Source organism: Neobacillus cucumis, from assembly GCF_023715505.1.
The window spans coordinates 288,357-403,699 of the sequence record NZ_JAMBOH010000002.1 but is presented as its reverse complement, the minus strand read 5'-3'; the positions used below and the strand labels follow the sequence as shown (position 1 = coordinate 403,699).

107 protein-coding genes and 2 riboswitches (2 of these 109 cut by a window edge) are annotated in these 115,343 nt (G+C 37.1%); of the genes, 89 read left to right on the top strand and 18 right to left on the bottom strand.

Annotation, left to right across the window (positions count from 1 at the left end; all coding sequences use genetic code 11):
• The 3 genes from M3226_RS04530 to M3226_RS04520 form a co-directional block, all read left to right on the top strand.
• A protein-coding gene (locus tag M3226_RS04530; protein WP_251563003.1) for a DUF6044 family protein crosses the window boundary here: on the top strand, window positions 1-1,007 show its 3' portion. It extends 670 nt beyond the left edge of the window; only the last 1,007 of its 1,677 coding nucleotides appear in the window; its start codon lies off the left edge, out of view; it ends in the stop codon at window positions 1,005-1,007.
• A gap of 18 nt (window positions 1,008-1,025) precedes the next feature.
• A complete protein-coding gene (locus M3226_RS04525; protein ID WP_251563001.1) occupies window positions 1,026-2,066 on the top strand; it encodes a glycosyltransferase in 1,041 nt (346 codons plus the stop codon).
• A gap of 131 nt (window positions 2,067-2,197) precedes the next feature.
• A complete protein-coding gene (locus M3226_RS04520; protein ID WP_251562998.1) occupies window positions 2,198-2,824 on the top strand; it encodes a LysE family transporter in 627 nt (208 codons plus the stop codon).
• Between the two features lie 134 nt (window positions 2,825-2,958).
• Here M3226_RS04520 and M3226_RS04515 read toward each other — a convergent pair whose 3' ends face one another.
• Together M3226_RS04515 and M3226_RS04510 are read right to left on the bottom strand one after the other, a co-directional pair.
• Entirely contained in the window at window positions 2,959-4,332 is a 1,374-nt protein-coding gene (locus tag M3226_RS04515) for an amino acid permease (protein ID WP_251562997.1), read from the bottom strand.
• A 94-nt stretch (window positions 4,333-4,426) separates the two neighbouring features.
• Window positions 4,427-4,588 carry a hypothetical protein gene (locus tag M3226_RS04510; RefSeq protein ID WP_251562995.1) on the bottom strand — a complete coding sequence of 54 codons (162 nt, stop codon included), beginning with the start codon at window positions 4,586-4,588 and terminating at the stop codon, window positions 4,427-4,429.
• 228 nt (window positions 4,589-4,816) lie between these two features.
• Between M3226_RS04510 and M3226_RS04505 the strand changes: the two genes are divergently transcribed.
• Entirely contained in the window at window positions 4,817-5,572 is a 756-nt protein-coding gene (locus tag M3226_RS04505; protein WP_251562993.1) for a TraR/DksA C4-type zinc finger protein, read from the top strand.
• Window positions 5,573-5,783: 211 nt separating this feature from the next.
• Here M3226_RS04505 and M3226_RS04500 read toward each other — a convergent pair whose 3' ends face one another.
• Entirely contained in the window at window positions 5,784-5,990 is a 207-nt protein-coding gene (locus M3226_RS04500) for a YozQ family protein (protein WP_098532010.1), read from the bottom strand.
• A 93-nt stretch (window positions 5,991-6,083) separates the two neighbouring features.
• Here M3226_RS04500 and M3226_RS32180 point away from each other — a divergent pair, with 93 nt between their 5' ends.
• Window positions 6,084-6,215 (top strand): hypothetical protein, encoded by a 132-nt coding sequence (locus tag M3226_RS32180; RefSeq protein ID WP_285857720.1) that lies wholly within the window; start codon window positions 6,084-6,086, stop codon window positions 6,213-6,215.
• A gap of 114 nt (window positions 6,216-6,329) precedes the next feature.
• Here M3226_RS32180 and M3226_RS04495 read toward each other — a convergent pair whose 3' ends face one another.
• Window positions 6,330-6,488, bottom strand: coding sequence for a hypothetical protein (locus tag M3226_RS04495; RefSeq protein ID WP_251562991.1), 159 nt, complete (start codon window positions 6,486-6,488; stop codon window positions 6,330-6,332).
• A gap of 446 nt (window positions 6,489-6,934) precedes the next feature.
• Between M3226_RS04495 and M3226_RS04490 the strand changes: the two genes are divergently transcribed.
• The 8 genes from M3226_RS04490 to M3226_RS04455 all read left to right on the top strand — a co-directional run bounded on the left by M3226_RS04490 (window position 6,935) and on the right by M3226_RS04455 (window position 13,873).
• On the top strand, window positions 6,935-7,831 hold the full coding sequence (locus tag M3226_RS04490) for a cation diffusion facilitator family transporter (protein WP_285857719.1): 897 nt from the start codon (window positions 6,935-6,937) through the stop codon (window positions 7,829-7,831).
• 226 nt (window positions 7,832-8,057) lie between these two features.
• On the top strand, window positions 8,058-8,996 hold the full coding sequence (locus M3226_RS04485) for a magnesium transporter CorA family protein (RefSeq protein ID WP_251562989.1): 939 nt from the start codon (window positions 8,058-8,060) through the stop codon (window positions 8,994-8,996).
• A 139-nt stretch (window positions 8,997-9,135) separates the two neighbouring features.
• Window positions 9,136-10,389, top strand: coding sequence for a S8 family peptidase (locus M3226_RS04480; RefSeq protein WP_251562987.1), 1,254 nt, complete (start codon window positions 9,136-9,138; stop codon window positions 10,387-10,389).
• A 143-nt stretch (window positions 10,390-10,532) separates the two neighbouring features.
• Window positions 10,533-11,768, top strand: a complete 1,236-nt coding sequence (locus M3226_RS04475; RefSeq protein ID WP_251562985.1) for a helix-turn-helix domain-containing protein — start codon at window positions 10,533-10,535, stop codon at window positions 11,766-11,768.
• On the top strand, window positions 11,765-11,911 hold the full coding sequence (locus M3226_RS04470) for a hypothetical protein (RefSeq protein ID WP_251562983.1): 147 nt from the start codon (window positions 11,765-11,767) through the stop codon (window positions 11,909-11,911). Before M3226_RS04475 ends, M3226_RS04470 begins: the two co-directional genes overlap by 4 nt.
• 116 nt (window positions 11,912-12,027) lie before the next feature.
• The gene (locus M3226_RS04465) at window positions 12,028-13,203 is read left to right on the top strand and encodes a trans-sulfuration enzyme family protein (protein WP_251562982.1); all 1,176 of its coding nucleotides are present in this window, start codon (window positions 12,028-12,030) and stop codon (window positions 13,201-13,203) included.
• A gap of 28 nt (window positions 13,204-13,231) precedes the next feature.
• Entirely contained in the window at window positions 13,232-13,396 is a 165-nt protein-coding gene (locus tag M3226_RS04460; RefSeq protein WP_251562980.1) for a hypothetical protein, read from the top strand.
• 78 nt (window positions 13,397-13,474) lie between these two features.
• Entirely contained in the window at window positions 13,475-13,873 is a 399-nt protein-coding gene (locus M3226_RS04455; protein WP_251562978.1) for a cytosolic protein, read from the top strand.
• A gap of 36 nt (window positions 13,874-13,909) precedes the next feature.
• On the opposite strand, the gene M3226_RS04450 is transcribed toward M3226_RS04455, so the two are convergent.
• Window positions 13,910-15,427 (bottom strand): MDR family MFS transporter, encoded by a 1,518-nt coding sequence (locus M3226_RS04450; RefSeq protein ID WP_251562976.1) that lies wholly within the window; start codon window positions 15,425-15,427, stop codon window positions 13,910-13,912.
• Window positions 15,428-15,810: 383 nt separating this feature from the next.
• Here M3226_RS04450 and M3226_RS04445 point away from each other — a divergent pair, with 383 nt between their 5' ends.
• Window positions 15,811-16,677, top strand: a complete 867-nt coding sequence (locus M3226_RS04445; protein WP_251562975.1) for an aldose epimerase family protein — start codon at window positions 15,811-15,813, stop codon at window positions 16,675-16,677.
• Between the two features lie 53 nt (window positions 16,678-16,730).
• Here the strand turns inward: M3226_RS04445 and M3226_RS04440 are convergent, their stop codons facing one another.
• Both M3226_RS04440 and M3226_RS04435 read right to left on the bottom strand, forming a co-directional pair.
• Entirely contained in the window at window positions 16,731-17,114 is a 384-nt protein-coding gene (locus M3226_RS04440) for a VOC family protein (RefSeq protein WP_251562973.1), read from the bottom strand.
• A gap of 20 nt (window positions 17,115-17,134) precedes the next feature.
• A complete protein-coding gene (locus M3226_RS04435; protein ID WP_251562971.1) occupies window positions 17,135-17,698 on the bottom strand; it encodes an FAD-dependent oxidoreductase in 564 nt (187 codons plus the stop codon).
• A gap of 638 nt (window positions 17,699-18,336) precedes the next feature.
• On the opposite strand from M3226_RS04435, the gene pxpB reads away from it, so the two are divergent.
• The 3 genes from pxpB to M3226_RS04420 are packed head-to-tail and all read left to right on the top strand — an operon-like array spanning window position 18,337 to window position 20,769.
• Window positions 18,337-19,074, top strand: coding sequence for a 5-oxoprolinase subunit PxpB (gene pxpB, locus M3226_RS04430; protein WP_251562969.1), 738 nt, complete (start codon window positions 18,337-18,339; stop codon window positions 19,072-19,074).
• The gene (locus tag M3226_RS04425) at window positions 19,061-19,828 is read left to right on the top strand and encodes a LamB/YcsF family protein (RefSeq protein ID WP_251562967.1); all 768 of its coding nucleotides are present in this window, start codon (window positions 19,061-19,063) and stop codon (window positions 19,826-19,828) included. Before pxpB ends, M3226_RS04425 begins: the two co-directional genes overlap by 14 nt.
• A complete protein-coding gene (locus tag M3226_RS04420) occupies window positions 19,825-20,769 on the top strand; it encodes a 5-oxoprolinase subunit C family protein (RefSeq protein WP_251562965.1) in 945 nt (314 codons plus the stop codon). Before M3226_RS04425 ends, M3226_RS04420 begins: the two co-directional genes overlap by 4 nt.
• On the opposite strand, the gene M3226_RS04415 is transcribed toward M3226_RS04420, so the two are convergent.
• The 3 genes from M3226_RS04415 to M3226_RS04405 all read right to left on the bottom strand — a co-directional run bounded on the left by M3226_RS04415 (window position 20,715) and on the right by M3226_RS04405 (window position 22,664).
• Window positions 20,715-20,957, bottom strand: coding sequence for a hypothetical protein (locus tag M3226_RS04415; RefSeq protein ID WP_251562963.1), 243 nt, complete (start codon window positions 20,955-20,957; stop codon window positions 20,715-20,717). The two genes, M3226_RS04420 and M3226_RS04415, sit on opposite strands and share 55 nt — an antisense overlap.
• 66 nt (window positions 20,958-21,023) lie before the next feature.
• Window positions 21,024-22,235, bottom strand: coding sequence for an MFS transporter (locus M3226_RS04410; RefSeq protein ID WP_251562961.1), 1,212 nt, complete (start codon window positions 22,233-22,235; stop codon window positions 21,024-21,026).
• Window positions 22,236-22,250: 15 nt separating this feature from the next.
• A complete protein-coding gene (locus tag M3226_RS04405) occupies window positions 22,251-22,664 on the bottom strand; it encodes a MarR family winged helix-turn-helix transcriptional regulator (protein WP_251562959.1) in 414 nt (137 codons plus the stop codon).
• Between the two features lie 82 nt (window positions 22,665-22,746).
• Between M3226_RS04405 and M3226_RS04400 the strand changes: the two genes are divergently transcribed.
• Window positions 22,747-22,938 (top strand): hypothetical protein, encoded by a 192-nt coding sequence (locus M3226_RS04400; RefSeq protein ID WP_251562957.1) that lies wholly within the window; start codon window positions 22,747-22,749, stop codon window positions 22,936-22,938.
• Between the two features lie 113 nt (window positions 22,939-23,051).
• On the opposite strand, the gene M3226_RS04395 is transcribed toward M3226_RS04400, so the two are convergent.
• From M3226_RS04395 to M3226_RS04375, 5 genes are all read right to left on the bottom strand, one after another.
• On the bottom strand, window positions 23,052-23,435 hold the full coding sequence (locus M3226_RS04395) for a hypothetical protein (protein ID WP_251562955.1): 384 nt from the start codon (window positions 23,433-23,435) through the stop codon (window positions 23,052-23,054).
• Window positions 23,436-23,618: 183 nt separating this feature from the next.
• The gene (gene metH, locus M3226_RS04390; RefSeq protein ID WP_251562953.1) at window positions 23,619-27,068 is read right to left on the bottom strand and encodes a methionine synthase; all 3,450 of its coding nucleotides are present in this window, start codon (window positions 27,066-27,068) and stop codon (window positions 23,619-23,621) included.
• Window positions 27,046-28,905 carry a bifunctional homocysteine S-methyltransferase/methylenetetrahydrofolate reductase gene (locus M3226_RS04385; RefSeq protein WP_251562951.1) on the bottom strand — a complete coding sequence of 620 codons (1,860 nt, stop codon included), beginning with the start codon at window positions 28,903-28,905 and terminating at the stop codon, window positions 27,046-27,048. The genes metH and M3226_RS04385 overlap by 23 nt, the downstream gene beginning before the upstream one ends.
• A complete protein-coding gene (gene metC, locus M3226_RS04380) occupies window positions 28,902-30,095 on the bottom strand; it encodes a cystathionine beta-lyase (RefSeq protein WP_251562948.1) in 1,194 nt (397 codons plus the stop codon). Before metC ends, M3226_RS04385 begins: the two co-directional genes overlap by 4 nt.
• Entirely contained in the window at window positions 30,095-31,207 is a 1,113-nt protein-coding gene (locus tag M3226_RS04375) for a methionine biosynthesis PLP-dependent protein (RefSeq protein ID WP_251562946.1), read from the bottom strand. Before M3226_RS04375 ends, metC begins: the two co-directional genes overlap by 1 nt.
• 135 nt (window positions 31,208-31,342) lie before the next feature.
• A riboswitch (SAM riboswitch) is annotated at window positions 31,343-31,456 on the bottom strand.
• Between the two features lie 387 nt (window positions 31,457-31,843).
• Here M3226_RS04375 and M3226_RS04370 point away from each other — a divergent pair.
• The 45 genes from M3226_RS04370 (at window position 31,844) to M3226_RS04150 (ending at window position 77,685) form a co-directional block, all read left to right on the top strand.
• Window positions 31,844-33,793, top strand: a complete 1,950-nt coding sequence (locus M3226_RS04370) for a lasso peptide isopeptide bond-forming cyclase (RefSeq protein ID WP_251562944.1) — start codon at window positions 31,844-31,846, stop codon at window positions 33,791-33,793.
• A gap of 4 nt (window positions 33,794-33,797) precedes the next feature.
• Complete coding sequence (locus M3226_RS04365) at window positions 33,798-33,953, top strand: paeninodin family lasso peptide (protein ID WP_144566357.1); 156 nt, start codon at window positions 33,798-33,800, stop codon at window positions 33,951-33,953.
• A 172-nt stretch (window positions 33,954-34,125) separates the two neighbouring features.
• Window positions 34,126-35,058, top strand: a complete 933-nt coding sequence (locus M3226_RS04360; RefSeq protein ID WP_251562942.1) for an aldolase — start codon at window positions 34,126-34,128, stop codon at window positions 35,056-35,058.
• Window positions 35,055-35,357, top strand: coding sequence for a lasso peptide biosynthesis PqqD family chaperone (locus M3226_RS04355; protein ID WP_251562940.1), 303 nt, complete (start codon window positions 35,055-35,057; stop codon window positions 35,355-35,357). Before M3226_RS04360 ends, M3226_RS04355 begins: the two co-directional genes overlap by 4 nt.
• A gap of 71 nt (window positions 35,358-35,428) precedes the next feature.
• Window positions 35,429-35,842, top strand: coding sequence for a lasso peptide biosynthesis B2 protein (locus tag M3226_RS04350; protein ID WP_251563237.1), 414 nt, complete (start codon window positions 35,429-35,431; stop codon window positions 35,840-35,842).
• Window positions 35,843-35,879: 37 nt separating this feature from the next.
• Complete coding sequence (locus tag M3226_RS04345; RefSeq protein WP_251563236.1) at window positions 35,880-37,058, top strand: nucleotidyltransferase domain-containing protein; 1,179 nt, start codon at window positions 35,880-35,882, stop codon at window positions 37,056-37,058.
• Window positions 37,055-38,854, top strand: a complete 1,800-nt coding sequence (locus M3226_RS04340; protein ID WP_251562938.1) for an ABC transporter ATP-binding protein — start codon at window positions 37,055-37,057, stop codon at window positions 38,852-38,854. Before M3226_RS04345 ends, M3226_RS04340 begins: the two co-directional genes overlap by 4 nt.
• 169 nt (window positions 38,855-39,023) lie before the next feature.
• Window positions 39,024-39,761, top strand: a complete 738-nt coding sequence (locus tag M3226_RS04335) for a YveK family protein (RefSeq protein WP_251562936.1) — start codon at window positions 39,024-39,026, stop codon at window positions 39,759-39,761.
• A complete protein-coding gene (locus tag M3226_RS04330; protein ID WP_251562934.1) occupies window positions 39,748-40,401 on the top strand; it encodes a CpsD/CapB family tyrosine-protein kinase in 654 nt (217 codons plus the stop codon). Before M3226_RS04335 ends, M3226_RS04330 begins: the two co-directional genes overlap by 14 nt.
• Window positions 40,402-40,835: 434 nt before the next feature.
• Complete coding sequence (locus M3226_RS04325; protein ID WP_251562932.1) at window positions 40,836-42,662, top strand: polysaccharide biosynthesis protein; 1,827 nt, start codon at window positions 40,836-40,838, stop codon at window positions 42,660-42,662.
• 74 nt (window positions 42,663-42,736) lie between these two features.
• The gene (locus M3226_RS04320) at window positions 42,737-43,807 is read left to right on the top strand and encodes an EpsG family protein (RefSeq protein WP_251562931.1); all 1,071 of its coding nucleotides are present in this window, start codon (window positions 42,737-42,739) and stop codon (window positions 43,805-43,807) included.
• A 94-nt stretch (window positions 43,808-43,901) separates the two neighbouring features.
• Window positions 43,902-44,045 carry a hypothetical protein gene (locus M3226_RS04315; protein ID WP_251562929.1) on the top strand — a complete coding sequence of 48 codons (144 nt, stop codon included), beginning with the start codon at window positions 43,902-43,904 and terminating at the stop codon, window positions 44,043-44,045.
• Window positions 44,046-44,060: 15 nt separating this feature from the next.
• Window positions 44,061-44,675 (top strand): sugar transferase, encoded by a 615-nt coding sequence (locus tag M3226_RS04310; RefSeq protein ID WP_251562927.1) that lies wholly within the window; start codon window positions 44,061-44,063, stop codon window positions 44,673-44,675.
• Window positions 44,672-45,316, top strand: coding sequence for an acetyltransferase (locus tag M3226_RS04305; RefSeq protein ID WP_251562925.1), 645 nt, complete (start codon window positions 44,672-44,674; stop codon window positions 45,314-45,316). Before M3226_RS04310 ends, M3226_RS04305 begins: the two co-directional genes overlap by 4 nt.
• A 4-nt stretch (window positions 45,317-45,320) precedes the next feature.
• Window positions 45,321-46,508, top strand: a complete 1,188-nt coding sequence (locus M3226_RS04300; protein WP_251562923.1) for a DegT/DnrJ/EryC1/StrS family aminotransferase — start codon at window positions 45,321-45,323, stop codon at window positions 46,506-46,508.
• Between the two features lie 30 nt (window positions 46,509-46,538).
• Window positions 46,539-46,913, top strand: coding sequence for a helix-turn-helix domain-containing protein (locus M3226_RS04295; protein WP_251562920.1), 375 nt, complete (start codon window positions 46,539-46,541; stop codon window positions 46,911-46,913).
• Window positions 46,900-47,634: a glycosyltransferase family 32 protein gene (locus M3226_RS04290; protein ID WP_251562918.1), complete on the top strand. Its 735-nt coding sequence runs from the start codon at window positions 46,900-46,902 to the stop codon at window positions 47,632-47,634. The genes M3226_RS04295 and M3226_RS04290 overlap by 14 nt, the downstream gene beginning before the upstream one ends.
• Before the next feature lie 25 nt (window positions 47,635-47,659).
• Window positions 47,660-48,295, top strand: a complete 636-nt coding sequence (locus M3226_RS04285) for an acyltransferase (protein WP_251562916.1) — start codon at window positions 47,660-47,662, stop codon at window positions 48,293-48,295.
• A gap of 22 nt (window positions 48,296-48,317) precedes the next feature.
• Window positions 48,318-49,517 carry a glycosyltransferase gene (locus M3226_RS04280; protein WP_251562914.1) on the top strand — a complete coding sequence of 400 codons (1,200 nt, stop codon included), beginning with the start codon at window positions 48,318-48,320 and terminating at the stop codon, window positions 49,515-49,517.
• A 234-nt stretch (window positions 49,518-49,751) separates the two neighbouring features.
• Window positions 49,752-51,536, top strand: a complete 1,785-nt coding sequence (locus M3226_RS04275; protein ID WP_251562912.1) for an ABC transporter ATP-binding protein — start codon at window positions 49,752-49,754, stop codon at window positions 51,534-51,536.
• Between the two features lie 32 nt (window positions 51,537-51,568).
• A complete protein-coding gene (locus M3226_RS04270) occupies window positions 51,569-52,603 on the top strand; it encodes a glycosyltransferase family 2 protein (RefSeq protein ID WP_251562910.1) in 1,035 nt (344 codons plus the stop codon).
• 41 nt (window positions 52,604-52,644) lie between these two features.
• On the top strand, window positions 52,645-53,424 hold the full coding sequence (locus M3226_RS04265) for a glycosyltransferase family 32 protein (RefSeq protein WP_251563234.1): 780 nt from the start codon (window positions 52,645-52,647) through the stop codon (window positions 53,422-53,424).
• Between the two features lie 4 nt (window positions 53,425-53,428).
• Complete coding sequence (locus M3226_RS04260; protein ID WP_251562908.1) at window positions 53,429-54,211, top strand: 6-hydroxymethylpterin diphosphokinase MptE-like protein; 783 nt, start codon at window positions 53,429-53,431, stop codon at window positions 54,209-54,211.
• 17 nt (window positions 54,212-54,228) lie between these two features.
• The gene (locus tag M3226_RS04255) at window positions 54,229-54,981 is read left to right on the top strand and encodes a 3-deoxy-manno-octulosonate cytidylyltransferase (RefSeq protein WP_251562906.1); all 753 of its coding nucleotides are present in this window, start codon (window positions 54,229-54,231) and stop codon (window positions 54,979-54,981) included.
• Window positions 54,982-55,023: 42 nt separating this feature from the next.
• Entirely contained in the window at window positions 55,024-55,863 is an 840-nt protein-coding gene (kdsA, locus tag M3226_RS04250; RefSeq protein ID WP_251562904.1) for a 3-deoxy-8-phosphooctulonate synthase, read from the top strand.
• Window positions 55,838-56,845, top strand: coding sequence for a KpsF/GutQ family sugar-phosphate isomerase (locus M3226_RS04245; RefSeq protein ID WP_251562902.1), 1,008 nt, complete (start codon window positions 55,838-55,840; stop codon window positions 56,843-56,845). Before kdsA ends, M3226_RS04245 begins: the two co-directional genes overlap by 26 nt.
• Window positions 56,842-57,363 (top strand): KdsC family phosphatase, encoded by a 522-nt coding sequence (locus M3226_RS04240; protein ID WP_251562900.1) that lies wholly within the window; start codon window positions 56,842-56,844, stop codon window positions 57,361-57,363. Before M3226_RS04245 ends, M3226_RS04240 begins: the two co-directional genes overlap by 4 nt.
• 6 nt (window positions 57,364-57,369) lie before the next feature.
• Window positions 57,370-58,173, top strand: coding sequence for a 6-hydroxymethylpterin diphosphokinase MptE-like protein (locus M3226_RS04235; protein ID WP_308211927.1), 804 nt, complete (start codon window positions 57,370-57,372; stop codon window positions 58,171-58,173).
• A 30-nt stretch (window positions 58,174-58,203) separates the two neighbouring features.
• On the top strand, window positions 58,204-59,091 hold the full coding sequence (locus tag M3226_RS04230; protein WP_251562898.1) for a 6-hydroxymethylpterin diphosphokinase MptE-like protein: 888 nt from the start codon (window positions 58,204-58,206) through the stop codon (window positions 59,089-59,091).
• Window positions 59,092-59,141: 50 nt separating this feature from the next.
• The gene (locus tag M3226_RS04225; protein WP_144566335.1) at window positions 59,142-60,749 is read left to right on the top strand and encodes an aldolase catalytic domain-containing protein; all 1,608 of its coding nucleotides are present in this window, start codon (window positions 59,142-59,144) and stop codon (window positions 60,747-60,749) included.
• Window positions 60,750-60,760: 11 nt separating this feature from the next.
• The gene (locus M3226_RS04220; protein WP_251562896.1) at window positions 60,761-61,501 is read left to right on the top strand and encodes a 3-deoxy-manno-octulosonate cytidylyltransferase; all 741 of its coding nucleotides are present in this window, start codon (window positions 60,761-60,763) and stop codon (window positions 61,499-61,501) included.
• An 80-nt stretch (window positions 61,502-61,581) separates the two neighbouring features.
• Entirely contained in the window at window positions 61,582-62,283 is a 702-nt protein-coding gene (locus tag M3226_RS04215) for an HAD family hydrolase (RefSeq protein WP_144566333.1), read from the top strand.
• Between the two features lie 745 nt (window positions 62,284-63,028).
• Window positions 63,029-64,711, top strand: coding sequence for a NosD domain-containing protein (locus tag M3226_RS04210; RefSeq protein WP_251562894.1), 1,683 nt, complete (start codon window positions 63,029-63,031; stop codon window positions 64,709-64,711).
• 18 nt (window positions 64,712-64,729) lie between these two features.
• A complete protein-coding gene (locus M3226_RS04205) occupies window positions 64,730-66,865 on the top strand; it encodes an exo-alpha-sialidase (RefSeq protein ID WP_251562892.1) in 2,136 nt (711 codons plus the stop codon).
• 347 nt (window positions 66,866-67,212) lie between these two features.
• A complete protein-coding gene (locus M3226_RS04200; protein WP_285857716.1) occupies window positions 67,213-68,307 on the top strand; it encodes a glycosyltransferase family 4 protein in 1,095 nt (364 codons plus the stop codon).
• Window positions 68,308-68,310: 3 nt separating this feature from the next.
• Window positions 68,311-69,693, top strand: a complete 1,383-nt coding sequence (locus M3226_RS04195) for a nucleotide sugar dehydrogenase (RefSeq protein ID WP_251562890.1) — start codon at window positions 68,311-68,313, stop codon at window positions 69,691-69,693.
• Window position 69,694: 1 nt separating this feature from the next.
• The gene (locus tag M3226_RS04190) at window positions 69,695-70,693 is read left to right on the top strand and encodes an SDR family oxidoreductase (protein WP_251562888.1); all 999 of its coding nucleotides are present in this window, start codon (window positions 69,695-69,697) and stop codon (window positions 70,691-70,693) included.
• A gap of 14 nt (window positions 70,694-70,707) precedes the next feature.
• Window positions 70,708-71,814: a glycosyltransferase family 1 protein gene (locus tag M3226_RS04185; RefSeq protein WP_251562886.1), complete on the top strand. Its 1,107-nt coding sequence runs from the start codon at window positions 70,708-70,710 to the stop codon at window positions 71,812-71,814.
• 6 nt (window positions 71,815-71,820) lie between these two features.
• Window positions 71,821-72,705 (top strand): glycosyltransferase family 2 protein, encoded by an 885-nt coding sequence (locus tag M3226_RS04180; RefSeq protein WP_251562883.1) that lies wholly within the window; start codon window positions 71,821-71,823, stop codon window positions 72,703-72,705.
• A 203-nt stretch (window positions 72,706-72,908) separates the two neighbouring features.
• Window positions 72,909-73,169 carry a hypothetical protein gene (locus M3226_RS04175; protein WP_251562881.1) on the top strand — a complete coding sequence of 87 codons (261 nt, stop codon included), beginning with the start codon at window positions 72,909-72,911 and terminating at the stop codon, window positions 73,167-73,169.
• 80 nt (window positions 73,170-73,249) lie between these two features.
• Entirely contained in the window at window positions 73,250-74,032 is a 783-nt protein-coding gene (locus tag M3226_RS04170) for a hypothetical protein (RefSeq protein WP_251562879.1), read from the top strand.
• Window positions 74,029-74,304 carry a PqqD family protein gene (locus M3226_RS04165; RefSeq protein WP_251562877.1) on the top strand — a complete coding sequence of 92 codons (276 nt, stop codon included), beginning with the start codon at window positions 74,029-74,031 and terminating at the stop codon, window positions 74,302-74,304. The genes M3226_RS04170 and M3226_RS04165 overlap by 4 nt, the downstream gene beginning before the upstream one ends.
• Window positions 74,294-74,752, top strand: coding sequence for a signal peptidase I (locus M3226_RS04160; protein WP_251562875.1), 459 nt, complete (start codon window positions 74,294-74,296; stop codon window positions 74,750-74,752). The genes M3226_RS04165 and M3226_RS04160 overlap by 11 nt, the downstream gene beginning before the upstream one ends.
• Window positions 74,753-74,770: 18 nt before the next feature.
• On the top strand, window positions 74,771-76,576 hold the full coding sequence (locus M3226_RS04155) for an ABC transporter ATP-binding protein (RefSeq protein ID WP_251562873.1): 1,806 nt from the start codon (window positions 74,771-74,773) through the stop codon (window positions 76,574-76,576).
• 17 nt (window positions 76,577-76,593) lie between these two features.
• Window positions 76,594-77,685, top strand: coding sequence for a nucleotidyltransferase domain-containing protein (locus tag M3226_RS04150; RefSeq protein ID WP_251562870.1), 1,092 nt, complete (start codon window positions 76,594-76,596; stop codon window positions 77,683-77,685).
• A 65-nt stretch (window positions 77,686-77,750) separates the two neighbouring features.
• Here the strand turns inward: M3226_RS04150 and M3226_RS04145 are convergent, their stop codons facing one another.
• Window positions 77,751-78,212 (bottom strand): VanZ family protein, encoded by a 462-nt coding sequence (locus M3226_RS04145; RefSeq protein WP_251562869.1) that lies wholly within the window; start codon window positions 78,210-78,212, stop codon window positions 77,751-77,753.
• A gap of 583 nt (window positions 78,213-78,795) precedes the next feature.
• Window positions 78,796-78,880, top strand: a riboswitch (cyclic di-GMP riboswitch).
• Between the two features lie 28 nt (window positions 78,881-78,908).
• On the opposite strand from M3226_RS04145, the gene M3226_RS04140 reads away from it, so the two are divergent.
• Window positions 78,909-79,028 (top strand): anti-repressor SinI family protein, encoded by a 120-nt coding sequence (locus M3226_RS04140; RefSeq protein ID WP_251562867.1) that lies wholly within the window; start codon window positions 78,909-78,911, stop codon window positions 79,026-79,028.
• Window positions 79,029-79,236: 208 nt separating this feature from the next.
• On the opposite strand, the gene M3226_RS04135 is transcribed toward M3226_RS04140, so the two are convergent.
• Window positions 79,237-80,295 carry a lactonase family protein gene (locus tag M3226_RS04135; protein WP_251562865.1) on the bottom strand — a complete coding sequence of 353 codons (1,059 nt, stop codon included), beginning with the start codon at window positions 80,293-80,295 and terminating at the stop codon, window positions 79,237-79,239.
• Window positions 80,296-80,545: 250 nt separating this feature from the next.
• Between M3226_RS04135 and M3226_RS04130 the strand changes: the two genes are divergently transcribed.
• The 7 genes from M3226_RS04130 to arfA all read left to right on the top strand — a co-directional run bounded on the left by M3226_RS04130 (window position 80,546) and on the right by arfA (window position 89,397).
• Window positions 80,546-81,877, top strand: coding sequence for an AbfB domain-containing protein (locus M3226_RS04130; protein WP_251562863.1), 1,332 nt, complete (start codon window positions 80,546-80,548; stop codon window positions 81,875-81,877).
• Between the two features lie 242 nt (window positions 81,878-82,119).
• Window positions 82,120-83,280, top strand: coding sequence for a GntR family transcriptional regulator (locus M3226_RS04125; protein ID WP_251563228.1), 1,161 nt, complete (start codon window positions 82,120-82,122; stop codon window positions 83,278-83,280).
• Between the two features lie 525 nt (window positions 83,281-83,805).
• On the top strand, window positions 83,806-84,753 hold the full coding sequence (locus M3226_RS04120; RefSeq protein WP_251562861.1) for a carbohydrate ABC transporter permease: 948 nt from the start codon (window positions 83,806-83,808) through the stop codon (window positions 84,751-84,753).
• Window positions 84,754-85,593, top strand: a complete 840-nt coding sequence (locus M3226_RS04115) for a carbohydrate ABC transporter permease (RefSeq protein ID WP_251562860.1) — start codon at window positions 84,754-84,756, stop codon at window positions 85,591-85,593.
• Between the two features lie 34 nt (window positions 85,594-85,627).
• The gene (locus M3226_RS04110) at window positions 85,628-86,272 is read left to right on the top strand and encodes a YesL family protein (protein ID WP_251562858.1); all 645 of its coding nucleotides are present in this window, start codon (window positions 85,628-85,630) and stop codon (window positions 86,270-86,272) included.
• Between the two features lie 164 nt (window positions 86,273-86,436).
• Entirely contained in the window at window positions 86,437-87,777 is a 1,341-nt protein-coding gene (locus M3226_RS04105; protein WP_251562856.1) for an ABC transporter substrate-binding protein, read from the top strand.
• A gap of 111 nt (window positions 87,778-87,888) precedes the next feature.
• On the top strand, window positions 87,889-89,397 hold the full coding sequence (gene arfA / locus M3226_RS04100) for an arabinosylfuranosidase ArfA (protein WP_251562854.1): 1,509 nt from the start codon (window positions 87,889-87,891) through the stop codon (window positions 89,395-89,397).
• Between the two features lie 595 nt (window positions 89,398-89,992).
• Here the strand turns inward: arfA and M3226_RS04095 are convergent.
• A complete protein-coding gene (locus tag M3226_RS04095) occupies window positions 89,993-91,153 on the bottom strand; it encodes an ROK family protein (protein WP_251562852.1) in 1,161 nt (386 codons plus the stop codon).
• Between the two features lie 187 nt (window positions 91,154-91,340).
• On the opposite strand from M3226_RS04095, the gene M3226_RS04090 reads away from it, so the two are divergent.
• From M3226_RS04090 to M3226_RS04005, 18 genes are all read left to right on the top strand, one after another.
• Entirely contained in the window at window positions 91,341-93,491 is a 2,151-nt protein-coding gene (locus M3226_RS04090) for a glycoside hydrolase family 52 protein (protein ID WP_251562849.1), read from the top strand.
• Window positions 93,492-93,595: 104 nt separating this feature from the next.
• A complete protein-coding gene (locus M3226_RS04085; protein WP_251562847.1) occupies window positions 93,596-94,234 on the top strand; it encodes a YesL family protein in 639 nt (212 codons plus the stop codon).
• Window positions 94,235-94,460: 226 nt separating this feature from the next.
• Window positions 94,461-95,795, top strand: a complete 1,335-nt coding sequence (gene xylA / locus M3226_RS04080) for a xylose isomerase (RefSeq protein WP_251562845.1) — start codon at window positions 94,461-94,463, stop codon at window positions 95,793-95,795.
• An 88-nt stretch (window positions 95,796-95,883) separates the two neighbouring features.
• The gene (gene xylB, locus M3226_RS04075) at window positions 95,884-97,383 is read left to right on the top strand and encodes a xylulokinase (protein ID WP_251562843.1); all 1,500 of its coding nucleotides are present in this window, start codon (window positions 95,884-95,886) and stop codon (window positions 97,381-97,383) included.
• Between the two features lie 28 nt (window positions 97,384-97,411).
• On the top strand, window positions 97,412-98,560 hold the full coding sequence (locus M3226_RS04070) for a glycosyl hydrolase family 8 (protein ID WP_251562841.1): 1,149 nt from the start codon (window positions 97,412-97,414) through the stop codon (window positions 98,558-98,560).
• A gap of 245 nt (window positions 98,561-98,805) precedes the next feature.
• Window positions 98,806-100,392, top strand: a complete 1,587-nt coding sequence (locus M3226_RS04065; protein ID WP_251562839.1) for a response regulator transcription factor — start codon at window positions 98,806-98,808, stop codon at window positions 100,390-100,392.
• 5 nt (window positions 100,393-100,397) lie between these two features.
• The gene (locus M3226_RS04060) at window positions 100,398-102,197 is read left to right on the top strand and encodes a sensor histidine kinase (protein WP_251562837.1); all 1,800 of its coding nucleotides are present in this window, start codon (window positions 100,398-100,400) and stop codon (window positions 102,195-102,197) included.
• An 82-nt stretch (window positions 102,198-102,279) separates the two neighbouring features.
• Window positions 102,280-103,947 (top strand): ABC transporter substrate-binding protein, encoded by a 1,668-nt coding sequence (locus M3226_RS04055; protein ID WP_251562835.1) that lies wholly within the window; start codon window positions 102,280-102,282, stop codon window positions 103,945-103,947.
• A gap of 251 nt (window positions 103,948-104,198) precedes the next feature.
• Complete coding sequence (locus M3226_RS04050) at window positions 104,199-105,068, top strand: ABC transporter permease (RefSeq protein ID WP_374110545.1); 870 nt, start codon at window positions 104,199-104,201, stop codon at window positions 105,066-105,068.
• 11 nt (window positions 105,069-105,079) lie between these two features.
• Window positions 105,080-106,009: a carbohydrate ABC transporter permease gene (locus tag M3226_RS04045; protein WP_251562831.1), complete on the top strand. Its 930-nt coding sequence runs from the start codon at window positions 105,080-105,082 to the stop codon at window positions 106,007-106,009.
• A gap of 152 nt (window positions 106,010-106,161) precedes the next feature.
• Window positions 106,162-107,166, top strand: a complete 1,005-nt coding sequence (locus M3226_RS04040) for an endo-1,4-beta-xylanase (RefSeq protein ID WP_251563225.1) — start codon at window positions 106,162-106,164, stop codon at window positions 107,164-107,166.
• A 22-nt stretch (window positions 107,167-107,188) separates the two neighbouring features.
• Window positions 107,189-108,034: an SDR family oxidoreductase gene (locus M3226_RS04035; protein ID WP_251562829.1), complete on the top strand. Its 846-nt coding sequence runs from the start codon at window positions 107,189-107,191 to the stop codon at window positions 108,032-108,034.
• A 47-nt stretch (window positions 108,035-108,081) separates the two neighbouring features.
• Window positions 108,082-109,236, top strand: a complete 1,155-nt coding sequence (locus M3226_RS04030) for a Gfo/Idh/MocA family protein (protein ID WP_251562827.1) — start codon at window positions 108,082-108,084, stop codon at window positions 109,234-109,236.
• 657 nt (window positions 109,237-109,893) lie between these two features.
• Window positions 109,894-111,000, top strand: a complete 1,107-nt coding sequence (locus M3226_RS04025; protein ID WP_251562825.1) for a Gfo/Idh/MocA family protein — start codon at window positions 109,894-109,896, stop codon at window positions 110,998-111,000.
• A 74-nt stretch (window positions 111,001-111,074) separates the two neighbouring features.
• Window positions 111,075-111,869, top strand: a complete 795-nt coding sequence (locus tag M3226_RS04020) for a Nif3-like dinuclear metal center hexameric protein (RefSeq protein WP_251562823.1) — start codon at window positions 111,075-111,077, stop codon at window positions 111,867-111,869.
• 391 nt (window positions 111,870-112,260) lie between these two features.
• Window positions 112,261-113,181, top strand: a complete 921-nt coding sequence (locus M3226_RS04015) for an ABC transporter permease (RefSeq protein WP_251563223.1) — start codon at window positions 112,261-112,263, stop codon at window positions 113,179-113,181.
• A gap of 14 nt (window positions 113,182-113,195) precedes the next feature.
• Window positions 113,196-114,068, top strand: coding sequence for a carbohydrate ABC transporter permease (locus M3226_RS04010; RefSeq protein WP_251562821.1), 873 nt, complete (start codon window positions 113,196-113,198; stop codon window positions 114,066-114,068).
• Window positions 114,069-114,127: 59 nt separating this feature from the next.
• A protein-coding gene (locus M3226_RS04005) for an ABC transporter substrate-binding protein (protein WP_251562819.1) crosses the window boundary here: on the top strand, window positions 114,128-115,343 show its 5' portion. It continues 443 nt past the right edge of the window; only the first 1,216 of its 1,659 coding nucleotides appear in the window; it begins with the start codon at window positions 114,128-114,130; its stop codon lies off the right edge, out of view.

Here is a 115,343-nt window from a genome sequence, read left to right as displayed (position 1 = left end):
GTATTTTTATGCTGGTGGAATATCGGCTTATTTATTCCTTTTTGTTCTCCTCCGAACCTAATAGCCGTGATGAATACTTTCATGCCCATCTACCATTTTGGAGAGCGGTTAGGCTTTTTGTAAAAAACTACTTACTAGGACACACACATGTGATGACCGTACATACCCTCATTATTCTGCCGGCAACCTTAATGGCAATCTATATCGTGGTTGCAAAAAAACTTTGGGAGCAGGAAAAGCTTTATGTCTTTTTATTTGGATTAAATATGTTCCTGTCATTATGGTATGCCTTTTGGTTTTATGAGGGCTGGCTGCCATTAACAAAAATCTTTCACTTTATGGATACCTTTAATTTTGCCCGCTACCATTTTCTAAGACCAATGGTGATTTATGCAAGCTTTGCCCTTGCCTTAAAAATTATTGCCGTTCATGGACTCGATGGGATCAAAATAGCGAAATGGCTGGTCGTTTCGCAAATTGTTTTTTTGGGTTTATTGAATGATGAAATCGTCTACCGGGAGAAGCCAACGGTTAAGGAGTTTTTTGCAGAAGACTTGTTTACCGAAATAAAGGATTATATCGGTCAAAATCCCGAAGAATATCGTGTTGCTAGTATCGGACTCCATCCGGCCATTTCTCAATTCAACGGTTTTTATACAATTGATACCTATAACAATTTTTATCCATTAAGCTATAAACATCAGTTTAGAAAAATCATTGCAAAGGAATTATCAAAAAATAAAACAATCCAAACATACTATGACAAGTGGGGAGGGCGCTGTTACCTTTTTACAGCCCAGCTTGGGAAAAGATATATGATTAAGAAGGATTCAAAACAGCACTTAAAAAATCTTCAGCTAAATACGAAAGTCTTTAAGGAGATGGGCGGCCGATATATCTTTTCAAGCCTTCCAATCGACAATGCCAGCCAGAACAAGCTTTTACTTGAAATGGTATTCTCTTCAAAAAATTCAGCTTGGAAGATTTATTTATACAAAACCATGTAATCAGCGAGGGGATTATAAATGATAGAACCAGTCCTTACCATTGTTGTACCATGCTATAACGAGGAAGAAGTTTTACCAGACACCATTGAACAGCTCGCGGGGCAGCTAAAAGAACTGATCGATGATGAGCTTGTTTCAAAACAGAGTAAAATCTTATTTGTTGATGACGGCAGTAAGGATCGAACATGGGAGCTAATTTATAAGGAGGGGCTTCGCAACGACTGTGTCCGCGGCCTGAAGTTATCACGGAATGTCGGCCATCAAAATGCCTTGCTGGCGGGGCTATTTACGGCAAAGGAACATTCTGATTGTGTGATTTCAATTGATGCGGACCTCCAGGATGATATCCGAGTGATTCGGGAGTTTATCGTCAAGTTCCATCAGGGCTTTGAAATTGTTTATGGTGTCCGCAAAGGGCGGGAGACAGATACGCTATTTAAGCGAAGCACAGCCCAAGGGTTTTACAAACTAATGAAAAAAATGGGTGTTGACCTTGTTTATAATCATGCTGATTTTCGGCTGTTAAGCAAACGTGCTGTCCAAGAACTCGAGCGTTTCAATGAGGTTAATTTATTTTTAAGGGGTATTGTACCATTATTAGGTTTTCGTTCCGATGTGGTTTATTATGACCGCTTAGAAAGGCAGGCTGGAGAAACAAAATACCCTTTAAAAAAGATGCTTGGGTTTGCCTTCGATGGGATTACATCCTTTTCTGTTTCTCCCATCCGTTTTGTATTAATAATAGGATTGGTATCCTTTTTCATGAGTTTGGTTTTTGGAGCTTATTTCTTATTCCTAAAATTTTTTGGTACAACCCTAACTGGATGGACGTCCTTAATTACTTCGATCTGGTTAATTGGCGGGCTACAGTTGATTGCCATCGGATTGATAGGAGAATATGTTGGGAAAATTTATAAGGAAACCAAGAACCGGCCTAAATATATTGTTGAAATTGATTCCTATTCTTTACCTGTACCAAGGCATCACTTGCTTAATCAGCCGCTAGATGAGGGAGGATTCAGTTTCGACTTTAGGCAGGTATCGGAATCAAATAAGTAACGTTTAAAACGGTGGGCTTTCTATTAAATGTGGAAAGCTCTTTTTTCTATTTTTTAGTTGTACAACCCTCTCCTTTTGAATACACATGGATAGACAGGCATCTATCCATTGCTTTGGGGGGAGAGGTATTAATGAATGTATTTTTGAGCTATGTACTGTTGGGGTTATCGCTAGCCGCTCCAATTGGGCCCATTAATGCGGCCCAAATTGATCGGGGGATTAGAAATGGCTTTATGCACTCATGGCTTATAGGGGTAGGAGCCGTGGTGGCTGATGGAATTTATATGCTTGTTGTTTACATAGGTGTGGTTCAATTCCTAGAGACCGCTTTTATGCAAACCTTCTTGTGGTTCTTTGGCTGCTTTGTGCTGATGTATACAGGAATCGAAACCTTTATGAATGCCGGAAAAATTAATCTACAACAGGCACGAGGAAAAGAACCGCTTTATAAATCATTTTTTTCTGGTTTTTTGATGTCGATTTCCAACCCCTTAACCATCCTTTTTTGGTTGGGGATTTATGGATCGGTTCTTGCTAAAACGGCGGCTACCTATGAGACAAGCCAATTAATTCTTTACAGCAGTGCTATTTTCATTGGGCTGCTGATCTGGGATATTACGATGGCAGGTGTAGCGAGCAGCTTCCGCAAATTCTTAACGTCCCACTTACTGGTTGTTATATCGTGTCTATCCGGCATATCCTTGATTGGTTTTGGAATTTACTTTGGTATGCAAGCGTTTCATAATCTATTTGGGTAATCAAAAAGTCAGCCTTAGGCAGCTGACTTTTTTGGGGATTTCTGATTAGATCCATCCGTCAAGAAGGCTAAAGAGCAGCCTCCTCGCCGGCTCGTCTGTAGCCTTGCGTCTCTGATCAAGGCACTTCCGCTTTTCTATGCTGTTGGCCAAGGCTTGAGTACTTTACTCTTGCTTTTTTCTTTTCTCTTTTCTTTTCTCCATTTAAAACTCAGGAAAAAGGTAATAATCCCGATGACCCCAATAAAGGCTAAACTAATAAAGAAGCCAGGTCTGCTTGTGTCATGAAATAAGGTTCCGCTCACAGCAATTAAAATAAACAAGGCTCCGATCGTATACATAATCTTTTCCTTTACCTTTAACTCTAAAATTTTTCTTGAGGATGCAAGAATAAACAGCCAATTATAAAGGAGCATTAAGCCTGCCGCTGTGGTAACCCACTCATAAATTTTATCCGGCAGTACCAAGGCCGAGACGATCGATGCTGTGATGCCGAGCATGGTAACGATCAAAGTCCATAATGGAACCTTTAGTTTCCCTTTTTTTGCAAAACATGCAGGAGCGTCCTCCTCCTCACCAAGTGTTTCTAATACGCTGGTCACTCCATATAAGGAAGCAGTCATCGTCGAAAAACCGGCGATAATAAGCGCAGCATTAAAGAAATGCGGGATAAAAGGCAAATGGTATGCCTTTAAGGCGACAACAAAGGTGCTTTCCTTTGTATTAAATCCATTCCAGGACACCATCGTAACGGCTAAACCAATCGACAATACATAAATAAACATGAGGGTAAACAGCATGACTTTTCCAGCTTTTGGTGCTTCACTGGGATCCTTTAATTTCGTCGCCATTAAACCTAAAATTTCGATTCCGCCAAACGCATAAAAGGCAAAAATAACGGCAGACCACAAGCCGATTGTCCCATGCGGTATTATTTCATTGGCACTATTCGGAAACTGTATCGGACGGTCACCCTCAATCACACCAAAGAGCGCAAGCAGTGCGATGACAATAAACATCGTGATGGCAGATATTTTTAAAATAGCCAAAATATTTTCAAGCCTATTTAACACTTTAACTCCGATTAAAATAATCGTTAAGCCTAAAACCGCGTAGATGGCGGTAAATATCCATAATGGAATGTTTGGAAACCAGAAGCGTGAAAAGATGGATAGTGCTGTTAATTGGCTTCCCATGATTAGCACTTCTGATGACCAATAAACCCAGCCGCTGCTAAAGCCGGCCCAACGCCCGTAAGCTTTCTTGGCATATGACCTGAACCCGCCCTTTAAAGGATCTTGTGAGGTCATTTTGGACAAAGCATCATAGACAAAGTAAGTACCAAGCGCAGCAATTAAAAATGCAAGCAATATAGCGGGCCCGGCCATTTTAATAGCAAGACCTGAGCCGAGGAAGAAGCCTGTTCCAATCGTACAGCCCACTCCAAATAGTGACAACTGCCACCATTTCATATTGTTTTTTTCTTTCGCACCTGATTTGGATTTACTCATGGTATTCTCCTTTGTATCGAAACATTGCTGATGTTAAAAAGGCTGGGAGGGCAGTCCGCCCAACCTTGTAGCTTCCTTATGGGGAGGGAGGCATTTACAGATTTCGTCCTGTTGCACCTGGTGATTTATCTGTAATGGATTGATTATTATATTCACGATCATTTAGGCCGGGCTGTTGATTTTTGTCGCTGCCAAGATACTTTCCTTGATGTTCCTGCTCAACCTTCCTAAATTTATCAAAGTTTTCATTAACCATTCAAAATCCCCTCTTTTCTCTTCAATTTTCGCCTTATCATTCTTAAGATACACGACAGACTAAAACTTATTCGATTGCTCCCTGAAAAAACAAAGGGAAATTTATTGGAATTAAATTTTTATTACATAATCAACCATGAAAAAAATGAAAATATAAAGGAACAGTAAATAATAAAACCTTGCTGGTGAAATAAATAGTTAAATTGCGTTTTCTGAAAGGGGTAATAACATGTTATCGACACAGCAGTTAGCTGAGTTACGGTTACAACTGTTAAAGGAAAAAAGTGAAATAGAGGAACGACTCGACCAGAACGACCATTTCGGATTTGAACGCGGACATTATCACGAGTCAATGGGGGAGTTATCAAGTTATGATAACCATCCTGCTGACGAAGGAACAGAACTTTATGAACGTGAAAAGGATAATGCTCTCCTTGAGCACGAGAAATTACAGTTATATAATATCAATCGCGCCTTAGAGGCGATGGAAGAGGGAACATACGGAAAATGTGAGGTTTGCGGTAAGGAGATACCAACAGAAAGGTTAGAAGCACTGCCTAATACAACGTATTGTATCGAGCATAGCCCGGACCAAGTGACCTCCCATGACCGGCCAATTGAAGAAGGCGTCCTAATGCCTCCATTTGGTAAGTTTGATATGGATGAATCTGATGAAAATGTGACCTTTGATGCGGAGGATTCCTGGCAGTCAGTCGCGGAGTGGGGAACATCTGATACACCTTCTGATCTTGCTTTTCCTAAAGACCACTTTAATGACACATACAATGAATCCGAAGAAAGTATTGGTTATGTAGAGGACTATGAAAACTTTGTTGGAAATGATATGTATGGTAACAATGTAACGGTTTATCCGAATGCTCAGCATGAAAAATACGAGGCTGAACTCGACGAAGAAGGAATTATGACAAGTTACGGGGATTTACCTGGTTATGAACATGACCCATATGTTGAAGATGAGAAGTGATAGCTAAAAAAAGAAAACAGCTTTCAATTGAGAGCTGTTTTCCTACTTCAAGAAAAGAAGGTATTAAAATTTTGACTTAGATAATTGTCCAGCTCCAGGCGCCATCGGCTCGAGGTCACAAGCCAATCCGTCCAAAAGGTTAAAGAACAACCTTTCGGCCGGCTCGTCTTGTGCTTGTCGCCGATAGGCAGGCGCCTTGCGCTTTTCTACTTTATTCGAAACCTTTTCTAGGAATTGGAATATCTTTGCCATTAACATCATCAATGACAGCCCCAATTTCTCCTTCTGTATAAGTATCGCTCACTTGCTCGTGAGAAGTAGCAATGCCAGAAGATAGGTCGTCACTTTCTTTGTAGTAGCTTGGATGATAAAAACTGCCCGCAAGTTCTTTTTTAGGATTTGCTTTCTTATGTTCCACCTTTGTAACCTCCCTTTTTAGATTATGGTACAACCGTATTTTTTCTTATTTCACATTAATTACTCCTAAAAATTTTTGAAAGGGGAATAAGCAATGAAACAAAAAAATGAATTTCCATCTCGTGAAGAGCTAGATCAGGCCTTCCATTATCTACATGATCAAATTAACCGGATTACTGTCGTGGAAGAAGTGGAAATGCAAAAGCAAGAAAAAGAGGAGATATAAGAGTAAGGGCATATTTTTTGCCCTCACTCAATATTTTTTAAATCATACAAGAGTTTTTCTCTGGACCCATCTAGGTTCTTTTTGATATGATTTTTGAGGCAAGTCTGCTTAAACTTAACAAGGAAGCATGTCAAAATCAGTCAAAACGGGTTCGATTGAAGTTTTTAGTAGATAAGCAGGTATAAAAGTTTTTGACTTTGAGAATTGTCTAGCTCCAGCGCCTAGCCCCTCGATGGTCTTCAGCTTATCCAGTTTCGGCTCCTTGGGACGCAAGTCTAGCCCCCCTGAAGAAGGCAAAAAGCGCCTTCATGCAGGGTACGTCTTAGTCTAGAGTCCCAGGACAGTCGCCACCACATTTAGGACAATCCGGCCAAAAGGTTAAAAAGCAACCTTTCGGCCGGCTCGTCTTATGCTTGGCTACAGAAAGCTATCGCTTTCTGTACGCATTAAGGGCGACTAGTCTTTGACCCTGCTTTCGCCGGTCAATCGACAAGTCGCCCTATATCGGGGCTGACCAAGGCGCTTACGCTTTTCTTAAAAAGATAAGAAAGTATAAATGTTTTTGACTTCGAAAATTGTCCAGCTCCAGCGCCTAGCCCCTCGAGGTCACAAGCCAATCCGTCCAAAAGGTTAAAGAGCAACCTTTCGGCCGGCTCGTCTTGTGCTTGTCGGGGCTAACCAAGGCGCTTGCGCTTTTCTAATTTAAAGGTGGTTTCATTATGGTAATGAGAGAGACGCTGGCTAAAAAAGTAGCCTGGATTAGTGTGATTAGTAATATCATCCTAACCCTAGGAAAGATTGTGATTGGCTGGTACGGACATAGTGATGCCGTCTTTGCAGATGGTATTCACTCGGCAGCGGATGTATTTGCATCTGTAATTGTCTTACTTGTAATCAAAATTGCCAATAAACCGGCCGATAAGGAACATCCATATGGACATGGAAAAGCTGAAGTCATTGTATCGGAAATAATCGGGATTCTCCTTCTATTAGTTGCCATTTATGTGGCTTACGAAGGCATCAGCGGTTTCTTTCATAAGGTGGAATCACCAAGTCTGTTAGCCATGTGGGTGGCCCTTTTTTCGTTTATTACAAAGATCATCCTCTATCGAAGTTCGTTAAAAGTCGCGAATGAAAATCATAGTAAAGCAATTGAAGCGATTGCCTTTGATCATAAAGCGGATATTGTGGCATCAATTGCAGCCGCTATAGGGGTTCTTCTTTCCATCATAGGAGAGCGGATGGATATTCACTTTTTACTATACGGTGATAAGGCAGCCAGTGTTTTTGTGGCCTACTTAATTTTTAAAATTGCCAAAGAAATGTTGACCGAAGCATTTGATATTTTATTAGAGCGTAATATTGACACGGAAACATTGCAGGATTATATAACGGTTATAAAGGATTTCCCAGATGTTCGCAGGATCGACCGGGTAAGAGCCAGAGAACATGGCCATTATGTTTTAGTGGACATTCGGATTGCCATTGATCATTTCAAGACCATAAAAGAAGGACATGACTTGGCAAAATCGATAAAACTTGCACTGATGGACCAAAATGACAATATTCATGAAGTATTAATTCATCTAAATCCATATTTTCCTGAAGACAAATAATTCCTGAAAAAAAACTCCTTTGTACTTTGTAGCATTTGGGTTTATGATAGGATAGGATATAAAAAGTAAGGGAGTTGATATTTTTGAGTTATTCCGTAGACCCGGACCCAAGTAGGCGGGAGGAAGTCAATGTAATCTTAGAATTGATGAAATTGAATATCAGAATATCAACTCTTAAAAAGGTTGTTGGCTTCCTCGATTAACAGTAAAAGAGGAGGTTTTGCTTGTGTTAGAAATTTTTAAAAGCACCGATGCCAGGGTCCTTGAACAGGTTGAGACAGTAACCAAAGGCTGCTGGGTTAATATGTATGCTCCAACAGCAGAAGAAATAAATAAAGTTTCAAATGATGCTCAGGTTGATGTAGATATTATAAAAGATGCGCTGGATGATGAAGAACGTCCGAGGATTGAACGGGATGACGGCCGAGTCTATATCATCGTCGACTTTCCCTATATTATTCACGATGAAACAGGCCTAGCTGTGTATGAAACGATTCCGATTGGCATTATTTTAACTGAAGATAATATTATTACCGTTTCATTAAAAGATTCACCGATTATTGAAGAGTTTCGAAAAAATCGTGTCAAGGAATTCTTTACCTTTAAAAAAACACGCTTTGCCTTGCAAATCCTGTTTGTGATTTCATCTTATTATCTTCGTTACCTCAAGCAAATAAATAAGAAAACAAACGAAATAGAACGTGAAATACACCAGTCTTTAAAAAATAAAGAGCTCTATGCCTTTCTGGCGTTAGAGAAAAGTTTAGTTTACTTTACCACTTCCTTAAAATCGAATAAGGTTGTCCTTGATAAAATCTTGCGTTTTAATTATCTAAAAATGTATGAAGAAGATAAAGATTTATTAGAAGACGTGATCATCGAAAAAACTCAGGCAATTGAGATGGCGGAGACATACCGTTCGATTTTGTCGGGAATGATGAATGCTTTCGCTTCGATCATTTCTAATAACTTGAACATCGTCATGAAATTTTTAACGTCGATTACGATTATCTTATCCTTCCCAACAATGGTGGCAAGCTTCTATGGGATGAATGTCGATATCCCTTTCCAGCACTCAACCCATTCATATGCCATTCCGCTAGTAATCTCGGCATTTTTAACGAGTTTAACCGCGTTTGTTTTTTGGAAAAAGAAATATTTCTAGATTACCAGTCTTTTAGAAGGCTGGTTTTTTTCATTTTTTAAAAATTTTCCCAACTTTTTTTTCTAATATTGATAGACAGGTCCGAATATAATTTAGCGCTAGTGACTTGTTCTGTACCATTTTGGAAAGGGGAGTTTGGATGAGAAAAAAGAAAACCATAGGTGCAACCATTATGAGTGTGGTAATGGGGGTCTCCTTGTTTGCAACAGGGGCATTTGGTCAGCAGATGAATTCCAATGAAACATACCGTGTCCTAATTCAAGGTCCCGCTTCTGAAAAGGCGAAGGCAAAAACAAGCTACGGTGTCCGCTGGGAATTCGCAGCTAATGGTTTTACAACCACGGTCAATGCTCAAGCATACCAAGCACTCCTTCATAACAAAAATTTAACGATTGAAAAAGTTCCGGAGGTTAAATTAGCTGTTGTAAATGAAGCGGCAGCAAAGCAGGGTGGAACTTTAGTGACGGCTCCTAGTGACCGAACTCCATGGGGAATACAGGCCATCTATAATGATTCAGCCGTTGCCAGTACTTCCGGTGGCAGCGGCATTGTCGTAGCTGTGCTTGATACAGGGGTGAATCGAAACCATCCTGATTTATCGAACAATGTGGCACAATGTCAGGACTTTTCACAAATGAAGGTGTCCTGGGTAGATGGAAGCTGTTCAGATGGAAATGGCCACGGTACTCATGTTTCGGGGACAGTCTTAGCGAATGGCGGAAACGGTACGGGGATTTATGGTGTCGCACCAGAAGCAAAATTGTGGTCGTATAAAGTATTAAATGATCGGGGCAGCGGCTATTCTGATGACATTGCAGCGGCAATTAGGAAGGTAGCCGATCAAGCAGCAGGTAAAAAGGTGATTATTTCGATGTCACTTGGTTCGAGCACGAAGGATTCGCTCATCTCTGACGCTGTGGACTATGCCTATGGAAAAGGGGTCCTGATTGTGGCAGCGGCCGGTAATGATGGTTCTGCCGATAATACCATTGGTTACCCGGGGGCATTACCGAATGTTGTGGCTGTAGCTGCACTCGAAAATGTACAGCAAAATGGGACTTATCGTGTAGCAGATTTCTCTTCTAGAGGTAATTCAGCCACAGACGGTGACTATGTCATACAAGAACGGGATGTTGAAGTTTCTGCACCAGGCAGGGCGATCGAATCGACCTGGAAGGACGGCGGTTATAACACGATTAGTGGTACATCCATGGCAACACCGCATGTCTCCGGTCTTGCGGCAAAAATTTGGGCTGCCAATTCATCCTGGACCAATGCACAGATACGGGCAGAACTGCAGAATAGAGCAAAATTGTATGATATTAAGGGCGGCATAAGCTCTGCAACTGGTGATGATAACGCATCAGGTTTTGGTTTCCCTAGAGTAAAGTGATCATGATTAAGCCATCCGGAAAAAGGCCTTCCGGGTGGCTGTTTAAATTTTGAAAATTCAACATGTTAAATAATATCAAAATTACTGTTAGGAAATTTCCTAATATAGTAAAATGGGTAATAAAAGAAAGGCAAGCTGGTGGCATGATGGAATTCGGAGCCCTGATTAAATACTATCGAACCCAACGGGGAATGACCCAAACGGAGCTTGCAAAAGGAATATGTTCCGTTCCGCATTTAAGTAAAATTGAAAACAATTCAAAAGAAGCCAACGAAGAAACGATCGCCCTTTTACTTGAACGGCTCAGCATTAACCTTGAAGAAATGGAAGAGAAAGAAGATGAAATCAAACACCTTCTTAGAGATGTAAATAATAAAATAAATTTCTACCTTAAAGAAGAAGCAGATGAAATCTATCAAAAATTAAAAAATAGGGAGCATCTCACCCCATTCTCTAAACATATTTATATTTGGGAGCTAACGAAATATCGCTATCTCCTATTTAAAAGAAAAATTGGGGAAGCTGAGTCGCAAAGGGACTTATTATTTAAGCAAAAGAAAAAATTTTCCCAACATGAAAGCTATTTATTTCGCTATTATAATGCGATATTCTTAATTTTAAAAGGACAGTTTAAAAACGCCGATGATATCCTTGATACATTGTACATAGAGAATGATCATGATACAACGAGCGGCGAATTCCTTTATCATCGAGCACTTGTCAAAAGCTCTCTTGAACAGTCGGGACATGCCATTCATTTTGGGAAGATGGCACTGCAGTTTTTTATGAACCAGCACAACTTTTTGCGTATTTTGCATACGTTAATGCTCTTAGGCATAAGTTACACTCACTCGAAAATTTACGAGGAAGCAGAGGGGTGTTTTCAGCATTTAATCCGAAATGCAGAATTGTTAAAGGAAGAAAATATGCTGCCGCAGATTTACCATAACATGGGCTTTTTACAAAATAAAATGAACAATGACAGGGAAGCACTGATCTATTATGAAAGAAGTTTGGCATTACAGACTAACGTCAACCAACACTATTTAGTTACACTTTATTCTATTGGCGAAATTCATTTCTCCCTTCAATTTACAGAAAAAGCAAAAAAATGCTTACAGGAAGTCTTTTTATTATCGAAAGAGTTGGGAAATAAGAAATATCGCCTCTTGGCAGAATTTTATTTACTTCATATGGCTTCGCCGCAAAAAGCGTTTAAATACTTAGAAACAAAGGTCATTCCTTATTTTGAGGAAATAAGTGAGCAGAACGATTACCTTACCCGTTTTTATAAAATGTTAGCCGATTATTACAATGAAAATGGACTGGTTCACAAAGCAGTCAGCTATCTCAATAAAATTACAGGAGGAATAGTATGAAAAAAATGGCTGTCCTATTACTGTCAGTTTCATTCCTTGTTCTTTTTGCATCCAATAACGCTGTAAAAAGTGAATCTGTATCCAATGCTCATAACTATGCTTACGCAGGTCCACAAGGTCCTCCTATTCTGCCTCCAGTATAATGAGCATATGAAAAAATCCCTGACCTCTCTCAGGGATTTTTTTTATTGATTGGAATGAATGACTATGGAAAGCAGAAAATAAGCAAAAAATTACTTTTATAGGAGATCATTTTTCAATGAGAAATGTAGGAGAGTTCGAGCAAGATAAACAGATTTGTATGCATTATGAAGATGACCGCGGTCGATTTCACGGGGCCGTTGTTCCGCCGACATTTCAAAATACATTATTTACTTATCCAACCCTTGGTGAGTTGGTGGAGGCTGTTCAGTCCGAAAAACATCATTATGTGTATGGACGAGGAACCAATCCTACGGTTGAAGTTGTGGAGAAGAAATTAGCAGCATTGGAACGTGGGGAAGATTGCAAGACATTTTCTTCGGGAATGGCGGCCATCAGTGCGGCCATTATCAATAGTGTTCAAAGCGGCGACCATATCCTTTGCGTCAGTAATTTATATTACTCGACGATGGAACTCCTAAAATATTTAGGAAAGTTTAATATAAGTCATTCGGTTGTATATTCTACTAATACCGAGGAGATTTCACAGGTGATCCAATCCAACACCAAAGTCATCTTTCTCGAAAGCCCAACAGATATGACCTACCGATTAATCGATCTTGCTGAGGTCAGTAAACTGGCAAAGGCAAATGGGATTCGCACCATTATCGATAATACATGGGCCACTCCTTTATTCCAAAAGCCACTAACATTCGGAATCGATATAGTGGTCCATTCAGCCTCTAAATATCTTGGCGGCCATAGTGATGTCCTAGGCGGGGCTTTAATTACGAGTAAAAAAATAATGGAAACCTTATTTAAAAAAGAATACCTGCTAATGGGTGCGGCAATGCCCCCATCAGAAGCATCATTATTACTGCGGGGGATTCGTACATTGCCATTACGGATGACTGCCCATCAGGAAAATGCTTTAAAAGTAGCGGAATTTCTGGAGTCTCATCCGAAAGTAGCTATGGTTAATTATCCAGGACTTAGAACCCATCCTGATTTTGAATTGGGCCAAAAACAGTTAACCGGGTACAGCGGCTTGATGAGCATTGAATTATCGCAGGCTGATTATCGCCAAGTCGAGAAGGTTATCAATAAAATGAAAGCTTTTAAAATAGGGGTTTCCTGGGGTTCATTTGAAAGCCTTGTTTTGTCCCCTAACCTAAATAACAATGAAGGGAAGCTGCTTAAGGAACAGATCAGTCCGGGAACGATTCGTCTTGCCGTAGGTCTTGAGGATGTGAATGTTTTAATCCGTGATTTAGAGCAGTCACTTAATGATTAAAGTCTAAATAGGAAGCAGGTGAGATTAAATGAAAGATCAAAAACTCTTTGAGGATGAAGAATGGGAAAAAGAGACGATTAAAAAGCTTTATGGTGTAGAACCGGAAATGACGCTGCAAACTGCAAGGTTTGCTACAACGGAAAATCCTCTACTAACGGAGTATTACCCAGAGCGATGTAATGATGAACAATAAACCTGAATGAAATCAGTCCAATATTGGGTATCCTAATATCATGTGTTTGTACTCTAAGTAGAGGTTAAGGAGGGTATTATGGAATCATTTGTTGTGGGATTTCACCAAGAAGATAATGTAGACAGCATGCAAATACAGAAAATAAATCAAGAGGAATTTAACAAAGCAACCGAGGGCGGGACAAGGCATTTATTTGAAGTTGATACGAATATAGGCCTTTTTGTCTTTTTTGACGCGGCTGACATTGATGGGAATCTTTCTTACATGGTCTTACAATATGAAGACGACAATGAAGACCCAGTCGGCTGCTATTCCTTCCAATTGAAGGACTTCTATGAATTTATGGCGCTTTTCTTAAATGACCTTGAATTCGACCAGGAAACTGAAGAGGAAGAAGAACAAGAATATGGCCCGATTCATCATCTAGCTCATTTACTGTTTCATATTGTCGAAGCAGGCAAGGATCTTAAAGTATAAAAACAGCACTGACCGGTTGAGGTCAGTGCTGTTCTTTTATCCTTTTGCGGGCTTCTTGCTTACTTCTACGCGGGCGTTCCCCATAAATACAATCGTAATCGCAGCGAGAGCAATGGGAATCAATGTTAGTATAAAAGTGTGAGTGATAGAATAAGACATAGCTTGAACAATTTTATCTAAGATAAAATCAGGTATTTTTGCCCGTTCACTTGCCTGGAAAATTTGCCGGGGGTCACCCATTTGAAATGGCTGTCCGCCCCCGCCTTGCATCCCTTTAAAGGCTTCCTTTAATTGATCTGTAAACAGATTACCTTGCAGCGAACCAAAAATGGTTACCCCAAGTGTCATCCCGAAGGAACGTAAAAAGGAATTAGTTGAATTAGCAGTTCCCCGGTATTGCGGCTCCAAATTGTGCATTGAGGCAGTTGGCAGCAAGGAGAAGGAAAAGCCGACCCCAAAACCAACCAAAATCATATAAATCGTTAGTAAATAACGGGCGGTGTCAACCGTCATCGTTCCAAGTAAATACATCCCGGCCACATAGGAAATTATCGATACTATCATCAAATTACGGAAAGACGTTTTTGTTAAAAAGATCCCTCCAATCGAACTTCCTGCCACCGACCCTAACATCATCGGTGTTAAAATTAATCCAGCATTCTTCGCGGTTCCCCCGTAAACGGCTTGAACAAAAATCGGAATAAACACAGTTAAAATGATAAATGTTCCGCCGTATAAGAAGGATAGGATCTGTGAGGTGGCAAACAAACGCCGTCTAAACAGCCAAAGTGGTAAAATCGGTTCTGCCGCCTTAAATTCGGCAATGAAGAAGGCCACAAAAAAGATGAAAAAGCTTGCAAATAAACTGATGATTTGGACAGAATACCAATCATATTCCTTACCGCCTAATTCAAGAGCAAACATGAGACTCACGACCGAAATCACAAGTGTAATCGCACCGAGATAGTCAATTTTTTGTTTAGAATGCTGTAAGGATTCATGATAGTAACGAACAATTAAAATAATCGAAACAATACCAATTGGTACGTTTACATAAAAGACCCAATGCCAGCTAATGTAATCTGTTATATAAGCACCAAGTAATGGTCCAAGAACACTGGAGGCACCAAAAACAGCACCGAGCAGACCTGTCATTTTTCCGCGGTTTTCCGGCGGGAAAATGTCAAATACAATGGTAAAAGCAATCGGCATAAGAGCTCCGCCGCCAATTCCTTGGATGGCCCTGTAAATACTTAACTGAACGATCGATTGGGCTATTCCACAAAGAGCAGATCCAATCAGGAAGACGATTAACCCAAAAAGAAAGAAACGTTTCCGTCCGTACATATCGGATAGCTTTCCGAATATCGGCATCCCTGCCATGACGGCAACCATGTAGGCAGAAGTCACCCAAACAAATTTGTCAAAGCCGCCGAGGTCTGACACGATGGTTCCCATCGCGGTAGCGACAATTGTATTATCCATGGCCGCCATCAAAATAGCGAGCATCAGCCCCGTAACAACGAGCTTTAAATTAGTACCTTGTTTAATCATATCAATCTCCTTTTATTTTTCCGAAATGTAAATAGCGGGATAATCGCGAGTGCTCCTCCTGCGTTTTTTAGTTTTGCTTGATGTTTAAATACCTACTAGTAGGATAAAATTAATTTTATTAATTGGGTTATAGAATTGTCAATTTAATTGTTAGGCTCTGTTAAACGAGATTGTTGTTTTTTATACTCTGTTGATTGGAGCGGAAGGCGCTCGACTCCTGCGGGAGTACGGGGCAGGGGAGACCCCACAGGCGCAAAAGCGCCGAGGAGGCTCCCCGGCACGCCCGCGGAAAGCGAGAGCCTGGAGCGGAAATCAACAGCCAAATTTAACAGGGCCAATTATAAAAAGTGAAGAGCGTTAATTAGAAGGGATGAACATAGAACATGTATCAGCTTAAGGTTAGTAAAGAAAAGGAATTATCTGTTTATGAATTATCTAATGAAACGTTAGGCAGCTGGCTAAGGGTTTCTCCAGAGAGCGGCGGAATTATTACTAGTTTTGGCGTAGAAAACGACGAGATCTTATTTTTAAATAAAGAGACTCTTTATGATCCTAATAAAAATATTAGAGGCGGCATACCGATACTTTTTCCCATATCAGGACAGCTGGAAAATGGGGAATATGAATGGAACGATAAGGTTTACAAAATGAAAAATCACGGTGTAGCCAGGAATCATCCTTGGGAAGTAATCGATACGGAATTAAATGAAACAAAGGCCACGGTTAGTTTACAATTAGTAAGTAATGAAGAAACAATGAAAGAATACCCATTTCAATTTGAAGTCATTTTTAGCTATACGATTACTAAAAATGAGCTATCGATCGGCCAGGTCTATCGGAATACTTCCGATGAGTCCATGCCAATCTACGCGGGTTTTCACCCCTATTTTAAAACATCTAGTAAAGAATTGACCTATCAAACCGATGCGAAGACCTATTTAGATTATAATACGATGGAGGTAAGCCCGTTTAACCATTCCTTGGATTTAACGAATAAAAAGGAATCCTTAGTATTCATGGATAGTAGGAAAAGGAAAATATCATTTGAGCTTCCCGAACTAAGGAAAAGCGTTACCATGAGATATGGAGATGAATTTAAGTATATTGTGTTGTGGACGGAGGCAGAACAAGAATTTATTTGCGTCGAACCATGGATGGCGATGACCGATGAACTCAATCGGAAAGAAGAATTAGTCATGATTGAACCCGGTAAATCACTGCAAACATCATTAGTTATTTCGGTCAAATAGTGAATACATGATATTAGCTAAAAAACCTCCTGAAAAAAGGAGGTTTTTTACTACTATCTCTGAAAGAATTCAACTTTTTCCCCATCAGGACCGTTTACAAAGAAATTACGATACCCGTTTGGAAGGGTATCGACTTGTTCACTAATAAATGAAACATCTAATCCCTTTAAACGCTTAAATTCCTCTTCGATGTCATCGACTAAAAATGCGATATGATTGACTTTCCCTTCCTCTGGAAGATCGGGATTGCCGCCATAAACTAATTCCAATTCCGTTTCATCAGAACCATTGAAACCAAGGAATGCTAAGGTTAGAGCTCCATTATTAATGGTAAACTGATCCTTAAGGTCCATACCAACAATCTCTTGATAAAATGTCAGTGATGCATCTAAGTCTTTAACAAATACGCCAACGTGATCCATCTTTTTAACAGCCATCTTCATTGCTCCTATGCTAATTAAGATTTTAATACATCATGGTCAACATAACGCTCACCATTGATTTCACTAATTACATTAATCGCAACTTTAGCACCGTCGCCAGCTGTTATGATGGTATGTACACTCACACCAGCAACCGTTCCAGCTGCCCAAATGCCATCAATATTGGTTTTTCCAGCTGCATCTACATCTAGGACCGTTTTAATTCTTGGTTCTGTTCCAGGCTTGGTTTTTAGACCAATAGGTTCAGCGAGAGCAGTTAAGGCTCCAGTTGCCACAATGACATGCTTGGCTTGGTATTCGTTTTGGTCGGTTACGACTTTGAAACCTTCTTCATTTTTTTGAACATCAGTTACAGTAGCTTCTACTATTTCTGCACCAAATTTCGTTGCTTGCTTTTTACCGATATCAATCAAATCTGGTCCAGTAATTTCGGAAACTCCATAATGGTTCTCGATCCAAGCACGTTTAGTCATGCTTTTGTCATTGTCGACAACCAAAGTTTTTTTACCAGCTTTAGCTGTAAATAGAGCTGCACTTGCACCTGCAGCACCTGCTCCAATAATAACTACATCAAACATCAAAATCCCTCCAATATTTAGTAATGATTCTAGCTTAGCGTAATTAAAAATGATTGTAAAATGAAGTGCTTACATTTTAGGGGGCTCATGTACATAATAAGTTATGGTTCTTTAAGGGAGAAATTTTTTAAACATTTAATACCCCCTTTAAACCGCTTTCAAAAACGTAATATATAGAAATCAAGGATAGGAGGCGGACATTATGTCGTTAATATCTAAGATACTTTACAAATGGCATATATTAAGAAAAAACTATCATCTACTGTTATTGGATAGTTGTCTAGATTATAGTTTGAAAAATGAAATAACAAAAAAGATTATTTATCATGAGGAAAAAATTAGACAGTTAAATTAATACAAGTAGTAAATCAATTGGATTGTTTTTGTTATTGGATAGCTGGATTGACCTTCAAGTAAAAAGTGGTATTACCGCTCAAAAGTATCTGCAAAAAGCAGATGCTTTTTTTGATACTCTTCTATCATTAGTAATACTCTATAATTAAGTTTATTTAATGAAATGTAGGCTCTTCTTAAAGTGAATCTATGAATTAAAATTGCAACTTTAAGAAAATTAATTTAATAATTGTAGTGTACTTATCTATAGCCTAAAAACAAACGATGAAAAATAGGGGATGACCATGATTGAGATAAAATCACTTGGAGATGTAGCCATCCAAGTATCTTTTGGGAATCAAATTAATGAGGAGATACAAAGGGAAATCCAGCATTTTATTACAGGTCTTCAAACTGCAAAAATAAAGGGGATCATCGAATGGGTGCCTGCCTATTGTACGGTTGTCATTTACTATCAACCAGAGGTCATTAGCTATCACGTTTTAGAAAAAATCCTCAAAAGTAATTTTTCTACCACTGACAAAGTTGAGCGGGAAAAGGGGATCGTCTATGAAATACCTGTTTATTATGGCGGGGAAACAGGTCCTGACTTACCATTCGTGGCCAGTTATCATCGGTTAAGCGAGGAAGAGGTGATAAGACTGCATACAAGTAAGGAATACCTAATTTATATGATGGGATTTGTCCCGGGGTTTCCTTATTTGGGCGGACTGCCGCTAAGTCTCGCGGTTCCAAGACTCGAACATCCACGTCCAAGTGTGAAGGCAGGTGCGGTTGGCATTGGTGGAAATCAAACCGGCATTTATCCCGCTGAGGTCCCGTCCGGCTGGCGCATCATAGGAATCACACCCGTTACCCTGTTTGACGTAAATCGCCCGTCACCGTTTCTTTTCTCAGCAGGAAATTATATTAAATTTTATTCGATTGATATACAAGAGTATAAAAGAATCAAGCAATTAGTTGCCAATAAAACATATAAGCTAAAAACATATAAAAGGGAGAATACGTATGACAGTGATTGATTTGAATAGTGATTTAGGGGAAAGTTTTGGCGCCTTTAAGATTGGTAATGATGAAGAGGTATTAAAGTATATCTCATCTGCAAATATTGCCTGCGGTTATCATGGCGGGGACCACAATGTCATGTTTGAGACCGTCAGACTTGCCAAAAAATATGGGGTCCAAATAGGGGCACATCCTGGCTTTCCAGACTTGGCCGGTTTTGGGAGGAGGGAAATGAAGCTGGCCCCTCGAGAGATTTATCATCTTGTTGTTTATCAAATAGGTGCATTAGATGCTGTATGTAAAGTAAACAGTACCAACCTTGTTCACGTCAAGCCGCATGGTGCTTTGTATAATATGGCGGCCAAGAATCGGGAGATAGCCGATTCCATCGCTCAGGCTATTTTCGACCTGAATCCTCAGCTTGTTTTATTTGCACTTGCCGGCAGTGAATTAGCGAAGGCTGGGGGAGAGAGGGGACTACTCGTTGCAGGGGAAGTGTTTGCCGACCGCACCTACCAGCCAGATGGGACATTAACCTCCCGTCAGGAACCAAATGCCATCATTCATGATTCGGAGATTGCGATAACAAGGGTCATACGGATGATTAAGGAAGGAAAAGTCGAGGCGGTGGATGGCTCAGACATAACGATTCAAGCGGATACCATCTGTGTACATGGAGATGACCCGCAGGCATTAGAATTTGTAACCAAACTAAAGCAGGCTTTTCAACAAGAAAACATCGAGATTAGAAAAAGCTGGCGAAGCGAATGAAGGCTATCTTAAAAGTTTTAAAACCTGGGCTGCAAACAACCGTTCAGGATTATGGCAGATATGGATATCAACAATTTGGAATCAGCCCATCCGGGGCAATGGATTCCTATTCTATGCAAGTGGCGAATATCCTCGTTGGAAATCCTAAGGGAGAAGCTGTACTCGAGGCAGCTTTAATAGGTCCCGAAGTGGAGGCCTTAAGTGATGTTGTAATCGCCATTTGCGGCGGTGATTTTACGCCTAAAGTGGACGGGGAGGAAGTGGACTTGTGGAAAAGCTTTCTCTTACGGAAGGGTCAGGTTCTGACAGTAGGTCACTGTAGACTAGGAGCTCGAACCTATATAGCCATTGGAGGAGGAATTAATGTTCCTCTTGTGTTAGGCAGTAAATCCACCTTTTTAAATGGAAAGTTTGGCGGCTTTGAGGGACGGGCATTGCAGAAGGGGGATGTACTAGCTGGCAACCCTTTAATAAGGAGGCCATATAAAATGCTACATCCGGAATTAGTTCCCCAATATGCAAAAGAAATGACAATTCGGGTGGTTATTGGACCTCATGAGGATCGATTTACGGAGGAAAGTATTCACCGGTTTTTCACGGAGGAATTTGTTGTGACCCATCAAGCCAATCGGATGGGCTATCAGCTGAAAGGCCCGAAAATCGAACACATCGGCGGTCCAGATATCATTTCCGACCCCATCCCGCTAGGCGGAATCCAAGTCCCCGCAAGCGGCCAGCCCATCATCCTCCTCGCCGACCGGCAAACCACCGGCGGCTATACAAGAATCGGGACAGTGATTTCTGCAGATATTCCGGGACTTGCTCAAGCGGTGCCTGACACCGTTATTCACTTTTCCATAGTGTCAGTAGAGGAAGCACAACAGCTTTATGTGGAAAGGCAGCGATTATTAAGGCATTTGCAGCTGGGGGCGGCAAAATAAAAAGAACCATCATTTCCGTCACGGGTTTGATGGCTCTTGTGTTTAAACTGATATAAATGATCTTTTTTTGTTTTGGTTGCTCTTGTTCTCATATCCGTGAAAACAAACGGACTTCTTTTCGCTTCGGGATTCAGATTCCCTTCGCGCGCTAGTTTTTCTCTAAGCCTTTTTGCTTTAGATTTAGCCATAAAAGTCACTCCTCAGATTTGTTTCTTTACATTATATAACAAATCGAGGAGGTTTGTTTAAAAAACTTAAATTTCCTGTGCTTTTCCTTGATGCTGCGCAGTTCCCTTTGCCGAAGCACGTTTCTTCGTATGAAGGAAGTAAAAAAGAACTAATCCGATTAAGATATAAAAGGAACAGAAGAAATATAGAGTGCCATAATCGACTTTTGCTGCAATGATTCCAACGACAAAGGAACCTAACGCAATGCCGGTATCATAGATCGATAAAAACGTTGCAGTGGCCACGCCTCTTTTGCGGGGCTCCGCATCTTGAATCGCAATCGTTTGAAACGTTGGGAAAAGGGTTCCCCAGCCTAAACCAATTAAACCTGCTGATAAAAGGAAGGTAACTGCTCCATTACTTTGGCTCAAAATAAACATGCCAATCGCAAAAAGAGCGATACATGGGAAACTAATCACATTCGGTCCATATTGATCAAGCCATTTTCCAGTGAACGGTCTTGAGGCTAATAAGAGAATCGCATAAACAACAAAGAACATGCTGGCGATGCTTTCTAAGTGAATTTCACTTGCATAAATCGATACAAAGGATAAGAGAGCTGAATAAACAATTGCCATAAAGCCGCCGACAATAGAAATGGGAACAGCAGAAGCCTCAAATAGGTTGCTGAAAGAAAAAGATGAATGAGCTTTCGGTTGAACAGCTGTTTCTGTTTTGGCTTGTTTTACACTTAGTCCTGTAATTAACGCACAAATGGAAACAATCACACTGATGATAAACAAGGTCTTAGCGCCCCATTGATGGATGGCCAATAGACCAATAAATGGACCAATAACCATTGCTAAATTGGTCGACATAACGAAATATCCCATTCCTTCTCCACGTCGAGAGACAGGGATAATATCAGCCACAATTGTACCCACCACTGTCGTCGCCATTCCAAAGCCGATTCCATGTAACAGGCGGATGACTAAAAAACCAACCATGGAGCTAGGGAAGAAATATAACAGTGACGCTGCAGCGAAAATAATTAATGCTGCTAGCAACACCTTCTTATTACCGGCGCGTTCAAGCCATTGACCGGCAAGCGGGCGGGAAATGATCGCCGAAAGTAAGAAGATTGTTGTCATCAGACCTGCCATAGAAGAACTACTATGTAATTCATCAAGTGCGTATGATGGCAGTGTTACGAGCAAGATATAAAAAGATAAAAACAGAAATAGATTGCTAAAGGAAATACTAATAAAGTTTTTTGTCCATAATTTTGGTTTGTTCATGTGATGCACCTCTATTTATAAAATTTGCTGCAGCCAGCTTTTTTGCAGTTTTAGGAATTGTTTACGTGATTCAATAGGGAAGTCTCTCATTAGTTCATGATTGACAGAGTTTACAATATGCTCCCATTTTGGATATTCCTGATTGGCCAATTCTGTTAGTTGGACATGCTTTTCTCGTTTGTCTTTCCCAGGAACTTGAGTGACATATCCTTGTTTAACTAACCGTTGGATGGTTCTCGTGATCGGCGGCGCTTCAACAAATAGGTAATCACAAAGTTCTTTTTGTGTCAGCGATCCTTTATTTTTTAGAACATAGATAACGGCCCACTGGGCACTGTATAATCCTGTTGGTTTTAGTGCTTCATTGAGTCTATTGGTGAGATGTCTTGAAAGCTGGTGTAGGGTATGGAATAATTCGTGGGTTGACATGATTCGCTCCCATTTCTTTATAATTAGTTACCTAGGTAACTATAGTTGAAAAGTGAGATTCTGTCAAGGAAAGAACGTGAATGTGGACGGAAATGTAGATCCGCTGGGATTATGGATGCTTCTGGGAGGAATAAATCCAAAAGTGCGCGGAATTAATTGGGAAAAGGGCGGAATAAATCTGGAATCCAGCGGTAAAAAACAAAGTCTTGGCGGAAAAAAATCAAATTCGGTGGAAATAACCAAAGCAAATCTCCCTGAAAATGAAGCCTTTTAATATAAAAGGAGGATAATGGGCGGAATAAACACAAAAACCGGCGGAATCTGCCACCATAGAAATCCCCATAAAAAAATCCGCAGACAAAAATCCTGCGGATAAAATCATAAATATTAGTTACAATACCATCTTTTCCAAATTTCAGCGGAGTCTAGGCAGCCATCATCATTTCCCCAACTGCCTTTATTATCTTGACACTCATCATCATGATCTCCTCCACCGCCAGAACCTTCTCCATTACACCACTTCAAAAAACTCTCCCACCAATCATCTTCATATCTATTATCATAGTTGTTTTTTTCGAGACTATAATATTGGTAATTATTCTTATAACTATCATTATTAAAGATAGTGAGGAGATAAGAAAGTGAAAATGTTTGAGAAAATCCGCTACTAGAGTTAGATTGTGTAGAATATGTAGAAGCATAGGTAGAAGTAGGAATCACTAATGTACTAAAAACAATCAAAACGAGGGTAAAACTAAGTATTGCCTTCAAAATTCATTACCACCTCCTTTATAGTAAAATAGCATCATATATTCTTAATAAAATATCAATTTGTTTCTTAATAAGAATCATAGTACATTTATATGAGCTTGTAAATGAGTTTAGATTTATTTTTAGGTCGATGGTCATAGAAAAAAGGGTATCCCTCTGTAAACTCGGGATACCCTTAAAAAATTACCTATTCACATTAAAATATCGAGCCTCAGGATGCGCAAATACAATCGCTGATACCGATGCTTCAGGCTCCATCATACAGCCCTCCGTTAACTCAATCCCAATTTCCTCAGGTTGAATCAACTTAAACAGCTTCTTCTGATCTTCTAACTCCGGACATGCCGGGTAACCAAATGAGAAACGCTGCCCTTGATATTTCGCCGTAAAACGATCCTGCATCGTAAAATCAAGCGGATCTGGGAATCCCCAACGATCACGCATCTGGCGGTGAATCAATTCAGAAAAGCCTTCAGCAGACTCAAGCGCCAATGATTGAAGTGCATGGCTTTCAAGGAATCGTCCCTCTGCCTTTAACTCATCTGCCTTTTGGCGAATCCCTCTTCCAGCTGTCACTGTAAAGAAGCCAACATAGTCCATCACACCACTGTCAACAGACTTCAAAAAATCAGCTAAACAAAGGAATGGCGCTGATTCCTGACGAGGGAAATCAAAAGTTTCAATAATGGTAGTTTGATCTTTTGGATCATAGATATATACCTTATTACCATCCGATTGAGCCGGGAAAAATTGATATAACGCTGCAGGCGTAATCCAGTTATTTGCACTAGCATCTGCTAACAACTGATCGACGACTCCCTTAACTTTTAAGGCCTTTTCATCTTTCTCAGCAAGCAGCTTCGAAAGTTTCCCTTTTACCCCAAGATGATGGCCTATTAACATTTGCATATTAATATACGGCTCAATATGAGAAAGAGAATAGGATCTTAAAACATGCCTCTTCGTATCCATCGGCGTAAAGACAGGTACTTCTGTTGACACCGCCGGTTTTACTTTTACCGCAACAGCACTAGCTGCACGGGTTGGTAATTCCCTTGGAATCTCCAATGCTGCCAGCTTTTCTGCTTTATCATCAAGCAGCTTTTGATACTCTTCTGGCGTTTGCAGCTGATTGGCAAGCGATAGACCATTCATTGCATCCTTTGCATAAAGAACAAGTCCATCATATTCCTTGGCAATCCTTGTATCGGTGAACTTACGAGAAAGGGCAGCACCACCAACAAGAATCGGCACAGAAATTCCGGCTTCCTTCATGTCTTGAGCAGTTAATACCATTTGCTGTGCTGATTTTACTAATAAGCCTGACAATCCAACTATATCGGGCTTTTCTTCACGAATCGCTTGCACCAAATCCGTTGGAGTAACCTTAATCCCTAAGTCAACCACGTTATAGCCGTTATTACTTAGTATGATATCTACGAGGTTTTTACCGATATCGTGAACATCACCTTTAACCGTTGCTAAAATAACTTTCCCCTTAGAGGCAGACACATCGCCTTTTTCCATATGAGGCTCTAAGAAGGAAACAGAGGCTTTCATAACCTCCGCACTTTGCAGAACCTCCGCCACAATTAACTGGTTGTCATTAAACAGGCGGCCGACTTCTTTCATGCCGTCCATTAATGGACCGTTAATAATATCCAATGGAGCAGGGTAGGAGGCAAGCGCTAGTTCTAAATCAGGAAGCAAACCTTCTTTTGTTCCTTCAATCACATAGTAAGCAAGTCTTTCCTCTAGTGTCATATTAGGAATGGTTGTTTTGGCTTCCTTCTTTTTCCCGCGGTAAAACTCGGTAAAGGTAGCTAATGTTTCATCCGTTGTATCAAATAACAAAGCCTCTGCTAACTGAACTTCATCCTTTGAGATCGAAGCAAAGCGCTCAAGCTTTTCCGTATTCACAATCGCATAATCCAAGCCAGCCTGTGTACAATGGTAAAGGAAGACCGAATTCAGCACCTCGCGTCCGACAGGAGGAAGACCGAAGGAAACGTTACTAATTCCCAGGATGGTCTGCACTTCCGGCATCGCTTCCTTAATCATCCTAATTCCTTCTACGGTCGCTTTAGCTGAGCCAATATATTGTTCATCCCCTGTACCAACTGGGAATACAAGCGGGTCAAAGATAAGATCCTGAGGCTTCAGTCCATACTTATGAACTAATAGGTCGTGAGAACGTTTGGCAATCTCTAATTTCCGCACTGCAGAAACGCCCATTCCCTCTTCATCAATCGTCCCCACCACGACAGCGGCACCATAACGGTGAATTAACGGAACAATCGCTTCAAAGCGCTCCTCACCATCCTCAAGGTTGATTGAATTGATAATGGCCTTACCTTGAGAATACTTAAGTGCTCTCTCAATAACCTTTTCATCAGTGGAATCAATAACAAGCGGCACTTTCACCTTTTTAACGACTTCTTTAATGAAGTTCTCCATATCAGCCATCTCGTCACGATCGGGGTCGGCAAGGCAGATATCAATAACATGGGCACCGCCCTTTACCTGAGCGCGGGCAACTTCTGACGCTTCTTCAAATTTGCCTTCTGTAATCAATCGTTTGAACTTACGAGAGCCGATAACGTTTGTACGTTCCCCAACCATAATCGGTCTTAATGTAGGATCATCGTAAATGAATGGCTCAATACCAGAAACCATATGGGTGCTGGATGATTGGAACGGACGTGGCTGATATTGCTTCATTGCTTCAGCAATCACCTTGATATGTTCAGGTGTTGTACCACAGCAGCCGCCGACAATATTCAACCAGCCATGTGCCGCAAAATCGGACAATTTTTTCGCCAGTATTTCTGGTGTTTCGTGATAGTGACCATCTTCATCAGGCAAGCCGGCATTTGGATAACAGCTGACAGCCGTTGTTGACAAACCTGCAAGTGAACGAATATGATCCTGCATGAATTCAGGACCGGTCGCACAGTTAAGACCAACAGCGACCGGATTCATGTGCTCCACTGAAATAAAGAACGATTCAATCGTTTGTCCAGCCAGGGTTGTCCCCATCGGTTCGATCGTTCCTGAAATAAAGAGCGGCAGGGTTTTGCCTGTTTTTGAAAAAGCACTTTGAATACCGACAAATCCAGCTTTCACATTAAGCATATCCTGGCTTGTTTCTAGTAAAAGTAAATCAACGCCGCCGTCGATTAAACCAATCGCCTGCTCTTCATAAGTTGCAGAGAGGGCATCGAAGGTGGTTCCACCGGTAACACTTAAGGTTTTGGTCGTCGGACCCATGGAACCTGCTACATAACGCGGCCAATCATCAGTCGAAATGCTCATCGCTTCCCTGACAGCCAGCATCGCAGCAATTTTATTAATCTCATAAGCTTTAAATCCAAGATCATATTCGTCTAATACAAGGCTTGTCGCCCCAAACGTATTCGTTTCAATGATGTCTGCACCGGCCTCTAAGTATTCACGGTGAATACGAGAAATGACGGAAGGAGCCGTTAGAACGAGATGTTCATTACAACCTTCATACTGCTCACCGCCAAAATCCTCTGCTGTAAGATCGGCCTGCTGCAGCATCGTACCCATTGCACCGTCCATGACTAAGATGCGCTTTTTAAGTTGTTCAGAAAATGGTGTTTTCGGCATAGCTGGCCCCCCTAATCTCACTCGCTCGCTGGTTTGCATATGCAGCGAGCTCTGCTGTTAATTCAAACCTTAAGAATGGTGTAATTAAATAAATTCCATTAAATAAATCTAATGCTGCATCAATGAGTGACTTGGTAATCGCAATGCCTTCTCTAGCCGCTTGAAGCGGATTGTCATTCAAGAGAGCCATCCGGTCACGAATGGAATCGGCGATTTTGATCCCAGGCACTTCATTATGAAGAAACTCTGCGTTTTTACTGCCTGTTAATGGCATTAAGCCAATGTAAATCGGTGTATCAAGATGTTTCGTATTTTCATAGACTTCGATTAATTTTTCCTCAGAAAAGACCGGCTGAGAGATAAAGTAATCAGCACCGAATTGAATCTTTTTCTCCAAACGCTTCACGGCTTTCTCAACAGAGCGGACATTCGGATTAAAAGCACCCGCAACACTAAAAGCTGTTTTTTGTCCTAAGTCTTTACCGGAGTAAGACAAGCCTTCGTTCATCTGTTTAATCATTTGAATTAGTTCAAATGACGACACATCATAAACGGATGAGGCACCAGGGAAATCTCCTACTCTAGCAGGGTCTCCCGTAATGGCTAAGATATCATTCATTCCAAGTGTGTGAAGTCCCATTAAGTGAGATTGAAGCCCAATGATATTGCGGTCACGGCAGGCAAGATGAATCAGCGGCCGCATTCCTAACTCACTTTTTAAAAGATAGCCTAAGGATTCATTAGAAATCCGAACGGTTGCCAGTGAATTATCCGCAAGCGTGATCGAATCAATGCCAGCTTTTTTTAGCGCCTTAGCCCCTTCGAAAAACTTCGTTGTATCCAGTTTTCGAGGAGGATCTAATTCGACAATAACCGATGGTCGTTCTTTGACGATTTCCTGCAGGGGAGTGTATTCCCTTTTAGGAGCAATTTCGACAACAATCGGCTTTTGTTTCAATTTTACAACTTTTTCAGTCACAGGGATACTATTCTTTAATTCAGATGCATAGGCGCGAATATGGTCTGGTGTTGTCCCGCAGCAGCCGCCAAGCAAGCGTACGCCTTCGTTTCTAAAGCGTTGCGCCGATTTTTGGAAATAATCGGCATCGCCTTCATAATGAAACTTTCCGTCCGTATAGGTAGGAAGACTGGCGTTTGGATAAGCCGAAAGATAAGCATGCTTCGGAATCTCAACCTGTTCCAATGCTAGTAACATATGGTGAGGACCTAATCGGCAATTCAGCCCGACCACATCGGCGCCAAGGCCTTCCAGCCTTTTTAAAGCTTCATTAACAGGTGTTCTGTCCTGTAAGAAACCAGGGTCCTGAAGGGAAACTTGAGCAATAATCGGCAGCTTCGTTTCCTTCCGTGCAATCGTTAGGACGGTTTCGAGCTCTTCTAAATCGTAAAAGGTTTCGAATAACAGCCCATCAACACCTTCAAGCAAATGGCAATATAATTGTTCACGGAAGCTTCGTTTTAATTCTTCTATTGTAATTGAACTTGTTTTGATCCCGCGGTTGCCGCCAATCGTTCCGAGAACATAAGCATTCGATTGAGCGGCTTTTTTGGCATTTCGGACAGCAGCACTGTTGATTTCCTTCACCGAGTCCTCTAATCCATACCGCTGCAGCTTTAAATAGTTCGCCGCATACGTATGGGTTTGAATGACGTCTGCTCCGGCATCAATATAGGCCCGATGGATGTTCTGAATCTGCTCTGCTTGAGATAAATTGAGTTCTTCTGAACATGTATCCACTCCAAATGAATATAGCAGTGTGCCCATGGCACCATCGCCTATTAAAATTTGGTTTTTTAATTTGTCTAAAAAGGTCATGATGATTCTCCTTGATGTAACACTAAATGTTGAGCACGAACCTCCTCAAGCGCCTGAGAAAAATCTTTAATCAAATCATCTGGATTTTCTAGTCCAACTGATAAACGGACAAGTCCATCCGTAATTCCACGCTGGTGGCGGTCTTCTTTCGACATAGCAGCGTGAGACATTTTTGCCGGATAAGAAAGGATCGATTCAACCGCACCTAAACTTACCGCAAAAACAGGTATTTCTACATTCGCAACAAAGGTGCGAAGGGCATCTTCAGTAGCTAATTCAAATGATAAAACCGCTCCTGGGCCATCTGCTTGTTCTTTTTGAATTTCATATTGCGGGTGGCTTTCCAGCCCAGGATAATGAACCTTTTCAACAAGCGGGTGTGCATCTAAAAATTCCGCGATTTTTATGGCTGATTTTTGTGATTGCTCGAGGCGAACACTCAGCGTCTTGATTCCTCTTAATACAAGCCATGCATCTTGAACACCTAAAATCGCACCAAAACTATTTTGCAAGAATCCTAATCTTTTAGCTAACTCTTCATCTTTGACAACGGCAAGACCCGCCACCACATCACTGTGACCTGCCAAAAATTTCGTTGCACTATGAAGGACAACATCAGCACCTAATGCAAGCGGTTTTTGGTGGTAAGGAGTAAGGAACGTATTATCAACAAATGTCAACGCACCGATTTCATTAGAAATCTCACTAATCGCTCTAATATCTGTAACTTTCATTAAAGGATTTGATGGTGTTTCCACATAGAATGCCTTTGTATTCGGCTGAATCGCTTCTTTTACTTCCTCTAAATTGGTCATATCGACAAAGGTATGTTCAATCCCAAGTCTCGAAAGAACTTGTGTAACCATTCGGAATGTACCGCCGTACACATCCTCTGTAATCACAATATGATCACCAGAAGATAGTAGAAGGAAGGCAGTTGAAATAGCGGCCATCCCTGATGCAAACGCAAATCCTTTCACTCCTCCTTCAAGTTCCGCGATCACTTCTTCAAGTGCTTCACGAGTCGGATTTAAGCTGCGGCCATAATCGTACTTGCCAAACGAATCAAAGTCAGATTGGTGGAAGGTAGAGGCATGCTGAATGGGAACACTTACCGCCCCTGTTACTGGGTCAATTTTATGTTTGTTGTGAAGCAGTCTGGTTTCAAAACTATATTCTTCGTGTGCCATTATGCAATTACCCCTTCCTGTACCTTAGCAAAAGCGTGTTGTAAGTCTTCAATGATATCTTGTGAGTCTTCAATTCCAACCGAGAAACGTAATAAACGATTGCAAACGCCGGCTTGAATGCGAATCTCTTCTGGGATATCCATATGTGTTTGCGTTGCTGGATAAGTAATGAAGCTTTCCGTTCCACCTAAGCTTTCCGCAAAACTAATTAAATTTAAATTCTGTAAGAATGGATTCACCCATGCTTCGTCCTTAATTCTAAAGGAAACCATTCCGCCGCGTCCTGGGTAGAGAACATCTGTTACCGCATCATGCTGTGAAAAGAATTCTACGATGGCCTTTGCATTTTTTTCATGTCGTTCCATTCTTAGGGACAATGTCTTCATTCCGCGCATTAATAGCCAAGAATCAAACGGACTTAAAACCGCTCCGGCACCGTTATGGTGGAAGGCCAATGCTTCACAAATTTCCTTTCCTTTTGCAACAACTAGGCCAGCAAGAACGTCATTATGACCACCAAGGTATTTCGTAGCACTATGGATGACGATATCCGCACCAAGGTTGATTGGCTGTTGTAAAAGCGGTGTATAGAACGTATTGTCCACGATTAACAATAGGCCATGTTGTTTGGCAATCTTTGAAATCGCAGCAATATCTGATTCCTGCATAAGCGGATTGGTTGGTGTTTCTAGGAAAATCGCCTTTGTTTGTGGGGTGATTTTCTTTTCAACTTCTTCCGGACAACAGGTATTTACATATTGAGTCGTTAGGCCCCATTTTTTATAGCCTTTTTCTAATAGGCGGTAAGTACCACCATATAAATCTTCACTAACGATCCATTCGTCACCAGATTCAAATAAAGCAAGGATAAGTTGAATGGCAGCCATACCAGAGCTGCAGGCAAATCCTTGATCCGCATCTTCTAAATCAGCGATCGTTTTTTCAAGGAGCTGGCGCGTTGGATTTCCTGTTCGAGTATAGTCAAATCCAGTAGATTGCCCGATTCCTTCATGACGGAAGGCTGTTGAAAAATATACAGGCGGGTTTACGGTTCCAGTTGTTGTTTCACTGCGGTTGCCGATTTGGGCAAGTTTTGTATCGATTTTGTACATAAGGCACGCTCCTTGTAATAAATAAATGTTTATAATGTTCCACATTAACGCGATTGAGTGATAAAGCTTTTTAATAAATAAAAAAAGTCTCCTTATAAGAAGAAGACTTTTGTATGCACGACGCACCTGTCATTCTTCTTATCTTGCAAATTAGTAAATTTGCAGGACTTAGCACCTTTTCAATGAGAATAGACATTGAAGGTTGCTGAGGTGTCGCAGGGCCCTTCCCTCAACCTCTCTTGATAAGAAAACAATTATTTAGATTATTTATAAAATTTACTACAAATTTCGTGTTATGTCAATTTGTTTTTTTATAATAACTATATCAATGAAGAAACTGGGCGAAAAATCTTTTTAACAAATTATATAAATAGTTAATGGAAAAGTTGTTGACAGAGGTAGGTTATGGATATATGATAGGGTTATAGGTTGTTCTCAATAAAGAACCAAAGTGGGTATTATGTAATATTAATTAGTAGTTGGAATACATAACGTTGATAAAATTATACTATATTTTCGGGAAATTAAATCATAATAAATTTCTTTTAGTTAACTATGGAATTGATGTTCTATTTAGTGAACTTAAATTTCGGTTAAAAGATTGTAAAACTGATGAAATTATGGCAGGAGGAAAAGATGAGCGCTATAGCCGGAATATATCATTTAAACGATGAACCAATCAATCTAGAGCACGGAAACCGGATGATGAAAGAATTAGAAAAATATCCGGCGGATGATATTCAAACTTGGCATAACGACAAAGTCTTTCTTGGCTGCCATGCACAGTGGATTACACCGGAGTCTGTAGGCGAGAAGCTTCCTTATTATGATCATGAGCGGAAATTAGCGATTACGGCTGATGCGATTATTGATAACCGGGAAGAACTGTTTGAAAGATTACAAGTGAAAAAAGAAAGACAGAAACAAATAACTGATAGTGAATTAATCCTACTTTCATATTATAAATGGGGAGAGGACTCTCCGAAATATTTGGTTGGCGATTTTGCTTTTATGATTTGGGATGAGAAAAAGCAACAATTTTTTGGTGCTAGAGATCCGTCAGGATATAGGACACTTTACTACACTTACATTAATTCACGCTTCACTTTCTGTACAACCATAGAACCTCTATTGTCTTTTCCTTATATAGAGAAACAATTAAACGAACACTATATAGCAGAATTTTTAGCGATTACTGGGATGATAGATACAGTAGATGCCCGTATGACTCCTTTTAAAAATATAGAACAAGTTCCGCCATTTCACTCAATATCTGTAGTTAGAAATAAACTTTCCTTAAGAAGGTATGGTGCTTTTACCCCAAGTGAAAAAATAAAACTTAATTCGGACGAAGAATACGTAGAGGCGTTTCAAGAGGTTTTCCAGAAGGCAGTAAACTGCAGGTTGAGAACCTTTCGTGGAATTGGTTCACAATTAAGTGGCGGATTGGATTCCGGTGCTGTAGTAGGATTTGCGGCAAAAGAACTGAAAAAACAAGATAAAACATTACATACATTCAGTTATATTCCACCCAAGGATTTTGTCGACTATACTCATAAGCAATTAATGCCAGACGAACGTCCGTTTATTAAGAAAACAGTTGAATATGTAGGAGGAATCTCGGATCATTATTATGATTTTGAGGGTAGGAGTTCTTATTCCGAAATAGATGACTATCTTGATGTGATGGAAATGCCGTATAAATTTGCGGAAAACTCTTTCTGGTTAAGGGGGATTTTTGAAAAAGCTCACGAAAAAGGAGTTGGTATTCTATTAAATGGTGATAAAGGTAATTCGACAATTTCTTGGGGATCTGCACTAGATTATTATGCGGTTCTATTAAAGCGGTTGAAGTGGATACAACTTGTTAAAGAATTACATCAATATAGTATGAAAACAGGCGGAGCTAGATTTCGGTTGCTTCCTCATATTGTTAGAAAAGGATTTCCAATTATAAATCAAATGACAGCTAGGGATAGTGAGGAAGAACCTCCTACACTTATCAGTCCAGAACTCGCGGAGAGAACTGATGTATTTTCAAAGTTAAAAGAGTATGGAATTGATCATTCCGGCTGGTTAACCTCACAAAATATTTATGAGCAAAGAAGAATCGTATTCGAAGATTTATGTACTTGGAATTCTGGAAGTACTTTTAATTCAAAGCTTTCATTACGTTATAAACTCTGGAAAAGAGACCCTACAAATGATCTTCGGGTGGTTCGTTACTGCTTTTCGGTTCCTGAAGAACAGTTTGTTCAGAACGGGTTAGATCGAGCACTGATTCGAAGAGCAACAGAAAATGTGCTTCCGGAACAGATTAGACTAAACCAACGTGTCTGGGGGATCCAAGGAGCTGATTGGCTCCATCGTATGGTTCCAAATTGGAACATGCTTATTGAAGAAATTAAGGAACTTATTAAGAATAAAAGCGTAGTTGGATTTTTTAATGAAGAGGTAATTAATTCTGCATTGATCAAAAGTGAAAAGGGCCCTAGGATAGAAAGTATGTCTGACCCTGACTATAGAATTTTAATGAGATCAGTGATAGTGTACCGCTTAATTAAGAAATACTTTGAAAGGGGGTGATTAAATGAAAAAAGAGTGGCAAAAACCTACATTAGAAGTGTTAGATGTTAAGATGACGATGCATAATGTTTCTGGAAGTAAATATGATGCCGACTGGTCCAATGGTCAGCCAATCCCAACAGATCCAATTACACATCAGCATATGGACTCAAAAAGCTAATTGAAGAAGAGCCAATCGATAATTTTTGTGATTAAGTTAATGTGTATGTACTATTAAATATGAAGTACATATTTAACGATTGAACATTGGTTCAACTTACATAAAAAGCCCTTATATAGAAATAGGATATAAGGGCTTTTTATATCATCAGTGATTTAATGGAGTGAAAAGTATGAAGATAGTTGCAAATGAAGTAGTTTATAATGCTTTTGGCTTTTCAATTAAAAGTAAAATCCCTTTTCCTGAATTACTGATTGACAGTAATAAACTGAGATCAATAGATATAGAAATTGAAATAAAGGATTTATCTGATATATGGTTAGCGTTATCTGAACCACAAAGTACTCTTGTCGTGAATGAAACTTTAGTGATGTTCAAGGTTCAGGATATCGCTATATTTCTAATAGAAGAGGGAAGACGAATCATTGTATCACCTATAAATGAATATAAAGAAGATGTTATTAGACTTTACCTATTGGGGAGTTGCATGGGAGCTATTCTGATGCAACGAGGTATCTTTCCTTTACATGGGAGTGCAGTCTCTATAAATGGAAAAGCCTACGCCGTTATTGGTGACTCAGGGGCAGGAAAGTCAACGCTAGCATCAGCATTTCTACATCAAGGATATCAATTGTTAACAGATGATATTATTGGTGTTTATTTTACAGAAGATGATGTACCAATGGTCATTCCGTCGTATCCCCAACAGAAACTGTGGCAGCAAAGCTTAAAGGAATTTGGAATAGATAATAGGAAATTTAAGCCTATTTATCAACGAGAAACTAAGTTTGCTATCCCAATTAACCACAAATTCACATCCACACCCCAACCCTTGGGAGGTTTATTTGAATTAGTTATTAACAATAAGGAACAAATTGAGTTTAGTGTAATTGAAGGTCTATCACGTTTGCAGACACTTTTCATTCACACTTATCGAAATTTACTTATTAAAAATCTAGGCCTTAGTGAATGGCATTTTACAAAATCAACCAAGTTAGTTAATCAGATTAACATGTACCAGTTAAGTAGACCCCAGACTGCTTTTACCGCAGATAACTTAGTATCAATAATACTAAGTTGTATAAACGAGGAGAAGAGAAAATGAAAATGTTAAGTACAAATAATTTTACGATGGAAACAACGATTGTGCAAAGCCCTGGAAACATTATTAGTGATATGGGCGGAGAAACAGTGATGATGAGTATTGATAATGGAAAATATTATAATTTGGGTTCGGTTGGTGGATATATTTGGAGTAATATAGAAAAACCTATTTCTATTAATCAATTAATATTAACACTAACAAGAGAGTTTAATGTTGAGACTAGTAAGTGCCAAAAAGAAGTAATGCCTTTTATAGAATTGTTATTAAATGAGAAATTAATAAGTATAGAAAAGGCTTAATTGCTTAGATAGTAAGGAAGGATTTGTAAAAGGTGAGAAAGATACGTTTATTTATCACTTCAGATATAGAAATGAAAAGATTACTTGTCGAAGCGTATATTCTATTAGGGTGGGCACGCATACTAAAATCCTTTCCTTTTAATAAAGTTTCTCCTCTTCTAGGCTCTCAAATGTGTGAAACAACCTATGAAATTGATCAGAATAAAATAAAAATAGCAAAACAAGTTTCACATGCCATCCATATTATGAGTAAATATACTTTTTGGGAAAGCCAATGTTTGATAAAAGCTATTGCTGCAATGAAAATGCTCGATCGACGCAAAATGGATAGTACCTTATATTTAGGAACTGCCAAAGATGAGAAAGGTGCAATGATTGCTCATGCTTGGTTAAGATGTGGCCCACTATATTTGACTGGCGCAAGGGAAATGAAAAGGTTTGTAATTGTTTGCAAATTTGCAAAAGAGAGTCGAGGAATTTATTAATTAAGGAGTAATAACAGTGAACAAATTTATTCTCGACATGAGGGATGTTTCTAAAGAATTGATTCTAATACTTGAAATGTTAAAAGATAATAATGAAGACTCATTAAAGAAATATATAGAAGCAGAGTACAAAAACATTGATTGGAAATTGTTTCTTGATTTGTTGTTACATCATAGAGTGTATCCTATACTTGCTTCCAAACTTCAACGATATGATGAAAAGTTAATTCCTCAATTTGTTATCCAATCAGTTAGTGGATTCTATAAGAGAAATGTTTTTAAAATGCTCCAACTGAGTGGTGAAATGAATGAATTAGCAAAACTGTTTAATATAAATGGTATTAAAGCTATTTTTCTAAAAGGCCCTATGCTCGGTAATGAAATTTATGGGGATATGTCTCTAAGAACGTGTGGGGATTTGGATTTACTTATACCCATTGATGATTTAGAGAAAATGCATAATCTTTTAGAACTGAAGGGTTATATAAAAGATGATTACATACAGACAGTCTTAGAGGATTGGAAATGGCGACACCATCATGTAACATATTACCATTCCTGCAATAATATGAAGATAGAAATTCATTGGAGATTACATCCTGGCCCTGGGAAGGAACCATTATTCAACGAATTATGGGAGCGTAAAAGAGAATTAAAGTTTTCAAATAATCCAATCTATATGTTAGGTAGGGAGGATTTATTTTTATTTCTAGTTTCACACGGTGCAAGACACGGGTGGTCACGTCTACGTTGGCTCAACGATATTTGTGGAATGATTGAACAAGGGATAGATTGGCAAAAAATTGACTCTCTTTTAAAAAATCACAACAATTTTCATGTTGTAGGACAATGCATTATTTTGTCTTCCCAACTATTAGATGTCGCTGAAACAAAAGAAACTCATCGATATATTAATAATCAAAAATCAAAATCACTAGCTCAGGATGCAATTTTTTATATAAAAAAAATGATTAATTTGCATAATGATATGTTACCAAAAGATGTTTATTTATATCATAGAAAACATTTATATAGGTTAATGTCTCGTCAGCAAAAGGTATTATATATACTAAGTTATTTATACCCGTACCATATCGACGTAGTTACTTTACCACTACCCAAAAAACTTCATTCTCTATATTTTTTATTAAGACCTTTTTTATGCTTGTGGAGGAAGGCTAGAAAGCAAGAACTTTCCTTGGAGGAACCGAAATGAAAGAAGCAATGCATTTTTTAAAGCTTATCCATTCTTTTTCAGGGAAAATCTTATATATTAACCTCTTCGCTATGATTATAATTAGCTTATTTGAAGGCGTAGGTATTTATTTGCTACTTCCCTTAATTAATGTAACGAAAATTATAGACCTAAAAATTCATGATAGTTACTTAAATAGAAAAATTCTTTTCATTTTTGATAGTATTCCTCAGACAATTGCCCTTACTATAATCTTAGCTATATTTGTTTTCGTCATCATAAGCCAAAGTTTCTTTCAAAGGAATCAAACTATTTTAAATACAAAAATTCAACAAGGCTTTGCGCGTAAAATAAGGGAAGAAACACATAAATTAATATTATTGGCTAATTGGGGATTTTTCTTGAAAAATCGAAAGTCTGACCTTATTAATTCAATGATTATGGAAACAGGACGCGTAAGTGGAGGAGTAAATCTATTACTAAATTTCCTATCATCCATTGTATTTACACTTATTCAAATTGGAATTGCCTGCATATTTTCGGTAAAGATGACCATCTTTGTAACTACATTTGGACTAGTATTAGTTTTTTTCTTACGAAAGTTCATTAAACAAAATAATAAATTAGGTAAGGATAATATTGAATTATCACAAACATACATGGCGGGAATATCTGAACATATTAATGGTATTAAAGATATAAAGAGTAATAATTTAGAGGAGAAGCACATTTCATGGTTTAAAAGACTAAATGAAAAAATGGAAGAAAACGTAATTAGAACTGCGGATTTAAAAACAAGAACTACCTTTATTTATAAAGTTGTATCAGCATGTTTGATTGGTATCTTTGTATTTCTATCTATAAAACTGTTTAAAGGGCAGTCTGCTTCTTTAGTGTTAATTCTTATTATATTCTCCAGAATATGGCCGAGAATTACTGGAATCCAGTCTAATTTGGAACAGATTGGTTCAGTTTTGCCTTCTTTTAAAAATCTTCTTAATTTGCAAAAGGAATGTTTAGAGTACCGAGAAATTAATGAAAAAATGATTCATGATGTAAAACCAATGGAAATTAATAAAGGGCTAGAATGTAAAAACGTGTATTTTAAATATAATATAGTAGAGAAAGAATATGCATTAAGTAATGTTAACCTACAATTTCCCGTTAATCGCATGACAGCTATTGTAGGCCCTTCTGGAGCTGGAAAAAGCACATTAATAGATCTCTTAATGGGTCTTAACCAGCCTGGAAGAGGGGAAGTATTAATTGATGGAGCACCTTTAAACAATGAAATTGTCCTATCATTTAGAAATTCACTCAGTTATGTGCCGCAAGATCCATTCTTGTTTAATACTACTATTCGAGGAAATTTATTACTCATAGATCAAAAGGCAAGTGAGGAACAAATTTGGGAAGCCTTACGGTTTGCTGCAGCTGAAGATTTCGTTAAAAAGTTACCTAGCGGACTAGATACACTAATAGGGGATAGGGGGATAAAACTTTCTGGAGGAGAAAGGCAAAGGCTTGTTCTAGCACGAGCAATATTACGTAAACCATCAATTTTGATTTTAGATGAGGCAACAAGTGCTCTGGATACGGAAAACGAATCAAAGATTCAAGAAGCACTTGAAAGGCTTAAAGGAACCATGACTATTATTGTTATAGCACATCGCCTATCAACCATTAGAAATGCAGATCAGGTAGTTGTACTTAATCAGGGAGAGGTTATCCAACAAGGGCAGTTTAATCAGTTGGCTAAAGAAAAAAGAGGGATGTTCAGCCTTTTGCTTAAGAAACAATTAGAGGTAAGTGGTTAGTTTTTCATTTTATTAGATTAGACTGTAGTTAAATGTTGACACGTTCTTTATAATGAACTAACATGAATGATATAAAATGCTATTTAAAGTTTAAACATATTTTTTTGTTTTGTTCGTTCTTTATTTAGAACTGGAAAATGTAAAAGGTCTAAACTAAAAAGGTGGTTTAATGGATAATTTACAAAAAATGAATCGAATGAATCAGAGAAGACCAAAGGAAATTAATTTAAAAGAATTGTTCCTAGTAATTAAAAGACGTTCAATGATAATTCTATTAATGACCATAATAGCTGGTTTGGCAGGTTATATTTTAAATCAATCGAATGTGGTCCCTCTATATCAGTCATCATCAAGAGTCATTATTGGTGCTGATGAAGAATCAAGAAAAACTCTTCAAGTAATCGTAAGAGATTCTTCAATTTTAGACATTGTCATTAAAAAAATGGGATTAAAAGAAACATCGGATCAATTGGCAAACAAAATCACAGTAGCAAGTTTGGAAAGTTCGCAGGTGGTAAGCATATCGGTTGTAGATTCTAATCCCATTATGGCTTCTAAAATAGCAGATACCACAGCTGAAGTTTTTAAAGAAGAAGTACCTAAAATAGTCGATAAAGATTATATACGAATTTTGTCTAAAGCAAAGGTCAATCCTGAACCAATCAATCCTAAAAATGATAATAAGATGTTTTATGGTGTGATTGGAGGCCTTGTAATTGGCATTGGGGCAGCATTCTTTCTAGAAACGTTAGATGATAGAATCAGGTCTAGCAAGGAGATAGAAGAATTCTTAGGTGTACCCGTGGTAGGAAGAATACCCAAAATTACCAGGTGGAATAAGAAAAAAGCTGCGAGTAAAACAAAATTGGATGTAAAAATGAGGGGGGAGACCGTTGATTATAAATAAAAAAACAATGATTACTAAAAGAAAGAACCCCTTTCTTACTTACTATTATCCCAATTCATTATTAGCAGACCAATTTCAAACGATTCAAACAAATCTCAATTTCCTTATGTCTGAAAAAATGACCCAAACGATCATGGTTACTTCTCCTGAAGAGGGAGATGGAAAGTCAACCCTGTTAGCCAATATTGCTGTAGCAATCGCACAACAGAAAAAAAAGGTTCTCTTAATTGATAGCAATTTAAGGGCTCCTGCATTACATGAATTCTTTTATACTTCTAATACCCACGGATTGACTGATGTACTGTCAGGCAGAATGACCCTAAGTGAAGTAGTTCATCATACCGAGATATGGAGATTAGATTTGTTATCAAGTGGAGCTATTCCTAAAAATCCAGTTGAGTTGTTAGGATCCAAAATAATGAAGGAGTTGCTTGTAAAAGTTAAAGAATCCTATGACGTTATTATATTGGATTCTTCTGCACTGATTAAATTACCTGATACAAAGTTGTTAGCAAGTCTATGTGATGGTGTACTTCTCGTAGTTAAAAATGGAAGGACAAAACTCCAAAGTGCATCAGAGGCGAAAAAAATGTTGGAATTCGCAAAGGCTAGACTCTTAGGTGTAGTTTTAAATCAGTAACAAAAGAAATCTTTACTTTTTGATATCGTTTGTTCTAATTGAGGAACTAATAATTTGATTATATAGTTTTCTATCTGGAAATGTCTCCTTTCCTTTATCAATGGAGGCACTCGGTCATGCTGTGGGTGAATGCCTTAGACGCCGGTCGTCAAGAGTGTGATGTGAGGAAGGGTTAGATGCCCTATTAATTATAAAAAATTTTTAACTATATGTTCTTTATTAAGAATATATAGTTAAAATTTTTTTAGGAAGTGATCCATTGAAGAATGATAGTCTTTATCCAAAATGTATAAAAAAGGTAGTGAGATATATTAAACAAGATGCACCTAGAGAGCAATTGGATGAAATAAAGAAATTAATCGACCACGCAATACGAATTAGATCCAAAACTATGAATTAGTGTCCATACTATTCAAAATTCTAGGGGGGGTTATATGTCTTATCAACAACGATTATCATTATTTTTACTTATAGATTCGTGCATAGTATTTACTGCTATATTTATTAGCTGCTTCTTAGTTAATGGAACAATTGAGGTTGTAACCTTTCCAATTTTATTAAGCTGTATTGTTATTTTATTATGTCATTTTACTTTATCAATTAAATTTAATTTGTACAAAAAGGCGTGGGAATATGCCAGTGTTGGGGAATTGTTAAGCATTTTAAAGATTGTAACCGTCTCAGTACTGTTTGCAGGAATTTTCCAACAGCTAATTGTTCATGATATATTTTTTCGGTTACTTGCAGTAACGTGGTTACTTAATATGTCTATTATTGGAGGATCTCGTTTTTGCTGGAGGATGCTTCGAGATTCTCGCCTAAAAAAAATTGAAAATAAAAAAAGGACATTAATTGTTGGGGCTGGTTCGGCTGGAACAATGGTCGCAAGACAATTATTACATAATAAACAAGCGGACTTATTACCTGTTGCATTTATTGATGATGATTCTAAAAAATATAGGCTTGATATTTTAGGAATCCCAGTTGTGGGAAGTATCGATGATATTGAGAAAGCTGTTATTGATTATGCTATTGAAAATATAGTCATAGCTATACCTTCATTGAGTAAAAAAGAGGTAAATGCTATTTTCCTTGAATGTGCAAAAACAAATGCAAAAACTCAAATACTACCAATGTTAGAAGATTTGATGACAGGTAAGGTGTCTGTTAGTCAATTTCGTGATGTGCAGGTTGAGGATTTACTTGGAAGAGAACCTGTTGAATTAGATATAAACAGTATATCAGATAATATCACGAATAAGGTGGTCTTAGTTACAGGTGCTGGTGGATCAATTGGATCGGAAATCTGCCGGCAAGTCACAAAATTTTATCCGAAAGCACTTATATTATTAGGACATGGTGAAAATAGTATTTATTCGATTGAAATGGAGTTAAAAGAGACGAATAAAGATTCTAAGATTGAATTTGTTCCAGTGATTGCAGATATACAGGATGAAAAGAAAATGATGTCGGTTATGAATTTCTATCAACCTGATATAGTTTACCATGCAGCAGCACATAAACATGTACCACTAATGGAAGCAAATCCGGAAGAAGCGGTTAAGAATAATATCATAGGGACAATGAATGTAGCAAAGGCAGCGAGCTGGAATGGGGTTAAGACCTTTGTAATGATCTCAACTGATAAAGCAGTGAATCCGACCAGCGTCATGGGGGCAGCCAAAAAGTTAGCCGAAATGATTATTCAACATATTGATCAACAAAGTACGACAAAATTTGTTGCCGTTCGATTTGGGAATGTGCTAGGAAGTAGAGGAAGTGTTATTCCACTATTTAAAAAGCAGATTGAAAAGGGGGGACCTGTTACAGTCACCCATCCGGAAATGATTCGTTACTTTATGACCATTCCTGAAGCATCAAGACTGGTATTACAAGCAGGAGCCCTTGCTGGTGGTGGAGAAATATTCGTACTAGACATGGGTGACCCTGTTAAAATTGTAGATTTAGCAAAAAATCTAATTAAACTCTCTGGTAATTCTATTGAGGAAATTGGTATTGAATTTTCAGGTATTAGACCAGGTGAAAAATTATTTGAAGAATTGTTAAAAGAGGATGAGGTTCACGACCAGCAAGTTTATCCAAAGATTTATATTGGGAAAACCTCTGAACTATTAATAAATGAAATTGAAGAAATTATTCAAACATATTCTAATATGGGAAAAGATGAAATTAGAGCTAAACTTATTGATCTTGCAAACTATAGAATAAGCCCAAACTCAAAAGTATCAATTCCAGTATAAAATGTAAAGTGTTGAAAAACTGATATTAGTAGCAATTAAAAAGAACCTGTTATTACGTCGAAAGGACCTTTAATATGACAGTCCTCTGGATTAATCTTGCTGTAGTATTTTCACTGGCATATCTTTCACGATATTTTTCAAGAACCCTAGTATTAAGCGGGTCATTGATATCAATAAAACCCAATAAATTATTGGCTTTAGGGGCTATCATATCATTTATTTTAGTTGCGGGGCTTCGCAATAATATTGGAGATACACCTTTTTATATCCATACGTTTAATATTACGAATTTCACATGGGATTTAGTTAAATCACAGGATGACATAGGATTTGGTGTTCTTCAGATGATATTAAAAAGTTATTCAACTGATCCACAAATATTAATATTTACAACAGCTTTCATAACTAATGCTCTTATCATAACTGGATTATATAAATATTCGAGATTATTTGATTTGAGTGTCTATGTTTATATAACTGGTGGTTTGTTTTTGGTTACAATGAATGGAATTAGACAATGTTTAGCTACCGCAATTATATTTACCGGTACAAAATATATAATAAATGGTAATTGGTTTAAATATATATTATTAGTCGTTTTTGCGTCGTTTTTTCACCAAAGTGCACTGATCTTAATTCCTATCTATTTTTTGGTACAGTATAGAGCATGGTCAAAGGCAACTATTATTCTTCTTGCGTTTTCAATATTAATTGTTATAGGCTTTAATCAATTTTCTCAAGTATTATTTTCTGCTATTCAGGATAGTCAATACGGTGTATATAGCCAAGTCAATGAAGGAGGGGCAAATATTATCAGGGTAATAGTGTTTGTCGCTCCAATGGTTATAGCTTTTTTTGGAAGGGAAAAACTGAGAGAACTATATCCGGAGAGTGATATTATTGTAAATATGGCAATCGTAGGTGCTTCATTTATGATAATCTCTACTGGCAACTGGATTTTTGCAAGGTTTAATATTTATTTTGAGATTTACCAAATTATTCTAATTTCATGGATTGTCAAGGTTTTTAGAGAAAAAGACCAAAGGATTATTTATTATGCTATATTGTTATGCTATTTGGCATATTATTACTACGAAAGTGTTATTAGCTTAAACATAGTTTATAAAAGTAATTACTTGGGTTAAAAAAGCCCTATTAACATCTTAATATAGTTAGTCCTCACAACTTGTATGTGAGGACTTTTTTATTAAAAATCAGAAACTAAGAGAGGGAATTGAAATGGCAATTTCAGAAAACTTAAACGAACAAAAATTAAAAGAGATCTTAACAGATATTTATATTAGTGGGATGGAGCAAGAAAACATGCATGTGTCAGATTTAATCGAGGAAATAAAAAAACAATTGTTGGTTTATTCCAAATAGCTCAGGAGGTTAAAAATGAAGCGGCTATTTGACTTTACAATTGCCTTAATATTATTTGTGGGCCTTTCCCCAATTTTTGTTGTAATAGCATTTTTAATCAAATTAAAGCTCGGTTCACCTGTTATTTTTAGACAGATGCGGCCTGGTTTGGATGCGGTCCCTTTTTGTTTATACAAGTTCAGAACAATGACAGATGAAAAAGATGAGCAAGGTGAATTGCTCCAAGATTGTATTAGATTAACACCGTTTGGTAGATTTCTACGTAAATTTAGTTTAGATGAGTTTCCGCAATTATGGAATGTCATTAAAGGAGATTTAAGTTTAGTTGGACCAAGACCTTTACTGCTTGATTACTTACCACTTTACACAAAAGAGCAATCTTCAAGGCATAAAGTTAAACCTGGGATAACAGGTTGGGCACAAGTAAATGGAAGGAATGCTCTTACCTGGGAGAAAAAATTCGAGTTAGATGTCTGGTATGTTAGGAATCAATCCTTCCTACTTGATATGAAGATTCTCTTTTTAACTGTATATAAAGTTATCATGTCAGAGGGAATTAATCAGCCTGGAAATGCAACGATGGAAAATTTCAGGGGGTCAAATTCTTCAATGGGAGGAGGAAATACTTGAATATTGTTGTGATTGGTCACGGAGGTCATAGTAAAGTAGTTTCTGATATCATTCGAGCAAATAAGGGACACCAAATAATAGGATATCTAGATGATAAGTATGAAAAAATTCATATGATCAACAACTTAATATTTGCACCAGTTAGTGAAGCAGTGAAAATAAATGAAACGTTCGATGATGTTAAATATGTTATAGCTATTGGAGATAATACAGCAAGAAAATCGGTCGTTGAGAAAATAGGTTTCCCTGTAAAGTGTTTTGAACCAATTATTCATCCTTCTGCATGTATCAGTCCAAGTGCAAAAATTGGGCCTGGTACAGTAGTCATGCCACAGGCAGTTATTAATGCAGATGTAATAATAGGAAATCATTCCATTATCAATTCATGTGCTGTAGTTGAACACGACAGTTTAATAAGTGATTATGTTCATCTATGTCCTAATACTACGATAGCTGGAACGGTCACAATCGGGGAGGGCACATGTTTGGGAAGCGGAGGAACCATTATTCCAAACAAAAAAATAGGTGAATGGACAATGATTGGTGCTGGAGCAACTGTAATCGAGGACCTTCCATCAAATTGTCTAGCTATGGGTATACCAGCAAAGGTAATAACGACTAAACAAGTGAATGCAGGGTGAGTTAATGAGTCAATCAATTTATAAAAAGAGAATATTTTTATCTTCTCCACATATGAGTGGAAATGAACAAAAGTATATTAATGAAGCATTCGCAACCAATTGGATTGCACCTCTTGGTCCTAATGTGGATGCATTTGAGGCAGAAATAGCTCAATATGTTGGAGCCGATGAAGCAGTGGCTGTTAGTTCAGGAACAGCTGCTATTCATCTGGCTTTATTGTTATTAGGAGTAGGAAAAGGTGACAAGGTGTTTTGCTCAAGCCTCACCTTTATTGCAAGTGCCAATCCCATAATTTATCAGGGAGCTGAACCAGTCTTTATTGATTCTGAACCAGATACATGGAATATGTCCCCACAAGCGTTAGAAAGAGCTTTTTATGACGCGATAAAGGATGGAAATCTTCCAAAGGCTGTCATTGTAGTAAATTTATATGGTCAAAGTGCCAAAATGGAAGAAATTACGGCCATTTGTAATCAATTTGGCGTGCCAATTATTGAAGATGCTGCGGAATCACTTGGGGCGAAGTATAAAGGAAAGGCAAGTGGAACGTTTGGAAAGTTCGGGATTTATTCCTTTAATGGCAATAAGATTATTACTACCTCTGGAGGAGGAATGCTTGTCTCAAATGATCGAGAAGAGTTACAAAAGGCTAGATTCCTAGCAACACAAGCAAGAGATGCAGCACCTCACTATCAACATAGTAAAATCGGATTCAATTATAGATTAAGTAATATTCTTGCTGGCATTGGAAGGGCTCAATTAGAAATATTGGAAGAAAGAATCGAAGCAAGAAGAGCAATTTTTCAACGTTATTTTAATGAACTTTCAAACTTACCTGGTTTTACGTTTATGCCTGAGTTAACTAATACTTTCTCTAATCGGTGGTTAACAGCATTAACTATTAATAAGAACGAAGCAGGAATATCAGTAACAGAGTTAATTGAAGTGTTAAGTCAACAAAATATCGAAGCAAGGCCTGTTTGGAAGCCTTTACATCTCCAACCTGTATTTAAGGATAGTAAATATTATCCTCATAAATTGCATGAAAGTGTTTCAGAAGCCCTTTTTAATAACGGGTTATGTTTACCATCCGGGTCAAATATGACAGAGGATGATTTAGACAGAGTCATTCACCATATTAGACAATCAGTTATTAAAAGGAAGGAAAGAGCAAATATGATAAATACTTAGAAAAATTTTATAACAAACGGGGTATGAGAAGTGATAGGAAATACAATATTTGACATTCGAAAACAAAAGGGACTAACCTTATCCGAATTAGCTAAACGTGCAAAAATATCAAAATCTTACCTAAGTAATATTGAGAGAAATCTAAATAGGAACCCGTCAATTGAAGTAGTGAAAAGGATAGCTGAAGTACTAGATATTGAATTCGATGCATTTTTGAGTAAGAAAAACAATGACATTCAATTAGGAATAGATCAGGATTTGATTGATTTTGTAGCAGAATTAAAGGAAAGCGGTATAGGTAAAGAACAGATAAAGGAATTTAAAACGTTAATAGAATTTATTAAATGGAAAAATCTTAAATCCAATGAGGATATAAACAGAGGTAGCAAAAATGAAGCATATTAATAATATTCCAAGAGCCATTCATTATTGTTGGTTTGGAGGAAAGGAAAAACCTAGTATCGTAAAAAGATGTATAGAGAGTTGGAAAAAACATTTACCAAATTATGAAATCATTGAATGGAATGAAAGTAATTTTAATTTAGATTCTAATTTATATGTCAAAGAAGCGTACAATGCGGGGAAATATGCATTTGTGAGTGATTATGTTCGAGTATACGCTCTGTATAATTATGGTGGAATTTATTTAGATACAGATGTTGAGGTTGTTAAACCCTTGGATGATTTATTAGAGCATACTTCTTTTTGGGGGTTTGAACAAGAGAATTTTATCGCAACAAGCACGATTGGAGCAGAAAAGGGTAATAAATTAATAAAAGAATTTCTAGACTCTTATAATGAGAAAAATTTCATAAAAGAGGATGGAACGTTCAATCAATTGACAAATGTTGCTATAATAACTGAATTACTTGCGGAAAAGGGTTTAAAATTGAATGGGAAATACCAAAAAATTAATGAAATGGGTGTTTTCTATCCTCAAACCTATTTTTCTCCGTATGATTATATAAACTGTCAAACATTCTTAAATGAAAACACATATACCATCCATCATTTTTATAAGAGTTGGCTACCATTAACGAAAAGGGTAAAAGGAAAAATAAAATTTGTTTTGTCAAAATTAATAGGTGGCCACAACATTGCAAAGCTAAGGAGAATATATCGTTGAGGTACGTCATTTAAGGAGAAGGAGCATGGTAAATATCTTTAAGAAATTAATAATGACTTTATTATCTGATATAAAAAAACGAGGACTTTTTATTACAATTCTTATGAATCTCTCACATTTAATTGGGATTACAAGGGGTTTATTTTATAAGGTTTTATATTTTAGAAATATTAACTCCACTTTTTTTTCTCTACAAGCTAATAGTAAAATTGAAGTTTTCAATAAAAAAGCAAAAATCACAATGGGGAAATTCGTTTTTATCAGAAAAAATGCCAGCATTCGGATTGATTTTGATGGAGTTCTCCAGATTGGAAATAATGTTTTTATTAATGATAACTGCAATATCAATTGTGTAAACCGAATCACAATCGGAAAAAATACTAAAATTGCCCCAAATGTTTGTATAAATGATCATGATCATAATTATAAAAAAAATACAACGGACCATCTAATAAGAGGGGAAGTCACCATTGGTGAAAACGTCTGGGTAGGATCAAATGTAGTTATTTTAAGAGATACTCATATTGGTGATAATGTGGTTGTAGCTGCTGGAAGTGTCGTTAAGGGAACAATTCCGTCAAATACAATATTTCTAAATAAAAGAGAGCCCGAATTAAAACCCTATAAAGGTAAAGAAAAAGTCGTACAATTTAGTATTTAATACATTTTGGTGAGGTTAGAGGATGAAAAAGAATATTTTAATTTCTGTATATAATATGGAAATTGGAGGAATTGAGAGAAGCTTAATCAATATGTTGGAATGTTTTGATTATGGTAAATACAATGTTGACCTTTTAATCTTCCACCATGTGGGCGAGTTTTTGAGTTTAATACCAAAGTCGGTGAATATTCTGCCACAGGTAGGGGAGTATACTGTTTTTCGTAAACCAGTCACGATTTGTCTTAAGGAAAGACAGTATTCACTAGCTCTAATAAGGGTTCTATCGAAGTATTTTGCGAAAATAAAAGCATCAACAAGGAAATTGGAAGAAGGATCTGGATATATACAAATGCAGCTAACTCAAAAATACTCATCCTTCTTACTGCCAAAACTTGAAAAAGAATACGATGTAGCTATTAGTTATGCATGGCCACATGATATAGTTGCTAAAAAAGTAAAAGCAAAGAAAAAAATTGCGTGGGTCCATACAGATTATAGTAAATTGGAAATTGATAATGAATTAGACCTTAAAGTTTGGAAGCAATTTGATCATATTGCTGCCGTATCGGATGCATGCAGTAGGGCCTTTTTAGCGACCTATCCAAGTTTGAAAGATAAAGTTTTGGTTTTAGAAAATATCATTTCTCCCACATTCATTAAGCAAATGGCAGAGGAAGAGCAGCCGCTTTATAAAGAAAGGTCGCAAACCTTTAATCTAGTCTCAGTAGGCAGATTATCGTATGTTAAAGGGTTCGACCTCGCAATAGAAGCTCTTAAACTACTGCACAACAAAGGGTTAAGCAATATAAGGTGGTATATAATTGGCTACGGGGGATACAAGAAGGAACTAGAGGATTTAATTTCTAAGCATAATTTAAATGATAGTTTTATCCTTTTAGGCAAAAAAACAAATCCTTATCCTTATATAAAAGATTGTGATTTATATGTACAACCATCCAGGTATGAAGGAAAAGCAGTAACGGTTTCTGAGGCAAAAATACTAGGGAAGCCTATACTAATTACAAATTATCCAACCGCATCAAGCCAAATCAAAAATGAAGTGGAAGGAATGATTTGTGATTTAACTATTTCAGATCTAGCACAAGGAATTGAACAGTTTTATTATAATCAGGAATTGAAAAATTTATTGGTTAATAATATTAAGACTACAGATTATAGCAATAGTTATGAATTGGATAAGCTGTATAAAATTATTAGCTAATAAGCTGAAAGGTATGGACAAGATAAAAGAAACAAAAGAAAGAAAATAAAAATTGTAGATTTTTGTCGAATGAATGTTCTTTAATAAGAACAAATTATAAGTTATAATCTTTTTAGAAAGTATTTCATATGGTATAATATAAAATATTTTTTTTTTTTTGAGGGTACTGTTCGTTATAGTAAACGTCGTTCTGATACGAGTTTAATTATTAATAATTCTAAGGTGTGAACTAAATTGAAAGAAACAATAAAAAAGATTTGGGTTCTTTTTAATAAAAGAGAAAAGAAAAAGTTAATATTACTTTTTTTTATGTTGATCATAGCGGCTATATTCGAAACCACTGGGATAGGTTTAATTGTTCCTTTTGTTGGGATTGTGACCAATCCCAAGATGATAAAAGAGCAATCGATATTATCAAATATATATAGCCTATTAGACTTCCAATCAACAAATGCTTTTGTTTTATTCGCTGTCGGCGTATTACTCTCAGTTTTTATTATCAAAAATGCCTATCTTTTGGTATTTTACTATTTACAATATAGAGTCATTTATAATCAAAAAGTAAAATTATCAAGCGCTATGTTTAGAGAGTACTTAACAAAACCCTATACATTTCACTTGCAGCGAAATTCTGCTGAATTATTAAGGAACATAAATGGGGAAGTACCGAAAGTATTTGATGGCATATTATTAGCGAGTTTTCAATTGTTAACCGAAATTTTAGTTATTATTTCTATACTTTCGCTCCTGATCGTCACAGCACCAATAGCCACGTTCACATCGGGTTTATTGTTAGGTGGAAGTGTTCTACTTTTCTTTAAGATCTTCCGTAATAAGATTACTTTTTTAGGAAAGGAAAGCCAAAGAGTAAGTCGTGAGGTGATTAAATGGGTAAATCAAGGATTAGGGGCAAGTAAAGAAATTAAAGTCTCAGGAAAAGAAAGTTACTTTGTGGATTCCTACTCAGTCCAAAGTAGAGTTATGGCTAACAATACGATTTATAAAAATATGCTAGATCAAGTGCCAAGAATGTTTATCGAAACCTTATTAGTATCGGTTGTGTTAATTACGATGATTATCCTAGTTTTTCAAGGGACAGATACATCTAAATTAGTGGCGACAATGTCATTATTTGCTATGGCGGCTTTTCGTCTTATGCCTTCAATTCAGAGAATAGTAGCAACCCTAACAACTATACGATTTAGTCAGCCAGCTTTGACAGTGGTTTATAATGATCTGGTTAAAGATAATAGTGGCAGAAGCCTAATCGATAAAGAAGTGGACTATAATTCGAGGACAGTTAAGTTTCTTGCTGGAGAAAAAATATTTAATAATTCTATTAAATTGGAAAACGTAGATTTCCGTTATCCAAATCAGGAGAAGCATTCCATAAAAAATGTATCATTGACTATTCCAATTGGAAATTCAGTTGCTTTTGTGGGAACATCGGGTGCTGGTAAAACAACAATTGTTGATATTATACTGGGCCTTTTAGAACCTGAGAAAGGTCAAGTGTTAGTTGATGGGAAAAATCTAATTGAACTTATGCCATTATGGCAAAAAAAAATCGGTTATATCCCCCAATCCATTTATTTATCCGATGAATCAATAAGAAAAAATGTAGCTTTTGGAATTAATGATAAAGAAATTGATGAAGATGCTGTTCAAAAGGCAATTGTAGATGCTCAGTTAAAGGATTTTGTTGATTCACTTCCAGAAGGATTAGATACTGTAGTCGGTGAAAGAGGAGTCAGGCTTTCTGGGGGGCAGCGCCAACGTATCGGGATTGCTAGAGCATTGTATCATAATCCGGAAATTATCTTTTTAGATGAAGCGACCTCTGCATTAGATAATGATACAGAAAAAGAAATTATGAAATCGATAGATGGTCTAAAAGGTGAAAAGACATTAATTATTATTGCTCATCGATTAAGTACAATTGAAAATTGTGACATTGTTTTTAAAGTGGATAAAGGAAGATTAATATCTGTAGATCATAAATTAAAACAGACAATGTAAAAGTCCAAATAAATGTAGAAAGGAGGAAAATAATGTTTCCTAAAGTCAGTTTGGTAATCCCAGTTTATAATGTTGAAAAATATTTACATCGTTGTGTTGATAGTATTTTAAATCAGACATTTCAAGATTTTGAAATTATCCTTATAAATGATGGATCCCAGGATAAATCTGGTGAAATTTGTGATGAATATGCTAAGAAAGATAAAAGGATAAAAGTTTTACACAAAAAAAATGCCAGAGTGTCAGCTGCCAGAAATGATGGCCTTAAAATGGCAAAAGGCAAATATATTGGTTTTATTGATTCAGATGATTGGATAGAACCTGAGATGTACCAAGAGATGTATAACAAAGCTAATGAATTAAATCTAGATATTGTTATGTGTGATTATAAAAAAAGATTAGAGGACTATGAAAATAGACGTACACAACCTATTCGTGGTGGTTTTTATTCAAAAGAAGATATTAAGAATGAACTGTTCAAATGTTTAATAATGTTTGATCATATCGAATTTCCACCTACCATTTCCAATTGTGTTTGTTTGTTAAGTTTAGAATTCTTAAGAAAAAACAATTTGTACTATGATGAGGATATACATTACTGTGAAGATTCGATTTTCGGATCGAAGGTTATGTATCATGCAACTAATTTTTACTATTTAAAGGACCGACATTATTATAACTACTTTTACAACCCGAATTCTACCACTAATACATATAATGAAAAGAAGTGGAATAATTACCTTAAAATTAATGAAAGGTTAATAAAATATTTTGGTAAAACTAGTGAATTTGATTTTTCTAGACAAATTAAAATTAACATGTTGTATTTTACATTAAATATGTTAGGCCAGATAAATTTCTCGGCCCGCAAAAACGAAGAAAAATTGTATATGATAAAAGAAATCATGTACCACCCAAACGTTACAAATATATTTAAGAACTTTAAATTACCTAACATTTCTTGGAGAGGTAAAGTTATAATCCTTCTAATAAAGTTTAAAATGGTTAGATTGTATTTTTTTTTAGTATTGGATAAGCGTTATAAGCAAGAACTGATTTCAGGATAATCGTTATTGAATAAACCTTATAAGAGAGAGGAATGTCATTGATGATACCGAGGGTAATTCATTACTGCTGGTTTGGGAAGGGAGAATTACCTCCATTAATAAAAAAGTGTATTACAAGCTGGAAAAAATATTGCCCTGATTACAAAATAATTGAATGGAATGAATCAAATTTCGATATAAATATAAATCCTTGGACTAAGGAAGCTTATGAAAATAAAAAATATGCTTTTGTTTCCGATTATGCGCGACTATTTATCCTCTATAATTACGGAGGAATTTACCTTGATACAGATATAGAATTAACCAAAAACATTGATGAATTTCTATCGCATGAAGCATTTTCTGGATTTGAAAATGAAAAATATGTTCAAAGTGGAATAATCGGAAGTCTTCCTAAAAATAGTGTAATAAAGAGATTTTTAGAATATTATAATGACCGTCACTTTGTAAAGGAGGATGGAAGTATTGAGGACATTCCCAATGTTCGGATAATTACAGAAATATTAAAGGACTATGGGCTTAAATTAAATAATGAATTTCAAGTAATAAATGGTATATATATATATCCTAGAACATATTTTTGTCCAATAGATGCTAATGGGAATAGAGATTTTTCTAAAAACACATATTGTATCCATCATTTTACTTCTACTTGGAGATCATATAAAGAACAAAAACAAGTTACCTTTATGCATAGGTGGTATTATCCATTATACAAAAAAAACCTGGTAGTTTTTATGTTACTTGGAAAATTATTGTTAGGAAAACAGAATGCAAAAAGGCTCCATACTAAATATAAAAAATTATTTTTGAGAGATTAGTCATATGATTATAAAGAAATATGCAAGAAATCAACTCTACCGAACAATTACATTTTCTAGATATATGATTTTCCCATACACTACTAACGGAAAAAAATTAAAATATTTAAGAAATAAACATAGAGGAAAACGATGTTTTATCGTTGGTAATGGTCCAAGTTTATCAATTAAAGATCTTAATAAATTAAAAGATGAGATTACTTTTGCTTTTAATCGAATTTACTATATTTTCGATAAAACGGATTGGCGACCTACATATTACTGCTCTGAAGATGATAAAACCATTTTTAAAAGTAAAGAAGAGATAAATAAATTAAATATAGAAAACAAATTTTTCCCTGTTAATTTTCCATGGGATTATAATATTCATTTTAATAATGCCAAATATTTCATATTTAAATTCGGTGATAGGAATGTTGAACCGAATTTTTCTGAAGACATTGTTAAAGGAATATATTGGGGGAATACCGTTGCATATACTGCGATTCAGATAGCCGTATACATGGGTATAAGAGAGATATATCTATTAGGTGTTGACAATAATTTCAGTAAAATGATTAATGATAAGGGTGAAATTGTCATTGATGAGTCAGCGAAAGACTATTTTACTGAAAAATATAATACTGATAAAGAGGATCTATATATTCCTAACATTGAAGTTTCTACAAGAGCCTTTTCAGCTGCAAAAAGATATGCAGATGAGAACAATATTAAAATATACAATGCAACTCGTGGCGGGAAATTAGAAGTTTTCGAAAGAGTAGATTTTGATCAAATAATATTATAGAAAGTGTGGTTAAAAGTATGAGAATTATTGGAATCATACCAGCAAGAGGAGGATCCTCAAGATTTTATAATAAGCCTTTAGCAAATATTTTTGGTAAACCGATGGTTTGGTGGGTTTACACACATTCTAAAAAAGTTGATTGCTTTGAAGCGGTATATATTGCAACGGACAGCGAAGAAATTAAAGCGGTATGTGAAGGGTTTGGAGCAAAAGTTATCATGACCTCTAAGGAGCATGATACGGCGACAGAAAGGCTGTATGAAGTATCCCAAAAAATTGATGCTGACCTTTATGTAATGGTAAATGGTGATGAGCCTGTTATAGAAGCGAAAGATATTGTAAAGTGTATACCAACTAATCTTGATAAAGATGATTTCTATGTATCCAATCTTATGACGGATTTTACTGATCCAGTTGAAGTGGTTGATACAACTAATCTAAAAATCGTGACGAATAAAGATGGCATTTGTCTGTTCATTTCACGTAGCCCTATTCCATTTCCAAAAGGTGGGATGAACTATATCTATCAAAAGTTCGTAGGAGTTGGAGCATTTACAAAAAAGGCACTTCAATACTACCACGAAACCCCACGAGGTCCTATTGAAAAAATTGAAGAAAACGATTCTTTTAGATTTATTGAAAACAGAAAAGACATTTATTATATTAACGCCCATTGTAAAACCATTTCAGTTGATACACCGAAGGATATTGAAAAAGTCGAAGAGTATTTATTCCAGAGTGGAATAAAACCTGTTTATTCACTCAATTAATGAAACTGTTTAATTATAAATTTTAGAGAGGAAGACTTATTAATGAGAACAATGAAGGTAGGAAATATTACGGTAGATACTTCAATTTTTACGTTAATTGCAGGTCCTTGTGTAATTGAATCAGAAGCACAAGTGATGGAAGTAGCAGCAAGAATGAAAGAAATTACAGGATTACTAGGTATTCCTTTTATTTTTAAATCATCGTTCGATAAAGCGAATAGAACGTCCATTTCATCGTACAGAGGTCCTGGAATAAATGAGGGTCTTCGTATTCTAAAAAAGATAAAAGATGAGTTAGGAATACCTGTAGTAACAGATATCCATGAACCATATCAAGCTGAGCTTGCAGCTAAAGTTGTAGATATGCTACAAATCCCGGCTTTTCTATGCAGACAAACAGATTTATTAATCGCAGCAGCAGAAACTGGATTACCAGTTAACATTAAAAAGGCTCAGTTTTTATCTGCCAAAGATATGAGAAATGTGATTACAAAGGTTGAAGAATCAGGTAACGAAAACATTCTTTTATGCGAAAGAGGCAACACTTTTGGTTATAACAATTTAGTGGTGGATATGACTAGCATCATTGAAATGAAAAAATTCGGCTATCCTGTTGTTTTTGATGCAACCCACAGTGTTCAAAAACCAGGAGGCAACCTCATATCTACTGGTGGTAATCGTGAGTATGTGGAACATTTAGCGAAAGCTGCCTTAGCTGTCGGTGCAGATGCTTTATTTTTGGAAGTGCATAAGGATCCTGATAACGCGAAGTCCGATGGTCCTAACATGGTTAAACTTGATGAGATTGAAGTTATGCTTAAAAAATTTATTAAAATTTTTAAGGCGGTGCGAGAAGTTGAATCAAACAGCTATTCTCTCTGAATCAAAAATTGACCATCAAATCGATATTCTTACTGAATCGAAATATGTTTTTGAGACTGAGATTAATGCTATAAACCTAGTGAAAGATGCTTTAGATGAAAGATTCGTAAGAATAGTGGAATTAATTTCCAATTGCACCGGTAAAGTTATTGTTACAGGAATGGGTAAACCTGGTCATGTTTCAAGGAAAATTGCCGCAACAATGGCGAGCTTAGGGACATCAGCGTTTTTCCTGCATCCAGCAGAAGCACTGCATGGAGACTTAGGAATGATTTCAGCAAATGATATTGTCATAGCGATTAGCTATAGTGGGGAAAGTGAAGAGATTACTAAAATTTTGCCTAATATAAAAATAATAGGAGCAACACTAATTGGTATCTCTGGTAATCAAAATTCATCACTCATCAAATATAGTGACTATTCCTTTGTATTTCCTAAATTTATAGAAGCATGCTCGATGAATTTAGCTCCTACATCCAGTACGACGGTCGAGATGGTTCTTGGAGATGCATTAGCAGTATGTTTATCAAAGATCTACGGTTTTCATGAACATAATTATGCATTGTACCACCCGGCTGGTTCCCTTGGTAAAAAACTATTAATAAAAGTAAGTGATATTATGCATAAAGATGAAAAAAACGCAGAGGTAAAGGCTGGTACTAAGTTAAAAGATGCAATTGTTGAGATGAGCGCTAAAGCGATTGGAATTATTAATATTGTAAATGAAAATCATGAATTACTCGGAGTCTTTACGGATGGAGATTTAAGAAGAACGTTTACTAGGGAAGTAAATGTATATGACTTATCAGTAGACGATGTGATGGCCAAATCACCTTTATATATTGATTCTGATATGCTTGCTGTAGATGCACTAAAAATCATGAAAGATAATAATATCTCTGCACTGCCGATTATTCGTAATCATAAGTTGGTTGGAACAGTAAGAGTTAACGATATTCTTGGGGTGGGTATATTTGTATGATAAAAGATAGAGATTTATCAAAAATAAAGATGCTCGTTATGGATGTAGACGGTACTCTCACAGATGGAAAAATTTATGTGGGAGATAGTGGTGAGGTATTTAAAGCATTCAATGTAAGAGATGGATACCGATTAATTCATATGGATGAGTATAATATAATCCCAGTTATTATTACTGGTAAGAAATCTGAGATTTTATCGAAACGTGCTACTGAATTAAGGATTGAAGAAGTTCACCAAGGGATTGACGATAAGCTAAAGGTTTTGGATGAGGTTATTGAAAGATATCAATTAACTTACGAAAATGTTGCATATATTGGTGACGATGTAAACGATCTTGACTGTATGAAAGTATGCTACCTTAAAGCCAGTCCAGCAGATGCGATTGATGAAGTACTTGGTGTAGTAGACTATGTTTGCAAAACTAATGGTGGAAATGGAGCCGTTAGAGAATTTATAGATTTAATTGTAAAGGCACAAAGCAGGGAAAAGAAAAAAATGAAAGTAAATCAGTATTAGTGAAGAATGAGGGTGTCCCAAATAAAGAAGAGTTTATTAAGAATCTATAATTCCCTTTATTTAGTTAAATTTAATATTGTTAATTTTTTCTCAAAAATGAATATCCCTCTTACTAAGAATAATTACAAAATACTAAGGTTGAAAAACAAATATAAGGGTAAACGCTGTTTTATTATTGGAAATGGCCCCAGTCTAAAACCTGAGGATCTAGAAAGATTAAAAGGTGAATTTACATTTGCTTCTAATAAGATTTATAAAATTTTCAACAAGACTACATGGAGGCCTACATTTTATATGGTTGTTGACCCCATTGTACTTGAGGAAAATGCAAAAGAAATAAATTTGGTTGAGGCACAGAAGAAATTCACTTTAAAAGTTTATAAAAAATTACTTAACGCAGATATTTATTTTAATAATAATCTTTATAAAGACAAACGTGGTACTTTTTCAACTAAAGTTATGGAATCATTATACTCTTCAGGGACTGTCTCATATCATATGCTTCAAATAGCTTTCTATATGGGATTTTCAGAAGTTTATTTGATTGGCCATGATTATAATTACAAGGATGCAGTTTCCAGAACAAGAGATTTATCTTTTCTTAAAATGGCAAGCAATTCAGAGCATTATTTTAGTCAGGATTATTTTAGAAATGATGAAAAGAAACCAGGTCAGGCACCTGATGAAATATACTATGGAATGGAAAAAGCAAAGATTGTCTTTGAAAGGTCTGGAAAAAAAATATTTAATGCTACCCGGGTTTCGTATTTAGATGTTTTTGAGACTAAGGATTATGATAGTTTGTTTTAATTGATAATTAAAATGGAAGGTGTTTATGTTGTGCTAAATATTGCAAAAACAACTGTGAACAATGTTTTATCTTTTATTATTTGGCGATGGAAAAACCACTTAAGAATTCCTCTTATAAACAGAAGATTAAGTAAACTACAAAAAAAAGTGGGAGTATTCAAGGATATTCATATAGGGGAAAGCTGTTTCATCATAGGTAATGGCCCAAGCCTAACTGGAAGAGATTTGAACCGCATAGATGGATTACCTTCATTTTCGTCTAACAGAATTAATTTAATATTAGATAGAACAAATTGGAAGCCCTATTATTACACAATTAGTGATTCATCAATGGCAAATAAATTTTTTAAAGAAGTAAACTCTATGGAAAAGAAACAATTGTTTGCAGTAGTAACAAATTATGGTTATGACACTCTTAAAAAGTATTTTAATACAGATAATATATTTTTAAGAAGCTATAGAAAAAAAGATAATAATGGATTACCGAATTTTAGTAATGATATTTCTAAAAAGACATTCACACAGGCAACCGTAACATATGTAAATATTCAACTGGCAACCTATATGGGCTTCAAAAAGATTTACCTTATTGGAGTTGATAATAATTATGCTTTAAAAAGAAAAGAAGATGGTACATATGAAATCAATAAAGAATTACTAGGTAAAGATCATTTTGATAGTAATTATTATAACTCATGGTTTGATGATAAGCTAAAGCCATCCACTAATACTGATTTAATGACAAATGCTTTCATTGCTGCAAAGAATTATTGTGACAAAAACGGGATTGAGATTTATAACGCCACCCGGGGAGGCAACCTCGAAGTTTTTCCACGTGTTAATTTTGATGATTTATTTGATGATGATGGTAAGTTTATCGGAGTTTCAACTGAGTTTAAGAGACAAGGTTTAGCTTAACCATCCAATTCTCTAACTTTAATTTGATTCTCATAAATGGAGGAGTAATTATGAATAATATAAAGTTATTAGACTGTACACTACGTGATGGTGGATATTATAATTCTTGGGATTTTGATGTTTCAATGATACAAGATTACTTAAAAGCAATGCGTGAGATTTCTGCGGACTTTGTTGAATTAGGATTAAGAGGGTTCAGTAAAGATGGATTTAAAGGAGCATGTGCGTATACTACAGATAGATTTATTAAAAATTTAATAATACCTGAGGGATTAAGATTAGGTGTAATGGTAAATGCAAGTGATTTGCTAAAGCATCCAGATGGTATGGATCAGGCATTATCGAAACTTTTCGTACCAGCACTTGAGTCACCTGTAAGTTTAGTTCGTATAGCTTGCCATGTACACGAATTCGAAAAAGCACTACCTGCAGCGAATTGGTTAAAGAATAAAGGTTATATGGTAGGATTTAACCTTATGCAAATTGCAGATCGAAGTGATGAGGAGATAAAAAACTTAGCCTTAGCAGCTAGTCATTATCCATTAGATGTTCTATATTTTGCGGATAGCCTTGGAAGCTTGAGCCCGGATGAGACTGCCCGAATCATCCGAACTATACGTGAAGCATGGAATGGACCATTAGGCATTCATACACATGACAACATGGGGTATGCGTTAGCAAACTCCATAAGAGCTGTAGAAGAAGGTGTGACATGGATAGATGGAACAGTCACTGGAATGGGAAGAGGGCCAGGGAATGCCAAAACAGAATATCTAGCAATTGAATTAGAAGAGCAACGAAATTTAAAAATCAATATAACACCATTGATGAAAATAATAGAATCATACTTCAAACCAATGCAACAAAAATGTGGCTGGGGAACAAATGCTTTTTATTATCTTTCTGGTAAATATGGAATACATCCAACATATATACAAGAAATGCTTAGTGATTCCAGATATATCGAAGAAGATATCCTAGCTGTTATTGATTATCTGAAATCAGAAGGTGGTAAAAAGTATAACATTAATACATTAGAAGCTGCACGTAACTTTTATGTTGGAAATCCATCAGGCACTTGGATACCAGCGGATGAAATTTCAGGTAAGGAAGTACTAATAATTGGCGCGGGACCAAATATAGTAAAGCATAAGAAGGCATTAGAAAATTATATACTAACCAACAGGCCCTATGTTATTGCATTAAATACTCAATCATCTATTTCATCAGATTTAATTAATGTTAGAGCTGCATGTCATCCAGTTCGAATCCTCGCAGATAGTGCCATGCATTCAGTTTTACCACAACCTTTAGTAATTCCAGCTTCAATGTTATCTGAAAACATTATAACGGCTTTTCAAGGAAAACAGTTATTAGATTTTGGTATATCCATTCAAGAAAATACATTTAGGTTTGAATCTAATCATTGTGTATTACCTAATTCGTTAGTATTTTCATATGCTTTAGCGATTGCAACAAGTGGTAAAGCTTCCAGGATTCTTCTGGCAGGGTTTGATGGCTATGGAGCTGACGACCCTAGGACTAGTGAAGTAAATAAATTGTTGTTAAACTTCACAAGTGTTCCCAATACACCAGCATTAATCTCAATTACACCAACACAATACGATATCAGAACCAGTTCAGTTTATGCTTATTAGGAGGTAAAATAATGAATTACTGTGTAATAATTCCGGCGCGTTATCAATCTTCAAGATTACCGGGCAAACCCCTTATAGAATTGTCTGGAATTCCTATGATTATAAGAACTTATCAGCAATGTATAAAAACATGTCCAGCTGAAAAAATCTATGTTGCAACAGATGATGAACGAATTAGGGATACATGTAGGTTATATGGAATACAAGTTATTATGACTTCAAGTAATTGTCTCACTGGTACCGATAGAATTGCAGAGTGTGTGGAGTACATCGATGCAGACGTATTCATTAATGTTCAAGGTGATGAACCATTATTCAACCCCCAAGACCTAGACTTATTAATTTCTAATATAAAAAAATATCCTGGAGAAGTATTAAATGGGTATTGTGAAATAACCGACGAAAGTTTATTCAGAAGTGCAACAATACCAAAGGTAGTCTTCCGTCCAGATGGACGCTTACTTTATATGTCGAGATCCACTATCCCTTCTAATAAAGATCAAGGTTTTGATAAAGCGTGGCGTCAGGTTTGTGCATATGCGTTTCCGAGAAAGGCATTAAAAGATTTTGCTTCGGTTTTAGAGAAAACGAAACTCGAGAGTATTGAAGATATTGAAATACTTCGCTTTTTGGAATTAGGATGGGATGTTCGAATGCTGGAACTTTCTAACGATTCTATTGCTGTTGATACTCCAGATGATATTCAACGTGTAGAAACAGCTATACGTGAACGTAATCTTTTAAATGTATAACGTTTTAACAGAGATCTGTGGCCTAGATACTTGTTATCATAAGCTGCTGTTAATATGAAAAAATAAAGAGGAGTTAAAAAATGAAAACACCTTTTTTAAGCCAATATGATATCATCATCTTTGATTGTGATGGAGTACTAATTGATGTAAATCTTTTAAAATGTGAAGCGTTTGGTAAAGCTGTAGGAGGTTACTCTTCTGAAATTGTTGACACCTTTGTTAACTATTGTAGAAAGACATTTGGAATCTCAAGATATGTAAAATTTAAAGAGTTTTTAAGTGACTTTGCAAACGAGCCTTTTCAAGAAGAAAAGTATAAAATCTTTTTAAACAATTTTGCAAAGATTTGCAAAGAAATTTATGAATATGCAGACATTACGCCGGGCTGTGAAAATTTACTGTCAGAGTTATCTAACCAAAATAAAAACTTATATGTAGCTTCTGGAAGTGATGAGAAAGAACTGAATGAAGTTTTTATGGAAAGAAATCTAAGCAAATATTTTAACGGAATATTTGGATCTCCGAAAACTAAACTAGAGTGTACATCCATTATATTGAAAAATCATCCTGACAAAAAGGCCGTTTTTATAGGCGATGCATTTTCAGATATGAAAACGGCAAAAGAACATGATATAGATTTTGTTTATATGTCAAGATATACAGTCCAGTCTGAAGAACAAGATCTCATATGTAGAAAAGAATCTAAAAAGGTTATTAGTACACTTAAAGACCTTATTTATAGTAGTCATAAATCTGAAAACACAAAGTATGTTCCTATTTGAAAACTTTTGTTATAGATTATCCCCACTCTTCTTATTAAAAGGTGGGGTAACTTTCTCTTCCTTTATCCTATAATCTCGTCAATTCCAATTCCCGTTTTTCCTCACTTAGCATACCTTTTCTTATATCGTTTTCACTCATATGAATACAATGGGGGAGATAGTCTCTTGTATTGCTAATGTAGTCGAAGTCCCCGTTGATACATGGTCGTATATATCAAATCATCAATTATATTTAATAAAATCAGGAAGACTTAAGGAATAATGTTTTTTACTTGATAATTTTATATTAAAATGTTCTACACTTTCCGTTATAAGGTGTGAATTTTTTACATTCAAGTAAATTAATCTAAAACATAAATATTCAGTAGATTCCTGGGAAACAAACACAGAACAATTTAATTTAATAATAAATCTTTATTGTATATTTCCATGTTTGGAAGTTGTATATAAATAATCACAAAATATCCTAATATTCATATATATATAATTAATCACAAAAAGATTTGATTAGCAGCCACCTTAAATGCTAATGCTTAGGGTTTACTTCTTTGATGGTAGAACTAAAAGTGGTATTTTTGAGCGATGCTAAGATATCATTAGCAAAAGGTGGAGATATAGTCAGACTAGTCCAAAAAGCAGGACAAGCATAGAATCAGTAACAAGTACAAGCGTTGGTGGGACAAACTTTAACTAATTATTTAGAGCAATCAATCAGTACAGTAAAAGATGATGGAGGTGAATTTTAGTGGATGGTGGATTATTTACAGAAACTCCGGATTCATTAGTGGATTGCGGAACATTTAAAATAGAACTAATAGATGGTGGAATATTTCCAGGCATGTCTATAAATAAAAGCATTGAGATCCTTGAAGTAGGAGAAAACTTCTCCGCTATGGCTACAATATACCCATATGATGTGATGGACAGCAATATAGTTGAATGGGAAACATCGAACCCTGAAGTATGCACGATAAATTATGGGGTTATAGAAGGTATTTCGCAAGGAACTTCAACTATTACAGCTTATGATCCTACAAGAATATATTCTAAGAGTTTTAAAGTTGAGGTTAAAGAGCCAATAACACAAACCATAGCACCAACAGATATATATTACGTAACAGCTTCAAGATATGATATTTATTTAGATAATACTCATTCAACTGAAACTACAAATGGTATTATTAATGCTTTAACCTTCGCCAAGTCAATGGAGTATAAAAAGATTGTATTCCCATATGGAACCTATCTAGTTACACCGATGGCAGGAACAGTTAATTTCCCTAGCAATATGATAATTGACTTTAACAATTCCAAGATAAACATTGAAATTAGTACTAAAACATCGACAGGTTATGAAATGTTTAAATTGGATAACGTCCAATATACAAAGTTTATTAACGCACATGTTTATGGAGAAAGGGACTTTACAACTATTGCAGGATCGCATGAAGATTGTGTTTCTTTACTCATTGGTGATGCCTATAAATCCGGGATTGAATTATGCACTTTTAGTAAATCACCTGGTTTTAATGTCAAAACATCAACAAAACGCATGAAAGATGGCACTGGTGATGCTTGGTTTACCTATTCCAATTTTGAACCGGGTAATATTGATAATTCAGGTGTTAATGATGATAATATCGTTACTTATCATTTCCGCACACCTAACTTTGTTGATATATCACGTTTAGGAAACTATTTTATGGTGGGCTATAATCAAGGCTATTGGGATTATCGATTCTTGCGATCACGATTATATAGCATTTACTTTTATGATATCAATCATCAATTCATAGAAGTCCAACCTTACAACTGGCAATATTACTGCTACGATAAGCCTCAAAATGCATATTATGCAAAGATTGTTGTATATCAAGATACTGCCCCTAATTCGGGTGATACAGATTATAAAGATGCAGTTGCTTTTATCCGAACATTAGGAATACCTCGTAAATGTTTTATTAAAAACTCTATCCTTTCAGACAGTTGGACTTCAGGATTAGCAATGACTGGTGGACAAGATTGGACTATATCAGGAAATTCATTCTCAGGTAATGGTGGAAGATTACCGGGGTGTGATATTGTCTGGGAAGATGGCTGGGATGCAATGGTGGGCGATATCGTAAAGAACAATACATTTGACTCCACATTAGGTATTGTTACGACAGCAGGAGCAAACCACTCCATTTTTGATAACACCTTTAATAAATCCTATATATATATATGGGAAAGAACGCAAAATTGGCGGATTTTTCGGAATTCATTTAATGGCAAGGGTGGCACAGCAGGGCAGTTTAATATGCACCTAGGAACTCAAGGAGATTCATATTTCGCGGAAAATACACTTAAAGAAATTCTTTATACCACAGGGAAGAACCACCCAGATGCAGCCTATGAAGTTCACCTTATTAATAACAATTTATTATAAAATAAGAGGGTTGAGAACATGACAGAAAAAATTCAAATCCGCAGAGGATTAAAAGCGGATCTACCAGTTTTAAGTGAGGGTGAGTTTGGTTTTTGTTTGGACACAAAAGAACTTTACATTGGTACAGCTGGAGGAAATGTTTTAGTAAATAACTTTTCATGGGCAAACATTTCAGGTAAGCCAAGTTTTTCTACAGTAGCAACTACCGGTAGTTATAATGATTTACTAAACAAACCCCTTATACCCTCTGCCTACACATTGCCTAAAGCTAGTACAACTACATTGGGCGGGGTAAAGGTAGGTAACGGTATTACTGTAGGTAGTGATGGTACTATATCTGTTTCTGGTAGTACAGGCAGAACTGCATTAGAGGTTTATAAAACTGAGCCAATAGGTGAATTATTTAATCCACCAGCAAAGTATAATGCGTGGTGTCCTAGCAATCTACAATTTGATAAAACAAGAGGGGTTTACGTTGTTCTAATTAACGGGGCTAATGCTCACGTATTTTCTATGTTAAACCAATATTTTTGTACGATTAATCCTGATACACTTTTATCCATCACACCAAAGCTTATTTCAGTGGTTGATTCTAGCGGGAATCCGGTCACGTTTGATGTAACTTCCGCTAATAACTTTATGGTATTCGAAGATGGAACCTATATGTATCTCCTTAGAAAAGATGGTATTTATCACAGAATTACGTCGGTTGATGGTGGGGAGACTTGGGTAAACCAGGGGAGAATAGTAGTAAGTCCCAGCAATAGTTTAACAACTTCTAGCAATATTTGGGGAATTACGAAATTATCTAACGGTAGATTGATTTGCGGGTTTGGAGCACAATCTGAAGTTCGTGGAAAACTCATGTATTCGGATGACAATGGGGGCAATTGGACATTTGTACCTGTAGGTACTAGTTATCCTAGCGGCACGACTAGCGCTGAGCCTTGTATTATAGAAGTATCACCTAACAAACTAATCAGTCTTGCACGAAGAACCACTGGCGGAGCACCTGCTGGTAGTGCTCCTGAACCTGCTCTAATCTCGTTTTCTGCTGATAACGGGGCAACATGGACAAATTATAAAAATTCTACTTCTATTCTTAATATGAACGCGTCAGGAGCTACTGCATATGTTCATGATGGCGTTGTAGAGGTATTCGCAGCCTCAAGATATTATTCAACGACTGCTAGTGTGAACACTGGACAATCAGGTAGTATAACTCACTATATTGCAACAATTGAGAATGCTCTCAATGATAACTTTACGTTAAAAGAAACAACTGTTTATGCAAATGCATCAAATAGCGAAGACTTTCATTCCCCATGTGTTTCGATTGATGATAAAAAGAGGTTATTGTTAATGTATATGGACGAATCTGAAAATTCCTATGCTGATGTTAATTATTGGTTTATAAGAGGGGGCCTAGGGTATGTTTCTTACAAAAACCGTGATGGTGCAAAGTCCTCTATCTTTAGCTATAGTGGAAAATATATTGAATATATAATCTCTAATTTAAGGACAGATTTGGCTAGTCTTCAATATGTAGTATCGCAAATAAGCACTGGTGGGACTGGAGCTGGTGGTGTAGTTAACCCGCCAACAGGAACACTTATGTGGACAAAACAATATAGTGCTAAAGTTGAAAAAATACTATTGATTAATGATCAAGATTTTACTGGTAAAACAAGTTGGGGGAATTCATCCCCTAGTTATAACCAATTAAGAACTGATGCGAATGGAACTACTTATAACTGGAACGGCACCGCTTGGGGGATGTCTATTACAACGTTAAAACCTAATTTTGCAATTGCTTATAAAGGAACGGTTGGTAACGAATCAGTTGGCTTACCTGTTGTTGGTGCTGTTATAAATGGAGTTGGTCATGGTATTTACAAAATAGGTCCATCATACGGATTAAATCGTAATACACTTTATGATTTTAGATTTGAATATTGGGGGGGAAAAATGAAAGCATTTGTTAATGATAACGAAGTTGCCGTTAAAACATTCCCATTTGATTCAACAAACGTAATTAACTACACATATCTAACCAATGTGATCGGTACTTTAGATACCACAAAAATTTATGCCATACATGGAAGTACTAGCGGTAATATCTACGAAGTAAAGTTCGGTGAGTGGGATAGCTAAAGAATATCAGAAATAAAGCGATGATTTAGAGGGCTGATTATAGGCCTTTTTTTATTAGAAAAAAAAATATAAGTCATAAAATTAGAGTTGACTATATTTCCTTAAGGTAATATGATATTCATATCAATGTTCTTAATAAAGAACCTGCATTTTGCGCAATTTAATAAATTTTATATAATTTATAGAAATTAGGGAGGAACTTGCGTTAAAGAATAAAGGCCTCTCGATTTTTTTAAATTTAACGTTCTATTTAATGAACGATAAAAAGAGGATGTTGTTTGCATTGACAGAAGTTGATATTTATAGTCGCCGACCTTATGTTGGCTTTTGGATAGGGAGTTCTAATAATGAAAATTCTTGTTTTAGCTAACTTCGGTATGGGGTTGTATAACTTCAGAAAAGAATTATTAGGCGAACTAATAAATCAAAAAAAAGAAGTTTATATTTCGTTACCGAATGATGAATATGTTCCAAAACTAAAAAGTTTGGGATGTAAATTCGTAGATTCTCAGTTGGAACGTCGTGGGACCAATCCAATTAAAGATGTAAAGCTTTTGTTTCATTACATAAGCATTATTAGAAAAATTAAGCCGGATGTTGTTTTAACCTATACAATTAAACCCAATGTATATGGTGGTCTGGCATGTAGAGTAACAAACACACCGTATATTACAAACATAACTGGGTTGGGTACATCCCTTGAAAATAATGGTGTCATTCAAAAAATCACCTTATACCTTTATAAGTTGGGATTAAAAAAAGCATCTTGTCTGTTTTTTCAAAATGAAACGAATTTAAAGTTCTTTCGAAGTCAAAATATTATAAGTAGTAAGACAAAGCTAATCCCTGGCTCGGGTGTAAATTTGGAACATCATCCTCTTGAGGAATTTCCTGAGGATCAAGAAAGGAACAATTTCCTTTTTATTGGACGAATAATGAAAGCAAAGGGGATAGAAGAACTACTACACGCAGCAAAGACCGTCAAAAATAAATTTCCAAACACACAATTTGACTTAGTTGGCAGCTGCGAAGAAAACTACCATGAACAATTAGTTGAGTTAAGTAAATTGGGCATTATTAATTATCACGGTCAACAAAAGGATATCCATTCATTTATTAAAAAATCTCATGCCACAATCCTTCCTTCTTATCATGAGGGCACAGCTAATGTACTGCTCGAATCCGCCTCTTCTGGCCGTCCAGTGTTGGCTTCAAGAGTACCTGGCTGTAGAGAAACATTTGATGAAGATGTAAGTGGTTTGGGTTTTGAAGTAAGGAACGTTGATAGTTTAGTTGAAGCAATTATTAAGTTTATTAATCTGCCATATAATCAGAAAAAGGCCATGGGCATCGCCGGACGTAAAAAGATGGAAAAGGAATATGACCGCAAAATTGTGATTAAAGCATATATAGATGAAATTAACAATGTGTTAGGGGGATAAATAATGAATTTATATCAAAGGATTGTTAATAGAGAAGAAAAAATATCATTAGTTGGACTTGGTTATGTTGGGATGCCGATTGCTGTTTCCTTTGCTAAAAAAGTGGATGTAATAGGATTTGATGTGAATAAAGATAAAATCAATCTATATAAGAATGGTATTGATCCCACAAAAGAAGTAGGAAACGAAGTAATTAAAAATACCACAGTTGAGTTTACTTCCGATGAAAAAAGGCTTCGGGAAGCAAAGTTTCATATTGTAGCAGTACCAACACCGGTAAAAGAAGACCGGACACCCGATTTAACACCAGTTGAATCAGCAAGCAGAACTCTCGGTAGAAACTTAACCAAAGGTTCGATTGTTGTCTTTGAATCCACTGTTTATCCAGGAGTAACAGAGGAGATTTGTGTTCCGATTTTGGAAAAAGAATCCGGGTTAAAGTGTGGAGTTGATTTTAAAGTTGGCTATTCTCCGGAAAGAATTAATCCTGGGGATCAAGAACACCGATTAGAAACAATTATAAAAGTTGTTTCTGGTATGGATAATGAGACACTTGAAATTGTGGCCAAAGTATATGAATTAGTTGTAGAGGCTGGAGTTTATAGAGCAGAGAGTATTAAAGTAGCTGAAGCAGCTAAGGTTATTGAAAATTCTCAACGGGATATTAATATTGCATTTATGAATGAACTTTCCATTATTTTTAATAAAATGGGAATTGATACAAGTTCTGTGCTAGAGGCAGCAGGAACCAAATGGAACTTTCTTAAATTTTCACCGGGTCTTGTCGGGGGTCACTGTATTGGTGTAGATCCATACTATCTTACATATAAAGCGGAACAAATGGGCTATTATTCTCAAATTATCCTATCAGGAAGAAAAATAAATGATGATATGGGTAAGTATGTTGCTGAAAGTATTGTAAAGAAAATGATTAAGGCAAATAAACAAATTAATGGTTCAAGAGTGGCGATCTTCGGAGTTACCTTTAAGGAGAACTGTCCAGATGTCCGGAATACAAAAGTAGTAGATGTAATCAAGGAATTAGAAGAGTACGGTGTTGAAGTAAAAGTAGTGGATCCTCTGGCAGATAAAGACGATCTTTGGCATGAATACAGAATTAATCCATGTGAGGCACATGAAATCAAAGAGATGGACGCCGTGATATTTGCGGTACCGCATGAAGAATTTAAATCTATTAAATTAGATGATGTAAAAAGAATGTTTAGATCGTCAGGGCAAACGTTTATTCATTCTGAAGCTATGAATGAAGTAGCTGCCACATCTGAGTTTAATACAGTAGTTGGAAGTAATGTATTAATGGATATTAAGGGAGTATTTAATCGAACAGAAGCAGAGAATGCTGGCTTTATTTATTGGAGGTTATAAAGTGGGATATCAAAATATTAAATTTCCAGAGGGATCAAGATTTTTAGTTACAGGAGCGGCTGGATTTATCGGATCCAATTTAGTCGAGGCTATATTGAATTTTGGTTATCAAGTTAGAGGGCTCGATAACTATTCCACGGGAAAAAAAGAAAATGTAGAGCAATTTTTAAATCACCCCAACTATGAATTTTTAGAAGGGGATATTTGTAACCTAGAAACATGCATAAGTTCATGTGAAGGTATAGACTATGTTCTTCACCAAGCAGCATGGGGAAGTGTCCCACGAAGTATTGAAATGCCATTAGTGTATGAAGAAATTAATATTAAAGGCACTTTAAATATGATGGAGGCTGCCAGGCAGAATGGCGTTAAGAAATTTGTATATGCTTCAAGTTCATCTGTATATGGTGATGAACCTAATCTACCTAAAAAAGAAGGCCGGGAAGGCAATTTGTTATCTCCTTATGCACTGACCAAAAAGGTAGATGAAGAATACGGAAAGTTATTTACCAAATTATACGGACTCGATACATATGGTTTACGTTATTTCAACGTATTTGGGAGAAGACAGGACCCTAATGGAGCTTATGCAGCTGTTATACCGAAATTTATTAAACAACTACTAAATGATGAAAGTCCGACTATTAATGGAGATGGGATGCAAAGCAGGGACTTTACATATATTGAAAATGTAATTGAGGCTAATTTAAAGGCATGTAATGCAACTAGTGAAGCTGCTGGACAGGCTTTTAATATCGCCTTTGGTGGAAGAGAGTTTTTAATTGATATCTATACTCACTTATTAAATGCATTAGGAAAGGATATTCAACCAACATTTGGTCCTGATAGAAAAGGAGATATTAAGCATAGTAATGCTGATATCTCAAAAGCGATTGAGATGCTGGGGTATGAACCAGAATGGAGTTTTGAGCGGGGGATTGAAGAAGCTATAGAATGGTATAAGAACAATCTGGGTGCTAGAACAGGTGCCAGTATCTAGTAGGAGTGGAGTGAATGAGTAAGCCAATTAGAATTCTCCATGTTGTAGTTAACATGAATAGAGGCGGTGCCGAAACACTAATTATGAATCTATATCGGAATATCGACCGTTCAAAAGTTCAATTCGATTTTCTAACATGCAGAGAAGGTGTATTTGATAGTGAAATCAAGGAACTAGGAGGCACAATACATCGAATTCCATATATTAACGAAGTCGGACATTTTGGTTATATTAAATCCCTTAAAGATTTCTTCACCAAACATAGTGATTATTTAATAGTGCATTCTCATCTAAATCAGATGAGTGGAATCGTAGTTAGGGCTGCAAAGAAATGTGGAGTAAAGTGTTGTATTTCACACAGTCATAATACTAATGCTGAAGGTGGGTTTCTTACCAAGGGATATAAATGGTACTCAGGATTATTTATTCCTGCTAATTCTGATTATACCTTTGCCTGTTCCCAAGCCGCTGCTAAGTGGTTATTTGGCAATAAATCTGATCAAGCTAAATTACTTAACAATGGAATAGAACCTGAAAAGTTTGCTTACTCATCTGAGGTTAGAATGTTGAAAAGGAAAGAATTAGGGATTAGCGACCAACTAGTAATTGGGCATATTGGCAGATTCAATAAGCAGAAAAATCATAAGTTCTTAGTTGAAGTATTCGCTGATTTAGTAAAGAGAAAACCTAATTCAGTCTTATTATTATGTGGTGACGGGGTATTACGAAAGGAAATCGAAAAAAGAGTTAAAGAGTTAAATATACAAGACAAGGTAAGGTTCCTAGGAGTTAGAAGTGATATTCATCAAATACTTCAGGCCTTTGACATTTTTTTATTCCCATCGTTACATGAAGGTTTACCAGTAACACTTATCGAAGCACAAGCAGCAGGAAAACCTTGTTTAATTTCAGATCAGATCACTAATGAGGTTGACTTGGGTTTAGGCTTAATCAAGTTTTTAAACCTAACAAATAAAGATTTGTGGGTTAATGAACTAGATAAAATTGAGTCGAAAAAAATAAATAATACTTCCAAACTCAAAATGCTAAGAGAAAAAGGATATGATATAAAAATTGCAGCAGAATGGCTGCAAGATTTTTACTTATCAAATGCGAGGTAATAATTCATGCCAATATTAACGATATTTACCCCAACATTTAATAGGGCATATACACTTCATAAATTATATGAAAGCCTTAAAGAACAATCAAATAAGGATTTTATTTGGTTAATTATCGATGATGGTTCTTCTGATAATACAGAAGAATTAGTTCAGGGGTGGATAGAGGACAAAGTTATTTCAATTAGATATTATCGCCAAGAAAACCAAGGGATGCATGGAGCTCATAATACTGCCTATCGTATGATTGATACAGAATTAAATGTTTGTATCGATAGTGATGATTATATGCCAGACAATGCAGTTGAAAAAATAGTGACTTTCTGGAAAGAAAATGGTGATGAGCAAATAGGTGGTATTGTTGGCCTTGATTGCAATACCAGTGGGGAAATAATAGGGACGGAACTGCCAAAGGATATTAAAACCTCGACACTATTTAATCTATATAATAAATACGGAGTCAAAGGGGATAAAAAGCTGGTTTATCAAACGAAAATAACTAAGAAATATCCTTATCCCCTTTATCCTAACGAAAAGTTAGTTCCTCTCTCATATAAATATTACATGCTAGACCAGGAATATGAACTACTATTAATGAATGAAGCGCTTTGTTGTGTGGAGTATCTACCTGATGGATCATCGAAGAATATATTAAAACAATATAAAAATAGTCCAAATGGTTTTAGATTTTATCGAATGGAAATGATGAAACTGCCAGACACTCCAATGTTATTCAAATTTAAGCAGGCAATCCATTATGTATCTTGTTGCATCTTTGCCAAAAGCAAAAGTATTTTAAGGCAATCACCTAAAAAACTACTGACAATTGCCGCATTACCATTTGGTATTATCCTAAATAAATATATTACCGTTAAAGCTATAGATAAATAAGGGATACGGTTTGATTTTAACTGTACTAAGGATGGAAAATGAAGATATTGTCGAATTGTTGTTCTTTAAAAAGAATATATTTTACGTTATATTTAATTTGTATATTAATAAGACTATGACTAGCCTATTACTTTAAAGTAAAGGTTTATTTTTTGATTGAATGTTCAATATAAAGAACAAGTATTGATAAGGAGGTGATTTTTATGATTGCTGAAAAGGCTTATAAGAAACCATTGGTTTTAAGCCACCAACCACTCCAGTTTGAAACCAGACATAGCTGGAATCCCGGAAAAGGGAAAAGTCCAGATTCCGATGGAAATGGAGGGATAAAGTTTCCTGCAGAAACAAATCCAAACCCACAGCCATGCGGAGCTGGAACCGCTGGAAATGGAAATAATAACGGTAATGGCAACGGCAATGGAAATATTGGTGTCGGTCAATGCAATCCAAATGTTAACCCTTAATTGACTAAGGTGGGAAGATAGGTGAATATTCATCTTACTTCCCTTCTATCAATAAAGGATCTTATTATTAGGAGCCCAATATGAGAGTAATTCAAACAAAAATAGGCGACCATTTGATTCGTATAGTATCTAAATCAGGCAGTATATATAAAATGTTACAAAATTTCTATGTTTTCGAGGATGATGAAAATCAAACCGTCGATCTAATTATTAAAATTAAAGATGGTTACGGTGTTCCTTTCCAAGATTATGAAGTGGAAATCACCAAAAAGAATAATAGAGTCATCTACTCCAGAGCGGATTATTTAATCGATGTTGATTCAGAATATAAATCTGCAACTATATCAGTTTATGATGACTTCGCGTTAAAACACGCCTTAACTAATTTGTATAGTTCTTTTATTGTTCATCACAACTGGGGTCTGTTAATCCATTCTTCATGTGTCCTTGAACATGGCAAAGCCCACTTATTTGCAGGGCATTCTGGTGCAGGAAAATCAACAGCAGCAAAACTTTCTTATCCAAGGCATCTTCTATCAGATGAAGCCTCACTTGTTAAAATAACTTCTAATGAAGTCTCCGTATTTAATTCGCCATTCCGAAGCGAACTAGATGCTGGACCATTTAAGGGAAATGTCGAATTAGCAAGTATTCAAATCCTTTTCCAAGCGCTTCAAAATAAACGAGTCAGATTGGAAAAATCCGATGGCCTGCTTCACTTAATGGATAAAGTATTTTTTTGGCCGCAGAGTCAAGATGAGGTCAAAACAATTATGAAGCTAATGACACAGTTAGTTAAGCAAGTGCCAGCCTATGAGCTTCATTTTCAAAAAAACAACACATTTTGGGAGTTAATATCATGATGACTCAATATATTCAAAAAGGAAATTATGAAACAACTGAACTTGATGATGAATTTATTATTCTAAATACCGATGAGTTTACCATTACGAAGTTAAATAATGTAGGTGGATTCTGCTGGTCAAAATTAAAGGAAGCTCAAACGGTTGAAACACTTTCAAAAAACTTGATTGAGAGGTTTTCCATCCAGGAAAACCCGACCCAGGTTAAAAAGGATATAGAAGAATTTATAGAGAATCTTCTTCTGTACGGGTTGATTCAATATGCTGATTGATATTCATACTTTTACTTTATTAAAAAAAGCCATAAATAAGGATGGCTGGCTGGAGCTCCCTGCTTCTGGTAATAGTATGTTTCCTTATATCCAGAAGGGAAATCTCTGTCGATTTGTCCCATGTAAACCTTCATTATTAAAAAAAGGCGATGTTATTCTATATTATTCACAAACAGGTCAATTGATTGCTCATCGTTTTGTTGGAACTACGAGCGTAAAGAATCAATCGTTATTTTTACTAAAGGGAGACACAAACCTTGGTTTTGACCAACCGATTGAAGAACATTGGATACTTGGAAAACTGGAAACAGTCCAAAAAAAACAATTCAAGATCACTGCAGATCATTTTATCGTTAGAATCTGGGGGAAATTAATCCTTTCTTTTCCCTTCCTATCAGGTATTCTACGAAACTATTTGAATAGAAAGTTAAAACTACATTTTAATTAATGATGGAGTGTCCTTACCATGAAAGATCAGATGAAATCGCTTATGATTCAATATTTCTCGATGAAGGATATTCGCAGGGTCTTTTCCTTTGTCCTGCCTTATATTCTCAAAAGGTGGAAGGCATATGTTGCCATTCTTCTTTTATTAGGATTGGATATATATCTAACCATTGCATTCGCCAAATTTTACGGGGAGATTACAGATGCAGCCATTCATGGTGGTTATAAACAAATTTTATCCTTTATTCCCTATGGAGCACTCCTTATCTTAATGAGTATCGGTTCTAGTGTATCTTATACCTTCTTTAATATGATCGCGACCAATGGAGTAAAAATGGATCTAAAAAACCACTTTTTTAACCATATATTAAGATTACCTTCTGGAGAGGTGTCCAATTATCGTTCCGGTGAATTAATGTCCCACTTTTCCAATGATATTCATGGTGTAGATGGAGTGATCGGAAGCAGCCTGATTAGCCTGATTAGATTACCGATTATTTATATTGTTGTATTTGTGTATTTAGTGAATATTAATCTTACACTATGCTTAGTAAGCCTGATAATCGCACCGATTGCAGCAATTTCTGGTTTGGTATTTGGCTTAATGCTTCGGAAAAATGGCAGATTAATTCACCGTTTAGTAGGTAATATCAATAGTCTCTTAAATGAAACGTTCCATGGATTTACTGTTATTCGCTCATTTACACTAGAAAAGCAGCGCTATAAGAAGTATGTAAAACAAAATCAAGAACTATATCAATTAGAATTAGATAATGCGAAACTACAAAGCCTGTATAATACGGGTGAACAAATCATTGGTTCCATTACTTTTATTATCAATCTATCTATTGGGGCACTTTTTGTCTCCAAAGGGGTTCTTACAGTTGGTGCATTATTAACTTTTTTAAACCTAGTCACCCATTTATTCTATCCAATTACAGGGATGGCCAATGTTTGGGCAGGCTTTCAACGCTCAGTTGCTGCGCTTGAGAGAGTACTAGATGTTTTAGAAAAAAAAGCAGACGTAAAAGAACTTCCATCCTTTTCGCAAAATAGCTGTGTTAACGGAAAAATTGAATTTCGAAATGTTACTTTCAGCTATGTGGAAAATAAACAGATATTTGAACATTTTAATCTCGAAATTCCAGAAGGAAAGGTAGTTGCTTTAGTTGGTCCTAGTGGTGCTGGGAAGAGTACGCTATTTAATCTTCTTCAGGGATTTTATAAACCGCAATCAGGTGACATTCTCATTGCCGAAAAATCACTTAAGGAGTTATCGGCATCTGAATTAAGAAGTTCAATTGCTCTTGTTCCACAGGAGACCTTTCTTTTTTCAGGAACGGTGAAAGAGAATTTGCTGATTTCCCGTCCCGACATAACTGAAAAAGAAATGGTAGAAGCAACTATTCGGGCTGAAATTCATGACTTCATCCTGTCTTTGCCTAAAGGATACGACACAGAAATTGGTGAAAACGGAATTAAACTATCCGGGGGTCAAAAACAACGTATAGCAATCGCAAGAGCGATTTTAAAAGATGCCCCAATCCTGTTACTGGATGAAGCTACTTCTGCCTTAGATGGAGAAACCGAGTATTATATAAAAGAGGCGTTGGAGGAATTAATGAAAGGCCGAACCACGATTATTATTGCCCACCGTTTGTCCACAATTCAACACGCAGATATCATTATGGTTATGGACCAAGGGGAAATAGTTCAACAAGGAACTCACAATGAACTAATAAAGCAAATTGGTTTATATCGAAAACTTTATGAGTCATCATTTAGTTCAAAAAATGAAAATACTTTACCTTTAGTTGCAAAATAGAATGGGGGGTGAGAGCCGTGAGTTTAGAGATGGTTACATTACTATATGATCAAAACACTGGCATGCCCCTCGAAGATGGATTCTACACACGTGCACTCTTGGATATCGAAAATGAAGGAATCTCATCTCAAGCTTTCTTCATTTTAAAGCAGCAGGGGAGGCTAAATCAAACCCCTGTTTTTTTTCAAAATCGTTTAAAGGAAAGCTATGAAAAAGGGCTATTCCAAAATCTTTTGATCAGAAATCAAATGAATACCATACTAAACAATTTTGAGAATCATAGTATAGAGGTTATCCCACTTAAAGGGGTTCATTTTGCTGAAAACTATTTTGGACATATCGGAGCAAGGGCCACCTCGGATATTGACCTATTAATTCGATTACAAGACCTTAATAGAGCAATTGAAATAATCCAAGACTTAGGATTTACTGTTGAAGAGGAGCAGGTACCTGATCATTTTCATTGTAGTTTTAGTAAAACCATACCTGGTTCTACCATGCCGTTAGTGGTAGAAATTCACTGGAACATAGTGAGGGAAAACACGTCTGACTTTCGAATAAATGACTTATGGAATCAATCTGAACAAGTTGGCAGCTTTAAACATCTTAAAGAGCTATCACCAAATCACTTATTTTACATGATTTGCTTACACGGTTGGCGGCATAATTTAGATTCACCGAAATACTTTATAGACATTATTCAGTTGATCTACAAATTAGATGGAAAAATTGATTATGATTACTTATTAAAACTTGCTGCCTCGCACAAAACACTAAAGCGGCTAAAGAGGACTTTATCAATCGTCTATCACCAGTTCCCTCATTTGCATAAAGTAAAAGAGCTGCCATTTAAAATAAAACAAACCAATTGGGAGTATAAGAATATAAAAGGGTTAAATCAGTACATTGACTTTATTGATTATCAGTTATTCAGCTACGACACAGTTAAACATAGTTTAATTGAACTGGCAAACTTGATTTGGCCATCAAAATATGAACTAGCTGCGGAAATTGGTGAAGAGCATCATGGGAAGTCGTTGTTCAAGATGTACATGGCTTTATATAAAAAGAGATTCACTTCCGTGATGAAAGTATTTTTACCGCATTAGCTACCTTCAAGAGACTCCGATACCCCAAAAAAAGGATGAGCATTGCCCATCCTTTTTCATTCCAGCTATTTATCTTTTTGAGAAAACCTCTTTGTTAAAAAGTAAACAGAAAAAATCCCCAATGAATCAATAATTAAATCGTAAAATCTGCCATCCCTTCCGAAAAAAAGTTGAAGAAATTCAGTGATAAACGCAAAAATTAATGCGATTACGACGGAGTATTTATGATTTTTTACTAAACTAAAAAGAAGTAGGTCCATAATAGCAAAGCCTAGAAAGTGACCTGATTTCACTTTAATAAATTCAGAATGGACCAAAGTAATATCATTAAAAATAAAGAAAGATAAAAAGTCAGGATGAGGTACCCATCTAAATCCGAATGTATGTAGATACATAAGCTTTTCAATACTTTCTGTCCATGTATTTAATAACAAGAATAGTCCCCATAAAACAATTAATAGTATTTTAATGAAAATTTGTTTTTTTGGAGAGTGGCTTTTATTTTTCTCTATCCCCATGTAATTCATTAGTTTTTCTCCTGTTATTTTCTTAAGAATATCTACATATTATCATAGCATTGTTCCTTTTTAAGAACAATGATACGATTAATAGTTTTGTATCAAATATTTTTCATTATTTTATATGTAAACGGATTCAATTCGAACTATGCCTTTAGTACTATTATCTGAAGATGTTTTTTGGTAAAATTAACCTCAATTCATTTACAAAATTCTACACCTTCCTTATAATGAATTTATATTGTTCGCTTGAAAGAACTAAAACCAAGAAAAGAAGGGAAGTCATGATCTATCCATTAATAGAAGAAAGAGATCAAATACACATTGTGAAAGATTCAAATTGTTGTATATGTGGTCTGGAATTTAATACGGAGAGAAAAATTAAAAGGAAAACCCTTAGAAAAATTAAATTTATTGAATTAGGTCAGGTAACCTGTGAAAAATGTGTTTTAAAACTTCTTAACAAGGAATAACATTATTTAGTATATCGAACTATTGTCGAAATTGTGTCGAAATTTTTGGGAATATTCCCATTTATTTCCCACGAAGACTATAGTACTATTAAAATAGTTATTTAATACTTTAATACTATAAAAGACAAGGGCAAACCATTCGAAAGATTGGGACGCAAAGCTACAGGTCTAAGGTTTAGTAACTAAGATGGCTGAGTTACCTAAAATAGTAATATTTTTAGGAGGATCTATCGTGTCTGCATTAACTGCTGAAACAGAACTTGATCAAGAATGGTTAAAACTTATTAATGAGGCTAAAAATTTAGGACTGTCCATTGACGAAATTAGAGATTTCTTATCCAAGCCTAATTAATCTGTCCTTTTGAAAAGCATGCAAGCAGGTTATAAGTTAAATCTATTAACAACTGGGAAGTATTGTTTACTAATTTTTCTCAATATTCACTCAAGGTAAAATGCACCTCATACATAGTATTTTGAGGAGAAAATTATATGGTCAGCATAGAAATAAAAACAGCTTAACCAATTGATAAACAATTAGTTAAGCTGTTTTTTAGTATAAGTTAATAATTCAAAAACTTCACACAAACCCCATAAGGCACCGTAATATCCGAAGTAATCAACGTCAATCTCCCCGAAACCTCATCCCTTGAATACAACACGGCATTGCCTGACTCCTGATTCACTGCAACCACAAACTTCCCGCTTGGATCAATTTCAAAATCCCGTGGCCAATTGCCCTCAGTAGAAGTATGCTCCACAAACGTAAGCTCACCTGAACCTGGATCGACACTGAAAACAGCAATACTGTTATGTCCGCGATTACCCGCATACACATAACGGCCATTTGCAGAAATATGGATCGCACTGCCCTGATTATTTTCTTTAAAATCCTCAGGTAATGTAGAAATATATTGAACCTCAGTAAAATGGCCATTTTCTGGATTATAGTTTAAAACGATTACTTCAGAACTGAACTCTGTCATTACATAAGCCATATCTCTATTTGGATGGAAAACAAGATGTCTTGGGCCGCTTCCTGCTTTTACAGGTAATAAATTCACCTGGGTAAGAGTGCCATCTTCCTCCACAGCATAGGTAATAACAGCATCAATTCCTAATTCACACACGGCAAGATACTTTTCATCAGGTGTTAGTTCAGAATAATGGGTATGAGGCTTTTCCTGTCTTGGGTCAGGACCTGATCCTTCATGCTCTCGGATAGAAGCATATGGTAGCACAGAGCCATCCTCTTGGTTAATAAGATGGGATTGAACAAGCCCTTGGTGATAGTTGGCACCAAACACCATACGGTTCTCGCTGTCAACACTCACATAGCACGGCGGCGCTCCTGCCGACACTTGGCTGTTAATAGCGGTCAGGTCTCCTGCCTCACCAATGGAGTAAGCGGCAATACCGCCAGTATCTCCTTCTTTAACTACTGAGTAAAGGTAACGATTGTCCTTGCTGATGGCTAAATAGGTAGGGTTCCCTAACTCGGCAGCCACCTTAATATCTTCAATTCTTGCTTCATCGGTATTGAGTGTAAAGCTATAGATTCCTTTACTTTCTCCCTTTGTATAGGTTCCGATATAACCCTTAAATCCCTTTTTGTTTGTCATTCAATTACTCTCCTCAATCATTTTCTACCAGTTATTGTATCAAACTATTTGATATTTACTCAAAGTTTGCTTGTTATCCATGGTACATCTATGTCATTTTATTTGCCAGACCTTTGCACATAAACCTGGGGAAATATCGCGAATTTTCTCAAAATACTCGTTAGATATAAAAAGGAATCTATTGTTATTAAAAGAATTAATAAAGAAAATGAATTTAATGTATCAATAAATGATAAAAGGATGCGATATCTTGAGTGCCAATCTGGATCGTAAAAAGTATCAAGAAAATGAGGAAGCGGCCTATGTAATGGGATATTTTACTGAGACACCCCTTAACGAGGGAAATGAATTTGCGTTACATTTAGCATACAGCTATGATGGCTTAAATTGGATCCCCCTTAATAATAATCATCCTGTTCTTGTTCCAACTATAGGAGAAAAAGGGCTCCGGGATCCGTTTATTTATAAAAAACAAGATGGTTCTTTCATCGTATTAGCGACGAATATGTGGAATAGTGAGTATATTATGTGCTACGATTCTGCCGATCTTACGACATTTGAAAATAGCCGTCTTCTTAGGTTAAATACAGATGGGATGCACGCATGGGCTCCAGAAGTCTTTTTTGATAAGGAATTGGGGAAGTATGGGATCTTCTGGTCCGGCAACACAGATAGAAACCGAATTTACGTCAATTATACCGAGGACTTCGTAACGATTAGCGAGCCAATCCTTTACTTTGATCCAGGGTATAACGTTATTGATGCCGCAATTGAGGAGCATGACGGTAAATACTATATGTATTTTAAGGACGAACGTACGCCGGCAGAAGCACCTTTGTCAGGTAAGCGGATGAAAGGGGCGTATTCGTCTTCTTTGGAACCTCGGAGCTTTGATTTAAATGAATACACTCAACCGATCGGTGAGCCTATGATCGAAGCATCGATTGTGATTAAAAAATATGGTGCCAATAAATGGTTTCTTTATGGCGATTGTTATTATCCGGTAAACGGAAGAATGTTTGTCTGGGAAACAGATGATTTATCGCGAGGAAACTGGACTCCATTAGATAGACGGGACTATAATCCACCGTTAAATGCAAAACACGGATCTGTTGTACGAGTGACCAAAAGTGAATTAGAACGACTACTGGATTATTGGGGCAGCAAACCGCTTTGGAATCGTATAAAATCATACAGTTCTCCTGACTGTTATGTCAGACATGAGCAAACATTTGCTCAAATTGCTCATTATCCTTTCGATTCCTATAAATCCTCTCAGTGGCTGATTGTACCTGGTTTAGCTGATCCGGATGGTGTATCCTTTGAATCTCTGCAAAATCGAGGCCATTATTTGAGGAATGTAAGTTATGCCCTCCGTCTCGAGAGGAATGATGGTTCAGATGATTTTAAGAACGAGGCAACGTTTTTGCCAGTTTCGGGTTTAAGTGATTCCGAATGGACATCATTCCAATCATTTCAGTACTCGGATAAATTTATTAAATTAGACGGTATCTATTTGCGGGTAAGTGACATTAACAATGAGAGTGACAAACAATTCGCCACTTTCAATGTTTGCTGGTAGACAGCCTCCATTCCTAATGGGAATGGGAGGCTGTTTTTTTATGAAAGTTCATATCCCAATAAAAAAATAATTTATTTTAATTAATTGAGTATACATACAATTTGTAATATTATAAAAATAACAAGCCACATATACGTATAAGTTGACGTCAAACTAATTTAAAAGATGTAAGCGATTTCTATGTTACTAGAATCTAGTCCATTGATATTTATTTTACTAAATTAGCAATAAGAGGTGTAATGATGAAAAAGAAATATGACATTGTTAAACAAGAAATAAAATCAAGTATACTAGACGGAACCTTTCAGCCCCTTCAAAAAATATCCTCCGAAAGTGAATTGATGAAACAATTCGGGGTAAGCCGTCATACTGTTCGTGCTGCGATTGGTGAACTTGTCAACGAAGGCTGGCTCTATCGCGAACAAGGGGCTGGGACCTTTTGTGCGGACCGAAAAATGGATCATCGCTTAACAAGTGGGGGCAAACAAAAGAATATCGCCATTATTACCACATTTATTTCAGATTATATATTCCCTTCCATCATTAGAGGAGCAGAATCCTATTTAAGCAGGCATGGGTACAATGTAAGTTTATTTAGCACAAATAATGACCATGAAAATGAGAAAAGAATCTTAGAGAGGATTCTATCAGAGCCCTTCGACGGAGTGATTGTAGAACCAACTAAAAGTGCCACATCCAACCCAAATATCAACTATTATCTGAATATAGAGCGGCAAAACATACCTTACATAATGATTAATGCTTATTATGAAGAACTGGAACCACTAAGCATTACGATGAATGATGAAAAGGGTGGTTATATTCAGGCTGAACACCTAATCCAATTGGGACATACGAATATTGTGGGCTTCTTTAAGACGGATGACCTTCAAGGTGCGAAAAGGATGAAGGGCTTCATTAAAGCACATCGCAATTACGGTATTCCTATTAATCCCAATGGTATTGTGACCTATAATACGAGTGAAAAGGCAACAAAACCGTTAGAAGCTCTCGCCAAATTCCTTTCCTTGGATCGCGAAGTCAGACCGTCTGCAGTTGTATGCTATAATGACGAGTTAGCCATTAGCCTATTAGATGTACTTCGCGAGAAAAATATCCGTGTCCCTGAAGATCTTTCTCTTGTGGGATTTGACAATTCTTTTATGGGGAAGCTTACAGAGGTGAAATTATCCACTATTGATCATCCGCAAAGTAAGATGGGGGAAACGGCAGCTGAAATAATTGTTGATTTGCTTAAAGAAAAACATGGACAACAAAAAAAATCAGCAGGTAAAGAAAACAGACAATCTATTATCTTTGAACCTAAATTAATTGTACGTAATTCAACAAAGTCATTAATTCAAACTAAACAGGAACCCGATAATCCGGTATTAAGTACTTAGGTCTTAATACCTTAAATTTATTGATTATTTAAAAAAATCTAAATTTTCTATTGAAACATGAGAAAGAGTTTAATATAATAAGTTCAGAAAAACATATACGGACGAGTGGACAAAAATTATTAGATTAATAAGATGACGTTCGTACATATGAAAAGAAAAATTGATTACTTAATGTTTTATTTGTAAACGTTAACATTAATGGTGCCTGTACAATTATTTTTGTACCAAGGTTAAGGAGGTGTCGTTTAATTAATTAAGAAAAGAACTACATCAGGAATCCTCTTCCACAAGTATGTTACCACCCAGGATTTAAACACCCTTGTAGACCTACAACAATTTGAAGATAAACCGAAAAAAGGACAATCCCGATTCGGGGCATTGTCTAAATGAAGGATTAGTCATTCACTACTCAAACAAATCTCACCTACATCACCGAACTTACGAGTTAAAATTTAATACTTCTGTAAGGAATTTCGATTAATTGGATTTTCGAGTTATTCCAGTACTTTCTAAGGGGGTTTATTAATGATATCTACGCCTAGAAATACAACTCAGGAACTCGCAGCGCCGATCAAAAGACCGAATAGATTACTGAATTTGTTAAATTCGAAAAAAGTTGTCCCTTATATTTTTGTCTCTCCGTTCATTCTTTCATTATTAATTTTTTCTTTATATCCGTCTATTAAAGCAATCATCATGAGTTTCCAAAGTATATTGCCTGGTGAAATTACGTTTATAGGGCTAAAAAACTATTCAAGAGTTTTTAATCCGACTTTTTATAAAGCGCTTTCAAATACAACGATTTATGTTATTTTAACAGTCGTGATTTTAACCGTATTGCCGATTATCTTTGCGGTGTTATTAGATTCTAAACTTGCTAAATTTAAAACGTTTTTTCGGGCGTCACTTTTTGTGCCAGCATTGGCATCCACGATTGTTTCGGGTATGGTCTTCCGTTTGATGTTCGGTGAAACAGATACGGCTGTTGCGAACCAATTTCTTCATTGGATCGGCTTGGATTCTGTTGATTGGAGATATAATGCCTGGTCGGGTATGTTTTTAATGGTTTTACTTTGCTCCTGGAAATGGATGGGGGTCAATATTATTTATTTCTTAGCCGCCCTTCAAAATGTTCCTAAGGAATTATTTGAGGCTGCAGATATGGATGGAGCAACTACTTTAAAAAAATTCCGCTATATTACACTGCCATTCCTAAAGCCTGTTACTATCTTTGTTGTCACGATTTCGGTAATAGCCGGATTTAGAATGTTTGAAGAAAGTTTTGTGTTCTGGGAAGCAGGCTCACCCGGAAATATTGGACTAACAGTGGTTGGTTATCTCTATCAACAAGGAATACAACAAAACGATATGGGGTTTGGTGCAGCTATCGGAGTAGTCCTCATGCTAATTATCTTTATCGTTAGTTTTATCCAATTAATTCTAACGGGAGCTTTTAAGAAGGAGGATCAATAAATGAAAACTAAAAAACATTCATTATTAGTATGGATAACTAACATAGGCTTTCTCATAATTTCTTTTATTGCTCTATTCCCGATATTAAATTTATTACTTTCGTCCTTTAGACCTTCATCGGAAATCATGCGTAATGGAATTAGTTTATCCTTTGATCCTAGTTCCTTAAGTCTTGATAACTACACCTATATTTTTACACAGGGGGGCAATTACTGGACTTGGTACGGAAATAGTTTAGTGATTACTGCTATAACTGTGGTTTTATCATTATTCTTTTCTTCGATGGTCGGATACGCACTAGCGGCCTATGACTTTAAAGGGAAGAACTTTCTATTTGGATTTGTTCTGTTCATTCTAATGATTCCTTTTGAGATTCTCATGCTGCCGTTGTTTCAGTTAATGATCAGCATGAACATCATTAATACATACACTGCTGTTATCCTGCCAGCAGTGGTTGCACCAGTAGCTGTATTCTTTTTTAGACAATATGCTATTGGCCTTCCGAAAGAATTAATGGATGCTGCTAGAATTGATGGTGCTACCGAATATGGTATCTACTTCAAAATCATGCTGCCGCTCATGGCACCATCGATGGCTGCTATGGCGATTCTGCAAGGGTTAGGCAGCTGGAATAACTTCTTATGGCCCTTAGTGGTATTAAGGTCTAATGATATGTTTAACCTTCCTATCGGTTTAGCGACTCTTTTAACACCGTATGGAAATAATTACGATATCTTAATTGCTGGATCTGTTATGACCATCGTACCTATTATCATCCTATTTATCTTCTTCCAACGTTACTTTGTTGCAGGACTAACAGTGGGTGGAGTAAAAGGATAAGAGAAAGCAGCTTTTTAAAGAGGTGACTAAAGATATGAACGGAAATCAACTTGTGAACAAACTAGATTCTTTACTTCAATGGATTGTCCGCCTTGTTGTGTTGAATATACTATGGATCTTATTTTCCACGCTTGGATTGTTTGTGGCTGGTGTCTTTCCAGCTTCGGCTGCCGTATTTGCAATAGCCCGAAAGTGGGTTATGGGTGAACAGGAGATTAAAATTTGGGCAACTTTTAAGCAAATATTCCGCCGGGAATTTGCAGCTGCGAATTTGATGGGCTGGATTTTAACCATTCTTGGCATCGTTCTTTATTTAAATTATCGAGTTATCTTGAATTTTACCGGAGAAATGACATTTGTTATACCGTTTGCGTTCTACTTTCTTGTCTTTTTCTATACCATTCTTGTCATTTGGACATTTCCGTTACTTGTGCACTATAAAGCAACATGGAGACAGCACTTTAGGAATGCCATCATCATTGGTTTAACGAAAATCCATTACACAATTGTGTGCAGTGCTTTAGTATTTGCTATCCTATATCTTTCATTTAGCTACCCGGGTGTCATACCATTTTTCACAATCAGTTCCATTGGATTGGGATGTATGTGGTTCACTTTAAAAATTTTTAACAAGATGGATGAAGGAAAGGATCAGCTAACATCAGAGATTTCTATGTAAATACCTATTATCATCGTAAGGACTTTTCCTAAGTGACTTTGTTAAAAAATCAACTGGCTATTGCTTTTATGGGTTGAAGACGACCTGACTTTAGGGAGGTGAATTATTTTCCATAGTTGATCGTACGCACACAAAATTAAAGATTAATATTAGGGGGAGAAAGCGTGAAAAAGAAAAGTTTACTAGCTTTACTTTTTGGATTACTGGCCGTCCTATTAATTGCCTGTAGTAATGGTGGTGAAAAAGCTTCCGGGGATAAAGCAACTGAGAAGGAAGTAATTGGTGCAGATGAAAAGGATGCTACCGAATTAAAATATTGGACCTTTGTGGAGTTACACATGGACTTTTTTAAAGATGCAGTACCTCGTTGGAATAAACTACACCCAGATAAGAAGATTAAGTTAGTAGCTGAAACATTCCCTTATGATCAAATGCACAACAATTTATTACTGGCATTACAATCTGGTAAGGGTGCCCCTGATATTGCTGATATCGAGGTTGGCCGGTTCCCTAACTTCTTGCAAGGGAAACCACAACTATTACCTATGAACGAATATGTCGAGCCAATTAAGGACAAATTTATTGAATCACGTTTGAACCTATATGCGAAAGATGGAAAATACTACGGTATGCCAACACACGTTGGGGCAACTGTCATGTATTACAATAAAGAAATTATGGATAAAGCCGGCGTCGATATCGACTCCATTAAAACATGGGATGATTATATTGAGGCAGGTAAAAAAGTGGTTGCCAACACGGATGCTGTTATGACAACAGTACATACTGGAGACGCCACTCAATTCCAGCAAATGATTAGCCAGCAAGGCTCCGATCTTTTTGATAAAGATGGAAAATTGACAATTGATGATGAGAAAAATGTAAAAACTCTTTCATTATTAAATGACATGCTTTATAAGTATAAAATTGCGGAACTTACTCCAGGCGGGGAACCTCATGCTGAAGAGTTTTACGCTTATATGAATAAAGGAAAAGCAGCTTCTATTTCTATGCCATTATGGTATATGGGCCGCTTCACCGATTACATGCCTGATCTAAAAGGTAAAATGGTCATCCGACCATTGCCTGCTTGGGAACCAGGCGGAGGACGTTCCGTTGGTATTGGTGGTACAGGTACTGTAGTCACAAACCAAACGAAACATCCTGAGCTTGCTAAAGAGTTCTTGGCATTTGCCAAGCTTTCCAAAGAAGCGAATATTAAGTTATGGTCCGTTCTAGGCTTTGATCCTCCACGCTGGGATGTTTGGCAAGATCCTGCGATTAAAGAAGATAACAAGTTTTATCAATACTTTGGAACCGATATCTTTGATACATTATTGAGCATTAAGGATGAAATTCCTGGTCTCAATATTAATAAAAATACACCAAATGCGCTGACTGAATTAAATACAAATACATTAGAAAATGTCCTCAGACAGAAAAAGCAAACCCCTGAAGAGGCTTTAAAACAAGCACGGAAAACAATTGAAACAAATATGAAGTAAACGTAGAGTCAAGGTTAATTAAGGGTCTCAACCCATTTAATCAAAAGGGGTTTGACCCTTTCTCTTAGTCTAGCTCTTTAAACTATTTTCTAACCATGAAAGGAGAAAGTAATGAATAAAAAAGCCAAAATGATTTTAGAAAAGGATTTTAAAGTCTCAGAGATTGATAACCGTATCTATGGGTCTTTCATTGAACATTTAGGTCGTGCTGTTTATGGAGGAATCTATGAGCCAGGCCATCCTCAAGCTGATGAAATGGGCTTTCGTCAAGATGTAATTGAAATGGTAAAAGAACTCCAAGTACCGCTTGTTCGATACCCAGGGGGTAACTTTGTCTCCGGTTATAAATGGGAAGATGGTGTGGGACCAGTAGATCAGCGTCCACGCCGTTTAGATTTGGCGTGGCGGACGACGGAAACAAATCAAATTGGAACAAACGAGTTCATGAAATGGGCAAAGCTTGTTAATGCTGAGGTAAATATGGCTGTAAATTTAGGTACACGAGGAATTGATGCAGCTAGAAACCTAGTAGAGTATTGCAACCATCCAGGTGGTTCCTATTATAGTGATCTACGTATTTCCCATGGTGCAAAGGAGCCCCATAACATTAAGACTTGGTGTCTCGGAAACGAAATGGACGGTCCATGGCAAATCGGCCACAAAACGGCAGCAGAATATGGGAGAGTTGCCCAAGAAGCGGCTAAAGTAATGAAATGGGTTGACCCAACGATCGAGTTAGTTGCCTGCGGCAGCTCACACCGTAACATGCCGACGTTTGCAGATTGGGAAGCAACCGTGTTAGATCATACATACGATCATGTTGAGTTTATCTCCCTGCATCAGTATTACGGTAACAGAGATAACGAAATTTCCAATTATTTAGCTCTATCTCTCGAAATGGATGATTTTATTAAATCAGTTATATCAATTGCTGACTATATTAAAGCCAAAAAGCGTGGTAAGAAGAATATTAATCTTTCATTCGATGAATGGAATGTTTGGTACCACAGTAGAGAGCAAGATAAATTAATTGAACCATGGACTGTTGCACCTCCACAGCTCGAAGATATGTATAACTTCGAAGATGCCCTATTAGTAGGTTGTATGCTAATTACCTTATTAAAGCATGCCGATCGTGTGAAAATTGCCTGTCTTGCACAGCTAGTAAATGTTATTGCTCCGATTATGACGGAAGACAATGGAAAGGCATGGAAACAAACGATTTTCTATCCTTATATGCATACTTCTGTTTATGGCAGAGGAGTTGCGTTGAATCCGATTATTTCTAGCCCTAAATACGATAGTAAAGACTTTACGGATGTACCATTATTAGAATCTACTGCCGTTTACAATGAAGAAAATGATCAGTTAACGATTTTTGCTGTAAATCGTGACTTACAAGAGGGCTTACAGCTTGAATGCGATGTTCGGAACTTTGAAGGCTATAAGGTTGTTGAACATATCGTGCTTGAGAATGACGACATTAAACAAACCAACTCTGCTCAAGGTACTCCGGTCGCTCCTCATTCAAACGGAAATGCTGAACTTGAGAATGGGGTACTTTCTGCTGTATTGCCAAAACTATCTTGGAATGTCATTCGTTTGGCTAAGCAGCAATAAGAAGTGGGGCCATATCCTTACTATTTATATGGTAAAGGTATGGTTTATTTTATTTGTCCTGCAGCTGTCATTCAATCCATTATTGGGGATTCACCTCCAAAGCAACAAAAAGTGAACGAGTTTGAGTAACTTATCCAAATGAAGCACCAGAGGTTTGGGCAGCAGAAGTAACCTATCGAAAAAGTAAAGAGGAAAGAAACTATGAAGCGCCGGAGGGAAACATACAGAGCCAACGATTCACGATAAGGTTTAGGTAGCTAAAAAGGCCGGAAATTTTCTTGAAATCTACCAAACATAGAACGGTTGGTCCAAATGGTTCGCTATGTTTACGAAGCGACTCGAACTGGCAGGTTCCTGAACCAGAACTAGGCCTTGTCTTAGATGAAAAGGGGAACGTAGCGTGTTCCTAGAGTACTGCATAAATTAGATGTAACTTTGTAATCAGAGGGAAGTAAAGAAGATTACAGTTTGGTATCATTAAAAAAGACAGGGGAGCCGTAAAAAACGGCCTCCCTGTCTTTTTTGAGGGGAATGAAAGCAGAACATAAAGATGCTATTAATATTTCAAATTAAGGTGGCTAATCATTAATAAAAACTAAAGCTGTCTTTCCCCGTCTTTAATAAAGTTTTCGGTCGCGAAGGCAGCAACACCTAATGCAGCTGAATAACTAGATAAGGATGAGAAATGGATTTCCATTTCATTCTGATGTAAGGACAAGGCATGATTTTCAATGGTTTTTCTAATAGGTGCTTCAAGCCACTTCTTTGCTTTCGCTAAGCGATTCCCGATGATAACTTGCTTTGGATTAAATGTATTTATAATGTTATTAATGCCATAACCAAGATAGCAGCCAATCTCCTCAAAAAGCACCAGTGTATCTTCGTCGTTTGTCTCTGCTAATTGAATTAATGATTCAAGTGTCGCATCCTTATCGTTAGCTATTTTTAAAAGGGTATGTTCAGAGGCGTACATTTCCCAGCAGCCCTTGCTCCCACAACTGCAGGGTCTTCCATTAACCTCAATAATCATATGACCAAATTCCCCAGAATAACCGTTATTCCCTTGATACAACTCACCATTCAGGATTATGCCAACCCCGATACCGATTCCAGCACTTATATAAATGATATTTTCGTGATGTTGACCTGCACCAAATTGCTTTTCTCCGTATGCGCCGGCATTTGCTTCATTTTCAATGATAACTGGAAGTTTAAATACATCCTCTATCTCTGCCTTTAAACTGACGTTTTTCCAGCCTAAATTAGGGGCAAGTAACACCATGCCTTCTTTATCCACAATACCTGCAACACCCAATCCCAAACCAACTACACCATATTTGCTTTGAGGCATTTCATCTAGCAGGCTATGGATACCTGTCTTTACTAGCTCTTTAACAGCTGAAAAACTGGAATCATCGATACGCTGGTTTTTTTCAATAATAATATTTCCTTTTAGATCCGTTAAAACACTCAGGATATAATTAACCCCAATATCAATCCCAATTGCGTATCCCGCTACTTTATTAAAGTGAAGAAGAACGGGACGTCTGCCGCCGCTGGATTCACCTGGGCCAGATTCATAAATGAGCTCTTCTTCTAATAGTTCATTCACCATTGATGAAACAGTACCCTTATTTAGACCAGTTACCTGAGCAATGTCTGCACGTGAGATCGGTTCTTTATCGATAATCATTTGCAGTACCAATGATTTGTTATTTCGTTTCACTACTTGCTGATTCCATGTAATCGTTGTCAATAAAAAAATCTCCCTACGTTCGTTATCGTATCTATATCTTAACATAAACTTAGTTTATTGAATATACAAACAAAGAAAAGGATGCTATAATGCTATTATATTCGGTAAGAAATAACATCTGACTAGCCTAAGAACAACGCTCAATTTGCGCAAATCTAATATCATTTGGAGAAAGAAGGGGAACTAGTTGACTAAAAACATGTTTTTCAACGCACATCATTCACCAATCGGTGCCTTCTCAAGTTTTACCCTTGGTTTTCATGGAAATGGCGGGGGGCTCGATTTAGAGCTAGGCCGTTCACCACAAAAAAATGTCTATGTGGGTGTTGAATCCGCAGAACGTGAAGGAATCTATGAAGCACTTCCATTCTTTGAGCTAGAAGATGACGAAAGTAAGCGCTATGATATTGAAAATATGGATCCAAACCCAGATAAGCCGCGCATCATTTTACCTTTTGAGAAGGAAAAAATAGAACGGAACTTTCAGTTAGGAACGGATTCTTGGAAGGCAGGCGACTTAACCTTCACCGTCTATTCTCAAGTCCAATCCGTACCCGATCCGGCTAAAGCTACTGAAGAAGAACTAAAAAATGCTTTAATCCCGGCTGTTTGGGCAGAGCTTACCATTGATAACACACAAGGAACAAAAAGCCGCCGTGCCTTTTTTGGCTATCAAGGCAGTGATCCATACAGCTCGATGCGCCGTTTGGATGATACGTGTGATGGGATTGCCGGAATTGGCCAAGGCCGCTTAACAGCGATTACCACAAACGACCCTGAAGTGAAGTCAGCTCTGCACTTTAGTGTGGAAAATATTTTAACAACACCATTTGAAGAAAACTGGACCTTCGGTTTAGGGCCTGTCGGTGCACTGGTTATGGATGTTCCTGCCGGACAAACACGCACCTATAAATTTGCCGTCTGCTTCTATCGCGGGGGATATGTAACAGCAGGGTTAGATGCTTCTTATTTATATACGAGATATTTCCCAAATATCGAATCTGTAGCGGCTTTTGCTCTAGAAAATTTTGATCAATTCACAGCAGTTGCAAAAGAATCCAATCGTTTAGTAAATGATGCGGATTTATCTGATGATCAAAAGTTTATGATGATTCATTCCATTCGTAGCTACTATGGCAGCACACAATTGCTGGATGTGGACGGAGAGCCGTTTTGGGTGGTAAACGAAGGGGAATATCGAATGATGAATACCTTCGACCTGACTGTCGACCAAATTTTCTTTGAATTGAAAATGAATCCTTGGACAGTGAAAAACGAGCTGGACATGTTTGTCAGCAGATTTAGCTATGAAGATAAAGTTCGTTTCCCAGGGGATGAGACAGAATATCCTGGCGGTATCAGCTTTACGCATGATATGGGGGTTGCTAACACTATTTCCCGTCCGCATTATTCCTCTTATGAATTATACGGATTAGATGGATGTTTCTCTCATATGACTTATGAGCAGCTGGTTAACTGGGTGTTATGTGCATCTGTATATGTAGAACAAACAGGAGATACCGAGTGGTTAAACGGGAATTTGGATGTTTTCTTCCGCTGCTTTAATAGCATGATAAATCGTGATCATCCGGAAGCAGATAAACGAGATGGCATTATGGGTCTTGACTCCACACGCGTAATGGGTGGTGCAGAGATTACGACTTATGATAGTTTAGATGTTTCGCTAGGTCAGGCAAGAAACAATATTTATTTAGCCGGCAAGACATGGGCATCCTATGTGGCATTAGAGAAAATCTTTAGAGAGAATGGACTAACGAACTTGTCGAAACAGGCTGGAGAGCTAGCGGGAAAATGTGCATCCACGATTGCAGGCCATATAACGCCTGGCGGTTATATCCCTGCGGTTATTAAGGAAGGGAACGATTCTAAAATTATTCCAGCGATTGAAGGACTAATTTTCCCTTACTATACCAACAATAAAGAAGCATTAGATCCTAATGGCCGTTTTGGCACCTACATTCAAGTGTTGAAAAAGCACTTAACCACCGTATTAACGGAAGGTGTTTGCTTGTTTGAAGATGGAGGCTGGAAGATTTCGTCTACTAGCAATAACTCGTGGTTAAGTAAGGTATACTTAAGCCAGTTTATTGCCCGTGAAATTCTTGGGCTAGAGTGGGATGAAAAAGGAGCAAAGGCAGATGCTGCCCATGTCGCTTGGCTCACCCATCCAACTCTATCTGTTTGGAGCTGGAGCGATCAAATTATTTCAGGTGAAATTGCTGGAAGTAAATATTACCCGCGTGGAGTAACAAGTATTTTATGGCTTGAGGAAAGTAAAAAATCTGCCGCCTTAGTCGCTTCTACATTGACTGAATAATAGGATAAGAGACTGTTTGGTTTTAACTAGACAGTCCTATTTTTAATAGAAGTTAATGCCATACTTTTCTTATAAAGTAAGTACTCATCAAGAGGTGAAAGAACATGCAATTTAATAGTGTAGTTGGCAAGGCATACACAGGTTGTGAATGGGTTATGAAACTAGCCTATGTAAATATTTTATGGTTGCTCTTTTCATTGGGTGGTCTTATTTTTCTCGGTATTTCACCAGCATCTGCAGCATTGTTTTCCATTTTAAGAAAGTGGTTGATGTATGAAACGGATATACCGATCTTTCGTACCTTTTTGGATACCTATAAAAAAGAGTTTTTAAAAGCAAACAAGCTTGGATGGTTAATGGCTTTGATTGGGATGTTCCTATATTTCGATTTCAAGTATCTGATCACAGTTGGAGGAACGATACAATATGTGCTTTCCATCCCGCTGTTGATTGTTTCAATTTTATTCTTCATTACCTTGCTCTATCTATTTCCTGTTTATGTCCATTACGAATTAAGCCTGATCCAGTATATTAAGAATTCCTTTTATATTGGAATCATTAACATGCATATTACCATTTTGATGATTGCCGCAACGATCCTGATAGGTATTCTATATAGTTATATTCCCGGGATTGTTCCGTTTTTTAGTATAAGTTTATTCTCTCTTATGGTGATGACTGGAGCCAAACAAAGTTTTAATCGGATTGAAGCCAAACAAAAAAAGCTCAGTGTACAAAATTAAACTCACTACCGAAAAAGCTGTTGCCGCAAAAATGGTACAGCTTTTTTCTTTGCCAAAAATTGTTCAAAATATTTTCTATAAATCTTTGTTTATCCGATAGACAAACGAAGTAGAGGATGCTATAATCTAATTAAAGAAAGGTGTTACAGACTAATAGATTAAATATCGAATGAAAGCAGTTACATGAGTTAGTCTGAAACCGAAAAAACTTAGGAGGAATCCAACCATGGCCTATTTCGAAAATGTAAAAAACATTCAATTTGAAGGTGCAACTTCAACTAATCCTTTAGCATTTAAGTACTATAATCCCAAAGAAGTAATCAACGGAAAAACAATGGAGGAGTTACTGCGTTTCTCTGTCACCTGGTGGCATACTTTCACAGCAGATGGAACTGATCCATTTGGTGTAGGTACAGCCATTCGTCCTTGGAATCACTTAACAGGACTTGATTTAGCAAAAGCACGCGTGGAAGCAGCATTTGAACTTTTTGACAAATTAAATGTTCCATTCTTTGCTTTCCATGATGTTGATATTGCTCCAGAAGGAAGCACATTAGCTGAATCAAACAAAAACCAAGACATTATCGTTAGCATGATTAAAGAATACATGAAAACAAGCAAGACGAAGCTTCTTTGGAACACTGCTAATATGTTTACAAATCCTCGCTATACACACGGTGCGGCAACTTCTCCTAATGCAGATGTATTTGCTTACTCTGCAGCAAAAGTGAAGAAGGGCTTAGAAGTAGCGAAGGAACTAGGTGCTGAAAACTATGTATTCTGGGGCGGCCGTGAAGGTTATGAGACATTACTAAATACAGATATGAAGCTTGAGCAAGATAACTTAGCACGTTTCTTCCATATGGCTGTAGATTATGCTAAAGAAATCGGCCTAAATGTTCCATTCTTAATTGAGCCAAAACCAAAAGAGCCAACAAAACACCAATATGACTTTGATGTAGCAACTGGACTTGCATTCTTACAAAAATATGACTTAACTGATTACTTCAAGTTCAATCTTGAAGCAAACCATGCGACATTAGCTGGCCACACATTCGAACATGAACTTCGCGTTGCCCGTATTAATGGAATGCTTGGATCGATTGACGCCAACCAAGGTGATCCATTACTTGGCTGGGATACAGATGAGTTCCCAACTGATTTGTATTCTACAACATTAGCATGCTATGAAATTCTTCAAAATGGCGGCTTAGGTAAAGGCGGAACTAACTTCGATGCAAAGGTACGCCGAGGCTCCTTTGATCCAGAAGATTTATTCCATGCTCATATTGCCGGTATGGATGCATTTGCAATCGGCTATAAAGTAGCGAACAAGCTACTTGAAGACCGTGTATTTGAAAACTTCATTGATACCCGTTATAGCAGCTATACAAAAGGTATTGGTTTAGAAATAGTTGAAGGCAGAACGAATTTCCGTGAATTAGAAGAGTATGCACTTGGGTTAACTGAAATTAAAAATACATCAGGCAGAACAGAAGTTTTAAGAGCTACACTTAACCAATATCTATTAGAAACACTTTCAGGTGTAGCAGTTCGATAAAAACAACAAAGAACCTAACAAAATAAAATGGAAAATGTGCTGGAAGTTATTTGTCCAGCACATTTTTATAGAAAAGGAGAACTATCGAATGAAATACGTTATCGGAGTTGACCTGGGGACAAGTGCGGTTAAAATTTTACTCGTCAACCAAAATGGTGAGGTATGCCAGGAAGTTTCCAAATCCTACCCATTAATTATCGAGAAATCAGGATATAGTGAACAAAACCCGGAAGAATGGGTGGCTAAGACTACAGAGGGTCTAGCAGAGTTGATCGAAGCGTTCCAAGGTGATGTGAAAGACATTGAGGGAATCAGCTTTTCAGGGCAGATGCATGGATTGGTATTATTAGACGAAGCAAATAATGTACTTCGAAATGCGATTCTTTGGAACGATACAAGAACAACGAAGCAATGCCAGGAAATTTATGATGTCGTCGGTAAAGACCACTTGCTAGAAATTACGAAGAATCCGGCATTAGAAGGGTTCACCTTGCCAAAAATCCTTTGGGTAAAAGAGAATGAGCCTGAGATTTTCAATTCTGCAAGCGTATTCTTGCTTCCGAAGGATTATTTGCGTTACCGGATTACAGGTAACATCCATATGGAATATTCAGATGCAGCAGGAACATTACTGCTAAATGTAAGTAATCGGGAATGGAGTTCAGAAATCCTGAATCTATTCGGAATTACTCTTGAACTTTGTCCGCCGCTAGTAGTATCCCATGCTTGTGTTGGAACAGTTACCGCTGAATTTGCGCAGTCAACGGGATTGTCTGAAGCAACCAAGGTGTTTGCAGGCGGGGCTGATAATGCTTGTGGTGCCATTGGTTCAGGGATATTATCGGATGGCAAAACATTATGCAGCATTGGTACTTCTGGCGTTGTTCTTTCTTATGAAGAAAGAAATGACCTAAACTTTGAAGGCAAAGTTCATTATTTCAACCACGGTGAGGAAAATACTTATTACACGATGGGTGTTACTCTTGCTGCAGGCTATAGTTTGAGCTGGTTTAAAGATACGTTTGCCAAAGAGGAAGCCTTTGATCAATTTTTAGAAGGTGTCGACGGGGTGCCTGCTGGCAGTGACGGGTTATTATTTACTCCATATATTGTCGGTGAAAGAACACCACATGCGGATTCGAATATCCGCGGCAGCTTTATTGGCATCGATGCAGGCCATGAGCGTAAGCATTTTGCCCGCGCTGTCCTTGAAGGGATTACGTTCTCTTTACAAGAGTCAATCGAGATATTTAGAAACAGCGGGAAAACAATTGACTCGATTATTTCTATTGGAGGTGGAGCGAAAAACGAAACATGGCTGCAAATGCAGGCAGATATCTTCAATGCAAAAATTGAAAAGCTAACAAGCGAACAAGGTCCTGGAATGGGCGCAGCAATGTTAGCAGCCTATGGCTGCGGCTGGTTTACCTCTCTTAAAGAGTGTGCGGATGCCTTTATTCAAACCTCAAAAACCTATTATCCTATTAAAGAAAATGTTGAAACATATAGTAAACTATTTACTATTTACCAACAGGTTTATACACAAACAAAGGAGCTTAATGACCAATTAAAGGATTTTAGAAGATAAGTATTGGATCGATATATGGAGGGGACATATGACAAAGTTAGTTGAAAAGCAGGAAGGCTCTTTTTACACTGGGGAATATCGTAATCTCTTCAAAGAAATTGGCAAAACAGACGAAGAAATTAATAAAAGAATTAAGGACAATTGGGAACAGCTCTTTAATGGGGATGAAGATACCAGAATCTATTATCCAGTCGGAGATGATTTAGGTTACATGCTCGATACCGGGAACCTCGATGTCAGGACCGAGGGTATGTCCTATGGAATGATGATGGCGGTACAAATCGATAATAAGGAAGTTTTTGACCGGCTTTGGAAGTGGACATATCAGTACATGTATATGACGACAGGAGAGAATGCCGGTTATTTTGCCTGGTCTTGTCAGCCTGATGGTACGAAAAATGCCTACGGTCCAGCACCAGATGGGGAAGAGTTCTTCGCTATGGCCTTATTTTTTGCCTCCCACCGTTGGGGAGATGCTCCAGCTCCTTTTAACTATAGCGTTCAAGCAAAAGACATTCTCCGCACCTGTCTTCATAAAGGAGAAGATGGGGTCGGATTCCCGATGTGGAATAGGGAGAATAAATTAATTAAATTTATCCCTAATTTTGAGTTCTCGGACCCATCCTATCATTTACCACATTTTTATGAATTATTTGCATTGTGGGCTTATGAAGAGGACCGTGCCTTCTGGAAGGAAGCAAGTAAAGCAAGCAGGGAGTATTTAAAAATTTCCTGTCATCCTGAAACAGGCTTAGCCCCAGAGTATGCATACTATGATGGCACACCAAACAATGAACGGGGCTATGGTCATTTTTTCAGTGATGCCTACCGGGTTGCAGCTAATATTGGCCTGGACTATGAGTGGTTTAGAGTCGATGAATGGGAAACAGAAGAGGCAAATAAGCTTCAAGCTTTCTTTGCAGATAAGGACCCGGCTGATTATCGTCGATATACGATTGCGGGCGTTCCATTTGAGGAAAAATCTCTTCATCCGGTCGGTTTACTTGCGACAAATGCCATGGCGTCCCTTGCCGCCAATGGTCCAGACCGATTAAAATGGGTGGAGTTATTCTGGAATACGCCTGTTCGGACCGGAGTCAGACGTTATTATGATAACTGTTTGTATTTTTTCAGTTTACTAGCATTAAGCGGCAACTACAAAATTTGGATGCCCTAATAAGGTGAATTTTAATTAATCACTTTTAAACGATGGCTTGAAGGCGCTCTTCAAGTCATTGGTCTTTTATGATTTTTTATATGGAAAATTCTATAGTAGTCTTGTCCAAATGCCCCCACCTTTCGGCTGCCATGAAAAATTCAGTGAGTCCTGTTCACATTTTACCGTCTTTTTTATTATGTAAGCGCTTTATATAATTTGGTAGTGCCAATTCGCTAATTTCATCTAATTGGAGTTGAATAGACATGCACAAAGTGATTTTAGTTGATGATGAAAATTTTTTCCGAAAAGGATTAAGAAGTTTAATTGATTGGAATGCATGTGGATTTGAAGTTGCAGGAGAGGCAGCAAATGGTGAAGATGCGTTAGCATTAATTAAAGAAGTAAATCCTGAGCTCGTCATAACTGATATCCGAATGCCTGTTTTAGATGGTTTAGAGTTAATTAAACAAGTGATGCAAAAAGAGGGATATCATCCTAATTTTATTATTATAAGTGGTTATAGTGATTTTAAATACGCTCAACAAGCGGTTCGTTATGGTGTGCATGATTTTATTCTAAAACCAATAGACCAAGAAGAAATTGAGGAGACCTTACAATCGCTTTCTAAAACGATAGCTGAACAAAAGCTCGTTTTTGCTAGAAACATCCAAATAAAGAAAGCTGTCTTGCTTGAAAACCTGATTTTTGGAAAAGTCAACGAGGAAGATACATACTCTTTTTCAAATGAACTATCGTTGAGAAGTGCAGCCGACTATTATTATTTGATACTAGAGGTGAATGGACTTCCTGAAGCTCTAAGTGAAACGGTCCCTGATAACCATGTGAAGGAAAAAGTCACTAAAATTATTCGCGAGATTTGCGACCATCATGTGGGAGTTTTTATTCAAGAGTTAGATCAAGGCAGTTATGGACTATTAATTCCCTCTACCTATCTGCATCGTTTTCAAATGCAAATCAATCATTTTGTCAAGTGGCTCCACGGACTACTTAAAAATAGCATGACTCAAGCTATCACCTTTTATATCGGGCCTGCTGTTCCTAAATTACATATGTTAAAAGACTCCTTTGAAGCGGCCAAAAATGCACGCGAGTATAAATATGTTTATGAAGATAAAAATATCATTTTTTCTAAAGACATAGAAAACAATAAATTGATTACCTATACGGAGCTCGAGGATTCCTATTATCACTTATTAATTGAGCAAATAGAAGAAAATTCAACCATAGGGATTATGGAAACCATCGATAAAATATTCCTTCAGTTTGCCTCAAAAAAAATGGCCCGAGTAGCCGTGCAAGCATCCATCAATCGTTTTGTACACGCGATTTTAAAAATTATTAAAAATATGGAGGGGGAAGTATCGAATCTAAAAAACTTCCAGACAATGCTTCAATTGCAAAACTATAATTTAACCTTGCCGCAATTAAGGAAACAGTTTCTTGAATTTGTGCTAGAAAGTAAAGAGGCTATCACCCTGCTTCGTAAACAATCTGCCGATGGTGAGGCACATAAAATTAAACAATTTGTAGACACACACTATCGGGAGAATATAAGTTTGAAATCCATTGCAGCAAAGTTTTATATGAATCCTGTCTACTTAGGACAGTTATTTAAGAAAACCTATGGAATCTATTTTAAAGATTATTTGCTGCAAGTAAGAATTAACGAGGCAAAAAAACTGCTAAGACAATCGGAACTGAAAATATATGAAATTGCCGAAAGAGTAGGTTTTAATAATACTGATTATTTCGTGACGATGTTTGGGAAGTTTGAAAAATTAACCCCGTCTGAATATCGGAATAAACTCCTGGAGAAAAGAAAAGTGTGATAACTATGAAAAGAGCAAAATTTAGTTTTCATAATGTTCGTTTAAGTAAAAAATTATTGATAATGTATATTTTTTCGGTCCTTATTCCGATTGTTTTAACCAATATTATTTTTTATACCGTTACAATCGACAATGTGAAAAAGCAGCAAATGCACGACTCGCAGCTGGCATTAAACCAAATAAGTAATGATTTTGGGAAGATTATCGACGACGCCGTTGGGATATCTTCCTCCCTCTATACGAATACCAATATTAATTTATTCTTAGAGAAAGATTATCCGTCAGATGTTGATTACGTTGATGATTATGACACTTATTTACGAACCTATAACCAGTCAAGTCCAATTAATCCTTCGATCAATTCAATACGTTTTTATACGGATAACCCAACGATGATCTACTCGGGCGGGGTCTATCCATTAACGGAAGAAATCAAAAAATCAGCTTGGTATCGACAAATAATGGAAAGTAGTAATACGTCTCCTATCGTATTGCGATCCATAACCGATAAACAAACACCCACGTTTAGTATTATAAGAAAGCTCGATTATTTTAACTTTAATAATAAAGAAAAGATTGTAAGAATCGAAATCAATCCTGCAACTATCGAAAATATATTCAATAATGTCACCTTTAAAGGAGATATATATCTTCTTAATCAAAAGGGGGAAATTGAATATTCAACAAAAAAAGATTTAGGATGGAGAAAAAAACCTATTCGATTTAATCAGATCTCGAAAACAAATAAGACGGTTATCCTAAATTCAACCTACTTGGACCAAGCCTATCTTCAAAACTGGAAAGTTGTCGGGACTATCTCTGAAAAAACAATGCTTAAAACAGTTAACAAGTCCGGACGCTTTATTCTCTATTTGGCCTTTATTAATATCATCATTCCTACGATTATCATTATCATCATTAATCGGTCCTTTTTAAGAAGGTTACAGCGCATATTTAGGCATGTAAAAAAAATGGGCGATCAGAATTTTGAAAAGATTCCTGATCCAGAATTCACGGATGAAATAGGTATCCTAACCAGTGAGTTTAATCGAATGATTAGGAAAATTGAGGAACTAATTCAAGATGTATTTATGGCTAATATCCAAAAGCAAGAGATGGAGATTAAACGAAATCGTGCTCAGCTTAGCGCCCTGCAAAGTCAAATTAATCCGCACTTTTTGTTTAATGCACTTGAAACCATCAGAATGAGAAGCTTAATGAAAGAGGAGACAGAGACCGCAAATATTATCCATAATATGGCCAAAATCTTTCGTAACTCCCTTACTTGGGGAAAAGATATGATGACGGTTCGATCGGAAGTAAACCTCGTTCTTAGTTTTCTAGAAATACAGAAGTACCGATTTGGAGAAAAACTAGATTACGAAATTGAAATAGATGAGGCTGCCGAACAGTGTATGATTCCGAATATGGCCCTGCAGCCATTTGTTGAGAATGCTAGTATCCATGGAATAGAGCCTCTAAAAGGAAATGGGAAAATTAGTGTAAAAGTCACCGTTAATCAAGATATATTAACATGTATGATTATCGATAATGGTGCAGGCATGGCGGCTGATAAAAAGGAACAAATACTCTATTCCTTAGAAAATGAGGAGGAAATGGGGAATAGTGTGGGGATAAAGAATGTATTTTATCGGTTAAAGATGTACTACGCGGATCAATTTCGCTTTTACGTGGATAGTGAGAAAGGAAAAGGGACGATTATCACGATAAAAATCCCCTATAAATCTAGTATAAATTGCAATGAAATGGAAACTCCACAAAACAAACTATACTTTCCTAAGTAAAAACTATAGTTTTAAGGTACTTCAAGAAAGCCCTTACATTTTATAATAAACATGTAATCACAAAGAAATAGGGGGTTAGTAAATGATTAACAAGAAACTTTTGGCAGTACCATTAATGGCTACCATGTTATTTACTGCGGCAGGATGTACAAAAGACCAAAGTGCAAGTACAAGTACAAATTCTAACAAGAATGACAAATCTCCTGTAACCTATACTTATTTTAATGCTGGTGCGGCAGGAAAAGACTTGAATACCGATGAAACCACCATTGGTAAAGAACTTGAAAAACAAACCGGTGTAAACTTTAAGGTTGAGCACATTGTGGGTGACGTTAATACAAAGATAGGAACCATGATTGCCAGCGGAAAATACCCAGACCTTCTTGTTCCTGATACCGCTATTGATAAAGTAGTGCAAGCAGGTGCTTTTATCGATCTTACTGACTTAATTGATAAATATGCCCCAAATCTTAAGAAATTATATGGTCCTTACTTAAATCGGATGAAAGACCCGAAAGACGGTAAAATTTATTTTATACCATTTGGTGCAAGTCAAGGCTATGCTCCATATCCGGATATTCAACAGAGTGCGTTTTGGGTTCAGCGTGCAGTTCTTAAAGAGGCCGGCTATCCTAAAATTAAAACTGCTGATGAATATTTCAAGCTAATCGAAGATTACCAGAAAAAACATCCGACTGTCGACGGCGCAAAAACAATCGGTTTTACAGCTCTAACTTATGACTGGAGATTCTCAACACTTTCAGGAACTCCTGCACGTTTAGCGGGTTCGCCAAATGATGGCGGTGTCATTGTTGATATGAATACACATAAATCTTCCGTGTACGGTAACAAGGACATCACTAAGAATTATCTAAAAATGCTAAATGAGCTAAATAATAAGGGGTTATTTGACAAGGAAGCATTTGTTTCCAACTATGATGAATACCTTGCTAAGATTGCTTCCGGCCGTGTCTTAGGATTCTACGATTATCAATGGCAGATTTCCCAATCCTTAAACAATCTTAAACAAGCAGGAAATGACGATAAACAATACATGGCGTTGCCAATTACGTTTGATGATAGTATAAAAGATCAATATATTGATCCGCCAACTTTTGTAAACAACCGCGGTGTTGGGATTACGGTTAGTGCGAAAGATCCTGTTCGAATTATTAAATACTTAGATGCACTTTGTAAAGAAGAAAATCAAAAGTTAGTAGAGTGGGGAATTAAAGGACAAACTTATGAAGTCGACAGTAAAGGCAGATACTATCGTACTCAAGAAGAAATTGCAAAAACAAGTGATCAGGCATTCAATGATAAGTTTGGATTTACCACTTTTGATTGGTACTGGCCTGTTGGTGACGGTCTGTATAGCGATGGAAATGCTTGGTTGCCTGGAAAACAACCTGAAGTGGCTATAGCTTCCTACACAGATGGAGATAAGAAATTATTACAGGCCTACGGTATAAAAGTATTCTCTGATTTGTTTGCTAAACCAGATGATCGTCCATGGTATCCAACATGGAGCGCACAGATTCCACAAGGCTCTCCAGCACAAATATTTGATCAAAGAAGTACGGATTTAGAAAAGAAATACTTCCCTAAATTAGTATTATCTTCACCATCACAATTCAATTCGATTTGGAATGAGTATGTAAAGCAATACAATGCATTAGATGTAAAAGCCTATGAATCTACTATGGATAAAGTGGTTAAGGACCGCATTGAACAAGCCAAACAAAAGTAGAATAACAGAAACACTAAAAACCAAGGCCGATATTGCCAAATTGGCTATATCGGCCTTGGCCCTTTCAAGTGACAATTTTCAAACAATCACAGTTGGAAAGACAAGCTACTTATTACTTTTCTTAAAGAGGAGGGCTAGTAATGCAGGCAGAAACGAAAGTTGCTGATGAGGTAATTCAAACCTCAGTCTCGATACAGTCTCATAAGAAAAAGGGGTTATTTTTCAAGAAGTTGAAAAACCAAAAGGCACTTATGGCCATGAGTATTCCATTTTTGACCTGGTTGTTTATTTTTAAGTACATCCCTTTATGGGGCTGGAGTATTGCCTTTCAGGATTATAAACCCGCATTAGGCCTATTTGATCAAACATGGAACGGATTTGTTCAATTTAAATTTTTATTTAGTGATGCGAACTTTTACAGAGTGCTCCGTAATACACTGGGCATGAGTGTCATTAACCTTGTATTAGGTTTTGTAACCGCTATCGGTCTTGCGCTGCTTTTAAATGAAATAAGACATACGAAGTTTAAAAAAATTATTCAAACCATCAGTTATATGCCTCACTTTCTTTCATGGGTTGTGGCGGCAAGCATCATTTCTTATTCTCTATCCACAGATACTGGAATTGTCAATATTGTATTAATGAAACTGGGGATTATTCATCAGCCGATCCTATGGCTTGGAAAGGAAACATGGTTTTGGGGAATTAACGGAGTTTCAGATGTTTGGAAAAATGTTGGCTGGAATACGATTATTTATTTAGCCGCCATTACGATGATCGATCCAGAACAGTACGAGGCGGCAGATATTGACGGTTCAACGAGATTGCAACGGATTAGATATATTACACTTCCATCTTTAAAACCAACGATCATCATCCTATTGATAATGAATTTAGGCTATATCTTAGAATCAGGCTTTGAAGCCCAATATTTATTGGGAAATCCTATGAACCTCGACTATTCGGAAAACCTTGATATATATGTGTTGAAATACGGGATTTCCATGGGGAATTTCTCGCTCGCAACGGCAGCAGGTATATTTAAAACCGTTGTAAGTTTCATCTTCTTATTTACAGCTAATCATATTGCCAAAAAGTTTGATCAGCAAAGGCTTTTCTAGGAGGAAGAATTATGAAACAAAAGCGATTGTTTAAAGTAACGAAACATTATTCAGGTCCAGGCGATTATGTCTTTGATTTTTTCAACTATGCGTTTATGATTTTTCTCTGTATCGTGATGATTTATCCGTTTATCAATCAAATGGCTGTTTCGGTGAATGAGGCGAATGATTCGTTAAAAGGCGGAATCTTCCTCTGGCCTAGACATTTTACTTGGGCGAACTATAAGTATGTTTTTGGTGAGGCCAGCATCTTTCATTCCTTTTTTATCTCCATTTTGAGAACAGTAATTGGAACATTAACTTCCGTTCTATGTACGGCAATGGTGGCTTACACCATCAGCCGCAAGGAATATGTGTTACGAAAATTTGTGACGATCGCCTTCGTTATCACCATGTATATTAATGGGGGGCTTATTCCAAACTATTTACTTATTAAAGAGTTGAATTTAATAGATAGTTTTTGGGTTTATATTATCCCTGGGATTATTGGGGTATTTAATCTCATCGTTATTCGCTCGTTTATTGAAGGAATTCCAGAGAGTTTATTTGAATCAGCAAAAATTGACGGTGCAGGGGATTTTACGACTTTTATCAAAATTGTCCTTCCGTTGTCACTTCCAGTACTAGCAACGGTTTCATTATTTGTCGCCGTTGGTCAATGGAACTCTTGGTTTGATGTATTCTTGTATAATTCCTCTAATCCAAACTTAAGTACGCTCCAATACGAGCTGATGAAAATTCTGCAAAACTCAAACGCTTCTATGTCCGGTAAAACAGCGACGGATGCCTTTTCCAATACAACCGCTGCTGCCAATATGGTAACACCAACATCAATCAGAGCTACGATGACAATTATAGCTAGCTTACCAATTATTATGGTTTATCCTTTCTTACAAAAGTACTTTGTAAAAGGGCTTACATTGGGTGGGGTTAAAGGTTGATTCTATTAAATAATAGTAACAGAGTTTTTTGAAAAAACTCTGTTATTTTATTGTAAATGGGTTATAAATTTTATATCATATACATATAGTTAGTTTGTTGCTTGTATAAACAAACTAACTTAATTCCAAATGTTAATGGGAGATGGTCCATGATGGCAAAGACAAGTGTTGAGGTTCCTTCATTACAGAAAGTCTATGAAAGCTATTTTAACATTGGTGCAGCGGTAAACCTTCGTACAATTGAAACACAGCAAAATTTATTAGCAAAGCATTTTAATAGTATTACAGCAGAAAATGATATGAAATTTGAGTTATTACAACCGGAAGAGGGCAAATTTACATTTGAAAGAGCCGATAAATTGGCAGCGTTTGCAAAAAGACATGGGATGAAGATGCGTGGGCATACATTGGTGTGGCACAATCAAACGCCTGACTGGGTTTTTAAAAATTCTGAAGGAGAAAGGGTAACCAGGGATCAATTGTTACAACGGATGAAAGACCATATGACCACTGTCATGCAGAGATATAAAGGACAAATTTACTGTTGGGATGTAGTCAATGAAGCAGTAACTGACGAAGGGCCTGAATTGTACAGAAAAACTAATTGGCTAGACATCATCGGCGAAGATTACATAGAAAAGGCCTTTGAATTTGCACATGCCGCTGACCCCGATGCCCTGCTTTTTTACAATGACTATAATGAATCCAATCCAGGGAAGCGGGAAAAGATTTATCAGCTTGTTAAATCGTTGGTTGAAAAAGGGGTCCCTATTCACGGAGTCGGTCTTCAGGCACACTGGAATTTAACAAACCCATGCCTGGAGGACATTCGTGATGCCATTGAACGATATGCATCCCTTGGACTGAAGCTTCAGCTGACAGAATTGGATATATCCGTTTTCAACCATGAAGACAAGCGGACAGACCTTACAGCACCAACAGCTGAAATTATTGAACAGCAGACCCAAAGATATCAACAGGTATTTGAATTACTTAGAGAATATCGAGAGGTAATTACGGCCGTCACGTTCTGGGGTGCTGCCGATGATTATACTTGGTTAAATGATTTTCCAGTAAGAGGACGTAAAAACTGGCCATTTTTGTTCGATGAACATCATCAGCCAAAGGAAGCGTTTTGGAAGGTTACTAGCTTTTAATGAAACAGGAGGAGAGAATCATATGCTACCATTAAATCTAAATTTACAAGGAAAAGTGGCAGTCGTTACAGGCGGCGGTGGAGTTTTATGCGGTTGCATGGGGAAAGAGTTAGCCCGGCAAGGAATGAAGGTGGCGATTTTAAACCGCACCTATGAAAAGGCTTTAAACGTAACAGATGAAATAAAAAGTGTTGGCGGGGAAGCCCTCGCTATCGAATGTGATGTATTAAACGTTGAAAGCGTAAAAAGAGCTGAAGAGATCGTCTCTTCTGAATATGGAAGCTGTGACCTATTAATTAATGGGGCAGGTGGAAATCATCCAAAAGGGATTACCTCAAAGGAAATCTTTGAACTAGGTGATCTTGGACAATCAGATTTAACGACCTTTTTTGATATGACCACGGAGGGATTTGGTTATGTTTTTAACCTAAACTTTATTGGTACGTTAATTCCTACTCAAATTTTCACCAAAAAAATGATTCATAATGAAGGATCGATCATTAATATATCTTCGATGAGCGCTCCTAGTCCTATGACAAAGGTTCCGGCGTATAGTGCAGCAAAAGCGGCCATTGAAAATTTTACACAATGGCTTGCGGTCCATTTTGCTGAGACAGGTATCCGGGTAAATACGATTGCACCTGGGTTTTTCTTAACCGAACAAAACCGGGCTCTGTTAACGAATCCTGATGGAACGAATACAGAAAGAACCAATAAAATCTTAGCTCATACACCGATGAGACGCTTAGGAAAACCTGAGGATTTACTTGGGACGCTGTTATGGCTTGCCGACAAGGATGCAAGTGGGTTCGTCACAGGCATAAGCGTGCCAGTGGATGGCGGCTTTATGTCCTATTCAGGTGTCTAAGAATTCTTTTATCAGCAAAAATACGAGTTTGGAAGGATGGTAGATAAATGATTAACGTAGCCATAATTGGTACAGGTGCGATTGCAACTGCACATATTAGAGCCTATCAACAGTTTTTTGAAAGATGTAAAATTGTAGCCATTTGTGATATCTATCCTGAAAAGGCAGAAAAAAGCGCCCAGACTCACAATATAAAAGTAGATATATACAGCGATTATAAAGAGATGCTGCAACGCCAGGATATTGATTTGGTATCTATTTGTACCCCTCCCTATACGCACGCTGAACTATCGATTGCCTTTTTACAGGCTGGAAAGCATGTCCTTGTTGAGAAGCCAATGGCCTCTTCTCTGGAAGAATGCGATGCCATGAATCAGGCTCAAAAGGCAAGCGGCAAAATTTTATCGGTTGTATCACAAAATCGCTTTACCAATCCAATGATGAAATTAAAAGCCATTCTTGATACAAAGCTGATGGGCCCGATTGTCCATACTCAGGTAGATTCCTTCTGGTGGCGGGGCTACAGTTATTATGATTTATGGTGGCGGGGAACCTGGGAAAAAGAAGGAGGCGGCTGTACATTAAATCATGCTGTCCATCATATTGATATTTTCCATTGGATGAATGGAATGCCTGCTGATGTAACGGCTATTGCGAGTAATACATCACATGATAATGCCGAGGTGGAGGATTTGTCAGTGGCCATCTGCCGCTATCCGAATGGCAGTTTGGCGCAAATTACAAGCTCCGTTGTACATCACGGAGAAGAACAGCAGCTAATTTTCCAAGGGAAAAATGCACGTGTCTCTGTACCATGGAAGGTTTGTGCATCAAAATCGAAGGAAAATGGTTTCCCGGAAAAGGATGAAGAATTAGAAGAAAAACTGCAAGCTGCCTATGAGCAATTGTCCAATTTGGAATATGAGGGCCATACCGCCCAAATTGATGATGTATTATCAGGGATTGAGGGTAAAAATGAAGTTTTAGTAGATGGACATGAAGGCAGAAAAACGCTGGAGCTCATTACAGCCATCTATCAATCTTCTAGTACAGGACAAACGGTAAAACTCCCACTAGATGAAACAAGCCCATTTTATACAAGTGACGGCGTCTTAAAGAATGCCACTCATTTTTATGAAAAAAAGAACCATGTCGTTAGTTTTTCAGAAAATGCAATTACAACCGGCGGTAAGTATGAATAGCTCTTTTTGAAGAGACTTGAGCGAGTCAAGGGTGGTATTGACGACCGAGCAAGAGAAAAAAGAGCCCGGCCGGTAGACAAGGGGCCGTATTGACGACCGAGCAAGAGCAAAAAAAGCCCGGCCGGTAGACAAGGGGCCGTATTGACGACCGAGCAAGAGGGAAAAAAGCCCGGCCGGTAGACAAGGGGCCGTATTGACGACCGAGCAAGAGCAAAAAAAGCCCGGCCGGTAGACAAGGGGCCGTATTGACGACCGAGCAAGAGAAAAAAAAGGCCCAGCCGGTAGACAAGGGAACGTATTGACGACCGAGCAAGAGCAAAAAAAGCCCGGCCGGTAGACAAGGGGCCGTATTGACGACCGAGCAAGAGCAAAAAAAGCCCGGCCGGTAGACAAGGGGCCGTATTGACGACCGAGCAAGAGCAAAAAAAGCCCGGCCGGTAGACAAGGGGCCGTATTGACGACCGAGCAAGAGAAAAAAAGGCCCGGCCGGTAGACAAGGGAATGTATTGACGACCGAGCAAGAGAAAAAAAGGCCCGGCTGGTAGACAAGGGAACGTATTGACGACCGAGCAGGAGAAAAAAGAGCCTCGAGGGTAGTCAAAACCGACACAAATCACGACTAGGCATGAATGTAAAAGTGGAAAAGGAGCGGTGAAAATGGATCGAAATGATGGGATGAATTATGCACCAAAAGGGTTGGTTAAAAAGGTTGTCGCTCGGCCGGGAGTCTTTCAATTTGCGGCCATCGGCTTAGATCATGGTCATATTTATGGGATGTGTAACGGTTTAATCGAAGCTGGCGGTCAGTTAGTGGCAGTGTATGACCCAGACCCAAAAAAAATCCAAGGTTTTGTTACAAAATACCCTGAGGCAAATATTGCTTCATCCGAAGAAGAGGTTTTTTCCAATCCTGACATTAAACTAGTTGCCAGTGCCAATATTCCATCTGAGCGAGGACCATTGGGCCTCCGTGTCCTTGAACACGGTAAACATTATTTTACAGATAAGCCTGCGTTTACTACATTGGAGCAAGTGAAACAGGCAAGAGAAAAGGTAGCAGAGACCGGTCTTAGATGGGGAATCTATTATGGTGAACGCCTGCACTCTGAAAGTTCGATCTTTGCCGGACAGTTAATTGAAGAAGGGGCGATTGGCCGGGTTGTCCAAGTCATTGGGACAGGACCGCATCGTGCCAATCCAAAAAGCATGCCTGACTGGTTTTTTGATCCAGAATATTATGGCGGCATTCTTTGTGATATCGGAAGTCACCAAATTGAACAATTCCTGCACTTTACAGGCGCAAAAGATGCGAAGGTACTTCATAGTAAAATAGCCAATTATCATTTTAAAGAGTATCCGAAGTTTCAAGATTTCGGCGATGCCACACTAGTAGCTGATAATGGGGCCACCTTTTATTTCCGCGTCGACTGGTTTACACCGGATGGTCTTGGTACATGGGGAGATGGACGGGTCTTTATTTTAGGGACAGATGGCTATATTGAAGTCAGGAAGTATATTGATATTGCGAGAGATTCAAAAGGAGACCAGCTATATCTAGTAAATCATGAAGGAGAAAAACACTTCCAGCTATCAGGTAAAGTTGGCTGCCCGTTCTTTGGCGAATTCATCCTTGATTGCTTAAACGGAACCGAAAATGCGATGACCCAAGAACATACATTTAGAGCGGCTGAATTATGTATTGAAGCCCAAGAAAAGGCGATTTGGATAGAGACAGCAGAGTCTCCTTTAGTGTATAAAAAATAAAGTTTAATAGGAAAGAGTTGTCTTAACATGGCAACTCTTTTTTGCAAAAAAAATAATTGGGGAGAGGGTAAGAAATGACAATCACTGTCCAAGCTGTCTTAGATAAATTAATGGAGCCAGTGAATAAAATTCCTAACACCGTTGACACGCTCAAGTTTGGTGATCCAAACATGGTGGTAAAAGGAATCGCAATCACATTTATGGCGACACAAAAGGTTATTGAAAGGGCAATCAACCTAGGAGCTAATCTGTTGATTACCCATGAAGGCCTGTTTTACAGCCATATAGATCATATCGAAATCGTGGAAGAATCTCCGGTGTATCTTGAAAAGCGCCGGCTTATCAAAGAGTCTGGAATAGCCATCTATCGTTTTCATGATTATATACACAGGTACCAGCCTGATGGGATTATGGTTGGTTTGATTGAGGCATTGGGTTGGAAAACCTATGTGGAGAAGAATCAACCCACATCAACCATTGTAAAGATTCCTTCCATGTCTTTGAGGGAAATTGCTGAGTACGTAAAGGGGAAACTTGGAATCGAGTTTGTCCGTACGGTAGGGAATTTAGATGGAACTTGCACTCGTATCGGCTTGTTAGCAGGATATCGAGGAGGAGGGTCTTTATCTATACCACTTTTCGAGAAGGAAAAACTTGATTTAATCATTTCAGGAGAAGGTCCTGAGTGGGAGACTCCAGAGTTTATCAGGGATGCCGTCTATCAAGGCAAACAAAAGGCACTAATGGTCCTCGGCCATGCTGAAAGCGAAGCACCCGGTATGAAGTATTTGGCAGAATGGATCGAAACTATTTTCCCAGGGATTCCTGTTCATTTCATACCAGAAAAGCCAATTTTCCAAGTAGTTTAAAAAGCACAAATTTAAAAGATAATAAAAATGTTATAGATTAACAAAAAAATTGATAGATTTTGTCTGAAACCGCTTGCACCTATAAAATAGAGGTGTTAAAATGGTTACATAAACATAGTTTGTATGACGAACAAACTATGTTTAATAAATATACAAGGATTGCTATAGTATGTTTCAAAGTAATTGAGACAAATAGTCTGGTAAAATCAACCAACATAGTTTGTAGGATATACGAACTATGTTATAGGTAAAAGGCATTACTTTTATTCTTTCTTAAGCAATGCCGCCGATCAGTGGAAAAGCAAAAACTAAATAACAAAAAAGATAAGGAGGGAATTCATTGAAGCAAGTTGTCGAGGTATCAAAGCAAACACAAGAACTCCAAGTACCGATTATTACCACTCCTAAAAGATCATTCGTACTAAAAGCACTAAAAAAAGATTGGCAGCTGTATTCTTTACTTATTTTACCAATCATTTATCTGGTGATCTTCAAGTACATACCCATGATTGGTAATATTATTGCTTTTAGAAGATTTATTCCCGGGGGAAATATCTTTGGGGAAGAGTGGGTTGGTCTTCACTATTTTCAAATGTTTGTAGGAGACACGGCCTTCTGGCAGGTATTTAGAAACACGTTAATTACCAGTAGTTTAACATTACTTTTCTGTTTCCCTGCTCCGATTATTATTGCCTTATTACTAAATGAGATCAAATCAACAAAGTTCAAAAAGTTCGTTCAAACAGCATCTTATTTACCACACTTCCTATCCGTCGTCATCATAAGCGGGATGATTTTACAATTAACCTCTACGAGTGGTGCGATCAATTCATTAATAGAATTCTTTGGCGGCAAGCCCGTCTTATTTATGCAAGATCCACATTGGTTTAGACCGGTATATGTTGCCTCAGAAGTTTGGCAGACGATGGGGTGGGGAGCGATTCTCTATTTAGCTGCCCTTACAAATATCGACGATTCTCTATATGAAGCAGCCAAAATAGATGGTGCAAACAGATGGAAACAAACCATTCATATCACCATTCCAGGAATTCTTCCAACCGTGATTACACTACTAATTCTGAATATTGGAAATATTATGGCGGTTGGATTTGAGAAAATCTTATTAATCTATAACCCATTAAACTTTGAAACTTCGGATGTTATTTCTACCTATCTTTTCAGGATTGGCTTACAATCGAGCAACTTTAGTTATGCGACTGCAATTGGCTTGTTTGAATCTATCATTGGATTGTTCTTAGTCTTTTCTGCCAATTTTCTATCGAAAAAGTTTACAGACAATGGATTGTGGTAAGGGAGGAGAGACCAGTGAAGGAAACGGTACAGTACAAAATATTTAAAGTCATTAATGTAATTATCTTGTTATTAGTTATATATGTAACATTATTTCCCTTCTTGAATGTCGTTGCTCAGTCATTTAGCGGTCAGGCCGAGATTAACGCAGGTAAAGTAAACCTGATACCAAAGGGATTTAACCTTACAACCTATCAAACTATTCTGCATGACAAAACGTTTTGGACGAGCTATCGAAATACCATTGTTTATACCGTTCTAGGTACCCTGATCGCAATGGTAATGACGACCATTTTTGCTTACGTTTTATCGAAAAAGCGTCTTATGGGTCGTAAGTTCTTTACTTCCATGGCAATTTTTACAATGTTTTTTAACGGTGGATTGATACCGAATTATATCTTAATTAAAAATCTTGGCTGGACCAATACCATTTGGGCCATTGTGATCCCTGGTGCCATTAGTATCTTTAATATGCTGATCATGAAATCATTTTTCGAAGCCATGCCAGAGGAACTGGAAGAAGCAGCATCGATTGATGGATCCTCTACCTATGGAACATTTATAAAAATCATCTTACCGTTATCAAAGCCCATTTTAGCTACCATGGTCCTGTTCTATGCGGTGGGAAGCTGGAATTCATGGTTTGGGGCATTCCTTTATTTGGATCAGTCCGACAAGTTCCCAGTGACGCTTTACTTGAGAAATCTTTTGGCGGGAGCAACATCAGGCCAATCAGCCGGTGCTACCTCTGCAGATGATTTGCAGCAAATTGGCGCTAATATCAAGGCCGTAACAATGGTATTAACGGTATTGCCAATATTAATGGTGTACCCGTTTGTTCAAAAGTACTTTGTTTCCGGCATCATGCTTGGATCCGTTAAACAATAACCTGGATGCGACTTAGTTACATAAGTTCATTATAAAAATTATAAAGTGGGGGAAATCCAATGGCAAAGATTTTAAAAAAGTTAGCTTTTTTAGTTGCAATTGTTACCGCTCTTAGCAGCTTATTGGCTGGATGCAGCAGTGATAAAAGCACAAGCTCAACTGCTTCTTCTTCTAAGGATAAGGGAGCGGCCATGGCAGATTACGGGGTCGAAAAAACATTTAAAGCGAAAAAACCGATTACGTTTACAACAATGTACAATGATGCTGCATGGTATGCCTATAAAAAGGATTGGCTGCTATGGAGTGAAATCACAAAAAGAACGAATGTTACTTTAAAACCAACAGTTGTTCCAATGAGTGATTACGCCCAAAAAAGAAGTTTGTTAATTAGTTCCGGGGATGCTCCGCTAATTATCCCTAAAACGTATCCTGGTCAGGAAACTCCATTTGTTTCCTCTGGTGCTATTCTGCCAATTAGTGATTACGTGAAATACATGCCTAACTACATGGATAAAGTAAAAAAATGGAAACTACAGCCTGAGATTGATAATTTAAGACAAGCCGATGGTAAATATTATCTACTCCCTGGTTTACACGAAGAGGTATGGCCAGATTACACACTAGCTGTAAGAACAGATATTTTTGAAAAGAATAATATCGCGATTCCGAAAACATGGGATGAATTTGAAGCAGCATTGAAAAAATTAAAAGAAATCTATCCTGATGTTACACCATTCTCCGATCGTTGGAGTACATCCGGAGCCGTTAGTCCGCTGGGTGCTTTATTGCAATATGCCGCTCCTACTTTTGGTACCGTTGGCGGCTGGGGCACAACAAACTATGTGACATTTGATCAAGACAAAAATAAATTTGTATTTGCTGGTGCATCAAAAGAGTATAAAGAAATGCTAACTTACTTTAATGGACTTGTTAAAGAAGGTTTGTTGGACAAAGAAAGCTTATCACAAAGTGACGATCAAGCGATTGAAAAATTTGTAAATGGTAAGTCATTTGTGATTAGCAGCAACTCTCAAGAAATCGTTACCATGCGTACAAGTATGGACAAAACGCTAGGAGAAGGTAAATACAATATTGCAAAAATCGACGTACCTGGAGGTCCAAAAGGAAACGTTATTGCTGGATCAAGATTAGAAAACGGAATCATGATTAATGCCAAAGCCAAAGATGATCCAAATTTCATTGCCTTGCTTCAATTTATTGACTGGTTCTGGTATAGCGATGAAGGAGAAGAATTAGCTAAATGGGGCGTTGAAG

Excerpts from the sequence above, each read along its gene's own strand:
- M3226_RS04525 (WP_251563001.1), top strand. The coding sequence starts at position 1,026 with ATGATAGAACCAGTCCTTACCATTGTTGTACCATGCTATAACGAGGAA.
- M3226_RS04520 (WP_251562998.1), top strand. The coding sequence starts at position 2,198 with ATGAATGTATTTTTGAGCTATGTACTGTTGGGGTTATCGCTAGCCGCT.
- M3226_RS04515 (WP_251562997.1), bottom strand. The coding sequence starts at position 4,332 with ATGAGTAAATCCAAATCAGGTGCGAAAGAAAAAAACAATATGAAATGG.
- M3226_RS04510 (WP_251562995.1), bottom strand. The coding sequence starts at position 4,588 with ATGGTTAATGAAAACTTTGATAAATTTAGGAAGGTTGAGCAGGAACAT.
- M3226_RS04505 (WP_251562993.1), top strand. The coding sequence starts at position 4,817 with ATGTTATCGACACAGCAGTTAGCTGAGTTACGGTTACAACTGTTAAAG.
- M3226_RS32180 (WP_285857720.1), top strand. The coding sequence starts at position 6,084 with ATGAAACAAAAAAATGAATTTCCATCTCGTGAAGAGCTAGATCAGGCC.
- M3226_RS04490 (WP_285857719.1), top strand. The coding sequence starts at position 6,935 with ATGGTAATGAGAGAGACGCTGGCTAAAAAAGTAGCCTGGATTAGTGTG.
- M3226_RS04480 (WP_251562987.1), top strand. The coding sequence starts at position 9,136 with ATGAGAAAAAAGAAAACCATAGGTGCAACCATTATGAGTGTGGTAATG.
- M3226_RS04475 (WP_251562985.1), top strand. The coding sequence starts at position 10,533 with ATGATGGAATTCGGAGCCCTGATTAAATACTATCGAACCCAACGGGGA.
- M3226_RS04470 (WP_251562983.1), top strand. The coding sequence starts at position 11,765 with ATGAAAAAAATGGCTGTCCTATTACTGTCAGTTTCATTCCTTGTTCTT.
- M3226_RS04465 (WP_251562982.1), top strand. The coding sequence starts at position 12,028 with ATGAGAAATGTAGGAGAGTTCGAGCAAGATAAACAGATTTGTATGCAT.
- M3226_RS04460 (WP_251562980.1), top strand. The coding sequence starts at position 13,232 with ATGAAAGATCAAAAACTCTTTGAGGATGAAGAATGGGAAAAAGAGACG.
- M3226_RS04455 (WP_251562978.1), top strand. The coding sequence starts at position 13,475 with ATGGAATCATTTGTTGTGGGATTTCACCAAGAAGATAATGTAGACAGC.
- M3226_RS04450 (WP_251562976.1), bottom strand. The coding sequence starts at position 15,427 with ATGATTAAACAAGGTACTAATTTAAAGCTCGTTGTTACGGGGCTGATG.
- M3226_RS04445 (WP_251562975.1), top strand. The coding sequence starts at position 15,811 with ATGTATCAGCTTAAGGTTAGTAAAGAAAAGGAATTATCTGTTTATGAA.
- M3226_RS04440 (WP_251562973.1), bottom strand. The coding sequence starts at position 17,114 with ATGGCTGTTAAAAAGATGGATCACGTTGGCGTATTTGTTAAAGACTTA.
- M3226_RS04435 (WP_251562971.1), bottom strand. The coding sequence starts at position 17,698 with ATGTTTGATGTAGTTATTATTGGAGCAGGTGCTGCAGGTGCAAGTGCA.
- pxpB (WP_251562969.1), top strand. The coding sequence starts at position 18,337 with ATGATTGAGATAAAATCACTTGGAGATGTAGCCATCCAAGTATCTTTT.
- M3226_RS04425 (WP_251562967.1), top strand. The coding sequence starts at position 19,061 with ATGACAGTGATTGATTTGAATAGTGATTTAGGGGAAAGTTTTGGCGCC.
- M3226_RS04420 (WP_251562965.1), top strand. The coding sequence starts at position 19,825 with ATGAAGGCTATCTTAAAAGTTTTAAAACCTGGGCTGCAAACAACCGTT.
- M3226_RS04415 (WP_251562963.1), bottom strand. The coding sequence starts at position 20,957 with ATGGCTAAATCTAAAGCAAAAAGGCTTAGAGAAAAACTAGCGCGCGAA.
- M3226_RS04410 (WP_251562961.1), bottom strand. The coding sequence starts at position 22,235 with ATGAACAAACCAAAATTATGGACAAAAAACTTTATTAGTATTTCCTTT.
- M3226_RS04405 (WP_251562959.1), bottom strand. The coding sequence starts at position 22,664 with ATGTCAACCCACGAATTATTCCATACCCTACACCAGCTTTCAAGACAT.
- metH (WP_251562953.1), bottom strand. The coding sequence starts at position 27,068 with ATGCCGAAAACACCATTTTCTGAACAACTTAAAAAGCGCATCTTAGTC.
- M3226_RS04385 (WP_251562951.1), bottom strand. The coding sequence starts at position 28,905 with ATGACCTTTTTAGACAAATTAAAAAACCAAATTTTAATAGGCGATGGT.
- metC (WP_251562948.1), bottom strand. The coding sequence starts at position 30,095 with ATGGCACACGAAGAATATAGTTTTGAAACCAGACTGCTTCACAACAAA.
- M3226_RS04375 (WP_251562946.1), bottom strand. The coding sequence starts at position 31,207 with ATGTACAAAATCGATACAAAACTTGCCCAAATCGGCAACCGCAGTGAA.
- M3226_RS04370 (WP_251562944.1), top strand. The coding sequence starts at position 31,844 with ATGAGCGCTATAGCCGGAATATATCATTTAAACGATGAACCAATCAAT.
- M3226_RS04365 (WP_144566357.1), top strand. The coding sequence starts at position 33,798 with ATGAAAAAAGAGTGGCAAAAACCTACATTAGAAGTGTTAGATGTTAAG.
- M3226_RS04360 (WP_251562942.1), top strand. The coding sequence starts at position 34,126 with ATGAAGATAGTTGCAAATGAAGTAGTTTATAATGCTTTTGGCTTTTCA.
- M3226_RS04355 (WP_251562940.1), top strand. The coding sequence starts at position 35,055 with ATGAAAATGTTAAGTACAAATAATTTTACGATGGAAACAACGATTGTG.
- M3226_RS04350 (WP_251563237.1), top strand. The coding sequence starts at position 35,429 with ATGAAAAGATTACTTGTCGAAGCGTATATTCTATTAGGGTGGGCACGC.
- M3226_RS04345 (WP_251563236.1), top strand. The coding sequence starts at position 35,880 with ATGAGGGATGTTTCTAAAGAATTGATTCTAATACTTGAAATGTTAAAA.
- M3226_RS04340 (WP_251562938.1), top strand. The coding sequence starts at position 37,055 with ATGAAAGAAGCAATGCATTTTTTAAAGCTTATCCATTCTTTTTCAGGG.
- M3226_RS04335 (WP_251562936.1), top strand. The coding sequence starts at position 39,024 with ATGGATAATTTACAAAAAATGAATCGAATGAATCAGAGAAGACCAAAG.
- M3226_RS04325 (WP_251562932.1), top strand. The coding sequence starts at position 40,836 with ATGTCTTATCAACAACGATTATCATTATTTTTACTTATAGATTCGTGC.
- M3226_RS04320 (WP_251562931.1), top strand. The coding sequence starts at position 42,737 with ATGACAGTCCTCTGGATTAATCTTGCTGTAGTATTTTCACTGGCATAT.
- M3226_RS04315 (WP_251562929.1), top strand. The coding sequence starts at position 43,902 with ATGGCAATTTCAGAAAACTTAAACGAACAAAAATTAAAAGAGATCTTA.
- M3226_RS04310 (WP_251562927.1), top strand. The coding sequence starts at position 44,061 with ATGAAGCGGCTATTTGACTTTACAATTGCCTTAATATTATTTGTGGGC.
- M3226_RS04300 (WP_251562923.1), top strand. The coding sequence starts at position 45,321 with ATGAGTCAATCAATTTATAAAAAGAGAATATTTTTATCTTCTCCACAT.
- M3226_RS04290 (WP_251562918.1), top strand. The coding sequence starts at position 46,900 with ATGAAGCATATTAATAATATTCCAAGAGCCATTCATTATTGTTGGTTT.
- M3226_RS04285 (WP_251562916.1), top strand. The coding sequence starts at position 47,660 with ATGGTAAATATCTTTAAGAAATTAATAATGACTTTATTATCTGATATA.
- M3226_RS04280 (WP_251562914.1), top strand. The coding sequence starts at position 48,318 with ATGAAAAAGAATATTTTAATTTCTGTATATAATATGGAAATTGGAGGA.
- M3226_RS04270 (WP_251562910.1), top strand. The coding sequence starts at position 51,569 with ATGTTTCCTAAAGTCAGTTTGGTAATCCCAGTTTATAATGTTGAAAAA.
- M3226_RS04265 (WP_251563234.1), top strand. The coding sequence starts at position 52,645 with ATGATACCGAGGGTAATTCATTACTGCTGGTTTGGGAAGGGAGAATTA.
- M3226_RS04260 (WP_251562908.1), top strand. The coding sequence starts at position 53,429 with ATGATTATAAAGAAATATGCAAGAAATCAACTCTACCGAACAATTACA.
- M3226_RS04255 (WP_251562906.1), top strand. The coding sequence starts at position 54,229 with ATGAGAATTATTGGAATCATACCAGCAAGAGGAGGATCCTCAAGATTT.
- kdsA (WP_251562904.1), top strand. The coding sequence starts at position 55,024 with ATGAGAACAATGAAGGTAGGAAATATTACGGTAGATACTTCAATTTTT.
- M3226_RS04240 (WP_251562900.1), top strand. The coding sequence starts at position 56,842 with ATGATAAAAGATAGAGATTTATCAAAAATAAAGATGCTCGTTATGGAT.
- M3226_RS04235 (WP_308211927.1), top strand. The coding sequence starts at position 57,370 with ATGAGGGTGTCCCAAATAAAGAAGAGTTTATTAAGAATCTATAATTCC.
- M3226_RS04225 (WP_144566335.1), top strand. The coding sequence starts at position 59,142 with ATGAATAATATAAAGTTATTAGACTGTACACTACGTGATGGTGGATAT.
- M3226_RS04220 (WP_251562896.1), top strand. The coding sequence starts at position 60,761 with ATGAATTACTGTGTAATAATTCCGGCGCGTTATCAATCTTCAAGATTA.
- M3226_RS04215 (WP_144566333.1), top strand. The coding sequence starts at position 61,582 with ATGAAAACACCTTTTTTAAGCCAATATGATATCATCATCTTTGATTGT.
- M3226_RS04205 (WP_251562892.1), top strand. The coding sequence starts at position 64,730 with ATGACAGAAAAAATTCAAATCCGCAGAGGATTAAAAGCGGATCTACCA.
- M3226_RS04200 (WP_285857716.1), top strand. The coding sequence starts at position 67,213 with ATGAAAATTCTTGTTTTAGCTAACTTCGGTATGGGGTTGTATAACTTC.
- M3226_RS04195 (WP_251562890.1), top strand. The coding sequence starts at position 68,311 with ATGAATTTATATCAAAGGATTGTTAATAGAGAAGAAAAAATATCATTA.
- M3226_RS04185 (WP_251562886.1), top strand. The coding sequence starts at position 70,708 with ATGAGTAAGCCAATTAGAATTCTCCATGTTGTAGTTAACATGAATAGA.
- M3226_RS04180 (WP_251562883.1), top strand. The coding sequence starts at position 71,821 with ATGCCAATATTAACGATATTTACCCCAACATTTAATAGGGCATATACA.
- M3226_RS04175 (WP_251562881.1), top strand. The coding sequence starts at position 72,909 with ATGATTGCTGAAAAGGCTTATAAGAAACCATTGGTTTTAAGCCACCAA.
- M3226_RS04170 (WP_251562879.1), top strand. The coding sequence starts at position 73,250 with ATGAGAGTAATTCAAACAAAAATAGGCGACCATTTGATTCGTATAGTA.
- M3226_RS04165 (WP_251562877.1), top strand. The coding sequence starts at position 74,029 with ATGATGACTCAATATATTCAAAAAGGAAATTATGAAACAACTGAACTT.
- M3226_RS04160 (WP_251562875.1), top strand. The coding sequence starts at position 74,294 with ATGCTGATTGATATTCATACTTTTACTTTATTAAAAAAAGCCATAAAT.
- M3226_RS04155 (WP_251562873.1), top strand. The coding sequence starts at position 74,771 with ATGAAAGATCAGATGAAATCGCTTATGATTCAATATTTCTCGATGAAG.
- M3226_RS04145 (WP_251562869.1), bottom strand. The coding sequence starts at position 78,212 with ATGAATTACATGGGGATAGAGAAAAATAAAAGCCACTCTCCAAAAAAA.
- M3226_RS04135 (WP_251562865.1), bottom strand. The coding sequence starts at position 80,295 with ATGACAAACAAAAAGGGATTTAAGGGTTATATCGGAACCTATACAAAG.
- M3226_RS04125 (WP_251563228.1), top strand. The coding sequence starts at position 82,120 with ATGAAAAAGAAATATGACATTGTTAAACAAGAAATAAAATCAAGTATA.
- M3226_RS04120 (WP_251562861.1), top strand. The coding sequence starts at position 83,806 with ATGATATCTACGCCTAGAAATACAACTCAGGAACTCGCAGCGCCGATC.
- M3226_RS04115 (WP_251562860.1), top strand. The coding sequence starts at position 84,754 with ATGAAAACTAAAAAACATTCATTATTAGTATGGATAACTAACATAGGC.
- M3226_RS04110 (WP_251562858.1), top strand. The coding sequence starts at position 85,628 with ATGAACGGAAATCAACTTGTGAACAAACTAGATTCTTTACTTCAATGG.
- arfA (WP_251562854.1), top strand. The coding sequence starts at position 87,889 with ATGAATAAAAAAGCCAAAATGATTTTAGAAAAGGATTTTAAAGTCTCA.
- M3226_RS04085 (WP_251562847.1), top strand. The coding sequence starts at position 93,596 with ATGCAATTTAATAGTGTAGTTGGCAAGGCATACACAGGTTGTGAATGG.
- xylA (WP_251562845.1), top strand. The coding sequence starts at position 94,461 with ATGGCCTATTTCGAAAATGTAAAAAACATTCAATTTGAAGGTGCAACT.
- xylB (WP_251562843.1), top strand. The coding sequence starts at position 95,884 with ATGAAATACGTTATCGGAGTTGACCTGGGGACAAGTGCGGTTAAAATT.
- M3226_RS04070 (WP_251562841.1), top strand. The coding sequence starts at position 97,412 with ATGACAAAGTTAGTTGAAAAGCAGGAAGGCTCTTTTTACACTGGGGAA.
- M3226_RS04065 (WP_251562839.1), top strand. The coding sequence starts at position 98,806 with ATGCACAAAGTGATTTTAGTTGATGATGAAAATTTTTTCCGAAAAGGA.
- M3226_RS04060 (WP_251562837.1), top strand. The coding sequence starts at position 100,398 with ATGAAAAGAGCAAAATTTAGTTTTCATAATGTTCGTTTAAGTAAAAAA.
- M3226_RS04055 (WP_251562835.1), top strand. The coding sequence starts at position 102,280 with ATGATTAACAAGAAACTTTTGGCAGTACCATTAATGGCTACCATGTTA.
- M3226_RS04050 (WP_374110545.1), top strand. The coding sequence starts at position 104,199 with ATGGCCATGAGTATTCCATTTTTGACCTGGTTGTTTATTTTTAAGTAC.
- M3226_RS04045 (WP_251562831.1), top strand. The coding sequence starts at position 105,080 with ATGAAACAAAAGCGATTGTTTAAAGTAACGAAACATTATTCAGGTCCA.
- M3226_RS04040 (WP_251563225.1), top strand. The coding sequence starts at position 106,162 with ATGGCAAAGACAAGTGTTGAGGTTCCTTCATTACAGAAAGTCTATGAA.
- M3226_RS04035 (WP_251562829.1), top strand. The coding sequence starts at position 107,189 with ATGCTACCATTAAATCTAAATTTACAAGGAAAAGTGGCAGTCGTTACA.
- M3226_RS04030 (WP_251562827.1), top strand. The coding sequence starts at position 108,082 with ATGATTAACGTAGCCATAATTGGTACAGGTGCGATTGCAACTGCACAT.
- M3226_RS04025 (WP_251562825.1), top strand. The coding sequence starts at position 109,894 with ATGGATCGAAATGATGGGATGAATTATGCACCAAAAGGGTTGGTTAAA.
- M3226_RS04020 (WP_251562823.1), top strand. The coding sequence starts at position 111,075 with ATGACAATCACTGTCCAAGCTGTCTTAGATAAATTAATGGAGCCAGTG.